Source organism: Paenibacillus sp. GM2FR (assembly GCF_002803325.1).
GTDB lineage: Bacteria > Bacillota > Bacilli > Paenibacillales > Paenibacillaceae > Paenibacillus_AQ > Paenibacillus_AQ lautus.
Window position 1 is genome coordinate 575,889 of sequence record NZ_MKZM01000008.1, and the last position, 115,343, is coordinate 691,231.

Below are 115,343 nucleotides of genomic sequence, written 5' to 3' on the forward strand. Positions count from 1 at the left end.
CACGGATGCGAATCAGCGCAATGATATCCGTTTATCGTCTTGGCAGACCATTAAGTCGTTCAAGGACAAAAAGACGGCGGAATCGGATTTAGCCAACCTCAAAGTCACGGTCAAAACCGACGTGAAGCTGGTTGGGGTTTATAAAACAACGTATAAAAAGGACACCAGGCATTTTGCTGTCATCGAGCTGCCGACGGGCAACCGGATCAAGCAGCCGATTGATGAGAAGCGTTATGCCGCAATGGAAAAGAAGGACACGGTTGATGTTGTATTGGAGGAAGTGCATGATTTCGCCGATTACGACTTGGCCTATGCAAAATTTCGGGGGTGGGCGGATTGACGGTCGTCATTAATATTGTTGTAAGTGTAATCTGCATTATCGTGCTTCAATTGCTGGGTATGCTGATTTTCAGCTGGATGACCCGGTTTAACGACATGGAAGAGCTGAAGAAGGGAAATGTCGCGGTGGGTCTTGCATTTGGAGGCAAGTTTATGGCAACGGCCATCATTCTGGGCATATCCGCATATACGAACTCATCGATCTGGCACATGATGCTGTGGTTTGCCGTCGGATATGTATGTTTGATTGTGGCCTATTGGGTATTCGAGCTGGCTACGCCGGGTATTCGAATATCCGAGCACCTGCAAAAGGGGAACGTCGCGATCGGCATTCTGCTTGCGATGGTGTTTATCGGCACGGCCTTTGCGATCAGCAGCCTGATTATTTAGGTCAAATAGCACCATTTTCGGGAGAGGAGCAGGAACGTGCACTTTTTTCTAAGATTATCTTTGAAAATGATGCGTCTGCGTAAAACAACGATTAGCGTGATTGTGGTACTGTTTGTGGTGCTGTGCTCGACCCTGGCATTTCTGCTGGAGCCGGAAACGTTTCACCATTGGTTTAACGCCCTTTATTGGGTGTTTACCACCATGGCAACCGTAGGTTATGGCGATTATTATGCAGTTACCGTGCCGGGAAAGATATTAACGATATTTATCTATATCTTTGGTATTGGGCTGCTAAGTTTAGTGATTGGCCGGGTCATTGAATCGTTTGGAAGCATACAGCGGCAGAGAGGGGCGGGCAGGTTGAATTTTCGGGGCAGTGATCATGTCGTTATTATCAATTGGAGCAAAAAAGCAAAGTCCGCGATCGATGAGATACTTTTGTTTTCGCCGAAGTCCCAGATCGTGGTCATTGATGATTCGAGTCAGCATCCTGTCGAGCATCTCGAACAGGTGCATTTTGTAAGCGGCGATCCAGCAGCTGATGACGTGCTGATGAGAGCCAACATTCTGGAGGCCAAATCGGCCATTGTTTTTGCGGATGCCCGGATTGATGAATCGGCTCTCGTGGACGGCAAGTCGCTCCTGATTGTTTCCAGCATTGAACGGATTGCGCCGAACGTACATACCACGGTGGAGATCGTGCAGGAGAAGCATGTTCAGAATTTCCGCTACAATCATGTGAACGAGTTTGTGCTTTCGCATGATGCCGTGTCCCGATTGGCCGTACGCGCGGCGCTCCAGGAAGGAAACTCGGATGTGCTGATGCAGCTGCTCAGCCGCCAGCACGGCGACGATATCTACGAAGTGGCATTGAACCCTGCATGGAAGACCTACGGCGATGCATTTCAGGATCTGCTGCGGCAAGGAGCAACGCTCATCTCCGATCGCAGCGATCTAAGCATTAACCGCAAGCTTGATGTCCCGATTCCACGGGATGCCAGGTTGTATGTGGTCTCGGACGAGGCGACCTATAAGCGGATTACAGGCAACCTTGCCTGAAGATGGGCCATCGATGCGAGGCCGGTGGAACTACATTGGGTCTTCGGTTTTAGTGATACCGGTATCCAGATGTTAAACATTCGGCACAGATAGAAACATCCAGCCTCCAAAACGCCCCTGTTTATAACAGTGGGCGTTTTTTCCTATTGGAATCAGACCATCTCTCTTAGAATGTTCTCACTGCTCTTCTCCAGCTTCATGGGAAACAGTTTCACCTTCTCGGGGGATAAGGCTCGAACCTCTTCATATGCGGCAGCAGATGCATAGACCCAATCGGATTCCTCGATCCGCTGCAGTAGGTCCTCCCGATTATCCAGCCCAGCCAAGTGGCCGTGGGGCCCCTCAATACCGGCTTCTTGAATGCGGCTGGCCATCCACTGTGCACCTGCCTTACCCAAGCAGACAAAGCTGATATCGCTTCCCGGTGTAAGCCGGGCAATCTCAAGCAGGACCGATGTTTCCACGCTGGCGCCAATGACCGTTACTTTTTTGTCATATTTGCTGCACAGAGCCTTTACTTCGGCATCGTGATTCAATGTTGTAACCATGTGGTTTGAGTACTCCAGCGCCTCGAATAGGGCCTGCTTCCCCGTCAACAGATCCTCCAGAAATACCGTTTTCACTTCGGCACCCGTCATTTGCTCAATCGCTGTCTGATAAAAGGGATAGTCATGTCCCTTACATTCGATGAACAGAATACGCTGCTTCGTGTTCTGGACAGGCTCCTGCAGCAGCGTATAGGCGAGGGATGCGGCAAAGAATTCGCTCGCCGGGATGTTAACGGAGCTTAACTCCTCCGTCGTTCGCTCGACCAGCTTGTGCATTAACTTTCTGCGAGTTCTAAGCTCCTCTACCTGCGCGTTGTTCAATACCTGCGTTCCTTTGCCTTTATGCATCGAGACGATCCCCTCTTCCTTCAACTGGTTGTAGACCAGATTCACGGTGTTCCGGTTCAGTCCCAGCAGATCCGCCAGCGCACCGGCCGGAGGCAGCATATCGAATGGTTCGATCTGTCCAATCCCAATCAACCACTTTAATTGCTCTTTAACCTGTGTGCTGACATTAAGGGTGGCGTGCGGGTCGACTCGAAGCATCAGTTTATGCGGCATAACAAAACCCTCTTTCCTAGTCAACTAGTAATTTAACTTTACACAATCATTCGTTAATTATCAAGAAAAGTATTGACATGTATGGATATAAGTCATTATCTTATATATAACTAAATAACTAGTTAAATATGAATAATGGAGGCTTATCATGAAGGATCTGGCAGCTGTGTATTTACAAAAAATGAAAGGGGGGGCTAGAAGTCCGTTGACCGTTCGTCCCATGAATATCGCCATTGGCTTTATCGGCGGGGCTGTTTCCATCGGATTGTTGGCTCTTCTGACAACACTTGCAGGGAGTGTTTGGATCATGGCACCCTTTGGTGCGAGCTGCGTGCTTGCGTTTGCGGTCTGGGACGCGCCGCTGTCACAGCCAAGGAACCTCATTGGAGGACATCTCATTTCAACATTCACGGGACTTGTGACGCTTGAGGTTCTGGGGGACGGAATCTGGGCCATGGCCATCGGTGTGGGAGCGGCGATCAGCTTGATGGGCATAACCAAAACGACCCATCCTCCGGCTGGAGCTGATCCCTTGGTTGTCATTATGGCTGGCAGCGGCTGGTCATTCTTGTTTACGCCGGTGCTTGCCGGGTCGGTCATGATCGTGGTTGTGGCTCTGCTCGTCAATAATGCGGTAAAGGAGCGAAGATATCCGACTTTTTGGTGGTGAAGGCAGTTTTTTCTTTGATGAATATACGGTAATCATGGTAACTTCTTCAATCAAATATCGTCAACAACAGACTCGGATCTACAATGGACCGGGTCTGATTTGTATTGTTATGACGCAGATTTGAAAATTCCCAAACTAATTTATATACCACCATCCGGGAAAATCCAAACCGAAATCAGAAAAAATAGGCGATACTTACCACTTGATCCCGGGTGTCAAATCTATAGAATATTACACAATCCCGGTACAGGACTCTATTCTTATTTTGTATAAAAGGTTAATATTGCCAAACCTTTACAGGATGCGGTTCTCAGCCGTTTTTTTATACGACTTTGGTATCAAATTTGTCATAACTATGGATAATGATGTAAAAATGACCGGAACTTTAGCAATTTTTATGCGTTTAATCTTATGATTCACGAAAATTTTCTGAAAATCTTCGTCGTCTCGCTGCATTCCTCGGATGGAATGAAGTCATGCGGTTCCAGCCTTATTCGGGCAGCGATGCTTTTCACTGCACACAACTAACATCAGGCTGTGAAGTTGTCAAATGACAGGGACGAGGAGGCAGCGGCGAGTGTTATCGGGGGAAAAATGTGGAAGAGGTTTGTTTTACTTCTTTTTGACTACTATCGATATCGGAAAAGTTGGTAAAGAAGGAATATGGTATCGGGAACGCATCGGCTATAGAATGACGAGTATGGCTCAGTCGTCATATGTCGGTGCAGCAACAAGCATGTCAAAGAAAGGGCAGGTGAGCAACGAAGACGATGAGCAGACGAAAATGGTGGGTGATCGCAGCACTTTTCACTATAGTGCTTCTCTGCGGTGCCGCTGTAATTCTAGGATATCTACGACCGTCATTAAAAACGTATGCGGATGCGGACGGCGTGAAAATGAAATTCAAAACAGAGGGAACCTCCTTTCTGGTATATGAGGATGACGAAGTTTGGAAAGAGGTTTTTGCCAAAGGCGTGAATCTTGGGGCAACCGTACCTGGACATTATCCCGGTGAGCTTCCGGCAACGGAGGAAGATTACCTTCGCTGGTTTAAACAGATTGATGACATGGGAGCGAACGTAATCAGGGTCTACACCGTGCATAATCCGGTCTTTTATTCTGCGCTTGTGAAATATAACCGGGATAAAGGCGATGACCCCTTGTACTTCATGCAGGGCATTTGGTCACCGGAGGAGCAGCTAATCGAGCGTAAGGATGCGTATGACGAAGAAATCATCCAAACGTTCAAAGCGGAGATATCGAAGGCTGTTGCTGCAGTCTACGGCGATATCAACGTTGAGCCCAAGCATGGACAGTCGAGTGGCAAGTATAAGGTCAATGCAGGCAAGTACCTTATGGCCTGGCATGTGGGAACCGAGTGGGACCCAACCATGGTCGATAACACCAACACGGTACATAAGGATGTTCCTCAGTATGAGGGGTCCTATTTCTCGGGGACGAAGGACGCAAGTCCCTTTGAGAATTGGCTGGCATCTTTATTGGACTATACGGCTGCCGAGGAGCAGAAGTACGGATGGCAGCATCCGATGACATTTACCAATTGGGTCACAACGGATGTGCTTGAGCATCCGGGGGAACCGCTGTTTGAAGAAGACCTGGTGTCTGTTGATGCGAGGCATGTAGAACCGGTGAACTGGGATGCAGGATATTTTGCCGCATACCATGTGTATCCGTACTACCCGGATTTTTTCCGGACGGACAAAACGCTACAGACCCTTCCTGACGGGAATGGGGGTTATAACACGTACAAAGCCTACTTGCGAAAATTGAAGGCAGAATTCGAGGATATGCCGATTATGGTCACCGAATACGGCGTACCTTCGTCCATCGGTATTTCACACCACGGTCCTGGAGGGAAGGATCAAGGGGGGCATGATGAAGCGGAGCAAGGCGAAGTTAATGTTTCGCTGACCCAGGATATTTACGACGAAGGCTATTCCGGGGCCATCTTGTTCATGTGGCAGGACGAATGGTTTAAGAAAACATGGAATACGATGCCTTTTGAAATACCAGCAGACCGCCGGGCATTCTGGTTGAATGTGCTGACGAATGAGAAAATGTTCGGCGTTCTCGCCATGCAGCCGGGCAAGGTAGAGCAGATCACGATCGACGGGGATCTCAGCGATTGGGATAAAGTTCCCGAAGGGGAAGTCAAGACCTGGTCCGGAACGGCTCCGGGCGTCAAGAACATGAGGCTGACTCATGATGAAGCCTACCTGTATATCGGCATGGAACTGGAAGAAGCATTTGATCCCGAACGTTCCAAGCTTTTCATTGGAGCAGATACGATCCCTGGCGGCGACATCCCGAAGAAAGAACTGGCGGGACGAACGCTCCAAGGTGGAGCTTTGGAAACTTTGATTCAGTTAGGTCAAGAGGATGAATCCCAGGTCACCATAGCGCCATCATACGATTTCCACAGCCGTTTGTACGGTAAAGAGGGATATTGGATGCTGCCGGAAGAGGAAGCCAAGGGAGCCAAGGATGATCCTGTGGTGCCTGGAGGTTCGTTTCATGCCTGGAAGCTGGCCATCAGCCTGCTGATGAACCCGCCGGATACCCGCTTCTCCCATCCGTTTGTGGATGAGAAAGTAGGGATGCTGAAGCAGGGGACCAGTGATCCGAACTCTCCGGATTTTAATTCGCTTACGGCCTGGCAGTATCAAGACAGGTTTGTTGAGATGAGGATCCCATGGATGCTGCTCGGATTCGGGGATCCGAGTTCGCTGCAGGTGGTGGATTACAGCCCGCTTCAAGACAAGCGTACATTCAGCACGATAACAACGGAAGGGATCCGGCTGGCTCCGTGGATCGCACAGCGATCTGAGAAAAACGGGAAATCAGCGTCAGGATCGGCAGCGTCCATCAACCTGGAGGAGATCGAACCCTATACTTGGGAGCTATGGGAAGCTACCAAGTACAGTGAACGATTAAAACAAAGCTATTATGATATGCAGGACATATTCACCCGTCTGTCCGAAAAAGAGCGGGAACCAGATGCTAAATAAAAGGAGGAGCCATCGGATATGTTTTCAAATTTAGAAATGGCATACGTCTTTGTCTATGTATGTCTCGGCCTTATTGCAGCCGGCATTATCCTGTTGTTCCAAATGAAGATCAAGCACAATGCCATACAAAGAGAAACGGAACGCTTAACAGAAAAACATCATGACTATTTTGTGTATGTCCAGAGTCATCTGCATGACGATACGAAGCTGGAGCTCCCGCCTGGCAAATTGACATCGGCTGATCGCCGGGTCATTCAAGCCAAGTTTATGGAGTGGATCGAGCAATTCAAAGGGGACGCCAGAGAGAAGCTCCTGCGTTTATGCCGGGATGCCGGATTTGTGGAAGAGGAGATTCGGGCATTATCCAGCCTGCGGAAGGACCGCCGTATTGAAGCGGTCTACCGCCTAGGCGGGATGCGTGCAGAAGAGGCCGTGCCGCAGCTTCAGCATCTGATGAACCGTACGAAATATGGTCCGATGACCATCATTATTGCGCGGGCGATTGCCAAAAGCGCAGTTCAGTCACAGCAGATTCGAGAAATGTTGTCCAAGCTGCTGGCCTACGATAAAGCCATTCATCATATGGCTGCCGATATTTTGCTGGAAACCCGGCTGGATTCAGCCAGCCTCATGCGCAAGCTCTTGGATGATCCCGATCCTGGACTGGTCAAGGTCTCGCTTGTAGCCATGTGGGGGCAGGCCATTCCGGCTGTCGTACCGGCACTCGATCGACTGGTCGGGTCCGAAGAGAAGGACGTCCGTGCGGAGGCGGTCAAGCTGTATCTTGGCTCCTATCCGGCCCTGAAGGATGATACCATTGCGGAGCTTATGAATGATCATGAGTGGGAAGTGCGCGCGGCAGCGGCAAAAGCGCTGGGACGGCTTCATGCCGCAGGCAGCATTCCAATTCTGGCTTCCGCCTTGAAGGACGAGAATTGGCATGTGCGCAACAACAGCGCGGAGAGTCTTGCCATGTTGGGAGAACAAGGCTTCGAGACATTGTGCCAAGCCGCGTTGACAGGAGAAGGTCCAGCCAGGGAAACGGCCTTGTACCGGATTGAGCGGATCATGTCCAACGAAGGCGAATATGAGCAAGTTGAGCAAATGGTGGCTTTTAACAAAAGAAAACTGGTGTACGATCGTTATTTCGGCGTTCAAACGAACAAACGGATCGGCACGGTTGCAGGAGTAGGAGGAGATTACACTGCTTAGAGATATCCTGCTCACTTACGGGATGGTGGCGATTTATTACGTCATGATCGTTAGCGCGCTTTATTTTGTAATTCTGATGTTTTCTTTCAGAAATATTAAGGATATTTTCAGACGCGCTACGTATTCCAAATACAATACGCTCTCGGGTTCGGAACTGGTTCCATCGGTATCATTGCTGGTTCCCGCCTATAACGAAGAGTTGACCATCGCGGAGAATGTCCGCTGTCTGATGACGCTCAACTATCCAACCTACGAGGTCATCGTCATCAATGACGGATCCTCCGACGAGACGCTGAAGGTGCTGATTGAGGAGTATGGTTTGACGCTGCTGCCCAATCCGGAGATCCGCGGGAACATCAGCACGAACAAGGTTCGGGGCATTTATTATAATCCGCAGTACCCGCAGCTTTACCTCATCGACAAAGAGAACGGCGGTAAGGCGGATTCATTGAACGCGGGCATTAACCTGTCCCGTTATCCGCTGATTTCTTCCATCGATGCGGATTCATTGCTGGAGAAGGATGCGCTGATCCGGATGGCCCGCATGTATATGGAGAATCCCGAGGAAACGGTGGCCATCGGCGGGGATGTTCGGATCGCCAATGGCTGTGTGATTGAGAACGGAGAGGTTAAGGATGTATCCTTGCCGCGCCGGATATGGCCGATGTTCCAATCGATCGAATATCTGAAGGCTTTCCTGGGTGGACGAATCGGGTGGAGCCATTTCAATGGGCTCATCATCGTCTCGGGAGCCTTCGGCTTGTTCCGCAAAGATTATGTCATCGCGGTAGGCGGCTATCGGGGAGGCTACCCCGGTGAAGATATGAACATCATTATCAAGCTGCACCGCTATATGCTGGAAAATAAAATCAAATACCGCGTTTCCTTTTGCCCGGAAGCGGTGTGCTGGACGCAGGCGCCGGACAGCTACAACATTTTGTCCAATCAGCGCAAGCGCTGGGGACGGGGAAACTTGAAGAACATGATCGAGAACCGCGATATGGTGTTCAATCCGAAATATAAAGTCATGGGCATGTTGACGATGCCCTACAACGTTATTTTTGAAGCGCTAAACCCTTACTTCAGAATTACGGGCCTTCTGGCTCTGCTTGGATATGTATTGCTGGATATGACAAATTGGCATGTGCTGGTCGTGTTTGGACTCGTCAATTTTTTAAGTGGGTACCTGCTCAGCGTAGGAGCTCTCATCCTGGAGGAGATGGCCTTCCGCCGGTATACCAAATTGTCCGATCTGGTGAAGATGCTCTTCTTCTCGGCACTCAAATTCGTGGGTTACCACCAGTTAGGTGTGCTGTGGAGAGTACAGGGGCATATTCAATATCTGCAAAACAACAATTCATGGGGTACCATGACCCGGCAGAGCTGGAAAGATAAGAACGAGGCTGCCTGACTTCAAGGCCCGGTTCATATGTAACAGCATCAAAATATAAAGAGAGGTGGGACCTACAGTTATGTCTCAATCCGCAACATTGCAACGCGTGCAGGCCGTTGATTTTTACGGCCGCCTGGAGGAGGAAGTGAGAAACCATAGCCATGGAACAGCATTGCTGTTTCTGTACTGTGCAGGCAATTCGTCCGAGACGGAGGCTGGGCAGACGGAGGTTCAAAGCTTTGTGGACCAGTTGTCCGGCGTGAACGGTGAGGTACTGCTTGACACCAATACCGGTGTGTTGGCCGTTACCTTGCCTGGATATTCGCTGGATGCCGCCCATTATCAGGCATTGCTCCTGAAGCAGCATCTGCAAGGCCGTTTGGAGCAAGCAGATCCGCGTATTACGCTTGCAGCGCTTACTGAAGTGCCGTCAGCGCTGACGTTGAAGCAGATGGCAGAAGCGACCAAGCTCAGCACCTCTTCGGATATTCATATATTTACGCAGGAGGAAGTAGACAGCGGTCAAAACCGCATTCTCATCGTGGATCAAGATGCCACGGTGAGGGAGTTTTTACAGATCCGCTTGACCATGCAAGGTTATGAAACTCTTGAAGCAGTAGACGGTTTGGAGGCGCTGGATCTCATCCCGAAATGGGAGCCGGATCTTGTGCTGACCGAGCTCAACCTGCATGGCATCGACGGCCTGCCTTTCATTCATCATATCCAGCAGCTGGATATGAAGGAACCGCCCAAAATTGTGGTATTAACCGAGAAACGAGTGGAGCAGACGATCAGCCAATGTTTCCAAAACGGGGTGGATGATTATGTAACCAAACCGTTCTCGCCGGTGGAACTGGATGCCCGCATCCGCCGCTGCCTTCATTAAACACATCGTTACTAACGCTTTTAGTTTGAAGAGAATTGATGAATGATACGTGATTAGTTGAGCTGAGAGGTTCTTTAATCGCAAGGAGAGAGTTCAACAAAACGAGGTCTGTCTTTTGGCGAAATAGGCAAAAGACATAGACAAATAGACTATACATCCGATGGAGGTTGAATACTTGTGAATGAGGAATATGAAACGTTATTGAGTGCCATTGAGAATAAGAAAGCCGTTCTGGGTGTTGTGGGACTGGGCTATGTAGGATTGCCGCTGGCTGTGGAAATGGTAAGACAGGGATTCACGGTCATCGGTATCGATCTGGATTCGGATAAAATTGACCGCATTTACCGCGGCGAGTCCTATATTACGGACATCTCGTCCGAAGAGCTTGCGGCATGCATGGAGACCGGACGCTTTAAGCCGACAACGGATTACAGCATGATTGCTGTGATTGATGCGGTCAGCATCTGCGTGCCGACGCCGCTCAGCGAGAATCAGGACCCGGATACTTCCTACATTACAATGGTAGTCGATCAGCTCAAACGCTATATGAAGCCTAATCTGTTAATTACGCTGGAGAGCACGACGTATCCGGGAACCACGGAGGAACTGATTCAACAGCCGATTGAGAAGCTCGGTTATAAGGTTGGCCAAAACTTCTATCTGTGCTTCTCGCCGGAACGGGTCGATCCATCCAACAGCCGGTTCAATACACGAAATACGCCGAAGGTCATCGGAGGAACGACGGACGCCTGCCTAAAGCTGGGTGAAGCGTTGTACAAGCAGTACGTTGAGACGGTTGTACCCGTAAGCAACCCGAAAGTGGCGGAAATGTCCAAGCTGCTGGAGAATACGTTCCGCAGCGTGAATATTGCCTTTGTCAACGAGATGGCCATGATGTGCGACCGCATGGGCATTGATGTATGGGAAGTGATCAATGCCGCGGCAACCAAGCCGTTCGGATTCATGCCATTCTATCCGGGACCGGGCATCGGCGGCCATTGCATTCCGCTGGATCCCATGTACCTGTCCTGGAAGGCCAAGGGCTTCCGCTTCTACAGCAAATTCATTGAGCTGGCACAGTCCACCAACGATAATATGCCTTACTACGTGATCAACAAGACGGCTACGATTCTGAATGAATATGCCAAATCGATCAAGCGCTCCAGTATCCTGCTGTTAGGCATGGCTTACAAACCGGACATCAGCGATCTGCGTGAATCACCGGGACTTGAAGTATACGAACAGTTCAAGGAAAATGGCGCCTATGTGGATTATTACGATCCGTATGCCCACAGTTTTGTGGATAAGCAAGGCGAGACGATTCACAGCGTGGAGTATGATCTTGCGAAATTCAGCCGTTACGATTGCATCGTCCTCATTACAAACCACAGCAATCTGGATTATCATTCGATCGCTTCCACCGGCGTGCCGATCTTAGATACACGAAATGCGTTTAAAGCGTTCGCCGAGCCTCATATCTACAAGATCGGCCATTCCGTTCAGCATGTAGCTGAGCCTGGTGAGGCTGTCTTGATCTGATGAAATGGACGAGAAGAATGAGGCCTATACATGCAAAAGCGAAGTGGATCATCCTGGTTGCCGGCATCTGTCTTTTGCTGCTGATCCTTCTTCTTCTCCCGTCAGGCAAGGTGAATCAGAACAAGGCTACATGGCTGTGGGATGCAAGTCTGATCCGGAGTGAAACGGAGGAGATTGTGGCCTTTAGCGGCAGGGAAGGCATTACAACGATCTTTTTGCAGATTCAACAAGAGGTTACGGACGAGGAGTACCGCCATTTTGTAGCTGCTGCACATCAGCAGGGCATCAGCGTTCACGCCTTGAACGGTCAGCCGGATTGGGCTTATGAGGAAGGCCGGCGAAAAGGGATGGAGCTGCTGACCTGGCTGGAAGCGTACAATCGTACGGCTGCGCCGGAGGAGAAATTCGAGGGCGTGCAGTTTGATGTCGAGCCCTATGTGCTCCGGAGATGGGGCCGCGAACAGGCACAGGTGGTGGAAGAATGGAGCGCAAACATGGAGGTTTGGGTGCAGGAGGCAAAGCGTCAGGGGCTATGGTTCAGTGCCGCGGTACCATTCTGGCTTGACTCGATCCCTGGACCCCGCAGTGCGGATGCCGACTCGTTCAGCCGCTGGATGATCCAGAACACGGACGCGATTGCCGTTATGGCGTACCGGGACAGCGGGGAGCAGATGTATGAATTGTCCAAGGAAGAGCTGGAGCAGGCGGATGAACTCGGCAAGTCCGTCTGGATCGGCATGGAGCTCGGGGATACGGAGGAAGGCGAGCACCTGACCTTCTTTGCCAAGAGCGAACAGGAGATGGAGGACGAAGCCCTGCGTGCCGCCAAACTTGGCAGCGATCATTCTTCCTTTGCGGGAATGGCCGTCCATCACTACCAGGCCTGGGTTCACAAACGAACCGCGATGGCTGGGGAAGAGCCTTGATTTACCATAAGGTTTAATTACGATTTCCGGTTAAATGGTAACAACATGAACAACAACATGAATCATTCACAATTCAACGTACCTTCGAAGGTCTTAAGAGACTTTCGAAGGTTTTTTTGTCTGACAAGGGGGTGAGGCCCCGGTTGAATCGGAATTGTTTAGAAATTGTATAGAACTGAATTCTATAATGTGAATCATCGAGCGGCAGGGAGTAAGAGCATGTTTTGAATGAGTATGGGGCAACGGATTACATAAGCGTGGACGATCGGGGTCCCTTATTGTAATTCAAAGTTTTGAAAAAGATGAAAACCCATGAAATTTCCCGAAATGTTATAGCAATTAGGATAGGTTGGTGTTATATTCTATTGGTTTGTTCAGTAAGGGCTTTAATAAATACCCTGTTTGAAATTTAAAAGGAGTATCCAGATGAATAAAGATTCTAGTAAAACCCGAATGTTACACCTGCTTACGAGGATGACCGGACTGTTGTTAACCCTGGCGTTATTGGGCGGTTGCGGTCTTTTTGGAGGTAAGCAAGCTCCCGGCGATGAAGCGGGAGGCTCGACGGCTGCTGTTCCAAAAGTGGAACGGTATACGGGAGAGAAGAGCAGGGAAATCCCGTTTGTTTATACGGCCAGGAAGGAATTGGCGCTTACCTTTAACGGCATGGGCGATAAAGCGACCATGATGGCACTGATCGATGAGCTGGATGCGCACGGAATCAAGGCGACGTTCTTTCTTCCGGGCATCAGAGTGGCGGAGGAACCGGACATTGCGGAAGCCATTTTGTCCAGAGGTCATGAAATTGAGAACAACACGCTCAATCAGCTCGATATGAATCAGCTTGATTACGATCAGATCTATAAGGAAATCAAACTCGCGAACGATGTCATCAAACGGGAAACGGGCGCCCAGCCCCGCTATGTTCGGACACGCTCGGGCGATTATCCGGACGAAGTGCCACTGGCAGCTGCACATCTTGGAATGAAGGCCGTTGTAAGTTATAACATTAATCCCAAGGACCGCAATATGCAGAGTGCTGAAGAGATTGGAGAGTATGTGACCAGGTTCATCTCCAGAGGCGGGATTATTTCCATGAATACCGACGTTAATCCGGAAGTCATTTCTTCTATTAAATACATAGCCCAGGCCGTGGACGATATCGGATATCAATTGGTTACGCTGGATGAGCTGGTGCAGCATGGCGGCGTGCGAAAACCGCTCGAGTTAATTCCGGGATACGACGCTGCAAGAATGAACCCGGATTATCAACAGGCGAAATATGAACTGGTTTATAAAGTCAATACGAACAAAAAAGAAGTTGCCCTGACGTTTGATGATTTCGGAAGCGACAAAACGGTAACCCGCATCCTTGATATTTTGGAGGAGCATGATGTGAAAGCTACCTTCTTCCTCCGGGCCAAAGGAGTGGAAAGCAACCCGAATTTGGCGCGGGCGATGGTGGAAGGCGGACATGATGTGGCTAACCATTCCTACAGTCATCCCGTCGTTACTTCGCTAACGCCGGAAGAGCTGCAGAAGGATGTCGTCAAGGCCCACCAGGTCATTACGGAGGCCATACAGCAGCAGCCTGTCATGCTGTTTCGTCCGCCGACCGGCGTGGTAGATGACGAACGGGCCAAAGCGCTGGCGGCTACCGGTTACCCGGCCATTGCGATGTACGATGTGACTACGCTGGATTGGGATGTTTCCAATAGTGCCGACGATATTGTAAACGGGGTTATGACCAAGACCCAAAGGGGAAGCGTCATTTTGCTGCATATGCTGGATGACATTCATACCATTGAGGCTCTGCCCAGAGTGCTGGAAGGGCTGAAGAATAAAGGATATACGTTTGTAAAAATGGCGGACATGATGCAGCTGCAGGACAAAGCCGCAATGGAGATGGAATAGATGGAATTATTTGAAAATATGCTGGACCGCGTGGACAAATTGGCGATCGTCGGTCTTGGATATGTGGGCCTGCCGCTGGCGGTCGCATTCTCAAGAAGATTGGATGTCATCGGCTTTGATTTGAGCGAGGCCAAGGTGCAGCAGTATCGAAGCGGTTTCGATGCTACCGGTGAGATCGGGGATACCTCGCTTACGAACTGTACGGCCGCCTTCACCTCGGATCCGGACAAGCTCAAGGAAGCTCGCTGCTTTATTGTGGCCGTTCCGACACCCGTAAAAAGCGGGAATGTGCCGGACCTGAAATTCGTGCGCAATGCCAGCCGTTTGGTTGGCCGGGCATTGACCCGGGGCGCGGTTGTTGTGTATGAGTCAACGGTTTATCCGGGCGTTACGGAGGAAGTGTGCATTCCGATTCTCGAAGAGGAGTCCGGCCTGCGCCTGGGCGTGGACTTCAAGGTGGGGTATTCCCCGGAACGGATTAATCCCGGAGACCAGGTTCACCGGCTCGAGACCATCGTGAAAATTGTGTCCGGCAATGACCCGGAAGCGCTGGAGACGGTTGCCAATCTATATGAACTGATCATCGATGCAGGCGTCCACCGGGCGGAAAGCATCCGGGTGGCGGAAGCAGCCAAAGTCATCGAGAATGCCCAGCGCGATATCAATATCGCTTTCATGAACGAGCTTTCCATGCTGTTCAATCAGATGGATATCGATACGAATGCCGTGCTGCGGGCGGCGGAAACGAAGTGGAATTTCCTCCCGTTCCGGCCGGGGCTCGTCGGCGGACATTGCATCGGAATTGATCCTTATTATCTCACGTATAAGGCCGAGGATACGGGATATCATTCCAAGATTATTTTGGCCGGGCGGCATATCAATGACGGAATGGGGAAATACATCGCCCAGCATGTCATTAAACTCGCGGTTCGCCAAGGTATTGATCTGATGAGGGCAAAGGTGGCGGTAATGGGCCTGGCCTTTAAGGAAGACTGCCGGGATATCCGCAACTCCAAGGTCATCGATATTATCCGGGAGCTGCAGGACTACGGGATTCAGCCGATGGTCGCCGACCCGCACGTGGACCGTCATCAGGCTTACGTGGAATATGGAATCGAGCTGTCGGACATGAGCGAATTGAGAGACATCCAGATTGCGGTTGTAGCCGTCGCTCACCGGGAGTTCAAGCAGCTTGGGATTGCCGAATTCAAGGACATGTTTAACGCTGAAGAGGCGAAGCTTCTAATTGACGTGAAGGGAGCTTATCCAAAAACCGAATATGAAGCGAACGGCTTTCATTATTGGAGTTTGTAGATAACGATGGGAGAAAGCAATGAGGATTATAAAAAGAAAGCAACCGAAGAGCACCAAGGAAGTTCTTACGGTTCCGCGTACGGACAGACGTACGCTTTCCTACGTACCCGATCCGGAGCAGATCCGTTTGAACGCGGACCGGAGAGGCAACCGAGCACAGCAGCCCGGGGATGATGTGTCCAGTTCTGAGTATTTAAATAAGCTGCGTATGCTCAGCTTGCGTTATGAAGCGGAATTTGAAGTATGGATCGTTCCCAAGGGGAAAAAGAAAAAGGCCGGGATCAAGGGGCAGGCTGCCGATATTTCGGCCACCGGCCTGCTGCTCAGGCTGCCGGACGCCTCTTCAGGTCTTGAAGTGGGCGACACCGTGAAGGCCCGATTCCGCATCCCGCCGGGCGCCATGCCCGAGGGTTTTGAATCGGCCGTAAGGATGGATGCAAGCGTCGTTCGCCGGACCACAAGTTCGACGGAATCCGGTGAAGAACATATGCTTGCCTTAGAATTTGAGAAGCCGCTGACGGAATATTTTCAGCGCAAACGGTGGGGCTATTCCGTGTATTCTGCCAGCGCCTTGATGTTCATGGCTGTGCTCTTCATCATGCTGATGCGGGCCGAGAGCATTATTTATTTCAAATACAACATGGTGCTGTATTTGTACAGCTTAATCGCAGCTCTGTTTCTGCTGACACGCTACCTGTTCGGGGCGTTATATCGCGATGTGCCGATCAATCCGGATTACACGCCGGGGGTTTCGATTATCATCCCCTGCTTCAATGAAGCGGATTGGATCAAACGTACGATTCTGAGCTGTATTAATCAGGACTATCCGGTAGATAAGCTGGAAGTCATTGTCGTGGATGACCGTTCGACAGACCAGTCGGTACAGCAGATCAAGGATATGATCGAAGTGATTCATTCCGAGGCGGAGCGTTACGCTACCCGCGAACGCCTGTCCTATACGGTGCTGCCGGAGAATGCGGGCAAGCGGGTCGCCCTGGTCAAAGGTGTGGAGATGGCGAAGCATGATCTGGTGGTGTTCGTGGACTCCGACAGCTTTTTGGACCCGACGGCGATTCGCCACCTCGTTCAGCCTTTTCAGGACCCTAAGATGGGCGGCGTCGCCGGACGGACGGACGTCGAGAACAAATATACCAATAACATGACGAAGCTGCAGACTGTGCGTTATTATATTGCGTTTCGGATCATGAAAGCGGCGGAGTCATGGTTTGACAGCGTGACCTGCCTGTCGGGCCCGTTATCCTGCTATCGAAAAGAGCTGATCATACAGCATGCGGATGCCTGGCTGAACCAGAAGTTTCTGGGCAGACCCGCCACTTTCGGGGATGACCGAAGCATGACGAACTTTATTTTGAAAACACATCGTACCGGTTACCAGGATTCCGCCATATGCTCGACGATTGTCCCTTCGCAGATGAAGGTGTTCCTGAAGCAGCAGATGCGCTGGAAGCGCTCATGGCTGCGCGAGTCGCTGCGGGCTGGAGGCTTTATTTGGCGCAAAGAGCCGTTTATGGCCTTGTTTTTCTACATCGGCCTGATCGTGCCGATTGCCGCGCCTGTCGTGGTTGCCTATAACTTGATGTACGTGCCGATCGTTCACGGCATTTTTCCGGGGACCTTCTTGATGGGCTTGCTGCTGATGGCGCTGCTGATGAGTCTTGCCCACCTGCTGTTTCGCAAGAGTAGGCTCTGGGTGTTCGGCTTCGTGTTCTGTCTGTTCTATGAATTTGTCCTGTTATGGCAGATGCCGGTGGCCTGGTTTACCTTCTGGAAGTCGACATGGGGGACCCGGGAAACGCCGCAGGATATTGAAGCGAGAGAGAAGAAGGAAGCCCGCAAGCGCAAAGGCAAAAAATTCGGATTACCGTTCTGATCGTGTCAAAGCGGTTGAAGTGAGGATGACCAATGGGTAAAAAACAAAAAACAGCCCTCAATGTTCAGCGGAAAAATCGCCGCAAGATCATCAAAGTTACGGCACAGGTCGTTGTATTGGCTGTAGCAGCCGTCCTGCTGGCGAATGCGATTTTCGATTTTCGCACATTTAAAGAGCCGGACAAATCGGCCTGGCGTCAGGATCAGGGCTTTATTGCGCTATCCTATTTCGGAGTCGGCCGCACCGGGACATCCAAGCTCGTATCCAAGAGCCAGCTGGATGCCCAACTGAAGGCCTTATATGAACAGGGCTACACCACGATTTCGCAGCAAGATATTATCGATTATTATCGTCATGGCAAGAAGCTGCCGGATAAAGCGTTGTACCTGTCCTTTGAAGACGGACGGAATGACTCCGCATTATTCGCGCAGCCCCTGCTGGAGAAATACAATTATAAGGCCACTTTCCTGTCCTATGCAGGCAAAATGGGCAATAGTGAACGGAAATTTCTGCAGCCGAAGGATATGCTGAAGATGACCCGCACCGGTTATTGGGAGCTGGGGACCAACGGCAACCGGCTGACTTATATTAATATATTTGATCGTGAAGGCCGTTTCATCGGCGTTAAGGATGAAGGTGAACTGACCGCCAAATCCCATGTGGAATATTACAACCACTATTTGATGGATTTCATACGCGACGAGAATATGATTCCGCTCGAGAACCGCGCGGAGATGGAAGAACGGATCCAAGCTGACTATGAGGCGATGAATAAAGTCTATACGGAAGCGCTTGGTTACGTTCCAGGCACGTATATGATCATGCACGCCAATGCGCTTGGCGGAGGCATGAATCAGCTTGTTGCCAATGCCAATACGGAGCAGATTAGGCAGCTGTTTGAAATGAATTTCAACCGGGAAGGAATGGCCTTCAACTCGAAGGACAGCGATCTTTATAATCTGACTCGGGTCCAGCCTGCTCCTTACTGGTCTACCAATCATCTGTTGATGAAGCTGCACAAGGACCAAGGACAACCTATGCAATTTGTGCGGGGGGACGAGCAGCAGGCTGAGAAGTGGGAGGTGCTTGGCGGAGCCGCTGAATTTGCGGATAACCGTTTCGTGGTCACATCGCCTCCGTCTCAGGCAGGGACCGTTTATTTGAAGGGCAGCGAAGAGTCTGACGTGACCGTCTCGGTTAAGGCACTCGGTAATGGGGTAGGACGGCAGTCCATTTATGTCCGTTACGACCGGACGAAGGGCTCTTACTTAAGGCTTCTTCTGGAGAACAATAACGTGGTGGTGGAACAGAAGAGAGCGGGTCAAGCGCCCGAAGAGCTGTTCACTTATTCCTTGCCGAAGGTCGAGTGGGGGGAAGAGGATCTGCAATTCGACAAGGCATCGGTATATACCAAGGAGCAGACGCAGTCCGGAGACCGGGATGATGAGAATGAGTATCCCGTCAACATACTTGGAAACCGTAGGTTGGAGATTTCGGTGAAAGGCCATTCTCTGTCCGTGAGTGTCGATCAACAGTTGATTCTGAATCAGCAGCCTGTGGATGTTTCGATTGGCGCAGGGGGCGTGGCGTTTGAATCGCAATATCACGAGCAGAATGAGAAAGATGATATTTACGACGCTATTTTTGAAGATGTTACGATTGCATCCGAGCCTGCGGGCGGTGATCGGAAGCTGCTGTTTACGAACAAGCCGTCCGGACTGACCGGTGTCCTGACAGGCGTGCAGAGAAGTTTGAGCCGGGCGGTTGACTGGGCTGTGGAAACTTTTTAATATTCGGATGGCGTAGGACGTGAACAACAATGAAGAATCGCAGAAGGAAATGGGCAGGAGCTGTGGTATTGATGGCTTTGTGTGCTGCTGTCTCTTTTTGGTGGCTGCATACCGGAGAGCAGGAGAAAGGACTGCAGGCTCAGTTAACGCAAACGGAAGTGAAGCTGTCTGCCTGGATTACGGACTGGCAGTGGAAAACGGGCATAACGGATCTGAAGCAGCTCGGTGGTGAGCTTGAAGAAATCCATTTTTTTGCAGCTTACTTCAATCCTAAAGACGAACTCCATTTGACCTCGGATTTTCGGGAGGGACTGCCTGAGTTTCTGGAGAATTCCCGGAAGGGGGAGCAGCTTCGCCGTGTCCTGACCATCGTAAACGATCGTTTCGATACCGATGGGACGGCGGACCAGAAGGATCCTGCGCTCATCTCCCGGATCGTGGCAACTCCGGAAAGCCGCAGTCTGCATATCGGGCACATTCTGGCTGTGGTATCCCAGCATGGCTTTAGCGGTGTGGAGCTGGATTACGAGAAGGTACGCAAGGAAGATTGGGCGAATCTTTCGGCTCTGTACGAGGAGCTGTATGAACGTTTACAAGCGGAAGGTTTCTCTCTTCGAATCGTGCTGGAGCCGGGGATCAGCCAATCATCCTTTGACCTGCTGCCGGAAGGTCCGGATTATGTCCTGATGGCATATAACTTGTACGGAGGGCATAGCGGACCGGGTCCAAAGGCGGATCACGCCATGATAAGGAAGCTGGCGGACAAACTGCACGGGATCCCGGGAGACCATGCCATTGCGCTGTCGGTTGGCGGGTTTGACTGGGCCGAGAACGGCAAGGTGGTCTCTTTAACGGAAAAGCGTGCGGTGGAGCTGGCCCATGCCATCTCGGACGATCCGAGACGGGATCCGTCAAGCGGTGCCCTGTATTTTGAATATACGGACGACCAAGGCATCGGGCATACCGTGTGGTATGCGGATGGAATGACCATTGCCGGCTGGGTGGATGCGGCGAGAGACTCGGGTATTTCGAAGATTGCGCTCTGGCGGCTTGGGGATATGGAAGAGGATACGTTGAAACAGTTGAAGGAATATCATCAGCAATCCCAACATGAGTGAATCTTTTACGAAAAAAAGGACATCCCACGGCTCTAAGAAGTCGGTTGGGGTGTCCTTTTGCGTAAGGTATGACTTATGCTATCAGCCAAGCCGTCTTTCTGTGCGAATATACGTACAGGAAGGGGCTGGATTAATGGATGAGCTTCGAGGCTTTCGCTTTGCGGACAAGTCCGCCGCTGGCCCGGTTGATCGGCTTCTTGAGCGCAATCCCGATCATCAGCGCAATTGCCGCGAAGATCAGCATGAACAGGACATCCCGGATGACAATATCCCATAGAATGCCGCCAACGGCTTCCCGCATCATGCTAATGGCGTAGGTGAATGGCAGATACGGATGCAATGCCTGGAAGAACGGCGGCGTCATCTGGATCGGGAACGTTCCGCCCGCGCCTGCAAGCTGCAGCACGAGAAGTACGATGGCCATCGCTTTCCCGACATTGCCGAACACGGACACCAGCGTATATACAATCAGCATGAAGATGGAGCTGATCAGCAGCGCAAACAGGATGAACCAGCCCGGATTCACTACATAGGTCCGCAGCAAATAAATATCACCCAGGGTGACGAATAGCGCTTGGAACAGCGCAATGGTCAGAAATGTTAAATAGCGTCCGAAGTAAATCTCGATGCTGCGGAAGCTTCTCTCTTCATCATGAACCTCGACGGAGAGCAGGGAAACGAGCAGCAGGGCGCCTACCCACAAGGATAAGGTCGTGAAGAAAGGAGACATGGCGGAGCCATAGTTTGGGATTGGATACAGGCGATTCTCTTCCAGCGTAACAGGCTCGGCAAAAAACTGGCTTTCGAGCTCAAAATTGTTTTGAAGCAAATCGATAACCTCTTGGATATCCCCTTCAGCTTCCATCTCGCGCAGCCGATTAGCCAGCTGCGTAATTCGTAGCTCGGCTTCCGGGAGACGGCTTTGGGCAAGCCGCACTTCTTCGCCCCCTACTTTGAGCCCCTTCCGGGCATCTTGAAGCAAACGCTGAATGTCGGGGACTGCGGCAAGCGCCTGGGTCAGCTCCTGCTGAACACGCTTGGCCGTGCCTGCGCCCTTGGTGAAGGCTTTGCTGATCGCTGGACCAATCTCCGTATCGTAGCGGCTTAACAGCGTGTTGGTCAGTCCCGTAATGTCATCGTTCAGCTTCTTCAGCTTATCGATGGAATCCGCAGGTGCTTCTTCTCCCCGTTCCACGGCTTGGGCTATGGTTTGGAGCACGGCCTGAGCTGAGGTCCAGCGTGCTGCAATGTCCTCGAGCTTGGCCGCCCCGGAAGCTGCCGCCGGGGAGATCGAGCCCAGCCGCTTGAACAATTGACCCAGCCGGGCCGCGGCTTGCGCTGCTGTCTCTGCGCGTTCCTGGGCAGCGTTCAGGCGGCTGGCAAGCTCCTTCGGGTCGATGTCGGCTTGCCCCAGAGTGTCCAGCACTTGCGAGAGCGCTCCGGTGGTTGCAGCCAGTACCTCCAAGTCCTGACGCAGGGCAGGCTCCAGCGATTTCGAGGCACCCGCAGCCTGATTCGCGAACTCCGCCAGCGCACCGGCCATGGTTTTGCCGTCCGTGGCAATCCCTTCAAGGCGAGGCAGGGCGGTGTCGGCCTGCTGAATCAATCGGTTGGCCAGCTGAATATCCTTAGCGGCTGTGCCCACCGCTTCATTGAGCTCCGGAAAGCTTTTTTCGAGCCGGAACAGAAGACTTCGTACTTTATTAATTGCCGGGAGCTGATTCTCGATCTCAATCCCGAGCGTGTTGAAGATCTCAAAGATGGTGCCATTGGCGGTTTTGATGAAATTTTTGCTGATTTCCTCCACGACACCGGATGCGCCCTGGGCCGTCACTTTGGGAGAAATGGCGTTGATTTTCTCGTTGGTATAATAGAGGATCTGAGCTTTGACAGGCTCATTGGTCAGCACGGTGCCGATCCGGGCAGAGAAGTTCTCCGGAATAATGATGGCGGCATAATCATCGCCGCGCCGTACACCTTGAATAGCGTTCTCGCTATCCTCCGTAAACCGCCATCCCAGCTTCTCATTGTGATGGAGGGACTCCACGATTTCTTTTCCCAGATTAATCGGCTGGTCGCGAAGAGTGGTCCCTTTATCCAGGTTGGCAACGGCAATGGATACACCGGAGGTCTGGCCGTAGGGATCCCAAGAAGCCTCAATGTTAAACCAGGCATACAGAGAAGGAAGAACGGCAAGCCCGGCTATGATGACGCCTGCAGCCCAATTACGAATGATTCTATGGATATCGGCAGAATATATGTGGAAGATATTCTTCATGAGCGCTCCTGTCTTGTACGTAGTCGGTGCTAGTATGCCGCTAAATCCGTGCCAAGATACGAAACGAGCCGATCCTTAATCTCTTCCTTGAGGGAGTGCCATTCGCAGAGCAGGCTGCCTTCATATCCGCGGCACAAATACTGAACCTGCAGCCCTTCCTTGGCTGTGCGGTTCTGGCTATGAATCCGGATGCCGCGCCTTCTCATCTGTTGTTGTATGAACCAGGCATGATCCGAATTCCCTTTTTTAATAAGCTGCAGATTTAAGATATAGAGGTCAGCCGTTTTGAGTTTAAGGGTCTTGAGAATTCGAATATCCCGCTCGAGTGCAGACTGGATGATGTGATGCAGCAGATAATCATGGATTAGGGCTTCGTCTTCTGGTGAAGGCGGAGGAGGAGTGGAAGGCTTCATCATAAGAGACACATCCTCAGACATAAATATATAGAACATATGTTCTATCTTACACATAGTATGCCAACAATATACGGCCTGCAACCATTAATTTCTGGCAATGGTTTATGGATCCCAGTGGATTCATGGCGGCATATCGTTTACACTCCTGATAACTGCATTCATCAGGAGGCGATTCATTCATGATTCTACATAAAGGCGAAATATTGTTCAGGCAAGGGGATAGCGGGGACCATCTATATCACATCCGGAGCGGATTGTTCAAGGTGACCCGTCTCCATCCGAACGGCAACATGGTGCTTTTCAATATTTTATATCCCGGTGAAACGGTGCCGCACCATTCGCTGATCAGCCCGAAGGAGACACATGGAACGGCGATCGCTCTGATCCAGAGCGAAGTGGAGGTCATATCGGCTGAAGCGTGGTACCGCCAGCTCGCGGAGGATCCGCAGAAACCGCTCGAGGTTGCCAGATTGCTGCAGGAAAAAGTGCGGTTCATGCAGATGAGGCTGGATCACTTGACGGTGGGAGGACCTGCGGAGCGGCTTGAACTGCTGATCCGGTGGCTGGATGAGTATTCACAGGGAATACACTTGACCGAGTATCTGACTCAGGAAGAGATCGGACAGCTGATCGGCGTGAGGAGAGAAACGGTAAACCGGCTGCTGCGGGAACAGGGCAAGCACGTCTAGCCCTGAATTTGCGGACGATATGAACGCCGGGATACATATGTTAATAACATGCTCACGACAGAATTAGCAGAAGGTTCACTTTTTCGCTGAATCATAGTCACCAGCAAGCATAATCAATCCAAAAAGGGTGCCTGTCTTTATACAAGACAGGCACCCTTTGATTTTGTAATACGGTTCATTAATCTTCCAATGTACCCGCCGGGCCGAAGAATTCATAATGAATCCGGTCTGAAGGTACCTCCATCGATTTCAATTGACTGTTCATGGCACGCATGAACGGAACAGGGCCGCAGAAGTAGAAGTCGGCTTTCGCATCGACGGTTTTACGAAGGAATTCAAGATCAATATAGCCAGCTTGGTGGCACTGATCCTCCGATTCCGGTTGTTCATAAATGACATAAGAGGTTAGCTGCGGATGCTTGGAGGCGAGCGCATCGATATGAGCCTTCATCGCATGCTGGCTGCCGCACTTGGCCGCATGAATAAACGTTACTTTCCGGTCGGGCTGACTCAGCAGCACGGTTTCGAGCATGGCCACCATCGGGGTCAAACCCACGCCGCCGCTGATCAAGACAAGCGGAAGATCGGTGTCCGTATCCAGCGTAAAGGAACCGGCCGGAGGAGTGACCTCGAGAACGGTCCCGACCTCGGCATGACGGTGCAGCCAAGTGGAGACGATGCCGGCAGGCTTTCCTTCCAGTTCATCCTCACGCTTGACCGTGATTCTGTAGTAAGGCTGGCCCGGTGCGGACGAGAGACTATAATGACGATTATGATAATAGGTTTCACCTTCAGGTTTTACCCGGAGCGTGATGTATTGACCGGGTTGATAATCGGCAATCTCGCCGCCGTCCTGCGGGACCAAATAAAAGGAAGTGATGACTGAGCTTTCTTCCACCTTCCGGTCAATTACGAAATTGCGGTATCCGCTCCAGCCGCCGGCTTCGTTCGCGGCTTTATGGTACATATCGGCTTCAATGCCAATGAAGACATCGGCAATGGCGCCGTAAGCTTCGCCCCAGGCCTCGATAATTTCGGGCGATGCGGCGTCACCTAGCACCTCCTTCATGGCGGCGAGCAGCGTTTCGCCAACGATCGGATAGTGCTCGGGCAAAATGTTTAACGCCCGGTGCTTGTGTCCGATCTGCTTAACAACCGGGACGATCGCTTCAAGACGATCGATATGGGCTGCTGCGGCGTACACGGCATTGGCAAGAGCAAAGGGCTGTTTTCCTTCTCGTTGATTCGCATGGTTGAATATGTTAAGAAGCTCCGGATGATGATGAAACAATTTTTGGTAAAATGCAGTCGTGATTGCCGTTCCATGCGTTTCAAGAACAGGAACGGTGGATTTAACGACTTCAATCGTATGCTGGCTTAACATGCAGACTCCCCCTGATTCATAAGTCGAATTCGTGTTCGATTTAAGTATAGACAAGGGAAGAAAGGGCAATTGTGATTTTGGTCACATCGGATTTAGCGAATATGTGAACAACGTATTAATGGTGGAAAGTTTATGGAGGGGAGTTCTTAAAGCGAGTTTTTTTACATATTCCATATATAGATTCCAGTTCATTCTAGCCAGCTGTTTAGCTCGCGTGCCAACTGTGTTATAATAAGGTAAGCAGTCTAACTAAAACGAGAAAGGATCAGGATACCATGTGTCCCCGAAGGACGAATCCCCAAAGGACGATTTGGAAACGTTATGATCTCTCATACACATAGCTTCCTTCGTAGAGCGAAGTCGGACGTCTGAAGACAAGGACGGTCTCTGCGAAAGGATGGGAACTATGGTTCGAAGGATGAACTCCTCCAGGTTGCCTCTAGGTAGAGATTGGCCTATGTCTGACCAATCTACTACGACAAGAGGGATCCTGTATGAGGAAAAGACAAAACACAATTATCACCATGTCGGCGATGTTGTTCGGAACGTTTTTAATGGCTTTTACGTATTATCACATTAATTTTCACAATCATTTAACCGAAGGCGGCTTTGTCGGCCTTGCGCTGCTTGGCAAATATGCGCTTGATATTCCGCCTGCATTAAGCATGATCCTCATGGACATTCCGGTTCTGCTGATTGCCTTGTTTATCAAAGGTCGGAAGTTTATTATCAATACCGTTGTTGCGGCGAGCATGTTCACCTTGTTCTACGCATTGATCGAGCGGTATTCCACGCTTGTTATCGATCTGAATCATAACTTGCTGGCAGCCGCGCTGCTGTCCGGTTTATTGACGGGCTTTGGTGCAGGCATCGTGCTCCGTTTCGGCGGGGCGACAGGCGGTGACGACGTGATCTCCGTGCTGTTCAGCGAGTGGAGCGGGCTTAAGGTAGGGACGGTATTTTTCCTGATGGATGCCGTAGTACTGCTATTATCGCTATTCTACATGCCATTGGTTGAAACCTTATATACTATATTAGCCGTATCGATTGCCGGGCAAGTGATCACCATCACAGTGACGTACGGTACCGAGAAAACGGAAAAGAAACCGATTCGGAAAGCGGTCCGTGCCCCAAGCACTCCGGTTACTCCGAAGACAGCGCAGCATACCGTTAGCGGCCGATCATAATCCGGTCCAACTAAGAGAAGCTCACCCGCATGCAGGGTGAGCTTCTTTCGTATGCTTCTTTCGTATTCTTATGTTGGATTCACTTCTCGTCCTTGGGATGATTTTCATCCCATTCCTGAGCCTTGGCGGTGGCAATGGCGATGGCGCGTCCTTCATCGTAATCTTCCTCAAGCAGGGCATTGGCAATTTCCACGGCTTTATTCCTCACCCGCGGCTCCAGATTTTTCATGGATGGCGGATAATCATGTTTACTCCAAGGCATGTAACGATCCCTCCACTTCATCTGTTATTCGTATGTAAAGTATATTACCCCGTGCAACCAAATTGAATAAACGGTTTCAATGGCACAAAAAAAGTACATTGTCCCCCGGAGGACAATGTACTTGGAAACTTCGATTTATTCAAACAGCTGCAAATACTCGCCGTAGCCTTCCTTTTGCATCTCTTCTTTCGGTACAAACCGCAGTGCGGCGGAATTGATGCAGTATCGAAGGCCGTTCGGCCCAGGACCGTCGTCAAATACATGGCCGAGGTGCGAGTCGCCTTTTTTGCTCCTTACCTCGGTGCGGACCATCATATGGGTGAGATCCATTTTTTCCTTGATGTTGTATTCGCGTATCGGACGGGTGAAGCTCGGCCATCCGCAGCCGGCATCATATTTGTCCGTTGAGCTGAAAAGCGGCTCGCCGGATACGATGTCCACGTAAATGCCTTCCCCGTGATGATCCCAGAACTGATTGTGGAACGGAGGCTCGGTTGCGTTATTCTGGGTCACTTCATATTGGATCGGAGTCAGGCGCTGTTTAAGCTCGGCTGGATCCATCGGCTCCGACCAATGCTGCTCAATGAAATCCTCGCGTCCTGAACCTTTGCGGTAGCGTTTGTAATGGCTCGGATTTTTCTTGTGATAATCCTGATGATATTCTTCAGCTTCATAGAAAGTGCTGGCCGGAATGATGGGCGTTACGATCGGTCCGTCGAATCGTCCGCTGGCAGCTACTGCTTGCTTGGATTGTTCAGCAAGCTCGCGCTGCTCGTCCGTATGGTAAAAAATAGCGGTTCGGTAAGATGTACCCCGGTCATGGAATTGTCCGCCCTCATCCGTTGGATCGATTTGCTGCCAGAAGAGCTCAAGCAGCTTTTCGTAAGGGAACACTTCCGGGTTATACGTGATTTGAACGGCCTCGTAATGACCCGTTGTATCAGAGCATACCTCTTCATAGGTGGGATTTTCCTTATGACCGCCCGTATAGCCGGAAACGACCTTCAGAATACCCGGCAGCTCATCAAAAGGAGAGACCATACACCAGAAGCAGCCTCCCGCAAAGGTAGCCAATTCACTTGGGGTTGAACGATTATTCATCTATTATCCCTCCATCGTTATAACAATTTAAATGTAAGTCTTACTCTATATTATAATCATTTTGGTCAAAGAAACCAAAATGATGCTCATTTAAGCTGGTCTCCCTTTATACCACCGGATAGCGGCCAGGCACAGAGCGGTAACCAGCATGAGTCCGCCAGCGATTCCTGCAAAGAGAAGCGGATGATCGGCAAATCCGCTGCCCAGCCAGGCATACAGGAGAATTGCGGGGATTTTACCGATGGCTGAAGCGGTTGTGTACGTCCAGAATGGAATGGAGGCGACGCCTGCATAAATATTGACGGCCATTTGCGGTATGATGGGCAGTAAGCGCGCAAGCAGGATCGACTGAAAGGGGCGCCGTTCCACCACGGCTGTGAACCTATGGATAGCCGCGTATTTGCCGAGCAGTCGCCTGCCGGGCTCCTGGTATAAGGCGCGTACAGCCGCATACAGGATGACGGCGGCTATCGTTGTTCCAAACCACGAAATGGCTGCAGCCCAAACGGTGCCATATGCATAGCCGAGAATAGCGATGATGACTTTGTAGGGGGCAATGGGAAATAAGGCAAGCAGGGTTGCCAGCACGATCATCAGGTAGAGTGGGGGATTTCCTCCAAGCCAGTCCATGATTTCTTGTCTGTATGCAAAAGCCAGCGTCAATGCTGTTGTATAAATTGCGGGTATGATCCATCTCTTCATAAAGAATCCTCACTTTGCGAAAGTCAACCAGAATAGCACCATAATAGCAAAAAAACAGCAATGCTGCCCATCTTTCGGACAGCTGAGCATTCGATTTCGGGTGGGAAAAATTGAATATACAAGCGATTTTTCATATGTTATAATATGTCCAACCGAATAGTTCCCAAAGGGGAGTAGCTTCATAAGAAAACCTATATCGTGGCCTTTTCATGGATGAGTGACCGCGATTCAAGGTAGGTTTTCTTGCGATATAGAATTTCATGGGTTCCGCTGATCACTTATAAATTCTATATCGTAAGTAAAGTCGTCATTACGGGATTAACCATCCCCGGCTTTATTGGCAACGAGTATGTTGTTTAGCGAGACCTTTGCCTGATTTATTTATGAATGAGGTGGAGGTCTATTTTTGCGCCCAAAAAACGCTGTAGACCTTATAAACTAAGGGAACAGCGTTTTTTTTGGATGGAGGACATCGGTAGGTAGAAACCTAAAGAAAATGAAGAAAGGATGGGAGATGCATGGATTTGATGTCGATGGATTTTTGGATGGCACTGCTATCGATTGTCCTTATTGACCTTGTGTTGGCAGGCGATAACGCGATTGTTATCGGGCTTGCCGCTCGTAATGTCCAGAAGGAGGACCAGAAGAAGGTCATCCTGTGGGGGACCGTCGGTGCGATTGTCATTCGTATCGTGGCCACCCTCCTCGTTGTACAGCTCTTAATGATCCCTGGCTTGCGCTTGATCGGTGGCTTTGCACTGTTGTGGATTGCCTACAAGCTGATGGTGGATGAGAAGCAGCATGAAATTTCCGCTGGCAACCAAATGTGGGCGGCAATCCGTACGATTATTATCGCGGATGCGATGATGGGACTGGATAACGTGCTTGCTGTAGCTGGCGCTGCTGGTGAAAGCTTCATGCTGGTTATTATCGGACTTGCGATTTCGGTACCAATTATGGTGTGGGGCAGTACCATTATCCTGAAGTTGACGGATCGCTTTCCAATTATCATCACCATCGGTGCTGCGGTATTAGCCTGGACCGCATCGAAGATGATTGTGGAAGAGCCGATGATTCACAGCTGGTTCGCCAATGGCGTTCTGAAGTACGGTTTTGAAATTCTCGTTATTGCCATTATCATCAGTCTTGGAACTTGGATGAAGAAAAAGAATGACCAAAAAGCGAAGAGCAATCCGGTACAGGTCAAGATGGTCGACTAGGTTAGACTTTGTCTGAGCGCAAGTAAACGGTATAATGTCTTCATGAACGAAGAGAGCTCCGAAGCCCTTTTCGCATGAGGAGGGGTAACACATGGAATTTACGGAAAAATCCGTAGAAGAACGGATTGCGGAGTCGTACCGCCAGGACGAGGATATGATGATCCTCGTGTTTGCCCAGTGGTGTGTGAATCACGGACTGGACCCAGTGGAACTGTACCGTAAGGCATATCCGAATCAGCCGGACAATGAGCGGCTGGCGCGGGTGCTGGAACTAACGGTGCCCAAGGAAGAAGCTGGTGAAATACCGGATCAGACCCTGCTTGGTGTCCTGTCGTTATTCGGAAATGAAGACTTGGCTATCGTTGTAGCCGAGGCAGCGGCCACGCTAGGCTCGGATAAGAAGTAATATGGAATCATGGAATATCTTACATGTGATTCAAGAGAGAAGCGGGTCGATCAAGGAAAAACCTTGGTCGACCCGCTTTTTTACTGCGCAAATGGTCCGATCAATTTGACGTTCGGCTGGCCATGCGGAATTGTTTAGGCGAAACGCCGAATCGGGAGCGGAAAACGCGGTGAAAATAAGTATAGTTGGCAAAGCCGGAAGTTTCGGCGACATCCTCCAGCGAGAGAGGGCTGAACACAATCCGTTCCTTGGCCATGCTCAGGCGAACGTCCATGGTGTATTGCATGATGGTGGTGCCAAAAGCTTCTTTGAACAGATGGACTGCCCGGGAAACACTGATGCCGACATGGGCGGCGACATCCTCCAGCTTGAACATCGAGGAGGCATTCTCTTCAATGTAATTTTTCATGCGGTAGGCTAGATACGTCTTGGGCGTGGTCGATGGCTGCTCCGATAACAGGCGATCCACTTCGAGGCATAGAATCCGTACCGTGTAATCCGAAATCTCCGGATAAGGATCCGATACGCGGCGCTGCTCCAGCAGAATTTGCCGAAACAGACTCAGGTAACGCTCTTCCAGTGGGACCCGAATTTTGGTTGGGCGTTTCTTGGAATTCCACCACGCGTCAGCCCAGGGACCCTTGAAAAAAATATGGTAATCTCCGCTTTCGATGGTTAATTCACCCAAAGCGTTATATTCGTCATCTATTCGGAGTTCATAGGGTTGTCCTGGCGTGAAGATCAACAGATCCCCTGCCTCCACGAGTGACAGCTCGTCATCAATTTTCGCGCGGCACTTGCCATCGGTCTGCCATCGCATCAAGTAGGTGTCGAAACCGTCAGCCAGGGACATCTTGAAAGGTTTACGATGAAATGAGAAATCCGCTGCTACGACTTGGTTGGAAAGATTTGAATCCATTGCTAAAGTCCCCTTTGAAGAATAAGAAAATAATGACCAGATTGTTCATGTTTTAATCATATTCTTCATTTTAAACGAAAGCATAAAAGAATACCATGGTACTAGTCCGAGCACATTTTAAGGCTCAAGGAGTGACAGCGATGAAAAAAATGAAAGCAGGTATAATTGGCTGCGGAACGATCAGCGGCGTATACTTCACGAACTTAAAGAACAGCCCTTGGGTTGAAGTCGTGGCATGTGCTGACCTTATTCCGGACAACGCGAAGAAGAAGGCTGAAGAGTTCAACATCCCGAACGTGTACACGGTTGAAGAGATGCTTGCACAGACTGACATTGAGTTTATTATTAATCTGACCATTCCGGCCAGCCACGCCAATGTGGATATCGCCTCCCTGGAGGCAGGGAAGCATGTTTACAGTGAAAAGCCGCTGGCTATTACCCTTGATGAAGCTCGCCGCGTGCTAAATATGGCAGATCAAAAAGGACTTCGCGTCGGCTGCGCACCCGATACGTTTTTGGGCTCCGGCGTACAGACGGCCAAAGCCGCGATTGAATCCGGTCTTATTGGCAGACCTGTTGCCGCAACGGCGTTCATGATGGGTTCTGGACCGGAAGCATGGCACCCTAATCCTGAATTTTTTTACGCGTCGGGCGGAGGTCCAATGATGGATATGGGTCCTTATTATGTATCGGCCCTGGTAGAGCTGCTTGGTCCTGCAAGCCGGATCAGCGCATCCACAGGCATCCAGATTCCGGACCGCGTAATCGGCTCCGGCCCGCTCCAAGGAAAACCGATCACGGTGCAGACCCCAACGCATTTAGCAGGGACGCTGGATTTTGAGAACGGTGCCATTGCAACCATGATCACAAGTTTTGATATCTTTGGCGGATCGAACCTGCCTTGGATCGAGATCTATGGCACGCAAGGGAGCTTAAGCCTCGGGGATCCGAACTACTTTAACGGCGAAGTGAAGCTCCGGAAGCACGGCTCCGAGGAATGGGAGCTGCTTGACCCTGCGTTTGAATGCGGGACGAACGAGCGGGGCTTGGGCATCAACGATATGATTCAATCGATTCATGAGCAGAAGGACCATCGCGTGAGTGCCCGTCTGGCTTACCACGTGCTGGAGATTATGCAGTCGTTCCAGCAGTCTTCGCTGGAGGGCCGACATATCGTTCTGCAAAGCACATACCGCTATGGCAAACTTCCGGCGCCGCAGCAGGCAGACATGCCGGAATAGCGAACTGGCAGCCCGGTTCATATTCTTGTACACTGGTTATGAACGACATGCAAACCAGCTTCTGACGGATCTGACAGGATTGTGAGTTCTTGGAAATGGTCCGCATGAAAGCGTTGCACTAATATTTGGAGAGCATCCAAAATGATCAAATGCCTATGGGGAGGAAATGGACATGTCGAAATCGTTGAAGATCGGAATTATCGGTTGCGGGGGAATCGCCAACGGCAAGCATATGCCGAGCTTGAAGAAGCAGGCACAGGCCGAATTGGTCGCTTTTTGCGACATCGTAGAAGAGCGTGCGCAGAAGGCGGCTGCCGAATACGGGGTTGAAGGCGCAAAAGTTTACACGGATTTCAGAGAATTGCTGCAAGACGGCAGCATCGATGTTATCCATGTATGTACGCCGAACGATTCGCACTCCGAGATTACGGTTGCATCCTTGGAAGCCGGCAAGCACGTGATGTGCGAAAAGCCTATGGCGAAGACCGTTTCCGAAGCCAAAGCCATGCTGGACGCCGCAAAGCGTACAGGGAAAAAACTTACCATCGGTTACAACAACCGTTTCCGGGATGATAGCATGTATCTGAAAGGCGTCTGTGAGGAAGGCGATCTGGGCGAGATCTACTACGGTAAAGCGCTGGCTGTTCGCCGCCGTGCCGTTCCGACCTGGGGCGTATTCCTTGACGAAGAGAAGCAAGGCGGAGGTCCGTTGATCGATATCGGTACCCATGCACTGGATTTGACCTTGTGGCTGATGGACAACTACAAGCCGAAGAGCGTGCTTGGATCCACGTTCCATAAACTTGGTCAACGCGAGAATGCGGCGAATGCGTTCGGTCCTTGGGATCCGAAGGAGTTCAAGGTAGAGGATTCGGCATTCGGGTTCATCACGATGGAGAACGGCGCAACGATTATTCTGGAATCCAGCTGGGCCCTTAACGTCGTTGAGACGGGCGAAGCCAAAGCCGTGCTGGCGGGTACCGAAGGCGGAGCTGACATGAAGGACGGTTTGCGTATTAACGGCGAGAAAATGAGCAGATTGTATGAAACCAAAGTGGATTTGAATGCCGGCGGCGTAGCGTTCTATTCCGGTTCCAAGGAAAATGATGCGGACCGTGAAGCCAGAATGTGGCTGGAGGCTATAATTGAGGATAAGGACCCTGTGGTTAAGCCGGAGCAAGCGTTTGTGGTAACGCAAATTCTGGAAGCGATCTATGAATCGGCGAAGACCGGAAAAGCGGTTTACTTCGATAACTAAATCTTACAATCACAACTAATACTTAGATAAACCAGGAGGTATACAATGAAATTAGGCGTATTTATGGTATTGCTGAGCGGACGTAAATTGGAGGATGCATTGGACTACGTGGCATCCAAGGGACTTAAAGCGGTTGAGATCGGAACAGGCGGTTATCCGGGAAACGCGCATTGCAACCCGGCCGAGCTGCTGGAGAATGAAACCGCGCTGAAAAACTTCAAAAATGCGGTAGAATCCCGTGGGTTGATCATTAGCGCACTGAGCTGCCACGGCAACCCGCTTCATCCGCAAAAGGCAATAGCGAAAGAGTTCCATGACACGTACGTAAAAACGGTAGAACTTGCCGAGAAGCTTGAAGTACCTGTTGTTAATACATTCTCCGGCTGCCCGGGCGACCATGAGGATGCTAAATACCCGAACTGGCCGGTTGCACCTTGGCCTAACGACTACCAAGAGATTCTGACTTGGCAGTGGGATAACAAGGTCATTCCTTACTGGACCGAATGGGGTAAATTTGCCGCAGATCGCAATGTGAAGATTGGTTTGGAATTGCACGGCGGCTTCTCCGTTCATACGCCAGGCACGCTGCTCCGTTTGCGTGAAGCCGCAGGCGAAGTGATTGGTGCCAACCTGGATCCGAGCCATATGTGGTGGCAAGGGATCGATCCTGTTCAAGCGATTCAAATTTTGGGTCGCGAAGGGGCAATCCACCACTTCCATGCGAAGGATACAAGCATTGACCCGATCAACGTGAACAAACACGGTCTGACCGATATGCAGTCTTATGCCAACATGCTGGATCGCGCTTGGCAATTCCGCAGCGTAGGCTACGGACATGATGTGAAGGAATGGGCGGATATGATGAGTGCCCTTCGTCTGGTTGGATATGATTATGTCGTAAGCATTGAACATGAAGATGGATTGATGTCCATAGAAGAAGGCTTCTCCAAAGCGGTGCAAAACCTTCAGCAAGTGCTGATCGAAGAGCCGCTCGGAGAAATGTGGTGGGTCTAACAGCGTAGAGGAATAGCCGAAATAAGCAATTAGGGGGAACAGCAACATGCTTAACGTAACCATTTGGAATGAATTCGTACACGAGAAAATCCATGATGAGGTTCGCAGCGTTTATCCGGCGGGGATTCACACTGCTTTGGCGGAGGGTCTGCAAAATCCGGATTTCGTTATCAGAACGGCAACGCTTGATCAGCCGGAGCATGGATTGACGGATGATGTACTGGATTCAACCGATGTGCTGTTGTGGTGGGGGCATATGGCTCATGACCAGGTAAGTGACGAAATCGTAAGCAAGGTCGTTAAGCGCGTGCAGGATGGGATGGGTCTGATTGTTCTTCATTCCGGACATTTTTCCAAGCCGTTCAAAGCATTGATGGGCACAAGCTGCGATTTGAAGTGGCGCGAAGCAGGAGAACAGGAAATTATTTGGAGCGTGAATCCGACGCATCCGATTGCGGCCGGAATTACGGGGCCGATCATCATTGAGCACGAGGAAATGTACGGGGAGTTCTTTGATATTCCAGCCCCAGATGAGCTGGTATTTGTCAGCAATTTTGAAGGCGGCGAAGTATTCCGCAGCGGTTGCACGTTCAAGCGCGGTCATGGGAACATTTTCTACTTCCGTCCGGGGCATGAGACCTATCCAACCTACTACAACCCCGAAGTGCTGAAAGTGATCACGAATGCGATTAACTGGGCTTATTCCACGGCAGGTAAGCAAACCTTCGGCAACAGTCAGCCGGTTCGTGCGCTTCCCGTTTTAGTCTAAGCTACGAGCAGCGTTTTTTAAGAAGCAATGAGTTAACGAGTCGTTCAGGGGGCAATCCTTGAGCGGCTCGTTTTATCGTTGGCGGTGAATGTTCACCGAAATGTTTTTGCCGGCTAGGGATAGAATATACCTAAGTATGGGGTATTGTATGATATACAAGAAGGGGGGCTGTACACATGAGTGAAGTACAAAGCGCACCTGTAGATCCCGCAACCATCGCCATATGCCAGGCCAAGCTTGTCCATCAACCCGTTGAGGGCTTCCTGCTGGGGAGAGGAGTCCGCTTCGCCAAGATTATGTTTATTGGGGAAGCCCCCGGCGCCCATGAAGTTCTGGAAGGCTTACCTTTTGTAGGGCAGGCCGGACAAGAGATGAATGCCTACCTGGAACGCCTGAACCTGACCCGGGAGCAAGTCTATATTACCAGTGCCATGAGAAGCAGGCCCTATAAGGAAAAGCTAATCGTGAGGTCCACGGGCGAGCGTGTCATCAGCCGCTCCAATCGGACACCGACGAAGGCGGAAATATTGGCCCATGCACCTTTGCTTGATGAAGAGATTCGATGGGTTCGCCCGCACATTATCGCACCCATGGGAAATACGGCGCTGCACCGGTTAATCGGAAGCCATGAAACGGTGACATCGCTGCACGGCAAACTGATGGAGGGCCCGGTCCAGCAAGCAGCAGATCCGGAGAATCCCGGTGGGGGCTATATGTTTTCAGTGGAAACCTATAAGATATTCCCTCTGTTCCATCCAGCGGCCGTACTGTATAATAGGAAATTATCCACTTTGATCGAGGAAGATTTGGATATTTTGGCTCGTATATTATGGGACAAACGCTGATTTTATGGGAAAAAGGGGCTAGGTGGTTTTCAGTTTCTCGGAAATGTGCTAAAATGAAACATACTTACAATTCGTAAGTTTTCTAGATTTTGATTAAGCTTATGAGTTTCTATAAACAAGGTGACTTCGTAAAGAGGTGAAGGGATATGGAAGTTACAAATGTTACGATGTGTCCCCGTTTTGAATCTGCATTTTCTTTTCTGGGCAAACGGTGGAACGGTTTGATTATTCAAACGTTGATGAGCGGGCCTAAGCGCTTTAAGGATATTTCGAATTTGATTCCGTCCATGAGCGATAAAATGCTCTCTGAGCGGATGAAGGATTTGGAATGTGAAGGCATTTTGATTCGTCATGTCTATCCGGAAACACCGGTACGTATTGAATATGAACTGACTGAAAAAGGCAAAGCACTGCGTCCGGTGATGGAGCAAATTGCATCCTGGGCAGAACAATGGGTCGAAAGATGAGTCATCTTAAGACTCCCCTTGATGATTAAACCCTGGCATGAGACATCCTCATTTCAGGGTTTTTTTTCTAAATGGAAGTATGATTCCTGTTTCTTTACGGCAAGAATAGGTGGACATGCACCAAGCGGACGCAGCTGCTATATAATGTGAAAAACCCAGCAGCATATCAAGGAGGCGAGCCCATGACCAAGCGAACGTATATCTCCCGTTTCCATTATGGACAAGAGGACATCTCAGAACTTGAAAACGCTTCATTAAAAGTGCTTCAAATTTTTGAGAAAACCAAGCGGATGCTGAGCCAGTATGTGCCGGACTCCCTGTGGCTAGCTGTGTCTGGAACAAGCCCGGGATCTGCAGAATCCGTTTACCCAAGCAGTGCCGATGCTGCAGGCATGTTTCAGAAATGGGTCAAAGCCCCCGGCGGATGGAAGTTCATTGGTTATGAAACCGATAGATTGAATGCGTCCACCGGGCAGAATATAGGACGAACGGGAAGATTCCTGCAGATGATCATCTGGTCACTCTATGAGAAAATCGCGATGCTGCATCCCATCCTTGGCAGTGAGCCGTTTTTTGACGGGGAAGAGCTGGATGTGATCGCGAATTATTTTGTGCCTACGTATATCAGCGCCGTACCGTTGGTGGAACAAGGAAAGGCCTTTAAGACCATTCAGGCCGACATTGTTCTGTATCAGGAGCATATTCAGGCACCTGCCGTCATTATGCAATCGGATCGTGGCTTATTGGAGGGGAACTGGATGACCGGGGTGAACTTGGACGCGAAGGGGTTTGCCGGGATTCGTCCTTATTTGAAGGTTCCTAACGGCGAACGAGCCTATATGGAAGCCGATATTATATAGAGAGCATTTTTCATCATAACCTTGTTCCGATGCGGACAGGGTTATTTTGTATATTTGTTTAAAATTTTAACGATTTATGTGAAATATATCACAAAAATTAATGACGTCAGACGATATAATTTATGTGAAAGGAACGGAATACCACGATCACTAGATAAATGTGTTGGGGAGGAATCAAACGATGTCCAATATAAAGAGAGAAAAGTTAGTTGTCATTGGCAACGGTATTGCCGGGATTAGTACGGTCGAGCAAATCATTAAATTGGGGGGGAATTTTGACATCACCGTCATTGGACAAGAGCCTCATCCGAATTATAACCGCATCATGCTGTCGTATGTGCTGGAAGGCAGCAAAACCTTGGATGACATTGTATTGAATGATTGGAAATGGTACGAGGATAACCATATCACTTTGCACACGGGTGCCACTGTAACTGCCATTGATGGAGAGCGCAAGGTCGTGACAGCCGACAACGGATTGACGGTGCCTTATGACAAAGTCATGATAGCTACGGGCTCGAAGCCCTTTATTTTACCCGTACCGGGAAGTGACAAAGAAGGCGTTATTGGTTTTCGAAACATTGCCGATTGCACGCAGATGCTTCAAGCCGCTAACGCATACAAGAAAGCGGCTGTCATTGGCGGGGGACTTCTGGGACTGGAAGCGGCCAAGGGATTGGTCAGCCTGGGCATGGAGGTGACGGTAGTTCATCTCATGCAGGATTTAATGGAGAGCCAGTTGGACTCGATGGCATCCGGCATGCTGAAAAGGGAGCTTGAACAGCAGGGTATCAACTTCTTATTAGGCAGGCAAACAACCGAAATATTGGGAGATACCAGAGTTACGGGACTCCGGTTCAAGGATGGGGATGAGCTTGAAGCCGACCTGGTGGTGATGGCAGTGGGCATCAGAGCGAACACCGCGATCGCCCAAGCGAGCGGAATCGAAGTGAACCGGGGCATCGTAGTCAATGATTATCTTCAGACTTCCTGGCCGGATGTGTATGCGGTTGGCGAATGCTGTGAGCATCGGGGCGCATGCTACGGCCTGGTTGCACCATTGTTCGAGCAGGGACAGGTATTGGCGAAGCATCTATGCGGTGTGGAAGGCAAGCCTTACGAGGGAAGCATTGTATCGACGAAGCTGAAAATCAGCGGGGTTGATGTATTCTCTGCCGGAGAATTCATGGAGCAAGCCGAGCACTCGGTGATTACCGCAAAAGATGATTGGCGCAAGACCTATAAGAAAATATTAATTCGCGACAATATCATCGTTGGGGCGATATTGTTCGGAGATGTGAGCGATTCGGCAAGCCTTCAATCCATGATTCGGAAAAAGACAGCCATGACGGATGAGATTTACGATTCGATCATGGGTACTGACAGCGCAGGAACAGGAAATGGCAAGGCATTTTCACTGGAGAAGATGCCCGATGATGAAATCGTGTGCGGCTGCAACGGCGTAACCAAAAAAGCCATTGTGGATGCCATTACTCTACAGGGTTTTACGACAGTGGATGAGATCAAAGCTTGTACAGGAGCTACCCGCTCGTGCGGCGGCTGTAAACCTGTTGTGGAGCAAATACTCCAGAGCGTATTGGGCGATGGCTTTAAGGCGGCAGGCAAACAAGGCATATGCCCATGCACAACCCTCGATCGGGACGAAATCGTCGCCGAAATCCGCGCCAAGGGGCTTACCACGACGAAGGAAGTCATGCATGTTCTGGAGTTCAGCAACCCGGAGGGCTGCTCGAAATGCCGTCCTGCCATTCATTATTATCTGGCGATGCTGAATCCGGTAACCCATCAGGAGGAGAGAGAATCCCGATTTGTCAACGAACGGATGAACGCCAACATTCAGAAAGACGGCACGTACACGGTAGTCCCAAGAATGTACGGCGGCGTTACCACACCGGAGGATTTGAAGAAAATCGCGGATGTATCGCTTAAATATAATGTGAAGGTTGTCAAGGTTACCGGCGGACAGCGTCTGGACCTCATCGGTGTTAAGAAGGAAGATTTACCGAGTGTTTGGGAAGAGCTCGATATGCCGTCGGGTTATGCTTATGCCAAATCGCTGCGGACCGTGAAGACCTGTGTAGGTTCCCAATTTTGTCGTTTCGGTACGCAGGATTCGATGGGCATGGGGGCATTTCTCGAGGAGAAATTCGAAAGACTGGATTTTCCGGCGAAATTTAAAATGGCGGTCAATGGATGTCCGCGAAATTGTGCCGAGTCGTGCACAAAAGACATCGGGATCGTTGGCAATGACGGTGGATGGGAAATATTCGTTGGAGGCAACGGCGGAACGAAAGCGCGTCTTGCTGATTCGTTCTGCAAAGTGAAAACGGATGAAGAGCTGATTGAAATCTGCGGAGCCTTGATGCAGTATTACCGTGAAACCGGCAAGTACCTGGAGAGAACATCGGAGTGGGTGGAGCGCTTGGGACTGGAACAAATCCAAGCGGTTATCCTGGATGATCCCAAGCAGCGTAAGGAACTGGTGGAGAGAATTGAGCTCGCCCTGCAGCAAGTCGAGGATCCTTGGAAGAAAGTGCTGAACGACGAGAAGCTGCGCAATACATTATTCGAGGATGCAAGACCGGTCAGCAGCAAATAAAAGAGGGAGGAATAGACTTCCCTCTTGCCGCCTGAACATCGAGAGCTTTTTCGCAGTAAGGATGAGGATAGAAAAGAGAAGTGGAGGTTATATGTTATGGAAACCGGAAGATTTATTACGGTAGGGAATGAAAATGATTTTCTGTCACAGCTCGGAAGGGTGGTCCAACTTGGAGACCGGGAGATTGCCGTCTTCCGGACTTCGGATCATCAATGGTTTGCGCTGGATAATCAAAGCCCACATCCCAAAGGAGGGCCGCTCTCAGAAGCCATCGTATCCGGGCACTACATCTACGATCCGTTATACGATTGGAAAATCGAGCTTTCAACCGGGCTCGTACAGGCTCCGGATCAAGGTCAGGTTCGTGTATATCCGATTCGCGCCGTGGACGGAAGGGTTGAGGTGGGTGTTTAAGGCCAGCAATCGCATAATCAACAGACGATATCAAGGGGTGGTATCCCATGTTTAAAACCGATGTGGAAGCCGTCGTCAATGCCGCCGTCGGGAAAAAAGAGCAGATGAATCACAATCTGCTGCGCTATATGGTATCGGCTATGCTGGCGGGCGCGTATGTCGGCATTGGAATTGTATTGATCTTTAAGCTGGGGGCGCCGCTGGCAGCTGCCGGTTCACCTTTCCAATCCCTCGTTATGGGAGCTGCATTCGGGATTGCGCTCACGTTGGTGGTGTTCGCCGGATCCGAGCTGTTCACCGGGAATCATATGTTTTTTACGATAAGCACCTTATCCGGTCGAACGACGATGGGGGATACGCTGAAAAACTGGGTGCTCGTGTTTATCGGCAATCTGGCAGGGGCGATTCTGCTCAGCTATCTGGTGTATGCTTCCGGCCTGTTCAATGGCCTGGCACCGGACCATCTCATCTTCACGGCTGCCGCCAAGAAAATGAATGATCCGTTTATGGAGCTGTTCTTCAGAGGCATCTTGTGTAACTGGCTTGTCTGTCTGGCCTTGTGGATGGGAATTCGGGCCAAGGGAGAAACGACAAAGCTGATCTTAATATGGTGGTGTCTGTTTGCCTTCATTGCAACAGGGTATGAGCATAGCGTAGCCAATATGACACTTCTGACGCTCGCGACGATTTTACCAGGGCATCCCGAAACCATTTCCATCGGCGGATGGATCAGCAACATGGTGCCGGTCACGCTGGGGAACATCCTTGGCGGTGGATTGTTTGTAGGGATGGCTTACTGGTTTATCTCATCGGGAAAAGGGAGCAAGCAAAAGTAGGCTGTCGTAGGCGGTAGCGAACCTTGGAGCGGGATGAATGATAGCTGTGGCATCCGCTGCCTTGGGGAGTCAGCCATAAAGATTCTCGGTTGCCCAAGCGGTCGACCGCTTCATTCACCGTGCGAACGAGATGTTGTGGAGGAATTCCATCCTCCAAGTTCATTGTCAGATGAAGTTTTACCTGATGAATAAACAAAGAAACCGTTCTTGGTTAATGGTCCGTCATTCTTCCATTTGCCAAGAAACGGTTTCTTTTTTTGTATATTAATAGAGCGGGGGAATCCGCTTTTTAGATACGTCATCGCTGGAGCGAACAGGAGGGCGCTAGCATAAATAAGCTGTCCTCCTCAGTCATTGAACTGAAAGGACAGCTATGCGAATCTTGTCTTCCCAATCGTTTTACCGATGTTCCACGAGGTCAATCGCACCGAGCACGATATGAGCCAGTCCGAAGCCGAGAATACCGGTGGCGGCAAGTTTATACCTGCTGCCAAGCAGAGCGGCACCCGAAGCAGAAACCACAGTTCCAAGAACAGCAGGAATCAAACCTTCACGCATGCTGAGCACTCCCTTTAATTGGTTTGGAAAGACAAGGTTTATTGTAAGCAGATGGCTGTAAATTATGCACAGAAGGGAGCAGGCCGGTTAAATCCGGCAGATTTCGTTCGGACACAGCTCGCAATGGCAGATTTCCTGCAGCATCGGAAGATCTTTAATGACAATCATCCCGCCGGCATATTCGATGGCATCTTTTTTGCGTAAGTCACTCAGCATCCGGTTCACGCTTTCTCGGGTTGCCCCAATCATGTTCGATAGATCGGTGTGGGTAATCTTCTTGTTGATGAGAATGGTATCATCCGCTTGATGCTGCCCGTAGGTATTGCTCAGACGGATGAGCGTCGACGTTAAAGCACCGGGCTTTCCGTACATCATAAGATCACGGAATTTAGTCTGGGTGATGCGGTGGTGAATGCCCATCCACTTCATAAAATCAATGGCAAAGTCGCAATGCTGACAGATCAGCAGCTCCAGATCCTTATGCTCGATGACTCCGACAACACTGTCCTCAAGCACCTCTGCCGAGAAACTGTGGTTGTTGCTGAAGAATGGATCGGCTTGACCGACCATGTCTCCTGGATGGTACATATATAGAATAAGCTCTTTGCCTTCATCCGTCGATTTGGTTAATTTAATTCTTCCTTGTTTAACGAAGTACAGCTTGTCGGCGAAGTCACCTTCCCAGAACAAATGGGATCCTTCAGGGAGTACCCTTTCCTTCATGGTGACCAGCAGACGGTTGCGGTTTTGTTCCGAGAAGCACTGCGTGTTCCCTAAGTTTTCGATTTCCATTACATGGTCTACAGTATTCATGTTGGTATCCCCTAACATCCTAAAATTTGATCTGTTTAATCTTTAAATACATTATAACGTGAAAACATTCACTTTTGGGGGAGAATAAGAGGGAAATCGTGGCGAATTTTCAAACTTTGTGATCTCTTTCACTTGAAAGGAGGGAAAGACAGGTATAAATCACACAGAAAAGATAAATTTTAATATTGTGAAATATTTCACATGATTTTAGAAACAGCTGTGTTACGATCGAGGCGTAGAGAAGAAAGAACACGAACCATGGGAGGATGAGAGATATGGCTGTGAGCAAAGGAACGGTTGAAGTTAAAGGACAAACGGCAGCAGAGTACATTCAGGGTCTGATTGACAAGGCAAATCGGGCCAAAGAAAAGTTTATGGAATTGAATCAGGAGCAAGTCGACGGGATTGTACAGTCGATGGCCATGGCAGGCCTTGAGAAGCACATGCAGCTGGCGAAGATGGCGGTTGAGGAAACGGGACGCGGCGTGTACGAAGACAAAATCATCAAGAACCTGTTTGCCACAGAGTATATCCACAACAGCATCAAATATGACAAGACGGTGGGTATCATTGAAGACAACGCTTATGACAGCTTTCAAAAAATAGCGGAGCCGATCGGGATTATCATGGGGATAACCCCGGTAACCAATCCGACGTCCACGACGATATTCAAAGCGCTGATCTCCATTAAAACAAGAAACCCGATCATTTTCGGATTCCATCCATCCGCTCAGGCCTGCAGCCGGGAAGCTGCGCTGATATTGCGGGATGCCGCCGTGAAGCAAGGTGCTCCTGCCGATTGCATCCAGTGGATCGAAGCTCCTTCCATGGATAAAACCAATGCGCTCATGAATCATCCTGACGTCGCCTGCATTCTGGCTACGGGCGGTTCGGCGATGGTTAAAGCGGCATACAGCTGCGGCAAGCCGGCCCTCGGCGTAGGACCAGGTAACGTGCCCTGCTTTATAGAGAAGAGCGCCGACCTGGATCAGGCGGTGAACGACTTGATTTTGTCCAAAACCTTTGATAACGGCATGATCTGCGCTTCGGAGCAGGCTGTCATTATCGAGGAGCCTATATATCATACAGCGAAGAAAAAAATGATCGCCAGCGGCTGTTATTTCGTCAACAAGGAAGAACTGGCGAAGCTGACTGCGCATGCGATGGTATCGGAGAAATGTGCAGTCAATCCATCCATCGTCGGAAAGCCGGCCGCTAAAATTGCCGAGGCATGCGGTTTCGAGGTGCCGGAAAGCACCAAGATCCTGGTCGCCGAGCTGGAAGGGGTCGGTCCGGCTTATCCGTTGTCCGCCGAGAAGCTGAGTCCGGTTCTGGCCTGCTATAAAGTAAAGGACGCCGAGGAAGGCATAAGACGCGCAGAAGAGATGGTTGCTTTTGGCGGCATGGGTCACTCGTCGGTGATACACTCGCACAATGAGGACATCATCATGAAATTCTCGGATCGGATGAAAACCTGCCGCATCCTGGTGAACCAGCCTTCTTCGCAAGGCGGCATCGGCGATATCTACAACACGAACCTGCCATCGCTGACGCTGGGCTGCGGTTCGTATGGACGTAATTCCACTTCGTCGAACGTGACGGCTGTCAATCTAATCAACGTGAAAAGGGTGAACCGCAGAACCGTGAATATGCAGTGGTTTAAAGTGCCGGACAAAATTTACTTTGAAAAAGGTTCCACGCAGTATCTTGCGAAAATGCCGGAAATCACCCGTGTCGCTATCGTTACCGACCCCATGATGGTGAAGCTGGGCTATGTGGAGCGGGTAGAGCACTATCTGCGTCAACGCAGAGTGCCGGTAGCCATCGAAGTCTTCTCGGAGGTCGAGCCGGATCCTTCGACAACGACCGTAGAACGCGGAACGGAGATGCTTGCCAGGTTCCAGCCGGACTGTATCATCGCCCTCGGCGGCGGATCGCCAATGGATGCAGCCAAAGCCATGTGGCTGTTCTATGAATATCCGGATACGGACTTTAACAATCTGAAGCAAAAATTCATGGATATCCGCAAACGGGTCTATAAATATCCGAAGCTTGGACGGAAGGCGAAGTTCGTTGCCATTCCAACAACGTCGGGAACGGGCTCGGAAGTGACTTCGTTTGCCGTCATCACGGACAAAGGGCTGGGAAATACCAAATACCCGCTGGCTGACTATGAGCTGACACCGGATGTGGCGATAATCGATCCGGAATTTGTGTACACCTTGCCTAAAACGGCGGTAGCCGATACCGGAATGGACGTTCTGACACATGCCATTGAAGCCTACGTATCGGTGATGGCCAGCGATTATACGGATGGGCTTGCCATCAAGGCCATACAGCTGGTGTTCCAGTATCTTGAGCAGTCGGCGCTTACCGGTGACAAGCTCGCCCGCGAGAAAATGCATAATGCTTCGACGCTTGCCGGCATGGCTTTTGCGAATGCGTTCCTGGGCATCAACCACAGTCTTGCACATAAGTGGGGCGGCCAGTATCACACGGCACACGGACGCACTAATGCTATCCTGATGCCTCACGTCATCCGTTACAACGCCAAGAAGCCAACGAAATTCGCGGCATGGCCTAAATACACCCATTTTGTAGCTGATGAGAGATATGCTGAAATCGCACGGATTCTGGGGCTGCCTGCAAGAACGACGGAAGAGGGCGTAAACAGTTTGATTGCCGCGATCCGGGAGCTGAACAGCAAGCTCGGTATCGAGGAGTCGTTCCAGCAGCTTGGCATCGATCCTAAAGATTTCGAGAAAAATGTTGAGCATTTGGCGGATCGGGCTTTTGAAGACCAGTGCACAACGAGCAATCCGAAGCTGCCGCTGGTGACAGAGCTCGCAGAAGTTTACCGCAATGCATTCTACGGCCGGTTCTGAATAGGATAGGTATTGAAACGCCGATCATGAAGATCTGTGAAGGTTTTGAGGTAAGGTATGCGAGACCAGGACCAGAGTGATAAAAATCACGGGAAAAGTTAAGTTTGTGATTATTATCACAGATACAAGAGATCAACAGGACTACAATAAAGGTGTAGAAGGAAGCTGAATCTCAGATCTTTGATATAGAAGCTTGAAGGCACAAGGCGGGGTAGTTGCATCATTGGTCGTGAAAATAATCACATTTAAAGATCTGAGATAGATCAAGGTGTGGCCCCGCCTGTCCTTGCAAGCCCCAGCAAATCTAGGAGGGATTCGATATGTCGGTGATTGAAAAAGAAGCAGGCTGGAAAGGTTTTAAATCAGGTAAATGGACCAAGCGAATTGACGTTAATGATTTTATTGCAGAGAACATTACTCCCTATTATGGCTCTGATGAATTTTTGGCAGGACCCACGGATAACACCAAAGCACTGTGGGATATCGTATCGGATTTAACCATAAGGGAACGGGACAACGGCGGGGTTCTGGACGTGGATGTCCATACACCTTCAACCATCACCTCCCATCAACCTGGCTATTTGGATAAGGATAAAGAACAGATTGTCGGCGTTCAGACCGATGAGCCGTTCAAGCGCTCGATTCAACCTTTTGGCGGGATCCGGATGATGATTGATGCGTGCAACGCATACGGCTTTGAAATGCCGCAGGCCGTTGTGGACATCTTTAACGGCATCCGCAAAACGCATAATCAAGGCGTGTTTGACGCCTATACTCCTGAGATGAGAGCAGCGCGCAAGGCCGGGATTATTACGGGACTTCCTGATGCGTACGGTCGCGGACGTATCATCGGTGACTATCGCAGAATATCGTTATACGGTGTAGATGCACTGATTCAGGACAAATTGAGAGAACTCGCCGAGCTTGAAGTGGATGCCATGGATGAGCCGGTTATCCGTTTGCGCGAAGAATTGTCTGAACAAATGCGGGCACTCAAGGAACTGAAGGAAATGGCGGGTATGCACGGTTTTGACATTTCCAAGCCTGCGAATACGGCGAAGGAAGCATTCCAGTGGTTGTATTTCGGTTATTTGGCTGCGATCAAGGAACAGAATGGCGCTGCGATGTCGCTTGGCCGGGTATCTTCTTTCCTTGATATTTATATTCAGCGGGATCTGGCTGAAGGCAAGCTGACGGAAGAGACAGCCCAGGAATTGGTCGACCATTTCGTTATGAAACTTCGGATCGTGAAATTCCTGCGTACGCCGGATTATAACGAGCTGTTCAGCGGGGATCCGACGTGGGTGACGGAATCCATCGGCGGGATGTCGGTAAACGGTGAGACGAGGGTGACCAAGAACAGCTTCCGTTTCCTGCACACCCTGTACAATTTGGGACCTGCTCCGGAACCGAACTTGACGGTGCTGTGGTCGGAGAAGCTGCCGGAAGCCTTCAAAAAATACTGTTCGAAGGTTTCGATCGAAACCAGTTCGATTCAATACGAGAATGATGATCTCATGCGTCCGATCTACGGAGACGATTACGGCATCGCCTGCTGTGTATCCGCCATGCGCATCGGGAAGCAGATGCAGTTCTTCGGAGCCAGAGCGAACCTTGCCAAAGCGCTGCTGTATGCGATCAACGGCGGTAAGGATGAGAAATCCGGCGCCCAGGTTGGACCGGAATATCCGGCCATCACCGCCGAGGTTCTGAGTTATGATGAAGTCATGAAGCGATTCAAGCCGATGATGGAATGGCTCGCGAAGCTCTATATGAATACACTCAACGTTATCCATTACATGCATGACAAATACAGCTATGAACGGATTGAGATGGCGCTTCACGACCGGGATATCCTGCGCACGATGGCATGCGGCATCGCAGGCCTGTCCGTAGCAGCGGATTCACTGAGCGCGATTAAATATGCGAAGGTGAAGCCGGTACGCAACGAGCAAGGGATTGCGGTGGATTTTGAAATCGAAGGCGAGTTCCCTTGCTACGGCAACAACGATGATCGCGTGGATAGCATCGCCGTTGAGTTGGTCGAAGCCTTCATGAGCATGATTCGCAAGCACAAGGCTTACCGTGATGCCATGCCGACCCAATCGGTGCTCACGATTACGTCGAACGTCGTATACGGCAAGAAGACAGGAACCACGCCGGATGGACGTAAGGCAGGCGAGCCGTTTGCTCCGGGCGCGAATCCGATGCACGGACGCGATAAGAAGGGAGCTCTCGCTTCGCTGACCTCCGTGGCCAAGCTGCCTTATGAGGACAGCCTCGACGGCATCTCGAATACGTTCTCGATCGTGCCCAAAGCACTTGGTAAAGAGAGTGATATCCGTGTGAACAACCTGGTTTCGATGCTGGACGGTTATTTTGGCAGCAAAGCGCACCATCTGAACGTCAACGTATTTGACCGGGAGCAGCTGATCGATGCGATGGAGCATCCGGAGAATTATCCGCAGTTAACGATCCGGGTATCCGGATATGCGGTCAACTTCGTCAAACTGACGCGCGAACAGCAGCTCGATGTCATCAACCGTACGTTCCACGGATCGATGTAAGAATGGAAGACAACCATAGCGGATACAGAAAGGATGACGCACCATGCTAAAAGGTCATGTACACTCCATAGAAACGTTCGGAACGGTGGACGGTCCGGGTATCCGCTTTGTGCTCTTCATGCAGGGCTGCCTCTTGAAGTGTCAATACTGCCATAATCCGGATACCTGGGGACTGCATGAAGGACGCGAGATGACGGTGGAGGACGTGCTGGCTGAGATTGAACCTTATCTGAGCTACTACCGTTCATCGGGCGGCGGATTAACCGTCTCCGGCGGTGAGCCGACATTGCAGTATCCTTTTGTCACAGAGCTGTTCAAGGAAGTAAAGCGCCGCTGGAATTTGCATACAACGCTGGACAGCAACGGCTATAATGAACCGGAGAAAATATCGGAATTGTTGGAGTTTACCGACTTGGTGCTGCTTGATCTGAAGCATATCAACGACGAGAAGCATATTAAGCTTACCGGGAAGTCCAATGAAAGGACGTTAAAGACCGCCCGCTGGCTGTCTGACCATGATCGGAACATGTGGGTCCGGCACGTCTATGTGCCGGGCATCCATGATAGCGAGGACGACTTGATTGCACTCGGTCAATTCATCCGGACGCTGCACGGCGTGGAGAAATTCGAAATCTTGCCTTACCATCAGATGGGTGTGTACAAATGGAAGGAGCTCGGCATGGCTTATCCATTGGAGGGCGTGCCTTCTCCGTCCGAGGAAGAAGTGGCACGCGCTTACCGGTTGATTGGCGAGATACCCGAGAAAATACAGACTGTCCAGAATTAATGCCACCCGTATAATACTAAACATAATATGTTATGATTAATAACAATAACCTTTCCTAGATATGGAAGGGTTATTGTTTTTTGTAGAGGATTTTATCCCTTGGATAGAAAAATATCGACCTATCGAAAAGTGGAATCGCTTTCTATAATGAAGATGTAAGGAAAGCGCCTATCAAGTATACAAACACTTCGGGAGGGTCAAAGACAATGAAGAAAAAGGGTCTGGCATTATTCATGTCGCTTCTGTTCGTCTCATCCACGCTTTTGTCTGCATGCGGCGGCGGTGACAAGGCAGCAGAAAAACCGTCAGGTGGTTCGGAAGGAACGGTGAGCAATGAGCCGTTTGAAATCACCATTCGCCATACGCAAGTAGGTGAATCCAAGAAGTTCCGTCTCGCATTGCTGAACGATGTGGTCAGTAAAACCGAAGAGGCGGTGCCCGGACTGAAAATCAAGCTGGACGCTGTAGACTCTGAAGTGAACCGTAAAGAGAAGTTGAGAGGCGAGATGGCAGCCGGTAAGCCGCCGGAAGTATTCGACGTGTTCGGCAGCCCGGATGCAGGCGTATATTCCAAAGAAGGCTTGATGCTCGATTTGACTCCGATTTTGGATGAACTGGGCATTAAAGACAAATTTACGACACTGGACCCGTTCACACATGACGGCAAGATCTACGGATTGCCAATTGGCGGTTCCATTGAAGGTATTTTCTATAACAAGGATTACTTCACACAAAAAGGCCTGAGTGTTCCAAAAACATTGGCCGAACTGGAGCAAATTGCCGAAACGATCAAAGCCGACGGCAAGATTCCTTTTGCGCAATCCTCCAAGGATGCTTGGATTCCACTCATGACCACGAATAACCTGTGGAGCTACTATGCAGGTGCGGAGGTTACTTATGGCTTCAAGACCGGAGAAACCAAATGGACGGATCCGAAAGTCGTGGAAGGTGTGAAGAAGCATCAGGAATGGGTGGAAAAAGGGTACTTCAAAAAAGGCGAGCTCGGCTTCGAATACGCGGATATGAGAAACCAAATGATCACCGGCGAAGCCGTCATGATGATGGACGGATCGTGGGCAAACTCCGTATTTAGAGATCCGGCTCAAGCAGGTGATATGGTAGGTAAGGTCGGCTACTTCAACTTGCCTCCGGTTAATGAAGGCGACCCTGTCATCGTCATGCAGGACGCAAACAACGGATATGGATTCTCCGCAGCGGTAGCAGAAGATCCTCGTAAACTTCAAGCGGTTAAAGAATTCATTAAAAATATGTGGACAGATGAGATGCAGCTTCGCGGACTGAAAGAAGACGGTGTACTGCCGGCCATGAAGATGGATCTGGCAACAATGAACTCCACTTCGGATGATCCGCTTATGCAGGACATTTTCAAAGGCGTCAGTGAGATCAACAAATCCTTCCCTGCCTTTGATGCACTTGTTCAAGCAGACGTGAACACCGCACTGAGCATGGGAATTCAGCAGGTCATCGGCGGCGAGCTTGATGCCGAGAAGATGCTGGAGAATGTGCAAGCAGCGCAAGAAGCGGCTAATGCTTCAGAGGAATAACTAAAATTCTAGACGAAAGGGCACCACCCGCTGCGGTACATGGGGGTGCCCTTTCGCCTAAACAACATCAGACATAAATACGGAGGTTACCATGAACAAAGCGCTGAGAAATCCTCTGATTTACATCGTTTTTGTGCTGCCGGCATTCTTGCTGTTTCTGGCTTTTTTCATATACCCGATCTTTACTGCGTTTGACAACAGTTTTACGAGCTGGAACGGCATTTCCAAAGATGTGAAGTACATTGGGTTCGATAACTATGTGACCGCCTTGAATGACGATGCTTTTTGGAAGGCTGTCAGGAACAACGTTTATTTCATTCTCTTTTCCTGTTTAATCCAGGTTCCGACAATCGTATTCTTCTCCCTGTTAATCGCAAACGTGAAGCGGTTGAAGGGGCTTTATAAAACGGCGGTTTTCGCACCATCCATCATGTCGACGGCTGTGATCGGCATTTTATGGGGATTCATTTACAACCCGGACTTTGGTCTGATGAATGAGATTTTAGGGCTGGTTGGAATTGAACCCATCTACTGGTTATCGGATAGCAAATGGGCCATGATTGCCATCCTGATCACGAATGCGTGGCAATGGACCGGCTTTTACATCGTGATGGTGCTTGCCGCAATTTTATCCATACCCAAAGAGCTTGATGAGGCTGCGGCAATGGATGGAGCGACAGGCGTCCAAAGAGCAACCAAAATCACGCTTCCATTAATTATGCCAATTATCTCTGTTGTAATCATGCTTTCGATTGCGGGAGCCATGAAAGCGGCGGACATTATTCTGGTTATGACTAAGGGCGGGCCGGCCGGCTCAACCGACGTTATGGCGACATATATGATTCGATATGCGATTACAAGCTTCAAGCATGGCTTTGGCAATTCGATCGCCGTGCTGATCTTCCTCTTCACAATTATCGTAACGGTGCTCTACCAGGTGCTGATCGCAAGACGCAACGAAAGGATTGAATACTGATGAGAGCAATAAAGAAACTGATCCCGCACATTTTTCTGATGGCATACCTGCTCGTCATACTGTATCCATTCCTGTTCGTCCTGTTCTCTTCCGTGAAGGTAGATAACCAGTCCATTGCAACGAACCCTTTTGGTTTGCCTAGCACGCTGGTATTTGATAACTATGTGAACGCATGGGTGAGCGCCAAGATTAGCACGTATTTCTGGAACAGCTTATACATCGGCGTGCTGTCAGCTTGCTTGTCGATTCTGTTTGCGGCGATGCTGGCCTTTGCCGTGACGCGGATGAGATACAACCGGATCAGCGCCATCGTCTTTCAATGTATTTTGATAGGCATGCTGATTCCGAATAACTCTCTCATGCTGCCGATATATGGCATGATGAGGCAGTTGGATATTTTGAATACGCATATGGCTCTGATTCTGCCGTATGTTGCCAATGCCATCCCGTTCTCGGTTATTATACTGGCTGCCTTTATGCGCTCGCTGCCCGGTGAAATCGAGGAGGCTGCGGTTATTGATGGATTGAGGTCCGGAGGGTTGTTTGCTAGAATTATCTTACCTCTGACCGTTCCGGCCATCGTTACCGTATTTATCATCAATTTCCTCGGTAACTGGAACGAATTCTTGCTTGCTAACTACTTCCTATCGAATGATGAACTGAGAACGCTGCCTGTCGGAATGGTCGGTTTCAGAGACGCCTACAATATGAACTACGCACAAATGTCTGCGGGTATCATATTCAGCGTGCTGCCGGTCCTTATCATTTATGCCGTTCTGCAAGAGAAGATCATTGAAGGCGTCACCGCAGGAAGCGTCAAGGGGTAATCCTAGGAGCAGGAGCATGCGTATGAATTTGCGGAACAAACTATTCACGGCCTTTTTGGGGCTCATTATTATTCCGTTATTTGTGCTGGGCCTATTTACATTCTTTATTACCTACAATTCGATAGAGGAAAAGTACAGCCAGCAGGCCGAATATTCGCTCAAAGCGATCAGCTACAGCATTCTGAGCGTGTTTAAGGAGATGGAGTACGTCACGGATAACGGGATTGCCACCTCCGTCTTCGCCATGGCGCTGAACGCCAAGGATCCCGATGCGCAGAACCTGATTAAGGAATCCAATGCGGACCAGCTGAAATTGAACGACAGACAGCGGAGCTTTCGGAATCTTTTATATAATCATCCAGCGATCAGTTATGCGTTTTTATATCATTTTAATAAAGAGTCATCACCGATTCCTATATTCAGTAAAGAAGATTTCAGGACGCTGCCTTATGAAGAGTTTAAGAATAGTCCCTTATATGAAGAGGTGGTTCAGCTAAACGGGATTCCCAAATGGCTGGCTCCTCACGAATTTCCGGAATTAACGGGGGCGGAGCCGGTATTTACGCAGATCAGGTTGATTAAGGATGTCACGACACTCCGCAAACTGGGGATTCTTGTGGTCCAGATCAAGAGGTGGGAGTTTGAAGAGATTTTCCGTAATCTGACACTGCCTAACAATCTGCAGAACACATCTTTTATGTTGGTCAACAATGAAGGCTTCATTTTATTTGACCCAAAAAACGATATGGATGGTCAAAATATCAGCCAATATATGAAGCGTGACGTTGAGTTTAAGCAAGGCTACCAAAGCTTTAAAGCCAAGTTTAACGGGAAAGAGAATATTGTTTCCATCTATCATCTGAATGATTACGGCTGGAATCTCGTCTCGGTGACCGACTGGAACTCGCTCTCACAGGAGGTTACTTCCTTTGCCAAGTGGTTCTTCGTCATTATGGGCCTCTGTCTGGTTACCGCGATTGTGTTCAACCGTCTATTCATGAATCGGATTACCGGGACGATCGCTGTTATCGTGCGGTTTATGCGCCGCGTGGAGGATGGGGATTTGAACGCGAGAGTTGAAGAGAAGGGAGAAGATGAGCTGCTGCTGCTGTCGAAAGGGTTCAACAACTTGATGAACCGGATCAACAATCTGTTTGCGCAGATCAAAAAGGAGCAGAGGCAGAAAACCGACGCGGAGATGCGTGTGCTGCAGGCGCAGATTAAGCCGCACTTCCTTTTTAACACCTTGGAATCGATCAATGTTCTCGCTGTCCAGAATGAAGGACGGAAGGTCAGTGAGATGGTTTACCGGCTTGCCAGCATCTTGCGGATTAGTATACAGGAGAAGGAAGAAATTACGCTGGATGAAGAAATCAGGCACTTGCAGAGTTATCTTGAAATCCAGAAGTTTCGGTTCGAGGACCTGTTCGAATACGAGATTGACGTGCCGAAAGAGCTTATGCACAGCCGCATCTTGAAGCTGACGCTGCAGCCGCTGGTTGAGAACAGCATACAGCATGGCTTTGAAGGCATTTCTTATACGGGATGGATACGGATCTCTGCATGGAAGGAGCTCGGTAATGTCATCATTCGGGTAGAGGATAACGGACTCGGCATGACCTCTGAGCAGTTGTCCATGTTTGAATATATGGTGTCCGAGGATAACGGATCCGAACAGACGACGATGCAGAATCTCAAAGTGAACCAGGAACGACGGGGACTTGGACTGCGGAGCGTGGCTGACCGGCTTAGAATTCAGTACGGGGATTATTACGGTCTGTTCATATGCTCAAGCCGCTCCGGCGGCACCGTTATACAATGCGTCATACCCAATTATGATAGGGGGGAAGGGCAGCATGTTGAAGGCATTATTAGTTGATGATGAGGCTCCCATCCTGAACAATCTCAGCAAGGTTCTGCCTTGGGAAGAGATGGGCATGAAGGTTGTCGGACTTGCCCGAAGCGGGATGGAAGCACTTGAAGTAGCGGATCAGTATAATCCCGATCTGATCCTGTGTGATATCCGGATGCCCGTCATGGATGGACTGTCCTTTATTACGAAGATCCGGGAGAAAGGAAGCCGGGCGGAAATCTTTTTGCTGACGGGGTATCAGGAGTTTGAATATGCACGGGAAGCGATTAAGCTGGGCGTCAAGGACTACATCAGCAAGCCGATTCATTACGGAGAACTCGAGATGAAGATTCGGGAGATCGGGGAGGAGATCCGCAAGAAAAGGGCGAAAGAGAAGTATTACAGCACCGTTTCGCTTATTGATGAGGCTCCGAATCCCGAAGCTGTAAAGAAAACGCCGGAACAATTGGTAACGTCGGCTTTGGAGTATATCAATACCCATATGGGGCAGGATTTGGGGATTGAGGAGCTTTCGGAGCATCTGGGCATCAGCTCCAGCTACTTCTGTTTATTGTTCAAGAACCATGTCGGACTTACCTTTGTGGAGTACCTGACGAGACAGCGGATGGAGGCTGCCAAGTTCCTGCTGGTGAACAGCGATAAGAATATCGCTCAGATCGGCTCCTTTGTCGGTTATCATGAGCGGCGGTATTTTACCAAGGTATTTCAAAAGGCTACCGGCATGACGCCATCCGAATTTCGGGAAATGTCCGGGGAGGCAACGGTATAGGTTTTGATAGGACCCATGCAGGCTGCTAAAGTCATCACTAGGTCAATCCCGCCTGGCTTGCAAAGTCCTCTAAATTGATGGAAGGTAGGTATGGAATCAATGAAATGGACGGCAGCAGATTTATCGTTAGAACAAAAGGTAGGACAAATGTTTATATGCGGCTTCAACGCACTGACGCCGAATGAGCATGCCAAAATCCTGATCGAACAATATCAGGTCGGGGGCATCTGCTATTTTCGCCGGAACGTGAAAACGCTGCCTCAGCTTGCCGAGCTGTCGGAGTCCTTGCAGCAGCTCGCATCGGACAGCCAAAAGTTCCCGCTTCTGATCTCGATTGATCAAGAGGGTGGTATGGTCGCACGAATTGATCATGAAGGCATCAGCCGCATTCCGGGGAATATGGCGCTTGGAGCAGCGGGCAGCGCGGAGGATTCGTACAGGGTAGCGCAAATCGGGGCGCGCGAATTGCGTTCACTCGGTGTAAACATGAATTTCGCTCCTTGCCTCGATGTGAACAACAATCCTCGTAATCCGGTCATCGGCGTGCGTTCCTTCGGCGAAGATCCCCAAGCTGTTGCCGCTCTTGGGACTGCGGCGATTAAGGGATACCAGGAAGAAGGCGTATCCGCTACGGCTAAGCACTTTCCGGGGCATGGCGACACTAGCGTCGATTCTCATCTCGGGCGGGCTTCTGTACCGCATGATTTGGAACGGCTCCGCAGCGTGGAATTGTATCCGTTCGCGCAAGCGATCCAGGGCGGCGTGGATGCCATCATGACGGCTCACGTCAGTTTCCCGGCGATAGAGCCGAGTGATCTGCCTGCTACGCTCTCTCATGCCGTGTTAACGGGCTTGCTGAGGGAAGAGATGGGGTTTGAAGGACTGATCGTAACGGACTGCCTTGAGATGCATGCAATCTCCAAAGAGTACGGAATTCCGGAGGGCGCGATACGCGCGATCGAAGCGGGTGCGGACTGCGTACTGGTCAGCCATAATCTATCCGAGCAGACGGCGGCGATTACGGCCGTCATTGAGGCTGTCCGCAGCGGAAGACTTTCAGAGGATCTGATCGATACAGCTGTAGAGCGGATATTGGCGCTTAAGCAGCGTAATGCGAAGCTCGCAGAGGAGCTTCCGGTCTACCCGATTGGCGAGGTTTCGGAAGAGACCAAACAATGGCTGGCTCAAATCGCAGGCAGAGGCATCACGCTGGTGAAAGACGAAGGGCAGCTGCCTCTTAAGCCGGAGCAGGCCGTCGCGGTGATCTGGCCTGAACTGCTTCAGGCAACCCAGGTGGATGAAGCATGGAGCAAGAGCTACACCTTAGGGGATGCCTTTAGAAGTTACGGGGTTCAGGCAGACGATCTGCGTGTCGGAACGGATATGTCCGATGAAGAGGTAGAGCAAGCCGTTAAGGCAGCTGAAGGATATAAACAGATTGTAGTCGCTACGTACACCTCGGAGAGCCGTCTTCCTGCTGGCCAGCAGAAGCTGGTGAACAAGCTGGCTGAACTTGAGGATGTGGCACTTGTTATCGTCGCTACCCGTAATCCCTATGATATCAATGATCTTCCGCCGGTTCCGACGTATGTTTGCAGCTACGAGAACACACCTTATTATATGAATGCAGCCGCGGGCGTCTTGATCGGACAGGTTAAGCCTGAGGGTAAGCTCCCGGTAGGGATCAGCGAGACTTATCCGCTAGGCTGGAGATGTAATGAGGACTATGTCAATAATTAAATAAAGGTTGCTGGAACCGGAGTCTTCCTACCTAGGAATGCTCCGGTTTTCCTATTTTCCAGCCATTTCTGAGCAACTTTTCGGGAAAGTCCGCGTCTAATAGTATGTCCAATAGAGGCAGACAGACTATACTGAGAGTTTTAAAGGAGTAGAGAATGAATTTCAAGAGAATCTCGATGATTACAGTCCTTGCCGCGGCCCAGGTATCCATGGCATTTCCCGCGGCAGCTGAATCACCGGATATTACAGCTCCGGCGCTAAATAGCCAGTCAGCGCTGCAGTCCCCGGTGGAAGGACAAAGCCAGCAGAGTGGAGAACAACAGACGGACTTGCAGCAAGCGGAGGAAACATCGGCAACGCCAAAGGAAACACCTTCTGATTCAGTCGAAGGCACGATTAGCGATCCGAATGCCGAACCTTCTGCACCAAATGAACAGCAGGAGGACACGCAAAACGATCCTTCCGATAATGAAGTATCTGAGAACGAAGAAGGAAGTCCGGCCGAAGGCAAGCCCGAAGTCGGCATTACCAATGCAGCCGCTAATGAACTGGTGCTGTTGATGAACAGCAATGTGATGTACCATAACGGCAAGCAGTACAAAGCGGGACAGCCGATGGCCGTGAAGCAAGGGGTATCCTATGTCGCCATTCGCGCCATGGTTGAGCGCGCAGGACTTAAGCTGTCTTACGATAATAAGACGAAGGAAACCATTATCATTAAGGATGGCAATGAGCTACGATTCACGACAGGAAGCAGCCATTATAAAGTCAACGGACAGGTGCGTCCGATGAAAGGCCCTGCCTACCAAAGCAACAACGTGTTTATGGTTCCGCTGACCGCGATCACTCAAGCGCTTGATATTCCATACACGGTGAACCAACCGGAGAAGAAAGTGATTCTCGATCTGTCCGGAATGGGCAGCGGCAGCAATAGCGGCGAACAGCCGGGGGGCAGCAGCGGCGGCGGATCCGGCAGCGAGGTTCCGAACATACCGAACCTCGGTCCGAATGACCTGATCCTGATGATGAACAGCAACAAGATGTATCAGAACGGAAAAGCGTATACCGCCGGACAGCCTATGGCAGTCAAGAATGGCGTATCCTATGTCGCGATTCGATCCCTCGTCGACCGTGTTGGCCTGAAGCTGACCTATGACGGCAAGACAAAGGAAACGATTATTATCCGAGGTAACGATGAGCTGCGCTTTAAGACGAACAGCAGCGTGTACACCGTAAACGGGGTCAGAAAATCGATGAAGGGACCGGCATACCAGTCCAACAATACGTTCATGGTGCCGCTGACCAGCATCACGCAGGCGCTGGACATCACCTATCGGGTGGACCAGCCGAACAAACGGGTTATTCTTACCCTGAGCGCAAAGCCGGTAGCTTCCTTCACGGTGCAGCCTAGTGAGATCCTTGCCGGACAAACAAGGGTTACGTATAAGACGAATGCCTATTCGCCGACGGGCCTGGCTATCGTTGACGAGCATTGGGAAGGCCGGGAAGAGATTTTTGACGAACCCGGCGTGCATACGGTTTCCTACTCGGTACAGGATTCCAGCGGGGAGTGGAGCGACCCGTATATATTGAGCATCCAAGTATCCGCACCGAATACGCCGCCTGTGGCCATGTTTGAAACGGATAAACAGGAATATAAGATCGGTGAGAAAATAACGTACATGAATATGAGTTATGACAACGATCCTGGCGATGAGCTTTCGTATAAGTGGGAAAACAATGATCAGGCCTTTTTTACGGCAGGACCGCATAAAGTGCTGTTGATTGTTACCGATAAACATGGAGCGACCAGCTCATACGAGAAGATTATTAACGTAACGAGCGAAGTATTGTATACGCGTGATCAATTCAATCAATTGTTTACGGGCATCGGCGACAAATACACCTTTGACGGATCCGCAGTGCCGACATGGAATCTGATGCCGATTACAAGAAGCTCCGAACCTTATCTGTTGATCCGCAGCAACTCACCGGAAACCGTCTATCAAGAGGGTATCGTCTACCGCGAGGTCGGCAATGCCAGCACGCGGTTTATGATTCACCACTTGAACGCAACCGGGAAGAACATGAAGATGTACGTCGTCGCCACCAATATCAACACCATGACGGCGCGTCTGACAACCGAGTATACGGGAATAGGCGGTCCGATTAATATTCCGACTGCCACGGGAAAAGCGGCTGTTCAGCGCTACCTCGAGTCCATGCAATCAGCTGATTCATTCAAGACGATTTCGCTCGCCCCTGGGGAAAGCCGGGTCATTCTGCAAGACTTGAGCGCGCAAACCATGAAGAATCAGCAGGTGCTCTCCATGTTTGCTGATCTCTATTCGGATTCGCCGATCCGGTATGATGTCATCATGATTGATGAAGCCAAGGATCCGATTCAAAAGCTTCCTTACCTGAAGCTTCATCCGAGCGATGGCGTTCATAACCGGGGAACGTACCCGGACTCGACACGGATCATTGAATCCTATGATCTGGTTGGCAACACGCCTACCCGTCTTGCGCTTGGTGACAAGACAAACGATCCGAATCTGGAAGGATATGATGGCATTAACGGTTCATATCAATCCAATGCCGGGAACTTCGGCGTCCTGTACAAAATCAAGCTGCACCGCGTAGCGCCCAATACGCTGATCACGCTGAATCCGCGCGGAGGCAAATACATGGGGGCAATGATGGTGAACGGAAATATCATTCAGACGCCGAATACAAGCGGAGGCGCTGTATCTGCACCGAATGAAGCTGCCGTTCTCTATCGGACGGGGAATTACGAGCAGACCGTGGAAATTCTGTTTACGGCGGCACCGGGAAGCAGTTTGCCAATCAACATTCTGTTCCAGCCGCTTCCGCAAGTGAAGAACTAATCCATTATTTATTCGTAATAGAGGGACAGCCTACAGCCAGCACATGGTTAGGGCTGTCCTTTTTGTTGGCACTCTCCAAGGGATCACGTCAAATGCCGATCGTTTCGCGTTCCAGCGGCGCAGTATCTTGGAGGCGTTTAGCCTATACACAACCGCTTTCATTGACGCTGTCTTATTTTTCAGGCATTATAAGAAGAGAGTATCTTCAAGTAGAGGAGGTTACCTCCGTATGCTTACGACGGAACAGATCATCGACGCCATGTCGGAACATGGGCTGCGCATTACCGATCAGCGCAAGACGCTTGCCAAATTGTTTGGGGAACATCCTGGATATTTGACGGCCAAGGATGTGTACGAATATATGGGCCAGAAGTACAGCGGTTTAAGCTTTGATACGGTGTACCGGAATCTTCGGGTATTGTACGAGTTAGGCGTATTGGAGCAGGTTGTGTTCGAGGAAGGCATCAAGTTTCGAGGACGCTGCAGCGAAGAACATCACCATCATCACATGATCTGCCTGCAGTGCCAGAAGACGTACCCGATTACGTTCTGCCCGATGCAGCTGACCGATGCACCGGATGATTTCCAGGTGGTTCAGCATAAATTCGAAGTGTTCGGTTACTGCAGGGATTGCGGCAAGGACAATACCGATAAGGAAACGTCTCCAGCCAGTGGTGGTAAGAGGGATAGCCGGGCATGAGCACGGCACGCAGAGTGGTGAAGGTGCCGATCCACTTCTATCGGAAATTCATTTCTCCGTTGAAACCGGCGACCTGCCGATTCTATCCAACCTGCTCGGCCTATGCTCTCGAAGCAATTGAGGTGCACGGCGCGCTCAAGGGCTCCTGGCTGGCAGCAAAGCGAATAGCGAGATGCCATCCGTTTCATCCTGGCGGCATTGACATGGTTCCGCCGCGCAAGGATAAGGTATCGTCTTCATTGACAGAGAAATAGCGTTTTTGGGGCATCCTACTCGATATGGGACGGAATGCAGCTGTCTTTAGACATATCAGTCCTTCGGATCGCGCTTAACCTTGACACGCCGCAGCCGGTTTGATTAAAATGTAAGAAATTATAGGTATATCCGAGGAAGAGATAAGTACGAAAAGCTTGCCTTGAACAGAGAGCCGGAGCAGCTGGAAACCGGTCTTGGCGAATTTCGGAAAATGGTCTTGGAGGATCCGCTTTTGAGCGCTGCAGTCCGGGTAATCAGGCTGCCGTAAAGAAGCGGCGTGAGCCAGCGTTAATGGACTGCCGGATGACGGCAGACGAGCCTGTTACCCGTAAGGGGACAGGGAATTTGGGTGGTAACACGTGAGAACAACTCTCGTCCCATAGGGACGGGGGTTTTTTGCTGTCTACTGCTGTTTTTCATCAAAAGAAATAGCCTGACACGACAATTCATTTCACGGTAAAGGAAGGTTACTATGGCAGACAAAAAGACGTTTTATATTACAACGCCAATCTATTATCCAAGCGACAAGCTGCATATCGGCCATGCTTATACTACGGTGGCCGGCGACGCCATGGCCCGCTACAAGCGGCTTCGTGGATACGATGTCCGTTATTTGACGGGGACCGACGAGCACGGACAGAAGATTGAACGCAAAGCGGCGGAGGCTGGAAAAACCCCGCAGCAGTTCGTTGACGACATCGTGGCAGGCATCAAGGACCTGTGGAAAAAGCTGGACATATCCAACGAGGATTTCATTCGCACTACGGAGCAGCGGCACACCACCGTGGTGCAGGAGGTATTTGAACGTCTGCTGAAGCAGGATGACATCTACAAGGGTGAATACGAAGGCTGGTACTGCACGCCTTGTGAGTCATTCTTCCTGGAGCGTCAGCTTGTCAACGGCAACTGTCCGGACTGTGGACGACCCGTAGAGCTGGTGAAGGAAGAGAGCTACTTCTTCCGCATGAGCAAATATGTGGACCGCCTGCTTCAGTATTACGAGGAGAATCCGGATTTCATTCAGCCGGTATCCCGCAAGAATGAGATGATCAACAACTTCATTAAACCGGGTCTTGAGGATCTGGCTGTGTCCCGTACGACCTATGAGTGGGGCGTGAAGGTAAAGAGCGATCCGAAGCACGTGATTTATGTGTGGATTGACGCACTACTGAACTATATAACGGCACTCGGATACGGTACAGAGGACACCAGCCTGTATGACAAATACTGGCCGGCCGACGTACACCTGATGAGTAAGGAGATCGTGCGTTTCCATACGATCTATTGGCCGATCATTCTGATGGCGCTCGATGTTCCGCTTCCGAAAAAGGTGTTTGCTCACGGCTGGCTGCTGATGAAGGACGGGAAAATGTCCAAGTCCAAGGGGAATGTAGTCGATCCGGTTACGATGATAGACCGGTATGGTCTTGATGCGCTTCGTTATTACCTGCTGCGCGAAGTTCCATTCGGGGCGGACGGTACTTTTACGCCAGAAAGCTTCGTGGAGCGGGTGAACTCCGACCTGGCCAATGATTTGGGCAACCTGTTGAACCGTACCGTGGCCATGGTCGATAAATATTTTGACGGAGAAGTTCCGGCTTTCTCCGCAGGCGTAACGCCGTTTGATGCAGCAATCGAGGAAGCGGCTAAGTCGGTTTATGAGAAAGTCGAAACCGCTATGGAGAATATGGAATTTTCGGTTGCGCTGACGGCCATCAGCCAGTTTGTCAGCCGCAGCAACAAATATATCGATGAGACCCAGCCATGGACGCTGGCCAAAGACGAGGGCAAACGAAATGAACTGGCATCCGTCATGAGTCATTTGGTGGAGACGCTCCGCGTGGCATCGATCCTGCTGCAGCCGTTCCTGACCCGTACGCCGAAGAAAATGTGGGATCAGCTGGGCTTGGCAGAAGGCGAATGGACAACTTGGGAAAGCGGACGCCAGTTCGGAGCCATACCGGCTGGGACGAAGCTTCAAAAAGGCGAGCCGATATTCCCTCGCCTGGATACAGAGCTGGAAGTGGCATACATCGCAGAGGCGATGACAGGCGGTACGAAGGCCGCCCAGGAAGAGCCTTCGACCTCGGCAGTAGCTTCGCCCACCGATAGCTCGGAGGAGCCTGTGGAGCTTAAAGAGGAAATCGGGATTGAAGATTTTGCCAAGGTAGAACTGCGCGTAGCGCAGGTGATTGCTGCCGAGCCGGTCAAGAAAGCGGACAAACTCCTCAAGCTGCAGCTCGATCTCGGATTTGAGCAGCGGCAAGTGGTATCCGGCATTGCGAAGTTCTACACGCCGGAGGAATTGGTCGGACGCAAAGTGATTTGCGTAACGAACCTGAAACCGGTGAAGCTTAGAGGCGAAATGTCGCAAGGCATGATTCTGGCCGCCTCCCACGGTGACCAGCTGACGCTTGCAACGGTACCGGAGGGCATGCCTAACGGCGCAGTTGTTAAATAAAACGCTCTCGCATTGAATGAAGTCGCGATAGACGGTGTACCCTATTAAAGGGTACGCCGTTATTTTTTCCTTTAAGAGGTTGTTCAAAAAGTCCGCTTTTGATAAGGAAAACCTCTATCGAGGCCACTTCAAGGATGAGCGACCGCGATGGATAGGTAGGTTTTCTTGCGATATCGAATTTCATCAGTTCCACTGATAACTCATAAATTCTATATCTAACACGAAGCGAATCAGGAAGTAGTTCGGCATCGAATCTTGAATTCAGCCGGGCCTAAGTAGAAGCTTCCGAAGTATGTTTCCTGCGGAAACATTTCAGGTGCTCACGTACCCAAACGTACGCTCCGCTCCTGACGTCCCTAGCTTCATCCAACTGAGCGTTTTGAAAAAACGCACATCGGAAGATAAGCTTCGGTGCTGAAAATCGACCTTTTTGAACACGCACTTTAATACGGGGTATATAACATCTCTATTGAAAATTAATAGTAATTTTTACGATTTGGTTGACAATTGGGTTTACCTGCTCTTATAATCTTGTTAGTAAAGATTACGATTAATTGAACGGAGCGGATATGGGGAGATGAACATGAACAAGAGAAAGAGAGAGAACAAACTTAACGGTTGGACCTGGAGTGTAACCTCTATATTGTTGGCGGTACTCATCCTGTCGGGGTGCGGAAGTAAATCCGGCGGCAGCATTGTAGAAGGCAAGGTAAACGTCATTACGACCTTCTATCCAATATATGAATTTACGAAGGAAATTGGCGGGGATGACGCCAATGTCGTAAATCTTCTGCCAACGGGCGTGGAGCCGCATGATTGGACACCACGCAGTCAGGATATCGTGAATACTTCCAAGGCCCAGCTGTTTCTTTATAACGGTGCCGGGCTGGAAGGCTGGGTACCCGGATTTTTGAAGGGACTTGATAAAGACACGCAAGTCAAGCCGATTGAAGTCAGTCACGGCATCCAGCTGATTGATGCCGTGGGAGACGATGGTCATGGACACGGGGCAGCAGCTCATGAAGAAGAGCACGATCACAGCCATGAGGAAGGCACCGAAGCAGAGCACGATCACAGCCACGAGGATGGCACCGAAGCAGAGCACGACCATAGCCACGAGGAAGGCACGGAAGAAGACCATGCGGGCCATGAACACGAAGAAGAGTCCGCTGGGACTAGCACCGACACACATCATACGGATCCGCATACATGGGTAAGCCCGAAATCGGCACTGGTCATGGCAGAGAATATCAAGAACAGCCTGGTCGAGGTGGATCCCGAGCATAAGGACGGCTACGAACAGCGCTTTGAAGCCCTGAAAGAGAAGCTGGTTAAACTGGATAACGATTTCACAAGCGAGTTGTCCAAAATGCCGAAAAAAGACATTGTCGTTTCCCACCAGGCGTTTGGCTATCTTTGCCGGGATTATGGCTTGACGCAGCATGCGATTATGGGACTTTCGCCGGACGCGGAGCCCAGAGCGCAGGATATGGTGAACCTCACGAAGACGGTGAAAGAGAAGGAAGTCCAGTATATTTTCTTTGAAGAGCTCGTATCGGATAAACTTGCCAAAACGCTGGCGAATGAAGCGGGCGTAGAAACCTTGGTGTTGAATCCGGTGGAGGGACTGACTAAAGAGCAGGCGAGCGCCGGTGAGAATTATTTCACACTGATGGAGAAAAATTTGCAAAATCTAACGAAGGCTTTACAATAAGGAAGATGGGGGAGCATATCCCCCTCTTCTTTCGTGTTATGGATGTTTATTTATTTTCATATTATAGATAGAAAGATTACAAAGAGAAAGGCGGCCTGATTATGGAGCCGGCAGCACAGGATTGCCACCAACCTATTGTACAAATCAAGGATGTATCCTTTCATTACCGCGAGCAACAGGTGATCAAGGATCTCAATTTCACCATAAAAGAGCGGGACTTTGTAGGTATTGTCGGGTCTAATGGGGCTGGCAAAACCACTTTGCTCCGCATGATCGTTGGATTGCTGCCTGCCGCGGAAGGGTCTATCGAACTCTTCGGTCAGCCGATCCGCAAGTTTCAGGACTGGGAACGCATCGGATACGTTCCGCAGAAAAATTCATTTAATCCGCTGTTCCCGGCCACTGTGCGTGAAGTTGTCATGTCCGGACTATATAATCGGAAGAAAATGTTTCGCCGTTTGAACCGCCTGGACCACCAGAAATGTGAGGACGCTTTGGAAGTGATGCGCATTCAGGATATTGCCGATAAGCGGATCGGTGCTCTGTCCGGGGGACAGCAGCAGCGCGTTTTTCTAGCTCGGGCGCTCATCAATCGTCCGGATCTGCTTATCCTGGACGAGCCTACGATCGGCATTGATGCCGAGACCCAGGCCGGATTCTTTGAATTGATTACCCATATGCATGCCCATCATCACATGACGTTTCTGATGGTCACCCATGATTTGGACATGGTCAAAGACTACCTGGGAGAATCGCCGGTATCGCAGAACGGAAAAATTCAGTTTTTTGTAAGACATTCTCATGACATCGAAAACTGCGCGGAAGTGGATCTGCAGCATTCGCTCGTATAATTTATAGAAACAAGCTTTTTGAAGCAGGAGAAGGGGACGTTATCATTGCTTGATATTTTGTTTAGCGATTTTTTTCAGCGGGCGCTGATCGGAGGGGTTCTGATCGGTATCACGGCCCCGCTTATCGGGATATTCCTTGTGCTGCGCAGGCTGTCCATGATCGGAGATACGTTGTCGCACGTCACGATTGCGGGTGTGGCGCTCGGGTTTCTGATCGAAGTCTATCCGCTTGCCGCAGGACTTGTGTTTGCGGTGCTGGCCTCGTTTGCGATTGAGAAGCTGCGAAAGGCATATAAAAGTTATGCCGAGCTGTCCATCGCCATTATTATGTCTGGCGGCGTTGCGCTTGCTTCGCTGTTTTTCACCCTGGGAATGGGCTATAATACGGATGTTATGAGTTATTTGTTCGGCAGCATCTACACGCTGGATTCCACGGATATTTATATGGTGGGCGGTGTAACCGTCGTTGTGATTGCGGTCGTGGTGATGTTCTTCAAGGAGTTCTTCCTGCTCAGCTTCGAGGAGGATGCGGCCAGCGTGAGCGGCCTGCCTGTCAAAATGATGAACATGATCATTACGGTACTGACGGCGCTTGTCGTAAGCACCGCCATCAAAATTGTGGGTGCGCTTCTGGTGTCCGCATTGCTGGTAATTCCGGTAGCGATCAGTTTATTGCTGGCGAGAAGCTTCCGAAGCTCTATCGTCTTATCGGTGATCATCTCCGAAATTGCCGTTATCGGGGGACTGATGCTTGCGGGCGTATTTAATTTGGCACCGGGCGCGACCATCGTGCTGCTGCTGATCAGCCTGCTTATCATTACGCTTGTCGGCAAAAAGGGCTTTACGACATAAGGGGGTTCTGAAATAAAATGGCTGATATTAATATCGGCATCGCGTTTGCTGCCGGTTTTGCTTCTTTTATATCTCCATGCTGTTTACCGCTGTACCCGTCCTACTTATCTATTATTACAGGCATGTCGGTCAATGACCTGAAGAACGAACAGAACCGCAAGGAGGTCCGATTCCGGACCATGACGCACACACTCGCGTTCATCCTTGGGTTTTCTGCCGTTTATTATACCCTCGGTTGGGGGGCGGGCCTATTCGGGGAGTTCTTCACGGAATATCAGGACCTGATTCGTCAGCTGTCTGCACTGCTTATCATCGTGATGGGACTTATGCTCATTGGCATTTTCCAGCCTAAGTTTCTCATGAAGGACCGGAAATTCAATTTTAAATCCAAACCGACCGGATACATAGGAACATTTCTGTTTGGCATCGGCTTCGCCGCAGGCTGGTCGCCTTGCGTAGGACCGATTTTGACGGCTATTATCGCACTGGCAGCTTCCGATCCGGGAACGTGGTTCCCGCTGATTACCTCCTATTCGCTGGGGTTTGCGGTGCCGTTCTTCATCCTGGCCTTTTTCATCGGCTCCACCCGCTGGATTCTCAAGTATTCAAGCACATTGATGAAGGTCGGCGGCGTTTTGATGATTCTGATGGGGCTTCTGCTCTTCACAGATCAAATGTACAAAATTACGATTTGGCTGCAAGGCATTACGCCGGAATGGCTTAAATTCTAATGGCAGGGGTAAGGCTGGTTCAATTCATAGGTCAATATGGCATAGGATTGGACCAGGACTTGCCAACCGGTCTCAAAAACATGTATCATTACTAGTGCAGGTAAAACAGGTTTTTGCACGGGTTATGTAATTATAGAAAAGAGGGAATAAGATGCCGACACCTAGCATGGAGGATTATTTGGAGCGCATCTACAAGTTGATCGACGAAAAAGGATATGCGCGCGTTTCGGATATTGCCGAAGGCTTGGAGGTTCACCCCTCATCCGTCACGAAGATGATTCAAAAGCTGGACAAAGACGAATATTTGATCTATGAAAAATATCGTGGTTTGGTTTTGACCAGCAAAGGCAAAAAAATGGGCAAACGGCTCATGGAACGTCATCATTTGCTTGAGGAATTCCTTGAGATGATAGGTGTACAGGATGAAAATATTTACAGGGATGTTGAAGGAATCGAGCATCATTTAAGCTGGGATTCCATTACGAGAATTGAGACGCTTGTGGAGTATTTCAAGCGCGATGAGAATCGACTTCAGGATTTGCGTGACGTTCATAATGAATTAGTCAACGAATCGTAATGTGGCATCTGTCCGCTTGTGACAGATGCTTTTTTAAACTGAACCGTCATATTTCTAGTGTTATCATAATAAGTTAGATTACCTGCAAATTTCATATTTTCGGAGGATTAATAGAAATGAAGCTTCGTAGATGGTTGTTGGTACTGATCCTGTTACTATTGTGTCTCCCGTCGGTGGTCCCAACTGCGCAAGCGAAGGCAGCTCGCATTAGTATTCAGTTGGACGGTGTAACCTTAAACAGTGACGTATCCCCTTACATATTGCCCAAGGTCCATGTAACCATGGTGCCTACGCGAATTATCAGTGAAGGCCTGGGCGCTTCGGTCGCTTGGAATCAGAAGTCAAAGACGGTAACGATCGGGATGGACGGTTCGAGTCTGCAATTGACTTCCGGCAGCAAAACCGCGCTTGTGAACGGTTCATCCGTAGCTCTGGATGCATCGGTTGAACTTAAGAACGGCCGGGTTATGGTTCCGCTGCGGTTTATCAGCGAGAATCTGGGCGTGCAAGTCGAATGGAACCAAGCGGCACAGCGTATCTCGCTGACCACAGGCACGGACGTCGTTCCACCGCCGGTATCGACGGGGGATGAGGTCAGAGGGGCCTGGATATCCACGGTGTTTAATCTGGATTGGCCGAAAACAAAGACCAGCGCAGAACAGCAAAAGGCATCTTACATCGCCTTGCTGGATTCACTCCAGGACGTTGGCATCAATACCGTGTACGTGCAGGTACGTCCGGCTGGCGATGCCTTGTATCCTTCATCTATAGTGCCATGGTCAAAGGTGCTGACAGGCATTCAAGGAGCGGATCCGGGGTATGATCCGGTAGCTTTCATGGTAGAGGAAACGCATAAACGGAATATGGAGTTTCACGCATGGTTCAATCCTTTCCGGGCAAACACCGATATTTTGACAGCATCGCTCGATCCGTCCCATGTTGCGCTCAGCCACCCCGATTGGATCGTGAACACGGGTAAGCAACTGTACATCAATCCAGGGATCCCGGAAGCTCGGCAGCATATCATCGACACCATAATGGAGGTCGTGAACGGATACGATATTGACGGTATTCACCTGGATGATTACTTTTACCCATCCAATACGGTCTTCAACGATGATGCGGCATACCGCCAATACAATCAAGGTGCGTATTCCAACCTTGCGGACTGGCGCCGTGGAAATATCAATGCATTTGTACAATCGCTCGGAGAGAGCATACACCGTGTGAAACCTAGTGTTGAATACGGAATCAGTCCTTTCGGCGTATGGCGAAACCAATCCGTGGATAAGACGGGATCGGATACAAAAGCGGGTGTGACGGCTTATGACAGCATGTATGCCGATGTGAGGGCCTGGATTCAGAATGGCTGGATCGATTACGTAGCTCCGCAAATCTACTGGAGCATGAGTAACCCTGCCGCCGATTATGATAAGCTGGTTGACTGGTGGGTCAGTGAAGTACAAGGAACCGGCGTAGACCTTCTGATCGGTCATGCGCCCTACAAACTGGGAACCAGTGAGATCGGTTGGCAGAGCGCAGCGGAAATCATCAATCAACTGAAGTACAATCAGAATTATGCCGAGGTTAAAGGCAGCATCTTCTTTAGAGCAGAGAATATTTTAAGCAATCCGTTAGGCATTAAAGATCAATTGCAATCATATTATAGATAAATCGGCACGTCCTATAGGTATGAAACATCCCCCGCGCTCATACATAGTCATTAGACCATGTGAGGCGGGGGATTTTATATGCAAATCAATGCGGTATTTGAAGGCGGGGGAGTCAAAGGAATCTCGCTTGCCGGGGCTGTCAAGGCGGCGGAGAATGCCGGCATGGAATTCAGCCGCGTTGCCGGAACGTCCTCCGGATCCATCGTGGCATCCGTGCTGGCAGCAGGCTACAGAGCAGACGAGATCAAGCGCATTATCGAGGAGACGCCTTTTCATTCGTTTCTCCAGCGAGCACCGATCTTTAATACAAAGTTTATCGGTCCTGCCTTGCGGGTGTTGATTAAGAAGGGGCTGTACTCCGGAGAAGCCCTGGAGAACTGGATTCGGGAAATCCTGCTTGCCAAAGGGATCTTTACTTTCTCGGACATCCCGGCAGGCAAGCTATATATTGTGGCATCCGACATTACGAATGGAAGGCTGCTGGTGCTTCCGGATGACCTTCGCCAATATGGCATAAACCCTGCAACATTTCCCGTGGCCAAGGCTGTACGCATGAGCTGCAGCATCCCTTATTTTTTCGATCCTGTCATTCTTCGTTTATTGGGCAGGGCCGCTAAGGGGAAATCGTTCGGGGAACAGTTTGTTTACATCGTGGATGGTGGGCTGCTGAGCAACTTTCCGTTATGGCTATTTGATCGTGAGTCGAAGGGAGGACCCAAGCCGCTGCCGGTGCTTGGCTTTCAGATGGTCGGGAAAAATACGAACTTACCCCATCTGATCGAAGGCCCGTTCGGCATGTTAACCGCCATGTTTGAGACGATGCTTTCCGCTCACGATGAACGTTATATTGAACAGCAAAATCGCAATCGAACGATCAAAATTCCGACGCTGGGCATTGGCACCACTCATTTTAATCTGACGAAGGAAGAAAGTGAGAATTTGTATAATTCGGGATTAACGGCGGGTACGATGTTTTTCGCCCGCTGGCAATCCGAACATTAAAAAACCGTCCAGCCGGTATGAGTTTGCACGGTTGGACGGTTTTCTTGTTAATGATATTTAGGAACATCATCCGATGGGTCGGTTTTTCCTTTTTGCCCATCGATGACTTGAAACGGGTACTGTTTACGTTTTGCAGTTGGACTGCTTTTCCGTACGGTGCTGTTTTTTGCCGCCAGCTTTGCTGCCGTTCGCTTGGAAGGCTTCACTTTGGGCCGCTTGTTAAAGCGGCGGGGCGGGAACTTGTAGAGCACATACACGACAGCAACAATAATTAGAGGAATCACAATATTCATTCTTGATCCAGGGTCTAACAGGAATACCAGTAGCCCTATGGCGGCTAACGTAATCGCCGTCCAAAAAATGATCGCATGCCTTCTCATGGATTATCACCCTTTCGCGGGATCCAGCACACTTCCTGTCACAGATTGGTGAACTGTAACATTCTCGTATTGAGCATCTAACTCACGCATTCTGTTAAAGGATGCGATGGATACTTCAACTTGATCATCAGTAGGTTCCTTCGTCGTTAGAAGCTGCAGCCACAGACCGGGATACCCGAGGAAACGGAGTACCGGCATGTCTCGCATGGCATTGGTAAGTTTCAGGAACTCAAAGGAAACGCCAAGCACGACCGGAAGAAGCGCGATTCTTTGAATGACCCGTTGCGTCATGGTATCCCATGGCACTACCGAGTAGACGACAACGCCGAGAACGATGGTCAGCATCATGAAGCTGCTGCCGCAGCGATAATGCAGTCGTGTATATTTCTGAACGTTCTTCACCGTCAACTCTTCGCCAGCTTCAAATGCGCTGATGACTTTGTGTTCGGCACCGTGGTACTGGAACAGTCTTTTAATGACAGGTGTCTGGGAGATCGCCCATAAATATACGAGGAGCAGTATTAATTTAATTACGCCTTCAATCAGGTTATGCACAATATAGTGATCAAATGTATCGCCAAAAAAGAAATCCTCTACAAAAACAGGAACGAGTGTAAACAGCAGCTTGCCGAATACAAAAGAGAGCACGCTGACGGCGGCCACACCGATGATCATGCTTAAACTCCAGCCTGAGTCTTCTTTCTCCTTCTGTTTCTCACGTTCTTCCGGCTCCAGGGTATCGTCAGCATATGCATCCGCAGAGTAATTCAAATGTTTGGAACCTTTGATTGTGGAATCTATGAGACTGACGATGCCGCGAAGAAGCGGAATCTTTCGCAGCTTCCGAACCCATGTCTTGTCTTCGCGAGGCACCTCGAGAAACTTGATTTCGTTATTTTTACGCCGCACGGCCGTCACATTCACATGCTTTCCGCCGAACATAACGCCTTCGATCACAGCTTGGCCTCCATAGCTGATCGGGGTTGACTTATCGGACAACCAGTTCACCCTCCCTGACATGTTATTCGTTCTATGAACTATTGTATCGAATTTTGAAAGTAATTTCTAGTTGGATTAGGCGCAGGGGAACCGGAGCATACTACTTTGAGAGAAGAACGGAGCAACAGCAGTACTTCGATGACTTAGAGAGGAGAATGATGAGATGCACGAACATCGATTTCGACAGCAGAACCAGATTACTAATCCATTTTCGTTTGCCTTGGAGCTGGGCTATTATGCGGGTCTGATCTGGGGGGGCGTATTCTGGATATTTTACTGGCTAAAATTCACGAAGGTGCTGCCGGGCTTTTTGCTGGAGCCATTCTTCAAGCATGAGTTCCTCCAGACGGCAGCCGGCCAAATTGCCGGTTGGCTGTCCTTCATCGCGTTTTCCGTCATTGTTTCCCTCATTTACGTCGCCTTGTTCAGGAAGCTGAAGGGCCCATGGCCCGGGATTGCTTACGGAATCATATGGTGGGCGATGCTGTTCGTCGCGCTCAATCCATGGCTTCGGCTGACGGACCCGGTGAAGAAGCTGTCTTGGGATACAAACATCTCTGAGGTTTGTATTTTTATATTATGGGGACTATTTATCGGTTATACGATTGCGCAGGAATTCACGGACGAGAAACTGCGCGAACCGAAGAAGGTGACGGGCTAGGCAAGAAAAACTTCTCAACCCTATGCCGCCTATGGTAAAATAGCTTTTGGTTATTTGACGAAAAGGTGGGAAGCCCTATGAAATCCATATGGGTGATAAACGGACCGAACTTAAACCTGCTCGGCTTCCGTGAACCGGGCATTTATGGTTCACTCAGCCTGCAGGCGATCGAAGATAATTTGCGTAAACAGGCGGATCTCGCCGGTATCGGTATTACCTTCTATCAGTCTAATCATGAGGGTGCTATCATCGACCGTATTCATGAAGCTATTGGACAGGCGGACGGCATACTACTTAACCCGGGAGCATTGACCCACTACAGCTACGCTGTACGTGATGCGATCAGTTCTGCCAGAATTCCGACAGTGGAAGTTCATCTATCGAACATTCATGCCAGGGAGGAATTTCGTCATACCTCCGTCATCGCACCTGTTGCTGTCGGACAAATCGCGGGTTTTGGCGCAGCGAGTTACACACTGGGCTTGTCGGCCCTTTTGCAAGTCCTGAACGACCAAGAAGGATAGCTACTTTGATCAGATATTAGAAAGCTTATAACCGAAAGGCTGCTTTTTGCTATCAAAAGAATTACAGCTAACCTTAACTGGCCCCTTAGAAATGCGTCGAAGATGTTTTTCTTGTGCCGGCTTGGGAAATGGGTGAGAGGAGAGGTTAGAATGAGTAACAAACGAGTGGTTAAACTGCGCGAGAAACTTCAGGCCAAAGGCTTAACGGCTATGCTGGTTGCAAGCCCGATCAACCGCAGATATTTGACAGGCTTTACCGGGTCTGCCGGCTATGTGCTGATCACACGGGATAATGCCTATCTGTTGACGGATTTCCGCTATATGACTCAAGCACCGCAGCAAGCCGTCGGCTTCCAAGTGGTTGAGCATGGACCGAAGGTGATGGAGACGGTCAAGGATTTGCTATCTTCCGAGGGAATTACATCGCTTGGATTTGAACAGGACCACGTTACATACGGCGTATTTTCCACCTATTCGGAACAGCTCGCGCCAATGAGCCTGGTGCCGGTTTCAGGTCTTGTAGAGGATCTGCGTATATTCAAGGATGCGGAAGAATTGAGCATTATGCAGCGGGCTGCCGATTTGGCCGATCAAACGTTCAGCCAGGTGCTGACGATTCTGGCTGCCGGCAAAACGGAGCGGGAAATCGACCTGGAGATGGAAATGTTCATGCGCAAGCATGGCGCAACCTCGTCCTCCTTTGACACGATTGTCGCTTCCGGCGAGCGCTCGGCTCTTCCGCACGGCGTTGCCAGCGAGCGTGTCATTCAAGGGAACGAATTCGTTACGTTTGATTTCGGTGCGCTGCTTGACGGATACTGCTCCGATCTCACGAGAACCGTTGCGCTGGGAAGTCCTGATCCTAAACTGAAGGAGATCTATGATATCGTGCTCGAGGCGCAGCTTCATGCACTGGATCATATTAAACCCGGCATGACAGGACGCGAGGCAGACGCCTTAACTCGTGATATAATTACCCGTTATGGATACGGGGAATATTTTGGTCACAGCACGGGGCATGGATTGGGTATGGAGGTTCACGAATCTCCGAGACTGTCCAAACTGAGTGATGATGTGCTGCAGCCGGGTATGGTTGTAACGGTGGAGCCGGGCATTTACTTGCCTGGGCTTGGCGGTGTCCGTATTGAAGATGATATCGTCATCACGGAATCGGGTATTCATATACTAACAAGCTCGTCCAAAGACTACACTGTGCTTTAAGAGGCTGATCAACAAGGCAGCTTTTTGAACTTGTGCTTTAGGAAGATGATGTACTATATTAATTAGACCGCATCCTTAGGAGGGAATCTTAGTGATTTCAGTTAACGATTTTAAAACAGGCTTGACCGTAGAAGTAGATGGCGATATATTCACCGTTTTGGATTTTCAGCACGTAAAGCCCGGTAAAGGCGCAGCTTTCGTACGTTCCAAATTGAAAAACCTTCGCAATGGCAACACTGTTGAGAAGACGTTCCGTGCAGGTGAAACGATTGGCCGCGCGATCATTGACAATCGTGGTGTGCAGTATCTTTACGCCAGCGGTCAAGAGCATGTATTCATGGATAACGAAACTTACGATCAGTTCAGCTTGACCAGCGAGCAGTTGGAATGGGAGCTGAACTTCCTGAGAGAGAACATGAATGTAAATATCATCAGCTACCAAGGGGAAATCCTTGGGATCAACCTGCCTAACAGCGTTGAGCTGAAAGTTGTTGAAACCGAGCCAGGAATCAAAGGCAACACGGCAACGGGCGCAACGAAGAGTGCGAAAGTGGAGACCGGCCTGAATGTACAAGTACCGCTGTTCATTAATGAAGACGATGTGCTTCTGATCGATACGCGAGAAGGTAAATACATCTCCCGTGCATAGTAGGCTTTAACGGGACCCTTCAACGATTGATGGGGTGCCAATATCTTCTAAACAACGAGACTCCTGTACGTATGTACGGGAGTTTTTTTGCGATGGGCCAAAGCCGGGGCGATGATCCCGAGTTCTTTTTGCCTTGAAGCCCTTGACGGAATGACTCACTTTCGTATTATACTGTTTTAAAGTGAGAAACCACCTGAATGCTGTTACATACTGATATTAGTGGGGAGTGAAAGAAGCATTGTCACTGTACGTCATGAAATTCGGAGGCAGCTCTGTAGGGGATACAGAACGTATGAAACGCGTTGCCAGAAGAATTGTAGAGAAACAAGATGAAGGTCATCAATGTGTAGTCGTGGTGTCTGCTATGGGGGATACGACAGACGATCTAATTGACCAGGCGAAGCTCCTGAACGAGAATCCACCGGCACGGGAAATGGATATGCTGATGACCACGGGAGAGCAGATATCCATGTCGCTGCTATCCATGGCCATTCATGGTCTCGGACGCAAGGCAATGTCTCTTACCGGCTGGCAGGCGGGGTTCCGTACGGAAGCGGTCCATGGTAAAGCCCGCATTACGGATATTAGGCCAGAACGCGTGCATAAAGCGCTTGACGAAGGGAATGTCGTCATTGTAGCGGGATTCCAGGGAATGTCCGAAGACGGAGAGATTACGACGCTTGGACGCGGGGGATCTGATACCACTGCGGTTGCTCTTGCGGCTGCCATTCAAGCGGATGTATGTGAAATATATACGGATGTGGACGGGATTTACTCCACAGATCCGCGGGTTGTCAAATGCGCGCGGAAGTTGAAGGAGATTTCCTATGACGAGATGCTGGAGTTAGCCAATCTGGGTGCAGCTGTTCTTCACCCGCGCGCGGTTGAGTATGCGAAGCATAATCAAGTCAAGCTTGTCGTCAGATCCAGCTTTAATCATAATGAGGGTACGGTTGTTAAGGAGGAAACAAGCATGGAGCAAGGTGTGGTTGTCAGCGGTATTGCATTTGACAAGAATGTGGCGAGAATCAGTATTCTGGGCGTTTCCGATACGCCAGGCGTTTTGGCCCAAGTGTTCGGAGAGCTTGCGAAAGAAGCGATTGATGTTGATATTATCGTACAGAGCGGTGTCCAGAACGGCGAAGCAGACTTTTCCTTTACCGTTTCCTTGGCCGACCGGGAGCGTGCGTTGTCGGTTATTGAACAGATCCGCGGCCAAATTCCGTATCGTGACGTTACCTCGGAAGACCATCTTGTGAAGGTATCGATTGTTGGCGCTGGAATGGTCAGCCACCCGGGTGTGGCGGCACAAATGTTTGATGTGATCTCCCGGCAGGGGGTCAGCATCAAAATGGTCAGCACGTCCGAGATCAAAGTATCCTGCGTCATTGAAGGAACCAATCTGGAAGGTGTGGTACAAGCGCTTCATACCGCATACGGACTGGATACGGATCAGCAGGCTTCCGTTGGCGGGCCGCAGGTTCGTCGATAACCTGCCCTGTATGTAATCATTTTCTGCAATCATATCGATATTAAATAGAGTTAATCCCGGTCTATATCGACCGGGATTTTTTGCGTTGTCCGAAAGATTCAACGTTCGCTTCTATGAAATTAAAAAAATAGAGATAAAACGAGAGTGCCTCGCATATTTTTAAACATCACACATGTAAACAAGGAAGAAGGAGGATATATAGCATGCTGGACAAGTTTGTCGCTAGTATGGCCACGCTTCGGTTTTTCTCCGGCAGTCTCGAGATTGTGGCGGCCATCATCATGCTGCGCCTGAATCAAGTCGATAAAGCGCTGGCTGTGAATTCCGCCCTGGCTTTCATGGGCCCGCTGATCTTGATTCTGACAACAACGATCGGGCTTGTGGGTATGGCGGATAAATTGTCGTGGGGGAAGATCGGCTGGATTTTGTGCGGCGTTTCCTGTCTCTTATACGGCGTTCTAAAAAAATGATAGATTCGCTGCATATTTTTCAGGTACAAGCATACACATGGGATATGAAGTTCTCTTATTAGAAAGATGATCAAAAAGGACAACCTGGGGGAAATTGATATGACATTGAATTGGTTAGACCTGTTTCCCGAGACCGTAAAACGAATGCTGCTGAACCTGTCGAATGAGCTTCTCGATCATGTGGAGGAGGTACGTATCCGGGAGGAACGTCCGCTGGAGATTAATTCGGCGGGCAAGCATCATTTTCTGGACCGGCGAGGCGGGCTTACATTGCGGCCTGATGAAGCGTATAAGCCGACGCGTGAAGATACCCATAGGTTGCTGGATCTAATCAGTAACCATTCCCTCTACACCATGGAAGAGGAACTGCGAAAAGGGTTTATCACGATACCTGGGGGCCATCGGGTCGGGCTCACCGGCCGGACGATCCTCAGCGGTGGTAAGGTTGAACACATTCGGGATATTAGCGGATTTAATGTTCGGATTGCCAAGGAAGTTCAGGGAGCGGCGGATGACATCCTCCCGCACTTACTCGACCGGAAACGGAAAAGGGTGATGCACTCGCTGATCTTATCCCCGCCTCAGCAAGGCAAGACAACGCTGCTCAGGGATCTGGCAAGGCAGATCAGTTACGGCAAGTGGGGGAATTCGGCCGTGCATTGGCCGGGAATGAAGGTAGGCATCATCGACGAACGTTCTGAAATCGCCGGTTGTTTGCGCGGAGTGCCTGGATTCGATGTAGGTCCGCGTACGGATGTGCTGGATGGTTGTCCGAAAGCTGAAGGGATGATGATGATGCTCCGTTCGATGTCCCCGGATGTGTTGATTGTGGACGAGATCGGTCGGCCAGAGGATGCGGAAGCCGTCATTGAAGCCTTGCATGCGGGAATCAGCGTGATTGCAACGGCACATGGCTCGTCCATACAAGATATGCGCGGGCGGCCGGCACTCGCCGGTCTTCTGGAGAACCGGATGTTTGAGATGTATGCCGTTCTTAACAGAACGGGCGACCACAGATCATACAAGCTGTATGACGGAGGTCAGCGAACGCTTCAGACGGCTTCCGTCGGTCCGCCGGGCGGTGATGCCTATGCTTAAACTGGTCGGGGCTGTGCTCGTGCTGGGAGCTGGAACTTTAGCCGGATTTTTTCAGGCCCAGCAATTCGCAGCAAGACCCAGGCAGCTGCGAGAACTTATTCTCGCGCTTCAACGGCTGGAAACGGAGATCAGCTACGGTTTGACGCCGTTACCCGATGCGCTGGAGCGAATTGGCGATTCCCTTCGTGAACCGCTCAGATCATTATTTGCCTCAGCCGCGCTTTACATGAGACCCGACTACGGGTTATCCGCACAGGACAGCATCCGCAAGGCACTGGGCGAGTACTGGAAACGAACATCGATGAAAAATGCCGAGCGTGAGGTGTTGGAGCAGCTAAGCGGCGTTCTTGGCACCAGTGACAGGCAGGACCAGATCAAACATATCGCTCTGGCCGTAGGACAGCTCAAGCATGAAGAAGCAGCGGCAAGGGATGACCAGGTCAAATATGAAAAGATGAGCAAAAGTCTGGGACTGCTCATTGGAGCATTGATCGTCATTTTGATCTTTTAGCGAGGTGCCAAGGGAAATGAACATTGAAGTGAACGCCATCTTCCAGATTGCCGGTATTGGGATCATCATTGCCATGATTCATACCGTCCTGAAACAGATGGGGAAAGAGGATATGGCACATTGGGTAACCCTTATCGGGTTTGTGGTTGTGCTGTTTATGGTCGTCAGACTGCTTGACGATTTGCTCAAGGAAATCAAAAGTATTTTTCTATTCCAGTAGGTGGACTTTTATGGAAATTATCCAGGTGGTAGGACTGGGCATCATCGCTACCGTGCTGATCTTGGTTGTCAAGGAACAGAAGCCGCTTTTTGCCTTTCTTCTCGCTGTGGCGACCTCGCTTCTCATCTTCCTGTTCCTGATCGGGAAGATTGGAAATGTCTTATCCATGCTGGAAGATTTGGCGGAGAACTCCGGTGTCCAGATCATTTATCTGAAGACCGTTCTGAAAATAATCGGAATTGCCTATATTGCGGAGATGGGAGCCCAGATCGTACGAGATGCCGGACAGGAATCGATTGCATCCAAAATAGAACTGGCGGGAAAAGTGCTCATATTGGTGCTCGCTGTACCGATTATCGGGATCATCATTGAGACGGTCCTGAAGCTCCTCCCGGCTTGAAAAAGGTGGGGGGACATGGTTACAGGAGCAATACTTCGAAAGGGCTTGGCCGTGTTTCGTCTACTGATCCTGATGTTGTTTATGTCCGGATGGTTCTACGGAACGATAAGCGCGGCTGCCGCGGCAAATCCGGCCGATGAGTGGGTAGAGCAGCAGACGCAGCAGCTGCCGACAGACCAGGTCGAGAAATACTGGGACCGGCTCATGAAGGATTACGGCGGATTCTTCCCGGATGGAAAGACGCCGTCCCTGATGGATATGCTGCTGCCGGGCGGTGACGGTCTTAGCTTCAAAGGGGTTATGTCCGGTATCGGAAAATATTTGTGGCACGAGGTTCTCTATAACGGCAAGCTGCTGGCAACCATTGTGATGCTGAGCATTATGAGTCTGATCCTTGAGAATCTGCAGACGGCTTTTGAAAAAAGCACCGTGAGTCGGGTTGCCTATACCATCTGTTACATGGTTGTCCTGGTCATTGCCGTTAATAGCTTCAGCATCGCAATTGGATATGCCCGGGATGCCATTACCCAAATGATTGATTTCATGATGGCGATGCTTCCCTTACTCTTTGCACTGATGGCTTCGATGGGAAATGTCGTGACCGTCTCGGTGGCTCATCCGCTGGTCATCTTCATGGTACATACGGTAGGCACGCTGATCAGCACGATTGTGTTTCCGCTTCTGTTCTTCTCGGCTCTGCTGCATCTGGTTAGTTCGCTATCCGAAAAGTACAAGCTGACTCAGCTTGGCAACCTGCTGCGAGGTGTCTCGATGGGTGTTCTGGGCGTGCTCCTTACCGTGTTCCTGGGTGTTATCTCGGTCCAAGGACTTACTAGCTCGGTTACGGACGGCGTAACGATCCGGGCAGCCAAATACGTAACCGGCAATTTCGTTCCGGTAGTCGGCAAGATGTTCGCAGATGCAACGGATACCGTGATCTCGGCCTCATTGCTCGTTAAGAATTCAATCGGGCTGGCGGGGGTCATCATTATTTTGTTCCTATGCGCATTCCCTGCGATCAAGATCTTGACGCTTGCCTTGATATATAACGTCGCGGCAGCCGTTATGCAGCCGCTCGGAGACACTCCGATCGGCACCTGCCTGCAGACGATTGGAAAGACGATGCTGTATGTTTTTGCAGCCTTAGCCGCAGTCAGTATGATGTTCTTCCTGGCCATAACGATTCTGCTCACGGCAGGCAACATTACCGTCATGATGAGGTGAGGCAGAACATAGAAGGCGGCTAATGCTTAGGAGGAATGACGAATGGACTGGCTTGGAGGTTGGTTGAAAAGCGTCATCATGGTGGTTCTCTTTGCAGCCTTCGTTGATTTAATACTGCCCGGCAAGGCGCTTGAACGTTACGCCAGATTAGTCCTGAGCCTGTTGATTCTGCTTACGCTGCTTAGCCCGATTATCACATTGATTACGGATCCCCCCGAGAATCAGCTGGCGATGGAGCTGGAGCGACAGGAGAAGGGTCTGCCGGAAGAGGTTCAGCTGGAGCATATTCTGGCACAGGCCGAGAAGCTGAAGGAAACGCAGCAGAGTCAAAGCCTTCAGTGGGCAGGCAACGAATTAGCCCGGGTGATGAAAGAAGAGATTGCGGCAGAAACGGGGGAAGCGGTTCAGGAGGTCAAGGTGGTGCTGGCTGCCGCTGCCGGACCGGACAAGGGATATGCAGGCGCTACGATACGCTCCGTTGACGTAAAGCTGGTTGGAGGTGAATCGGAAAATGCAGAGGTAGAGAATAGCGATGATAAGCAGCCCATCGGTATAGAGCCTGTGGATTCCGTTCAGGTGAATGTTGAATCCATGCAGTCGGAACAAGATGGGAAGGCTGCGGCGAAAGAGAATGCAGAAGCAGTCAGCAAGGCCGAAGAAGCAAGAGCAGAGCCGGTTCGGGATTACATTAGCCGCCGATGGGATTTGGAGCCGGATCTGATCACGATATATATGCCAGGGCAGGAGCAGGATAAAAAGCTGTAGCGGAGGTGAGGATGATGGGAAATTGGTTGAAGCGGTTGGAGCAATGGCTTGGTGGAGGAGCTGGCGGAGCAAGAAAAATGCAAACCTTCAGGTGGTTGATCATTCTTGGTCTGATCGGCGTCGCGATCATGCTGTTCAACTCCTTCGTCAATGTGAAGAAGCTGGATCATGAGAATATCGGTCGCGAGCCGCCGCCGGAGACGGCTGCGGTCTCAACGACCCAAGGCGGGACTTCAACCAGCGGCGGCGGTGAGTTTGAAAGTATCGAGCAGGATTTTGAAATGCGCACCAAAACGATGCTGGAACAGATTGTTGGGGTGGGGTCCGTCGATGTCATGGTGACTGTGGAATCGACAGAAGAACTGGTCGTCCAGCGTGACATGAAAGATACCCAGGAACTGACGGAGGAAACCGATGCTAACGGAGGTAAGCGCCATGTAACAAGTTATCAGCGTGATGGCCAGATTGTCACCTATGAATCCTCCGGGGAAGAAACGCCGATCGTCACCAAGAAGATCAAACCTCAAGTCCGGGGGGTGCTCGTCGTAGCCAAAGGAGCCGAGAATGAAGTTGTAAAGAGTTTGATCGTCGATGCGATCCAGCGAGGCCTCAATGTCCCGTCCTATCGTATATCCGTTGTCCCGCGTAAACAGGAATAACCGCAGCCAATCGAATGATCCGATCATTCGTGCCAAGGTTTTCATTTAAAGGAGGAAACGTTCAAATGAATAACAAAAGACAAACCATATGGTTAGTATCCATGCTTAGTTTAATGGTCATCCTGTCAGCTTACTACTTATTCACCGACGATTCGGGAACGAAAGCGCCGCCGGTTGCCGAGAGCACGCAAGTGGACGGTCAGAAGCCAGGCGCCGGACAAGAAGCAAACGGAACTGCAGGTACGGGCGACGAGCTGGTTGTGAACGAAGTGCTTGAAGAAGGTACTGACGGCGATTCCGGAGCCAATGAGCAAGGGACTGGAACGAGCGATACAGGCGCGGCCGGCACAGAAGATCCTGCAGAAGCAACACAGGGTGAGCAAGGGGATCAAGGAAAAGCCAGCGGCGAAGCCGGCAAAACGGAAGAGCCGGAAGTGAAGGAATCCCCAGAGGGAGCCGAGAATTCCAAAGACGCTAGCAGCACAGGCAAAGAGGGAACCGAGGAGTCCAAAGACACAAGCAGCGCCACGAATGGTAAGAAATCCGATGAAGAAGTGCTGGAGCAAGTGGCTGCCAATGCATCATCTGCAGAAGCCCAGTTGGAGTCCTATAAATTGGACCGCTCACAAAAAAACATGAAATTATACGATGAGTTAATGACAAAAATCGACAATCATGAGAATAAGCCGGAGCAAACAGCTCAAGCTACCGAGCAGCTGAAAGCGGCCGAAGCGAAAGAGGAAGTGATTCTCAGCATCGAGGAAGCGCTGCAGCAGCAATACGGCAACGCCGTTGTGAAGGAAGAGAGCGAGAAGTATAATGTGGTCGTTCTGAGTGAGAAACTCGATGCCAAAGGTGCAGCCGGCATTGTGAGTCTTGTAATGAAGGAATTGAAGGTTTCGCCGGATAAAGTTACCGTTCAATATGTTGCGCCATAACCTTGTCAGCAGATTTCAACATAAATCACGGTTATACTATAAACCCGAAAGAGTCTAAGGATTGCCTTGGGCTCTTTCTATTTCGCTCGATTGTGATATAATACTCTAAGCTATTGACTGACTGTCCTAAGCAAGGGCTTCCAAGAAAGTGAAGGAGTGAACGTCGATAATGTTTAAATTAAACGAGATCAAGGAACTTATTAAGCTGGTGGATCAAACTTCCGTGCATGAGCTGGAAATTGAGAGCGAAGGTACACGCTTATCCATTAAGAAACCCAACGCAGCCGAGGTTGTTAACAACTATCAGGCAGCGCCGCAAACGTACATTCCGGCACAGCAAGTGATGGCACCACAGATCGCACAGCCGAATACGGCGAATCAAGCACCTGCAGCGGCACCACAGCAGGATTCAGTGGAGGATAGCAACAGCTCATTACATAAAATCGTATCACCGATGGTAGGAACCTTCTATCGTTCCCCATCACCTGAGGCTGGGCCGTTTGTCAGTCCCGGGGACAAGGTGACAGAAAAATCGACGGTCTGCATCATTGAGGCCATGAAACTGATGAATGAACTGGAAGCAGAGATCAAAGGCGAAATCGTAGAGGTTCTCGCGCAGAACGGTCAACTTGTAGAATTCGGGCAGCCTCTGTTTCTGGTGAAACCGGAGTAATATGGAGGGACTCGCCAAGAACGAGAGTCGCAAGAGTCCGAAGGAGGTTACTGCATGACATTTCAAAAAGTGCTTATCGCGAACCGGGGAGAGATTGCCGTTCGTATCATCCGGGCTTGCCGGGAACTCGGCATCGCAACCGTTGCCGTATATTCGGAGCCGGACCGGGAATCCCTGCATGTTCGCCTGGCGGATGAGGCCTATTGCATCGGCCCTACGTTATCGAAAGACAGCTATTTGAATTTCACCAATATCATGAGCGTTGCCACACTGACCGAGTGTGACGCCATTCATCCCGGTTACGGCTTTTTGGCCGAGAACGCGGATTTCGCGGAAATTTGTGAATCCTGCAACATTACCTTTATCGGTCCTTCCGCTGACGCGATCAACCGTATGGGAGATAAGGCTGTTGCGAAGCAGACGATGAAGGATGCAGGTGTTCCGGTTATTCCGGGATCCGACGGATTGGTCGAGGATCTGAACGAAGCCGTTATGCTTGCCCGTGATATCGGATATCCCGTCATTATCAAAGCTACTGCAGGTGGCGGAGGTAAGGGAATTCGGATCGCCGAGGATGAAGAATCGCTGGTTAAACAGATTACAAACGCACAGCAGGAAGCCCAGAAGGCCTTCGGCAATGCAGGCGTATATCTGGAGAAATATCTGACCGGCATGAAGCATGTAGAGATTCAAATTATCGCCGACAAACATGGCAACGCCGTGCATCTCGGGGAGCGTGACTGTTCTGTGCAGCGCCGGAGACAAAAGCTTGTTGAGGAAGCTCCTTGTCCGGTGCTAAGTGAAGAGGTACGCAGCCGGATGGGCGAAGCCGCCGTTCGCGCCGCGAAGGCCGTTAATTATTCCGGTGCAGGTACGCTTGAATTTTTGCTCGGCCAGGACGGTCAGTTCTACTTCATGGAGATGAACACGCGGATTCAGGTGGAGCATCCGGTGACCGAGATGGTGACCGGGGTTGATCTGATTCAGGAAATGATCTCCGTTGCGGAGGGCAACACGCTTTCTTTCACTCAAGAGGAAGTCGTTATTAATGGCTGGTCCATTGAGTGTCGGATTAATGCCGAGAATCCGGACAAGGGCTTTATGCCTGCCCCTGGAACCATTCAGTTCTATTTGCCTCCAGGAGGTCCTGGCGTGCGGGTAGACAGTGCGGCGTATCCAGGTTATACCATTTCGCCTTATTATGATTCGATGATTGCCAAGCTGATTGTATGGGCGCCGACCCGCGATGAAGCCATCGCGAAGATGAAGCGCGCTTTGGGTGAATTCGAGATTGAAGGGATCTATTCAACCATCCCGTTCCATCAGAAACTGATGAACCATCCTACCTTCTTGAAGGGTGACTTCGATATTAAATTTTTGGAAGAAAATGAGATTTGAAACCTTTGGCCAAGTTTGTCATAAACTTGGCCAAATGGTATAGTATGAGTAATAAGAGCGCATGCCTTATGCAGTTCGGGTGCATCCGCTAACTTATTCCGAAAGGTGTGTTGAGACAATGGCGGAAACTTTGCCTACAGAATTTGAACGTACAGATATCGGTGAGATTCAGATTGCACCGGAGGTTATTGAAGTCATCGCTGGACTTGCTACGGTAGAAGTACGTGGGGTTGCAGGGATGAGCGGAGGCTTTGCAGGCGGCATTGCCGAATTGCTCGGACGCAAGAATTTATCCAAGGGTGTCAAAGTGGAAGTTGGACAACGGGAAGCTGCTGTTGACGTATCCGTCATCGTGGAGTATGGCCATCGTCTTCCTGAAGTAGCCGGAGAAATCCAGCGCAACGTGAAACGTTCGATTGAGAATATGACAGGGCTTACGGTGATTGAAGTCAATGTACATATTCATGATGTCCATTTCATGAAATCCGTAGAGAAGACGGAAGAATTGGATCTGGCTCAACGCGTGAAATAGAATAGTTTCAGGCTAGCCCTGGGCAGCGATGTCGAGGGTTTAATCTAATTTTAAGGAGGCTGTGCTGAATCGTGGCCAAAATTATGGACAGACTTTTGCTGTTTATCTACAGCTTAAGTATCGGTGTTATATCCGTAGTTGCCATCCTCCTGTTGAGTGGCGCTGTTCCGTATGAATTAACGAGTGTTCAGGAACAACGCCTTTTCTGGGCTGGAATTATCGTAGCTGCGGTTTTGTTTTTGCTGAGCATCCGTTTCTTCTACATCTCCGTAAGGCGCGATCGCTCGAACCTGAATTCCATCGATCAGCGCACGGAATTTGGTGACATCCAAATCTCGGTGGAGACGATCGAGAATCTATGCCTGAAGGCGGCTTCGCGCGTCCGTGGAGTCAAGGATTTGAAATCCCGGATCAAGGTATCCCAATCGGGTCTTGATATTGCGATTCGCGCCGTGGTAGATGGTGAGGAATCCATTCCTACGCTGACAACGGAAGTGCAGAAGCAGGTGCACGACTTTGTTGAAGATACAACAGGAATACCCGTGTCATCCGTATCCGTATATATTGCTAACGTGGTTCAGGCACCAAGCTTCAAGAGCCGCGTGGAATAGAGGTGAGCTTCCCCAATGCCTTGGAAAGAAATATGGGAGAGTCACAGAGGAAGAATTGCCGGGGTGACCGGCGGGCTTGTGTGCGGACTGATTTACTTATTATCCGGTTTTTGGGATATGCTGTTCTTTGCATTAGTGGTATTTATCGGCTATATATTTGGCAAGCGCAAGGATCTGAAGCAGGGCTCCATGTTCCACTTTCAGGAATGGGGACGATGGCTTTCCGAGCGCTGGCGGCCGTTTAAATGAACCCTGTGATATGCTTTCTCCGGAAAAAATGCTGAGGACAGGTGTAGTGCGCCTTTTTTGCGGAGAGAGATATTCACAGGTTTTTTTTTGGTGTTTTAATTGTTGTCAAGTCTTGACGGCAAATGGATCATACTAATTAGAAAAATGGATTCAGCAGGGTCCACAGGAGGAACAAAATGAAAAGACGTGTAGCAAGAGAGATTGTCGTTCAAAGCCTTTACCAGATGGAGATGAACGAAGTCGACAGTGTGGAAGCCGTGTCGATGCTGCTCTCGGAAGCGGCCGAAGAAAATGAGACCGAGCGGGTCATCGGCGACGAAGTTCAAATGAAGGAGTATGTGCTGCAATTGGTCAATGGAACATGGGAATCCAAGGATTCGATTGATGAACTGCTCGCTCATTATTTAAAAGGCTGGCAGGTAAGTCGTCTTTCCCGTGTGGATCGTCAAATCCTGCGTCTGGCTGTATATGAACTGACCTCCCGTGAAGATGTGCCTGGCAAGGTAGCTGTTAATGAAGCGATTGAGTTGTCCAAGCATTTCGGAACCGAGGAGTCAGGGAAATTCGTCAACGGCGTACTGGGCCGAATGATTCAGGAGCTGGATCAAGTCAAGGTGAAGCTGCGTCAGTCTTAATCTGTACGCTAAAGCTTAGCCTGAAACGATATCATTCAATCATAATGGAGGAGAGATTAGGATGACAGCAGCAACGATAATTAGCGGAAAACAGATTTCTGAAGAAATTCGCAAGGGGATTGCGTTAGAAGTAGAACAATTGTCCAAGCAGAATGTCCGTCCTGGTTTGGCTGTTGTACTTGTAGGTGATGATCCGGCTTCGCATGTTTACGTTCGCAACAAGGAGAAAGCATGTCAGGATCTGGGCTTTTATTCCGAGGTGCACCGTCTTTCCGCGGAATCCAGCCAGGAAGAAGTGCTGGCGCTCGTGGACAAGCTCAACGCTCAGGAATCTATTCACGGAATCCTGGTCCAGCTGCCTTTGCCAAAGCACATCCATGAGAAGGCCGTCATTGACGCGATCGCCGTGGAAAAGGACGTGGACGGTTTCCATCCGGTTAATGTGGGTAACCTCGTAATAGGCGATGACAGTCTGCTGCCGTGCACGCCTGCCGGCGTGATTGAAATGATCAAGCGGACGGGCATTGAGATTGCAGGCAAGCATGCTGTTGTAATCGGAAGATCCAATATCGTCGGCAAACCGGTATCACTTCTTCTCCAGCGCGAGAACGCCACCGTTACGATGTGTCACTCCAGAACGGGGAATATGGCTGAAATCGCTCGTCAAGCAGACATCCTGGTCGTTGCGATCGGCAGAGCGAATATGATTGATGCCAGTTACGTGAAGCCCGGCGCCGTCGTGATTGATGTCGGCATGAACCGTTTGGAGAACGGAAAGCTTGCCGGCGACGTTGACTTTGAGAGTGTGAAGGAAGTGTCCGGTCCGATTACTCCGGTTCCCGGTGGGGTGGGACCCATGACCATTACCATGCTCATGCAGAATACCTTGATAGCCGCCAAAAGGCTGAATGGGTTGAGCTGATATGAAGTCGGCAGATCCAGGACGAATATTATCCGTTAAGGATTTAAACCGTTATATCCGCATGAAAATGGAAGGCGACTCCAGGCTCTCCGACGTATGGATCCGAGGTGAAATTTCGAATTTCACCCATCATTCCAGCGGACATATGTACTTTACCTTAAAGGATGAAGGCAGCCGGATTCGTGCGATCATGTTTGCGACTCATAACCAGAGGCTCCCTTTTATACCGAAGGAAGGCTCTCGCGTCATTGCCCGGGGCAATGTGTCAGTGTATGAGCGGGATGGACAGTATCAGTTTTATGCGGTCCAAATGCAGCCTGATGGGATCGGCAGTTTGTACCTTGCTTATGAACAGCTGAAGTCGAAGCTGGAGGAAGAGGGCTTGTTTGCAGCCGAGCGCAAGCGGCCTTTGCCTCGTTATCCCAAGACGATTGGTGTTATTACCTCGCCGACGGGTGCCGCTGTTCGGGATATTATGATCACGATCCGGAGACGGTACCCTCAGGCGAGATCGATACTATATCCGGTGCTGGTTCAAGGCAAAGGGGCAGCTCCTTCGATCGTGAAGGCTATTCGAACGATGAATGACATGGCTGAAGCTGACGTGCTCATCGTTGGGCGCGGTGGCGGATCACTGGAAGAGCTGTGGGCGTTTAACGAGGAGATCGTTGCAAGAGCTATTTATCAATCCGATATTCCCGTCATTTCCGCCGTTGGACACGAAACGGATTTTACGATCGCCGATTTTGTTGCGGATTTACGAGCCGCTACGCCAACGGCAGCCGCGGAACTCGCGGTACCGAGCAGTGCGGAACTAAGGGGGCAGCTTGTTCAAAGACAGCGCCAGCTGAACCAGGGACTACAACAGCGTCTTAAGCGGAGTCGTGAACGTTTACTTTCGCTCCAGCGTTCCCCGGTTCTGGTTCATCCTCGCCGGTATATGCTTCAACATGCCGAACGATTGGACATGCTGTCCCAGCGGCTGCAGGGCAACCTGAAATCCCGGTTATCCCTGGTCCGCCAGCGGCAAAAATCACTGCATCAGGGATTAATCCGGTATAATCCGCGAACCCAAGCGGAGTTCGCCGCGAGAAGAAAAGATCAGGTCAGCCGGCAGTTAATGAATGCCATGCAGTCGATTATGAAATCCAAGATGTCGCAGCTGCAAACCGAAATGAGGCATCTCGATGCGCTCAGCCCGCTGAAAATTATGTCCAGAGGATATAGTCTCGTGTATGACGAGAAAGAGCAAAAGCTTGTCAAATCCATCGAAGATGTCCAGTTAGGCGATTTGGTTAACGTGAGGGTCAGTGATGGACAGCTGCAGTGTCAAGTGTGGGGAATGAAGGAGGATGAAGAAAATGGCGAATGAAACATTAGAGATCAGTTTTGAAGAAGCGATGGCTCAGCTCGAGACGATTGTAGAGCAGTTGGAAGATGGAGACGTGCCGCTGGAAAAAGCGATCGACTTATTTCAACAGGGCATGAAGCTGTCGCAGATGTGCAGCAAAAAGCTGGAGCAGGTTGAGCAAAAAATCGAAATGATCGTGGAAGAAGGCGGAGAACTGAAGCGTAAGCCTTTTGGTGGAACGCTTGATGAGACAGGTGAACTGGGTGAATAACAGACTTCCGATTAAACAATATATGAATGAGATTTGGGACAGACTGGATAGCGAATTAACCAATCTTTTTCCGCCAAGTTGGAAAGTTCCTGAAACCCTTCGCCAGTCCATGTCGTATTCTTTAATGGCAGGCGGCAAGCGAATGCGTCCGCTGCTTGTCATTGCGGCTTGCGAGGCCGGAGGTGGAAATCGTGATGCAGCTCTTCCGGTCGCTTGCGCTGTTGAGATGGTCCATACATATTCCCTTATACACGATGATCTGCCAGCGATGGATGATGATGATTATCGTCGCGGCAAGCCAACGAATCATAAGGTTTTTGGCGAAGCGAGCGCTATTTTGGCCGGTGATGCCTTGCTGACGCATGCCTTTTACAGCGTAATCCAGGCTTCCAGAAAGCATGGGGTTCCGGCTGAACGTGTGCTGTCGATTGTCGAGGATCTTGCGGAGTATGCAGGTCCGCGGGGGATGGTAGGCGGTCAGGTTGCCGATATGGAGGGCGAACAAGGGATAACGACGCTAGAGCAGCTTGAGTATATCCACCTGCACAAGACGAGTGATCTGATCATGTTCTCGCTGATGGCAGGCGGGCATATTGCCGGATGTTCGGAATCCCAAATCGAATCCTTGCGAACCTTCGGGCATCATATCGGCCTTGCTTTTCAGATTCAAGATGATATTCTGGATCTGGTCGGGGATGAGTCCAAGCTTGGGAAGCCGGTACAAAGCGATGTGAAACAGGAAAAAGTAACGTATCCGTTCTTCATCGGTTTGGACGCATCCAGGCGTGAAGTTGAGCGCCTGACAGCAGAAGCCAAGCGGGCCATTTCAGAAGGGAATTTCAATGACCCCTCAAGATTGCTGGAGATCGCAGATTTCTTGATGGCGCGGGATCACTAACCACGCTTTACATGCAAACGGTTTTTTTGTGATATAATGTCTGTTAATGGCTGAATTCATATCAGCTAAAGAAACGTAAACTTAATCAAGGAAAGCGGGGAGATTCTTCGTGCTTCTTCCAAATATCAAACATCCCGAACAACTTAAACATCTATCGGTAGACGAACTCGAGGATTTAGCAGGACAAATCCGTCATTTTCTAATCGAAAAGCTGTCCGTTACCGGTGGCCATCTTGCACCGAATCTGGGAGTGGTTGAACTCACGCTGGCCTTGCACTATTGCTTTGACAGCCCTCGTGACAAGATGATTTTTGACGTGGGCCATCAAGCCTATGTACACAAGATCTTGACCGGACGGATGGATAAATTTGATACGCTCCGTAAATACAAAGGCTTGTGCGGCTTCGTGAAGCGTTCCGAAAGCGAGCATGATGTCTGGGAAGCAGGACACAGCAGCACCTCGCTGTCTGCTGCAATGGGCATGGCGATGGCGCGTGATCTGAAAGGTGACAACAACCGGGTTATCGCCATGATCGGTGACGGTGCCCTTACCGGGGGCATGGCCTTTGAAGCGCTCAACCATATTGGCCACGAGCAGAAAAAGCTGATGGTCATCCTGAATGACAACGAAATGTCAATTGCACCGAATGTGGGTGCCATGCACAATTACTTAAGCAAGATCCGTTCTGATCGTTATTATCTTCGTGCCAAGGACGAAGTGGAAATGCTCCTGAAGAAAATTCCTGCCATCGGCGGCAAACTCGCCAAGACGGCAGAGAAGATGAAGGACAGCCTTAAATATATGATGGTTCCCGGCGTTTTATTCGAGGAGCTAGGATTTACCTATCTGGGGCCTGTAGACGGACATGATCTGAACAAACTGATCGATACGTTAAAGCAGGCCGACAATGTGGACGGACCCGTTCTGATTCATGCCGTCACAACCAAAGGCAAGGGATACCGGCCGGCCGAATCCGATTCTCATAAATGGCACGGGATCACGCCGTATAAGATTGAATCCGGTCAAGTGCTTAAAGCGGTAGGAAATCCGATGTACACGGAAGTGTTCGGACAGACTCTGGTTGAGCTGGGGGAACAGGACAAACGGATCGTTGCCGTCACGCCGGCGATGCCGGGAGGCTCCGGTTTGATCCCGTTCAGCAAGAAATTCCCTGACCGTATGATCGATGTGGGGATTGCCGAGCAGCATGCCGCGACCTTATGCGCAGCATTGGCAATGGAAGGCATGAAGCCTGTGTTTGCGGTGTATTCCACGTTTATGCAGCGTGCATACGACCAAATCGTGCATGATATTTGCCGCCATAACGCCAACGTGATGTTTGCGATTGACCGTGCTGGCTTTGTCGGTGCAGATGGCGAAACCCATCAAGGGGTATATGACGTAGCCTTCATGCGTCATATACCTAATATCGTCATTATGATGCCAAAAGACGAGAACGAGCTTCGTCATATGATGAAAACAGCGCTCGATTATAATGAGGGACCTATTGCTTACCGTTACCCTCGGAACAATGTGCGCGGCGTTCCCATGGACACCGAGCTGGTACCGATTCCTATCGGGACTTGGGAAGTCGTTCGTCCTGGCGAAGGATACGCCATTCTGGCATCGGGTCCTATGGTTCAATTGGCTGAAGAAGCGGCCGAACAGCTCAAGCGGGAAGGCATTACGGTAGAAGTCGTAAATGCCCGTTTCCTTAAACCGCTTGATGGAGGCATGCTGCGGAATCTGGCGGAGACGGGGACGTCGATGCTGGTTCTGGAGGAAGCTTCGCAAGCGGGTAGTCTGGGCAGCGCGGTTCTGGAGTTCTTTGCGGAGCAGGGAATCCATGATGCGGTCGTATCTTTAATGGGGATCGAAGACCGGTTTATTGAGCACGGAAGCATACCGCAGCAGCGTGAAGAAGTAGGGCTGACATTGGAATCGGTTTGTCAGGAGATCCGGAGCCTGAAGAATGCCCGGACAGCCGTACTCGGCAAGAGAAGTTTTATGTCTTAGTAAACCATCAGGAGTATAATATGGATTCATCTCAGAAAGAACGAATTGACATCCTGCTTGTAGAGCAGGGATATTATGAGAGTCGCGAAAAAGCCAAAGCTGCGATTATGGCGGGCCTGGTCTATGCCGGAACCGAGCGGATCGAGAAAGCCGGTATGAAAATTCCAAGGACGTCCGAACTGAAAGTCAAAGGCTCGGTTCATCCCTATGTCAGCCGTGGTGGATTAAAGCTTGAAAAAGCGATTCGTTCATTCGACATCGATATGAAGGGGCGCACGATGCTGGATATCGGCTCTTCAACTGGCGGCTTTACGGATTGCGCGCTCCAGCACGGGGCCAGTTATGTGTATGCGATTGACGTCGGTTATAACCAGCTGGATTGGTCGCTTCGTAACGATGCACGCGTGTGTGTCATGGAGCGGACGAATTTCCGCTATATGACGCCGGACGACTTGAGTGGCCCTCGGCCTGATTTTGCCAGCATTGACGTTTCGTTTATATCCCTTCGCATTATTTTACCGCCTTTGAAGATGCTCCTGGATAAACCGGGCGATGTAGCTGCTCTGATCAAACCTCAATTTGAGGCAGGGCGGGAGAAGGTTGGTAAATCCGGTGTGGTTCGAGATCCAAAGGTGCACAGGGAAGTCTTAACGCAGGTGCTGACGTTTGCGGATGAAATTGGGTTTAAATTAAAAAATCTTACGTTCTCTCCGATTACGGGAGGGGAAGGCAATATCGAATTCCTGGCCCACTGGCGATTAGAGCCAGAGGTTACTGAAAGCTCGGAAGAACCGGCTCAGGAAGATGGACAAGATTCTGTCCATCTGAGTCAATGGATTGATACCGTCGTAACGCAAGCGGCTCATACATTCACAGGAAACTCATCGAAATGATGGGTTTCTTTTGTTGAAAAAGAGGAATTCATGTTCTCATCCGCGAATACAAAATTCGAGGTGAGAGGATGAATGAGCGTTATGATTGGTTATTAATGATATTGCTTGGTGTCGTCATTGCCTTGCTTATCGGTTATAGGCTGAATCGTTGGCTGATGTCGCCATCACCGGATCGATTGCCGGGCATCCCGATAAATGAACACATTCCAGATCACCCAGCCATTGGGATGCTCGAACGAGAAGGATATGACGTGGTTGGGGGCAAAGTAAAAATAAACTTGTCATTTGAAACGGGACAGAGACCCATCTTGAGTCGGTTGTTTATAGATTACGTTGCATCCGATGACAGTGGCGAGCTGTACATGGTGAAGCTGGCACGGGAACGGATGCCGGTCGAGTGGACGGGCTCTGGCATTCGCGATCGGTTGATGCCGTTTTTGCTGCTGTATCCCGAATGTGCCGGTCTGCTCTATATCGACGTGAATGAGAAGTCGATTCACCGTTTAAGCATGGATTGGTCGGACGAAGAATGGATTGGTCAAGATGATTACAACAGTTAATACTCAGGAGGCTCTTTATGAAGGGACAACGCCATATTAAAATCAGGGATATTATTACCCACCAGGATATTGAGACACAGGATGAGCTTGTAGACGCATTGCGTGCGGAAGGTTTTCAGGTCACTCAAGCTACGATTTCACGTGATATAAAAGAACTGCTGCTCATTAAGGTGCCTACAGATGATGGGCGATATAAATACTCCATGCCGACGGATCAGCGTTATAACCCTGTGCAGAAGCTCAAAAGAGCGCTTGTCGATAATTTTGTTTACATTGACCGTACCGGTAATCTTGTAGTCATGAAATGCTTGCCCGGGACAGCTAATTCGGTTGCCGTGCTGCTCGATAATATGGAATGGTCCCAGATCATGGGCACCATTTGCGGCGATGACACGATATTGCTGATTTGCCGAACGGAAGATGACGGGGAACATGTCGTTGCCCAAATTAAAAATTTCATTTCGTAATAAACATTGTGATTCATTGGCAGTTTTAAGCAGTAGCGGAGGTGGGAAACATGTTAAACACGCTATCCATTCGGAATCTGGCTGTTGTAGAAAGCGTGGATGTGCATTTTTATCCGGGATTTCACGTACTGACGGGGGAAACCGGAGCAGGTAAGTCCATCATTATTGATGCGCTCGGATTAATTGCTGGCGGCCGCGGTTCGGCTGATCTGATTCGCTACGGATGCGACAAAGCGGAGATTGAAGCTCTGTTTGAGCTGCCTGTGGAGCATCCCGTATGGGAAACACTGAAGAAGCTGGGGGTTGAAGCGGATCCGGAAGAGCATTTATTAATTCGGAGAGAACTGACATCTCAAGGAAAAAGCACGTCGCGTATTAACGGACAACTGCTAAACTTAAGCATGCTGCGTGAAGTTGGAGAAAAGCTCATCAATATCCATGGTCAGCATGAACATCAAAGCTTGCTGCGTTCAGAGCAGCATATGGGTCTTCTGGACACGTACGGGGATAAGGTCATAGGGCCTGCCAAGCAGAAGTATCAAGCGTTGTACGGAGAATTCAGTAAAGTCGAGAGAGAGCTCAAGGACCTGCAGGAGACCAGCCAGAAGGCGTATCAAATGCTGGATATGTATCGGTTTCAGCTGGAGGAGATCGCGGCTGCGGAGTTGAAAACCGGTGAGGACGAGGAATTGTCCGAAGAAAGAACCAAGCTGTCCCACAGCGAGAAGATGATGGATTCCGTTGCCGGAGCATACGACCTATTGTACGGGTCCTCGGGACTGGAATCCGTCAGCCGTGCCCTATCTCGATTGGAGGATGTGTCCGGGTACGATGAGAAGGGGCTAAAGCCGCTTGTTGAGCAGCTGCAATCCGCTTATTATCAGCTGGAGGATGCGGTATTCCAGCTCAGGGATTATCGCGACAGCATTGAATTCAATCCGGAACGGCTGAATGAAATTGAGCTTCGTTTAGATATGATCTCCGGATTGCGCCGAAAATATGGGGATAATGTAGAGCAAATTCTGGAATACTACGTGAGAATTCAGCAGGAAACCGATATGCTGGAGAATAAGGACGAATTTATTCAAGCGTTGGAACAGCGTCGTGACGAGCTGTTAAGTGTGCTGTTGGTTAGCGCTAAAGAGCTTAGTATTGCCCGCAAGCAGTGTGCGCAAGATTTAGCACGGCAAGTGGAGGGGGAACTGAAGGATCTTCAAATGGAACGAACCTCGCTTGAGGTTCGGATGGAACTGCAGCTGGATCCTAACGGTTACAAATATGAAGGACATAAAGTAAGGTTGACCAGACAAGGTATGGATACGGCTGAATTCCTGATATCCGCCAATCCGGGTGAGCCTCTGCGTCCGCTTGCCAAAATTGCTTCGGGTGGAGAAATGTCCAGAATTATGCTGGCGATGAAGAGTATATTTGCCCGTCATGATCAAATACCGGTCTTAATCTTTGATGAAGTCGACACAGGTGTCAGTGGAAGGGCTGCCCAATCGATTGCGGAGAAGCTGTTTTTGTTGGCCAAAACCTGTCAGGTGTTCTCCATTACGCATTTGCCGCAGGTCGCTTGCATGGCGGATCATCAGTATTTAATCGAGAAGAAGCTGGAAGCCTCCAGAACGATGACGCAAGTAGAAAACCTGAATGAAGAGGGGCGTGTAAAGGAGCTTGCACGGATGCTTGGCGGAGTCGAGATCACCGAAAAGACACTTCATCATGCCCAAGAAATGCTCAATCTGGCGGCAGCGCAAAAGGCTTCCAGAAAGGCTTTGGGTCAATGATTGACAGTTATAAATCCTTAAGGGCAGGGTAACTTAAAGGTACGCAATTGGCGACCACCTTTTCGTCAAGCGAAAGAAGAAAAAGGGAGCGTGACAGCCATTGAAGCCCAACCTCAGGAGAAAACTGCTCGGTTTCGTTCTTGCTTTCCTTCTTTGTTTCATTGGAACTGCTGATCCTGTCCAGTCTTTTGCTTCATTGCCCAATGAGCTGAGATTGATTTCCGGTCAGCAGTCCCGTCTTGATGTTGCCATGCCTGTTCAAGCCCTCGCTTCAGTTGATCGCCCGGATGTCCTGCAGCTCAACGGCTCCCGCGAGTCAAAACTTCAAGTATCGCTAAAGCATCCACTGCAGCTGAATCCCCAGCAAAGCGGAAATGCCGAAGTTACCCTGAAATTATTTGGTAAAATTCCTCTGAAGACAGTTCATGTGAAGGTGATCCCCGAACTCAAGGTCATTCCAGGAGGTCAAACCATCGGCGTCAAAGTGAAATCCTCCGGTATACTGGTCGTTGGGCATCATCTGGTACGCGTTCAAAACGGTGCTAAAGTGTCTCCTGGAGAAGCAGCTGGCCTGAGGGTTGGCGATCTGCTTACCAAGATGGATGGAAAGCCGCTTAATGATGTAACAAAGGTCGCTGACATCGTCAAGAAGGCCGGTGAAGCCAACCGGCCCTTGGATATCTCCTTTAAGCGGGGCGGCAAAGAAATGACAACAAAGCTCAGTCCGGCATATGATCAAGAAGATCAAAGCTGGCGCCTTGGTCTGTATATCCGTGATTCTGCAGCAGGTGTAGGAACTTTAACATTCTATGCGCCTCACCAAAAAGTCTACGGAGCTCTGGGCCATGTCATTACCGATATGAATACTCAAACCCCCATTGATGTTGGAAGCGGCCAGATCGTTCAGTCCAACGTTACATCCATTAGCCGAAGTGAAGAAGGCGAGCCGGGAGAAAAACGGGCAACCTTCACAAAAGACGGCAAGATATTGGGCAATGTTGAGCGTAATACTCATTTCGGAATCTTCGGTAAAATGAATAATCTTCCTGAACACGGTTTGTATCAGGAGCCAATACCCGTAGCTTTATCCCATGAGGTTAAGGAAGGTCCTGCAGAAATTTTAACTGTCGTAGAAGGCCAAGAGGTTGAACGTTTTACAGTGGAGATCGTACACGTCTCCAAACAGGATACTCCCGCAACGAAAGGACTTGTACTTCGTATTACCGATCCGAGACTGCTTAAGAAGACAGGCGGAATCGTACAAGGCATGAGCGGCAGTCCAATCGTTCAGGATGGCAAGCTGATAGGAGCGGTAACCCACGTTTTTGTAAATGATCCGAAATCGGGGTATGGATGCTTTATCGAATGGATGCTTCAGGACTCCGGCGTACTACAATCTACAGAATCAACTCCTCAAAATCTTAAGGCAGGTTAATGCCTTGAGATTTTTTGTCGTAAAATAACGAATTAGAGATTAATTTGAAACAAAATATTTAATTATAAATCAACTTCAAAAAAAAATAAAGAAAAATAATTTTCGACAGAAGGAATTTAAATGAGTATGTCGAAAACTTTATACACAAGAAAATGTTCTAAAATAACAACTGATCTGATAAAGGAGGAGCACGAATTGCAAAAGATCGAGGTATTATTGGCAGACGACAACCGTGAGTTTACAAACCTGCTTGGTGAATACATTTCGGATCAACAAGATATGGTGGTATCCGGAATCGCTTATAATGGCGAAGAAGTACTGAGCATGATTGAGGAATCGGGAAAAGTACCGGATGTGCTGATCCTTGACATTATTATGCCTCACTTGGACGGCCTTGGCGTACTTGAACGATTACGCGATATGAATTTGTCTCCGCAGCCGAAAGTGATCATGCTTACGGCATTTGGTCAGGAAAATATTACGCAGCGAGCTGTACAATTGGGCGCTTCCTATTATATTTTGAAGCCGTTTGATATGGAGGTACTCGCCAGCCGCATTCGTCAACTCGTTGGCTCGTCCGGCAGCATTTCGTCAGGCGCGCCATTTACAAGTATGAAATCCAATGTTGTTCCCATGGGCAAAGGCAAAAATCTGGACGCGAATATCACTTCGATTATCCATGAGATTGGTGTTCCCGCTCATATCAAGGGCTACCAATATTTGCGTGAAGCCATTACCATGGTATACAACAATATCGAAATTCTTGGTGCGATCACGAAAACGTTGTATCCTGCCATCGCTGAGAAATTTAAGACAACGCCTTCCCGAGTGGAACGTGCGATCCGTCACGCTATCGAAGTAGCCTGGACTCGCGGGAATATCGATTCGATCAGCCATCTGTTCGGCTACACCATCAACATCAGCAAATCCAAGCCAACCAACAGCGAGTTCATCGCGATGGTCGCGGATAAGCTGAGAATTGAGCATAAGGTTTCTTGAAAGGGTAAGGACTAAGGAAGGGATTTAGGGGAATGAAGTTGTGGCACCTAAATGTCTACTTGCGCGGAACATTGAAATCACTCCTTTATTGGTTGCGTCGTCGTAACCAGTGAAGGAGTGATTTTATGTTTGTCATGGACTTTCAACAAAACAAACCAGCCGTTAATGCGGCTGGTTTGTTTTCATTTAGGTTACTAACCCGGTAAATATCCTTCAGTGTTACGTTCCTTCGATTGCCCTCACAGGTAATACATTTTGAACTGGATATCCTGCTCGTGGTTCCCGAACTTCTTGCCGAATAATGTGGCGCCTCCAACGTGCCTTGCATCTTCCTTCACTTCAATTCGAAAGGTCCAGCGATCACAGGTTGCATCCAAATCATCTACGGAGACAGCGGAGAGCGGGTCGCCATCGATATAAGTACCGTGGCTCGTAATTCGTATCGTTTTTAACAGTCCGTATTGGTTGATATTGTGTGGCCACCATGCAGGCGTATATTTCCCCCTTGTATCCGCAAAATCCCCCGGGCTTGTCCACGTGCCGAGTTCAATGCCGTTTAAGGAGAAGGTGATGTCGGAGGGCCAGACATCATTGGAAAAAGGAAACTCCGAGGAAATCTCCAAACTGATTTCGAACTGCTGCAGTTTTTCATCCTTTTGAAGGAAATTAGCGATGTTGTATTGGATAAAGCCCTCGGTAAACCACAGAATTTCTGCATCCACACGCTTGGGATCCATGAAGTACTTGGGCTCGTCAACCCGCCCGATAAATTCCTTCTCGGTCGCAAGGCCGCAGGTAGGCTTCAGGTCATAATCGGTGTAATGTCCGATCGGCACCGAAGCCTCATACGAAGCAAAGGAATGAAAGATTTTTTTCGGGAAGTTGATTTCGATATGATCCACCTTCAGGATCGAGATTTTCTGCTGTCCCGATTTTCCCGGCACTTTCTCAGTCCGGATAATGCCTGCATCTTCGAGCTTTTTAATATGTTTTGTCACAATCGGACTGCTGATTTGAAGTTCTTGGGCCAAATCTTTGATATTCATTTTGTTTTTCGAGAGCAGCTGAATAATCTTGATTCGAACTTCGCTGGCCAAAGCCTCGTAAACCACAAGCGATGACTTGTCTATTTCCAATTGCATATGACCACTTCTTTCAACAAGTTTTTCATAAACAGTGTTCATTAACTAATATGCATCATAACATATGCTTTATTAACCTGTATATAAATCTTATCATTTAATACAACAATTTTTCAAACTTATGATTAATATAAATGTTAATTAAACGATAAATTAACAATAAAGATTTATATATATGTTATTGACACCGTTTTCATTACGAGTGTATACTGAACCAAAGTTAATCGTTTTCATGATCCAAGCCAGTGAATGATTAACCAAATGATTAGTAATAGGAGGAGAGTTTGTTGAAGAAAAAAATGGGGGTTTCACTGATACTTGTAATGTTAGCGGTAGCGGTACTAGGGGGATGTGGCAACGGGGACAAGAACACCATCACCTTTTGGACGCCTTTGACGGGTGATGACGGGGCTTACATGGATCAACTTGTGAAGGATTACAACGCCACCAATCCCGAGTATAAAGTGAAGCATGTGATTACCTCGGACATGTATACAAAAATATCTACAGTTCTTAATTCAGGCAAAGGCGTTCCTGATCTGTCCATTATTCACGCGGACCGCGTTCCAAGCTTTGTTAAGCAAGGCGTGTTGGAGCCGATGACGGCAGTCATGCAAGCTCAACCAGAATTGAAAGCGGATAATTATTTGCCGCAGGCCTGGGCAACGGGAAACGTAGAGGGTACCCAATATACGGTGCCGCTTGATATACACAGCAATGCAATGTACTACAATAAAAACTTGCTCAAAAAATACAATGTAGAAAGCTTCTTGGATGATGATGTGGTTACCATTGATGAAATTTTGTCGCTGCAAGGCAAGCTGGATGAAGGCGATTACGTTATTAATGACGCTCTATTGGGCTGGGTTGTGTTAGCGCAAATCCAGAACCTGGGCGGCGACATTCAACAAGACGGCAAACCTGCCGTGAATACAGAAGCCATGAAACAAGCGTTTACGGAGATTAAGAAAATATCGGATGCGGGCTTGATGACCCCTTTTGGTGAGGACGGATACCTGATGTTCCAAGCTGGAAACGTTTTATTCTCAACAGACGGCACATGGAGCTCGACGGCACACGCAACAGTGGATGGCTTGGACTTTGGCGTAACGAACATTTATTCGACGAGTGCGGACAAGTATACAAACCGAGCCTCTTCGCACTTATTCTCCATGCTGAAGAACGACAAGAGAACGGATGAAAAAGAGCAAGCCATCGGCCAGTTCCTGGAATTCATTCGCCAAAACTCGATTGAGTGGGCAAAAGCGGGACAGATCGTAGCGAGTAAACAAGTCATTGAGAGCCCCGACTACAAAAACTATATACAGTCATTCTTTACCTCCAACGAAAAAGAAGTTGAATCCTTGTACATTTACACTTACGAATACTATCCATACGTAGCGGAGGCTGTAGATACATATGCAGCGGATATCGTACGGGGCAATGTCGATATCGACGAAACCCTGGCGACGATGCAAAAATTTGTAGAGGATAAAATCGCGGAAGGCAACAGTGCCGCAAAGTAAATGACAGCAGAGCATGATTGAAAAAAAGCAAAGTGTCCTTGCTTTCATGACACTTTGCTTTTCCAAAGGAGAAATGAAAGGGTATGAATAAGAAGTCGTTGACGCCTTATTTCTTTGTAGGTCCCCATTTGATACTTTTTATCGTATTTATTCTATTGCCGACCCTATACGGGATTTATGCTTCCTTTACGCAGTGGAATCTGATCAATGATCCTGTATGGGTTGGCTTGGCCAACTATAAAACGATTCTGTTTGACACGGAGTCCACCTTTTATACCCAATTTATGAATGGATTAAAAAATACACTGATTTTTGTTGTTCTAAGTGTACCTATATTAATCATCATCCCGTTAATGATTGCCGTATCGCTCGAGCACAAAAAAGTGAAAATGAAAAATGTCATTCAGTCCATTCTCTATATTCCCGGACTCATTTCGATCTCTGCAGCGGCACTGATTTGGTCTTTAATATTCAATAAGCAGCTTGGGATCACGAATAATATCTTCGGCTCCGAAACGGTCTGGGCGGCCAACCAGCCCTATGCCTGGCTGATCATTATTGTCATTACGGTGTGGGGCGGAGTCGGCGGGAACATGATTATCTACCGGGCTTCCATAAGCGGAGTGTCCAAGGATTTGTATGAATCGGCCGAGATGGATGGAGCGGGGCCTGTCCGCAGATTTTCAAGCATTACGCTGCCTTCCATTCGTTTCCCGCTGATCTATACCTTTGTTATGACGACAGCCGGAGCCTTTAACGTATTCGGTCAGCCATTGATGATGACGGACGGAGGACCTAGACAGAGCACAACCGTATTGATGATGTATATCCGGCAGCTGGCCTTTGGTCACGGAGAATCGATTGCGGGCATGGCTTCCGCGATGGCCGTTTTGCTCGGACTGGTCATTCTCGTCATTTCAGCTCTTCAGTATTATGTGATGAACCGAAACGCGTCCTAGCAGCATGTTCAGCTTGCAAACGACGGAAACGATAAAAGGTAGGTGTACTGTGCAATGTCGAACCCGGTAGTACATGAAGTGAACGCGGATTCCAAGCTTGGTCGCTCTGGTCCGAAGAAGGCTTCAACCAACATTAGCGTGTCAAAATATATTGCGTATACATTTCTCATCCTGCTGTGTGTGATATGGGCGATTCCGGTCATATTTGGCATTACCACATCTTTTCGGTCCCAGGCCGAGGTGGTATCCAGCGGGTTCAGTCTGCTGCCTGATAGCTGGATTTTCGAAAATTATGTCGCGATCCTGCAAAATACATCGACAGCGCCCATTCTGCGCTGGTTGATGAACTCCGTTTTTATTGCCACGATGCATACGCTGCTCGTGATCGTCGTTATTTCCATTACCGGTTATGGATACTCGCGCATGAACTTTAAAGGAAGGGACACCTTGTTCTTTACCTTGCTTGGGATTTCCTTTTTTCCTGGGGTAGTGAATCTGATCCCGTCTTATAAAATCATTGATGCGCTGGGATGGGTGAATACCTCTTGGGCGATGATCATTCCTGGCTTGGCCGGGATGGGGAACATTTTTTTGGTCCGACAATTCATGATGGGCGTTCCCAAGGATTTGGATGAATCGGCGCGCGTGGATGGAGCGGGAGATTTTAGAATCTATTACTCTATTATTTTACCGCTCATGAAACCTGTATTGATTGTATGCGGCCTGTTTTCATTCACGGGTTCCTGGAATGATTTCCTTTGGCCCGTCATCGTGTATACGGATGTGGAGAAGATGCCGGTCACAGCAGGACTGCTGTTGTTGCAGGACATTTACGGCAATTACCGCATGATCGGACAATTGATGGGTTCTGCGATCCTGGCCATCATTCCGACGCTGCTGTTGTTCCTGTTTGCCCAGAAATATTTTGTGCAGTCGATCAACTTAAACGCAGGCATCAAAGGATAGCAAGAAGATTGGATTCATAGAAGTTAGTAAAAATAGAAAGCTAGCGGAAGTCAAACTATAAGGTATAGGAGTCGTCACCATGACTGAATTATATATAAAAAATCCCCTGATCGAACAGCGGGCAGATCCCTGGATCTATAAACATACCGATGGTTATTATTACTTTACCGGTTCCGTGCCGGAGTACGACCGAATTGAGCTTAGACGCTCGCAAACGATTCAAGGGCTTGCGGATGCCGAAGGAATTACGATCTGGCGCAAGCATGAGTCAGGCCTGATGAGTGCCAACATATGGGCACCCGAGATTCATTATATGGATGGCAAATGGTATGTGTATTACGCCGCTGCCCATACTTCAGAAACGAGGGACGGATTGTTCGATCACCGCATGTTCGTATTGGAGAACGCTTCGGCGAACCCGCTCGAAGGGGAATGGGTGGAGAAGGGGCAAGTGATCACGAAGTGGGAATCTTTCGCCTTGGACGCAACGACGTTTGAGCATAAAGGCAAACGGTACTATGTATGGGCTCAGAAAGATCCGGGCATTCCAGGCAATTCCAATCTGTATATCTCATTGATGGAAAACCCCTGGACCCTGACAGGGGAACAGGTATGCATATCGGTTCCCGAGTACGATTGGGAGAAGATCGGGTATCTTGTGAATGAAGGGGCCGCCGTTCTTAAGCGAAACGGGCGAATATTCATGACCTATTCCGCGAGCGCCACGGACCACAACTATGCGATGGGGCTGCTGACAGCCGATGAAGACAGTGATTTGCTGAATCCGAGCTCCTGGGTCAAGTCGCCTGTACCTGTATTTACGACATCTGAAGCCAATGGCCAATATGGTCCGGGGCACAACAGCTTCACGATTTCCGAGGACGGCTTGCAGGACATTTTGGTATACCATGCAAGAAGTTACAAGGAGATCGTCGGGGATCCACTATATGATCCGAACCGTCATACGCGTGTACAGGTCATCCGATGGAACGAAGACGGAACGCCGAATTTCGGGGTGCCAAGAGCGGATCATGAACCGGTCTCCAAGCCATGATGCCGACTTTGTCATTGGGGTTGTGACCGGAAGGATTAACAAACATCAGACCGACTGAGCTTAACAGCTTGGTCGGTTTTTTACATTCTAGGAGGTAAGCGGCAGAATATAAAATAGGAAAAAAGAAGGAGTCTTCGATATGGATGGAGAAAAAGGGACAGATGGTTTTATGAAATGGTTAAGGATGTATAAAGCACAAATCGATTAGCGATATATTCTTATTTCCTGGTAAGGAGGAATTATAAATGGCAAAGATATTAGTATTGGGCGGGACCCGCTTTTTCGGTAAAAGGCTGGTTAACCGGCTGCTGGCTAAAGGCGATGCCGTTACGATTTTGACGCGTGGACATCACCAGGATTCATTCGGGGGTGCCGTTTCGCGGCTTGCCGTGGATCGGAAGGATCCGGAAAGTTTAAAACAGGCAGTGGGAAGCCAGGACTTTGATATCGTGTATGATAATATATGTTATACTCCGGAAGAAGCGGGACAAGCTGCAGACATCTTTGCCGGACGAATTGGACAATACGTGCTGACCTCCACGTTATCGGTATATGATTTTGCGGATCACCCGTTGAGGGAAGAGGACTTTGATCCGTACAGATACCCTGTTATGATGAACGAAAGCAGGGACTACAGCTATAAGGAAGGCAAGCGCCAGGCGGAGGCGGTATTATTCGGTCGCCATAACCTGAACGTTACCGCAGTCCGGTTGCCGATTGTGCTGGGACCGGATGATTACACGCGCAGACTGCATTTTCATATTGAGCATGCAGCGAGCGGTGAAGCTATTGGTTTGCCTGATCCTGACGCCCAAATCTCGTTTGTGCATGCCGAGGAAGCGGCAGAGTTTCTGGAATGGGCAGGTCAAGTCCAATGGGAAGGCCCGGTAAATGCTTGCTCCAGCGGAACGATTTCGGTCCGGGAAATGATGAGCCTGATCCAGCAGGAAATTGGTAGGTCGGCACCGCTGCAGTCTTCGGCACCACCTGATCACATGTCCCCGTTCGGAATTCCTGGAGATTGGACGATGGATCATGCCAGAGCGGCAGCTGCCGGCTTTAAATTCTGGGATCTGCACGATTGGATGCCGAAATTGATTGCTGAATTGTCCGCCGATTTGCAGGTTCGCTAGCGGAGTGATTGGATACATCATTTGAAGAAAGACAAGAGGGAAGTGCCCTGAAAGGAAGATCAGCATGAGCGACAAGATGGAAGCATGGAAAGAGCGTATTCGAGAGGTAGAATCCAAAGGAGGCTTATCTCCGGAAGCCCTAACGCTAATCCATGCGATGTATGAAGAGCTGGAAGTTTTGACGAAACAAAATTTTAATCTGCGGAAAACCGCGCTGAAAGCGACGTCCAGAGAAACGAGGATGTCGAGTAAACTGAAGGACGCACTAATGGAATAAACGGCGGAGTCCAGAACATATGATAAACACCGGGGATGGCTCCCCGGTGTTTTTTTTGGAAATATCATAAAGCGGTAAACATACGAAGCATGGGCTTCCTGATATCGCATGATTAGCTTTTAGATGGCGTTCCTGACTTCGGCGCCTGGCGCTTCTTTTTGAATCGGGGTCCAACGTAATTTCGCTTGCGGTCCCGGAACAGAATCCAGCCGCCCAAGAATCCGATACCGATGACAAACAGGGCCAGCCCGCCTAGAAAAGGCAGCCACCCGAAAGCGGGGTTTGCCACGCTGTCATCCCCATGAACGGAAATATATAGAAAAACCGCATCTTTCATCATTAAGAAACCCTTCATTGCCATAAAACCCGGGATAACTAAAATCAAGATGGCAATAAAGCGGGAAATTAACATTTTCATAGAAGATTCCTTCCTGCGACTGATGTAATGAACTACCGTTTATCATACCTTTTTCATAGGGGTATGTCTATTTCGATTATGGATGATGATTTTGTAATCCGAAAAAAAGAGAGTACAATGAAAGTGTATAATTGGACTTATTATGGAGGTGCCGTTTGTGGCTATAACATGTGATGTAGCAATTCTTGGCGGGGGAACCGGTGGATATGTTGCGGCCATCCGTGCAGCCCAGCTTGGTAAAAATGTGGTCATCATCGAGCAGGACAAATTGGGGGGAACCTGCTTGCACCGCGGTTGTATTCCGAGCAAATCTTTGCTTCGGAGTGCCGAATTGTATGCGGAAATGAAGGATAGCGAGAGCTACGGAATCGAGACGGATGGGGTCCGGTTATCGTTTGACAAAGTGCAAAAGCGCAAAGACGGTATCGTCGATAAGCTGCACCAGGGCGTTCAATATTTGATGCGCAAAAATAAAATTACCGTCGTGCAAGGCAAAGGGAGAGTCATCGGCCCGTCCATCTTCTCTCCGCGCAGCGGCGCAGTGGCGGTTGAGCTTCCGGATGGCGAGATGGAAACCGTGGTTCCCACTCATCTGATCATCGCGACCGGCTCGCGTCCACGTCACTTACCGGGACTTGAGCCTGACGGCATACATATACTGACAAGCGACCATGCGCTTCAGCTGGATGAGCTTCCTGCATCCATTATCATCGTAGGAGGCGGCGTAATCGGCGTGGAATGGGCTTCGATGCTGAATGATTTTGGCGTTCAGGTCACGATTGTGGAAGCTTCGCCACATCTGCTGCCAGCCGAAGACGAGGAGATTGGACGTGAGCTGACAAAGATGCTCACCGCCAGAGGCGTAGAGGTGATCACCAACGTTTCACTTCAAACCGACAGCTGTGAGGTTCGGAATCAAAGCGTGTCCATCACGATCGAGCAAAAGGACGATACAAGAACATTGTCAGCGGACAAGCTGCTCCTTTCTGTCGGCAGAATCGGCAATACTGAAAATATCGGACTTGAAAATACGGACGTTCGGGTTGCGAACGGCGTCATTGTGGTGAATGCCAATATGCAAACAACGGAACCCCATATTTACGCGATCGGCGATTGCATCGGGGGTCTTCAGCTTGCCCATGCGGCAAGCCACGAAGGGATTGCAGCCGTGAACCATCTGGCAGGCGAGAAGGCGGAAGCCTACCGCAGTGAATGGATCCCTCGCTGCATCTATACCCGTCATGAGGTAGCCAGCGTCGGACTGACGGAGAAGCAGGCCAAAGAATCCGGACATGAGATCCGGATCGGAAAATTCCCGTTCTCGGCGATTGGCAAATCGTTGATCCACGGAACGAAAGAGGGGTTCGTGAAGGTCATTGCCGATCAGAAGACGCAAGATATTCTGGGCGTGCATATGATTGGCCCGCATGTAACCGAGCTGATCGGCGAAGCGGCTCTGGCACAAGTACTGGATGCGACTCCATGGGAAGTGGGAGCGGCGGTGCATGCCCATCCATCATTATCCGAAATCATAGGCGAAGCGATGCTTGCGGTGGATGGACGAGCCATCGGTTTGTAGGGATGAGAACATCCTTTTGTGGAATCCCTCATTTCTTTTTGCCGAGAAAGGGATTATAATAACATTAAGCCAAGTCTTAGTACCAGGTTTTAATACTTGATCAAATATGCCTTTAAACTCATGTTACGAGGCCGGTGATCAAGCCTGAAGTCATGGCTCACATAAAGGAGGGATCTCCATGAAAGAACATGAAACGGTTACGGCAAACAACAATAGGCATGAGCAGCTTGGACTGACCGACGGACAAGTGCTAGACATGTACAAATATATGGTGCTGGCACGAAAATTCGACGAGCGCAACCTGCTGCTGCAGCGGGCGGGCAAAATTAACTTTCACGTATCCGGTATCGGGCAGGAGACATGTCAGGTTGCTGCTGCGTTTGCCCTTGACCGGGAGAAGGATTATTTTTTACCCTATTACCGCGACTACGGATTTGTATTGGCAGTGGGTATGACGCCTCGCGAACTGATGCTGTCGGCTTTTGCCAAGGCCGAGGATCCGAACAGCGGCGGACGGCAGATGCCGGGACACTTCGGTAGTAAACGTCTGCGAATTGTGACGGGCTCCAGCCCTGTAACCACACAGCTTCCGCATGCCGTTGGTATCGCGCTGGCGGCCAAGATGCAGAAGAAGGATTTTGTATCGTTTGTTACGTTTGGCGAAGGCTCTAGCAATCAGGGGGATTTTCATGAGGGCTGCAACTTTGCTGGCGTTCACAAGCTCCCTGTTATTATCATGTGCGAGAATAATCAGTATGCCATTTCGGTGCCGCTTCATAAACAGATTAGCGGGAAGGTAAGCGACCGCGCTCTCGGGTATGGATTCCCAGGCATTCGAGTGGACGGCAACGATGCGCTTGAGGTATATGCAGCCGTGAAGGAAGCGCGTGAGCGTGCGATTCGCGGAGAAGGCCCAACACTGATCGAATCCATGATGTACCGTTTGTCTCCGCACTCCACATCGGATAACGATTTGGCGTACCGGACAAAAGAAGAGGTCGAAGAGAACTGGAAGAATGACGGCGTCGCCCGCTTTAAGAATTATTTGGTCGACTGCGGGCTCTGGGACGAAGCACGCGATCAGGATTTGATCGCTCAATTAAACCTGGAGATCAAAGAAGCGACGGAATCTGCAGACTTGGCTCCATTTCCGAAGCCTGAAGATACGCTTCTTCACGTATATGCCGATGATGAAGGGGGCGTGTAAAGAATGGCGGTAATGGAATATATCGATGCAATTCGTCTGGCCATGAAGGAAGAGATGGAGCGTGACGAGTCCGTATTTGTGTTAGGCGAGGACGTAGGCGTCAAAGGCGGCGTGTTTACAACAACCAAGGGGTTGATGGATCAGTTCGGCGAAATGAGGGTGCTTGATACCCCGCTCGCGGAGTCCGCGATTGCCGGTGTGGCAATCGGTGCAGCCATGTATGGCATGAAGCCGATTGCCGAGATGCAATATTCGGACTTTATGTTTCCGGCAACCAATCAGATCATTAGCGAAGCAGCGAAAATCCGGTATCGTTCCAATAACGATTGGAGCTGTCCCGTCGTCATTCGTGCGCCGATCGGCGGCGGCATATTCGGGGGCTTGTATCATTCCCAGTGCCCGGAATCGGTGTTCTTCGGAACGCCGGGATTGAAAATCGTTGCGCCGTACTCGGCCTATGATGCGAAGGGGCTGCTGAAAGCAGCGATACGCGATCCGGATCCGGTCCTGTTTTTTGAGAACAAAAAATGCTACAAGCTGATTACTGGCGATGTGCCGGACGATGATTACGTTGTACCGATCGGCAAAGCGAATCTGCTGCGCGAAGGATCGGATATTACGGTCATCAGCTACAGCCTGCCGCTGCACTTTGCTATGCAGGCTGCCGAAGAGCTTGAGCAGGAAGAGGGCATCAGCGCGCATGTTCTGGATCTGCGTACCATACAGCCGCTTGATCGGGAAGCGATTATTGAAGCGGCCCGTGCAACGGGTAAAGTGCTGATCGTACATGAGGATAATAAGACCGGCGGCGTCGGCGGGGAAGTATCCGCGATTATTGCGGAGCACTGCCTCTATGATCTGGATGCCCCGATCATGCGCTTGTGCGGTCCGGATGTACCGGCTATGCCAATCAGTCCGCCAATGGAGAAATTCTTCATGCTTAACAAGGACAAAGTCAAAGAATCCATGCGTCAATTGGCGCTTTATTAAGAACAGGGAGTGTGAGCATGTCCGAAAATCAGAAATTGACCGATGTTACGATGCCCCAGCTGGCGGAATCCCTTGTTTCGGCGACCATTGCCAAGTGGCTGAAGAAGCCGGGGGATGTCATCGAGCAGTACGAACCGATCTGTGAAGTCATTACCGACAAAGTCAATGCCGAGATTCCATCCACATTGGACGGCGTCATGGGAGAGATTCTTGCCCAGGAGGGCCAGACCGTCAATGTTGGCGAGATCATTTGCCGGATCTCTGTGGCTTCAGGACAAGGTACAGATCTTTCGCCACAGCCGGCTGCAAGTGCTCCCGTGAGTCAGCATCAGGGAAGCGGCAGTGAAGAGGGTTCGATGCGTTTCCGGTATTCGCCTGCTGTGCAGACGCTGGCAGCCGAGCATCAGATTGACCTTTCGCGAGTCCAGGGGTCAGGCATGGGTGGCAGAATCACCCGTAAGGACGTACTGGCTTATATTGAAAAGGGAGGAGCAGCCCAAGGCCAAGGCGCTCCTGCCGGAGCAGCGCCGGTCCAAAGCGCCCAAGCGCCGAAAGAAACGGTTCAGCCGAGCGGGGCATCGCCGTTTCAGGGGCTGCAGCATCAGACGCCTGCGGAACCGTCGCCTCCTCTGGGCACAGCGATTCCGAATGTGCGACATTCCGGGCTGCATTTGACGGAATCGCCAAAAATTCCGACCATCGAAGTGGAAGGAATGGAAGGCGGAAGATCGGAATACTTTATTGATGTTACGCCGATGCGTAATGCCATCGCCAGAAACATGCGTCAAAGCGTTACGGAAATTCCGCATGCATGGACGATGATTGAAGTCGACGTGACTAACATTGTGCTGCTGCGTAATCAGCTGAAGGATGAGTTCAAGCGTAAGGAAGGGGTTAATCTGACCTACCTGGCCTTTTTGCTGAAAGCCGTTGTGAACGCAATTAAAGATTATCCGATCATGAATTCGTTCTGGGCCGTGGATAAAATCGTGGTGAAGCGCGATATCAATCTTTCCTTGGCCGTCGGAACAGAGGATTCCGTGCTGACGCCGGTCATCCACCGTGCCGACCAGAAGAATATTGCCGGCTTGGCTAGAGAGATCGAGGAGCTTGCACGCAAGACCCGTGAAGGCAAGCTGAAGTTAGACGACATGCAGGGCGGTACCTTTACGGTTAACAATACGGGATCCTTCGGTTCGATTCTGTCCTATCCGATCATCAACTATCCGCAGGCTGCGATACTGACGTTTGAATCGATTGTTAAAAAGCCTGTGGTCATCAATGACATGATCGCGGTCCGTTCGATGGCGAATCTGTGTTTATCCCTTGATCATCGGATTTTGGACGGGGTAATCTGCGGAAGATTCCTGCAGCGGGTTAAAGATAACCTGGAAGGTTACACCCTGGATACGAAGCTTTATTAATTTTCGTATATGATCTGCGGACTGATTCTTCGGAAGAAGGTTCGCAGACGTTATTCATACCGAAGTCAATCGCAGGAGCATTCATTGGTTAGTGGGAACCCTATGAAAGAAGGCGTTAGCACATGAACAAACCGTTAGATGTATCGTATACGCCGATTGTAGATTATGGCATGGCTTGGGAGCTTCAGAAACAGCATGTTTCCGCCATCGATCAGGGAGAGCAGCACGAGCGCTTGATGTTACTTCAGCATCCTCCGACCTATACCATGGGGTCACAGCGTCATCCGGAGCACTTGCTCCTGAGCAAAGAGGAATTGGAAAAACAGGGCATCGGCCTGTTTGAAATAGATCGAGGCGGAGACATTACATATCATGGTCCTGGACAGCTTGTCGGGTATCCGTTGTTACTGCTGGATGGCGGCAAGAATTTGAATCTGCACGGTTTTCTGCGCGACGTGGAGCAGGTCATCATCGATTACTTGGCATCATACAACATCGAAGCCGGCCGGAAACCCGAGTACACCGGAGTATGGGTAGGGGATATGAAAATTTGCGCCATCGGCGTGAAATTCAATAAAGGCCGCCAGCATCGCGGATTTGTGACGAGCCATGGTTTTGCGTTTAATATTAAATCCGGAATTACAGACGCGGGATTCTCGGGAATCATTCCTTGCGGCATACAGGAATACGGTGTAACTTCATTGGAGGACTGTACGGGGCGGGTTTTTGAAGTGGAGGAAGTAGCCCGGGAGATCGTGCCTTTCTTCACCCGGGTATTTCCATATGAGGCTCGTTGGTTGTAACTTTATGCGCTCGTAAATGCAGGGTGTCAGCGAAGGAACAATGGCTCAAGGATAACCAGCAGCGTTGATCCGACCATGGCAATCAGCATGAGATAGATAACAATTCGAAACCACTTTTTACGTTGCATTGTGTAACTCCTTTGAAATAGGTTTAATGATGAACATACATGGAAGCAGCATCATTTCAATGAGAAATAGATATAAAGACATTGTATCGTATCTGCGAAAGAGAGGGAAGTCCAGTGATCTCAGAAGAGCGTATCATCCAAGAATTTATGGAATTGGTTCAGGTCGATAGCGAAACCAAGCATGAAGAAGAGATCTCCAACGTTCTCAAACATAAATTTTCCAGTCTTGGCTTTGACGTCATCGAAGATGATGCCAAGGAAAAGACAGGACACGGAGCAGGGAATCTGATTATTACCTGGAAAGCGGACGAGGCGGCCCAGCAAGCGCCTAAGCTGCTATTTACCTGCCATATGGATACCGTAACGCCCGGTCAAGGCATCAAACCGACACTGGGTGATGACGGCTGGATTCGAAGTGACGGAACGACCATTCTCGGGGCGGACGACAAAGCGGGAATCGCGGCATTGCTTGAAGGTATTCGGGTCATCCAGGAAAATAACATTCCTCACGGACAAGTTCAATTTGTCATTACGGTAGGTGAGGAATCGGGTCTGGTCGGAGCTCGGGCGCTTGACCCTGATGTTTTGGATGCGGATCTCGGTTTTGCCCTGGATTCCAACGGTGAGTTAGGCTCAATCGCAGTTGCCGCACCGACCCAAGCGAAAATCCAAATGATCATCAAGGGCAAGTCTGCTCACGCCGGAGTGAATCCGGAGGATGGCATCAGTGCCATTCAAGTCGCTTCAAAAGCGATAGCCAAAATGAAGCTGGGACGGATCGACAAAGAAACCACCGCAAATATCGGCAAGTTCCAGGGCGGAGGCGCAACAAACATCGTCTGTGACCATGTTCAGATTGATGCTGAAGCACGCAGTATCGTTCAAGAGAAAGTGGATAAGCAAGTGAACGATATGCGCGAGGCGCTCGAAACCACCGTTCGTGAGTACAATGCCAATTGTGAGTTCATTAGCGAGATCGTATACCCGGCCTTCAGTTTTAATGAACATGATGAGGTTGTTCAGCTTGCGCAGCGGGCTATCGGCGGTTTGGGCTTGGCAACCCGCACGTTCCGCTCCGGAGGCGGCAGTGACGCCAACATTTTTAACGGCCTTGGAATTCCAACCGTCAATTTGGCGATTGGATATCAAGACATTCACACCACGCAAGAGCGCATTCAGGCTTCTGATTTGGTCAAGGCTGCGCAGATTGTCGTTGGGATAATCCAGGAAACGGCTAAAGCCTAGTCAACCATTAGACCCATTATGAATGTATAAAGCCCGCGACGGACGCTTCAAGTCCGCTGCGGGCGTTTTAGATTTGCCTTTAATTCAAGGATGACATGGGCGAGTAATTCTCCCGTCTTTTTTGGGCAGGCGACCAGGTGGTATGCCAGTTCGTGTTCTCGACCACATGCAATGCGGCATTGATGTTGTCCAGGTACTGTTCAATCTCTTTCCTCGCCGTTGCAGATGAGTATTGCTCCTCAAGGCGGGCAGAGAGGGAGATCAGGGCTGACTGCAAATAACAAGCAGCCTCGCCGAATCGTATCTCTGTACGCCCGGGGTGAGCCAGTCTAAGCTGCTCGAGCAGGGATGCAGCCTCATCATATCTTCCTTGATCATATAAATGCTCAGCCGCAATAACGCATACTTTTATACTGTTGCTGTCTTGTTCTTGGAGCGGCAGCGCTTCCAATTGATTCAATTTTGAAATCGCGAGCCCTCTGTAGCCTTCATCATAAAGAAAACAGATCAGAGCATAATAAGCATGGTCGCCGCTATGGGTAAGCAGGTGTTCGGCTATGGAGATCATATTAAACGATACAGCAGCGCGTGCTAATTCTAAAGTTTCCGACATGGCGATAAATCGGTCAGGGATCGAATGGTTTATGTTCCACTCGCACACCTGCCTGATTCTGGCCAGCTGAGCCACTCCAGATGTTCTTGGACGAGGCAGTTCGCGCGGGTGGTGAGCCAAATCGCGAAGGTAGCTGTCGATGAACTGCATGGCTTCAGATACTTGACCCGTCATGATCAGGCAAGTCACATACTGGATACAGGTATCTGGGTATAAGCTCCCCTGTTCAGCAAAACAATGGGCAGCATACGGATAAGCTCCGATGTAGAAAAGTGACCTGCCAACCATCATGTTGGAAGATGGAAAGCTCCTCGTTTCGCTCAGGAGTCGTTCACAAATCGTTTGGTCCGAAATCCCCTGCATGTGGAGGAGTGCAGCCCACTGATTCAGAGCCTCTTGTACGTAGGTACCGGAATGCTGTACGACGGTCCGGAAAGCTTCCTCCGATTTGTCGAAGGAACGCATCCGCATGCTCAACAACCCGTATTCGAGCCAGCTCAGATCAACTTCCTTCCATCCCGAGCTCGTTTTATCGGTTGGAGCGGATTGCGCAGCTTCCCTGAAGCTCCTTAACGCCTTCTCAAGATACCCGCGTCTTTTGTACCATTTTCCGCGCTCATATTCAGTTGAAGGTGGATTAGTAATTGGTTCGGTTTCAATAATAGGTATATGTCGCATGTCGAAGCCTCCCAATGATATAACACCATTATAGGTGTAAAGGTCATGGTCCATATTCGAAAAAAGTCGAAAAACAGGTCTTAAGACCTGATTTCACGTCCTGTTTTCGTAAATATTTTTAGAAGAATTAGAAATAATATCCATAATCTTCGCTTCCGAGCCCCATTGCTGTTGCCACTGTTTCAGCATGATCCGTATCTGCCAGGCTTGTCCTACCATATGTACTGAATGGTCCCCTTTGTAGCTTTTCATGGGCAGCTTCCTTCTTTCCTGGAAATTTTGATATAATACACCTTATGCAATAGCATGGTCAGACATGCCGTTTTTAAACAAAGGAGGTCATTTTGTGAGCGATATCGGCAGTAAGAACCGAGAAGCCTCGGATAAATTGCTGGAAGAAACCACGCTGTCTACCCAATCGATTTTTGAAGGGAAAATTATTTCACTGCAGGTCGATACGGTGAAACTGCCAAATGGGGAGACCGCGAAACGTGAAATTGTCAGACACCCCGGTGCAGTAGCGGTGCTCGCATTAAGAGGCGATAAAATGTTGGCCGTTAATCAATTTCGACAGCCGCTAGGGCGCTGTGAGGTTGAAATCCCTGCAGGCAAGCTGGAGCGGGGAGAAGATCCGCTGGAAGCCGCGAAGCGCGAACTACAGGAAGAAACGGGTTATACGTGCGGTTCCATTCGCAAGCTGCATTCCTTCTATACATCCCCGGGATTTGCCGATGAAATCATTCACTTATATCTGGCAG

General features: G+C 49.9%; 110 protein-coding genes (2 of these 110 cut by a window edge). 93 read left to right on the forward strand and 17 right to left on the reverse strand.

Annotated elements, in window-relative coordinates; all coding sequences use genetic code 11:
• The 3 genes in view from PAEVO_RS02765 to PAEVO_RS02775 are tightly spaced (at most 36 nt apart) and all read left to right on the forward strand, a layout consistent with a single transcriptional unit that may run on beyond the window.
• On the forward strand, positions 1–340 hold the 3' portion of the coding sequence (locus tag PAEVO_RS02765) for a hypothetical protein (RefSeq protein ID WP_100536173.1). Its footprint begins 335 nt before the window's first position; only the last 340 of its 675 coding nucleotides appear in the window; the start codon falls outside the window, past its left edge; its stop codon occupies positions 338–340.
• Positions 337–729: a DUF350 domain-containing protein gene (locus PAEVO_RS02770; RefSeq protein ID WP_100536174.1), complete on the forward strand. Its 393-nt coding sequence runs from the start codon at positions 337–339 to the stop codon at positions 727–729. Before PAEVO_RS02765 ends, PAEVO_RS02770 begins: the two co-directional genes overlap by 4 nt.
• Before the next feature lie 36 nt (positions 730–765).
• Positions 766–1,788, forward strand: coding sequence for a potassium channel family protein (locus PAEVO_RS02775; RefSeq protein WP_100536175.1), 1,023 nt, complete (start codon positions 766–768; stop codon positions 1,786–1,788).
• Between the two features lie 152 nt (positions 1,789–1,940).
• Here the strand turns inward: PAEVO_RS02775 and PAEVO_RS02780 are convergent, their stop codons facing one another.
• Positions 1,941–2,897: a GntR family transcriptional regulator gene (locus tag PAEVO_RS02780; RefSeq protein ID WP_100536176.1), complete on the reverse strand. Its 957-nt coding sequence runs from the start codon at positions 2,895–2,897 to the stop codon at positions 1,941–1,943.
• 148 nt (positions 2,898–3,045) lie between these two features.
• On the opposite strand from PAEVO_RS02780, the gene PAEVO_RS02785 reads away from it, so the two are divergent.
• The 12 genes from PAEVO_RS02785 to PAEVO_RS02840 all read left to right on the forward strand — a co-directional run bounded on the left by PAEVO_RS02785 (position 3,046) and on the right by PAEVO_RS02840 (position 20,579).
• Positions 3,046–3,567, forward strand: coding sequence for an HPP family protein (locus PAEVO_RS02785; RefSeq protein ID WP_100536177.1), 522 nt, complete (start codon positions 3,046–3,048; stop codon positions 3,565–3,567).
• Positions 3,568–4,337: 770 nt separating this feature from the next.
• Positions 4,338–6,596 (forward strand): hypothetical protein, encoded by a 2,259-nt coding sequence (locus PAEVO_RS02790; protein WP_100536178.1) that lies wholly within the window; start codon positions 4,338–4,340, stop codon positions 6,594–6,596.
• Positions 6,597–6,614: 18 nt separating this feature from the next.
• A complete protein-coding gene (locus PAEVO_RS02795; RefSeq protein WP_100536179.1) occupies positions 6,615–7,808 on the forward strand; it encodes a HEAT repeat domain-containing protein in 1,194 nt (397 codons plus the stop codon).
• A 22-nt stretch (positions 7,809–7,830) separates the two neighbouring features.
• Positions 7,831–9,219, forward strand: coding sequence for a glycosyltransferase family 2 protein (locus PAEVO_RS02800; protein WP_207797444.1), 1,389 nt, complete (start codon positions 7,831–7,833; stop codon positions 9,217–9,219).
• A 61-nt stretch (positions 9,220–9,280) separates the two neighbouring features.
• On the forward strand, positions 9,281–10,087 hold the full coding sequence (locus tag PAEVO_RS02805) for a response regulator transcription factor (protein ID WP_100536180.1): 807 nt from the start codon (positions 9,281–9,283) through the stop codon (positions 10,085–10,087).
• Between the two features lie 177 nt (positions 10,088–10,264).
• Positions 10,265–11,626 (forward strand): nucleotide sugar dehydrogenase, encoded by a 1,362-nt coding sequence (locus PAEVO_RS02810; RefSeq protein WP_100536181.1) that lies wholly within the window; start codon positions 10,265–10,267, stop codon positions 11,624–11,626.
• A 17-nt stretch (positions 11,627–11,643) separates the two neighbouring features.
• Complete coding sequence (locus PAEVO_RS02815) at positions 11,644–12,552, forward strand: hypothetical protein (RefSeq protein WP_243390616.1); 909 nt, start codon at positions 11,644–11,646, stop codon at positions 12,550–12,552.
• Positions 12,553–12,978: 426 nt separating this feature from the next.
• Positions 12,979–14,466 (forward strand): polysaccharide deacetylase family protein, encoded by a 1,488-nt coding sequence (locus PAEVO_RS02820; RefSeq protein WP_100536183.1) that lies wholly within the window; start codon positions 12,979–12,981, stop codon positions 14,464–14,466.
• Complete coding sequence (locus PAEVO_RS02825) at positions 14,467–15,780, forward strand: nucleotide sugar dehydrogenase (protein ID WP_100536184.1); 1,314 nt, start codon at positions 14,467–14,469, stop codon at positions 15,778–15,780.
• Between the two features lie 19 nt (positions 15,781–15,799).
• Positions 15,800–17,671: a glycosyltransferase family 2 protein gene (locus tag PAEVO_RS02830; protein ID WP_100536185.1), complete on the forward strand. Its 1,872-nt coding sequence runs from the start codon at positions 15,800–15,802 to the stop codon at positions 17,669–17,671.
• Between the two features lie 32 nt (positions 17,672–17,703).
• On the forward strand, positions 17,704–19,461 hold the full coding sequence (locus PAEVO_RS02835) for a polysaccharide deacetylase family protein (RefSeq protein ID WP_100536186.1): 1,758 nt from the start codon (positions 17,704–17,706) through the stop codon (positions 19,459–19,461).
• Positions 19,462–19,490: 29 nt separating this feature from the next.
• Complete coding sequence (locus PAEVO_RS02840; RefSeq protein ID WP_100536187.1) at positions 19,491–20,579, forward strand: glycosyl hydrolase family 18 protein; 1,089 nt, start codon at positions 19,491–19,493, stop codon at positions 20,577–20,579.
• 130 nt (positions 20,580–20,709) lie between these two features.
• Here PAEVO_RS02840 and PAEVO_RS02845 read toward each other — a convergent pair whose 3' ends face one another.
• Both PAEVO_RS02845 and PAEVO_RS02850 read right to left on the reverse strand, forming a co-directional pair.
• A complete protein-coding gene (locus PAEVO_RS02845) occupies positions 20,710–22,857 on the reverse strand; it encodes a YhgE/Pip domain-containing protein (protein ID WP_100536188.1) in 2,148 nt (715 codons plus the stop codon).
• A gap of 29 nt (positions 22,858–22,886) precedes the next feature.
• Positions 22,887–23,273 carry a YhjD family protein gene (locus PAEVO_RS02850; protein ID WP_100536189.1) on the reverse strand — a complete coding sequence of 129 codons (387 nt, stop codon included), beginning with the start codon at positions 23,271–23,273 and terminating at the stop codon, positions 22,887–22,889.
• A 179-nt stretch (positions 23,274–23,452) separates the two neighbouring features.
• Between PAEVO_RS02850 and PAEVO_RS02855 the strand changes: the two genes are divergently transcribed.
• The gene (locus PAEVO_RS02855) at positions 23,453–23,962 is read left to right on the forward strand and encodes a Crp/Fnr family transcriptional regulator (RefSeq protein WP_100536190.1); all 510 of its coding nucleotides are present in this window, start codon (positions 23,453–23,455) and stop codon (positions 23,960–23,962) included.
• Between the two features lie 178 nt (positions 23,963–24,140).
• Here PAEVO_RS02855 and hmpA read toward each other — a convergent pair whose 3' ends face one another.
• On the reverse strand, positions 24,141–25,346 hold the full coding sequence (gene hmpA, locus PAEVO_RS02860) for an NO-inducible flavohemoprotein (RefSeq protein ID WP_100536191.1): 1,206 nt from the start codon (positions 25,344–25,346) through the stop codon (positions 24,141–24,143).
• 494 nt (positions 25,347–25,840) lie between these two features.
• Between hmpA and PAEVO_RS02865 the strand changes: the two genes are divergently transcribed.
• On the forward strand, positions 25,841–26,533 hold the full coding sequence (locus PAEVO_RS02865; RefSeq protein ID WP_100536192.1) for a YitT family protein: 693 nt from the start codon (positions 25,841–25,843) through the stop codon (positions 26,531–26,533).
• Between the two features lie 79 nt (positions 26,534–26,612).
• Here PAEVO_RS02865 and PAEVO_RS02870 read toward each other — a convergent pair whose 3' ends face one another.
• From PAEVO_RS02870 to PAEVO_RS02880, 3 genes are all read right to left on the reverse strand, one after another.
• Complete coding sequence (locus PAEVO_RS02870) at positions 26,613–26,795, reverse strand: DUF2188 domain-containing protein (RefSeq protein WP_071223800.1); 183 nt, start codon at positions 26,793–26,795, stop codon at positions 26,613–26,615.
• Positions 26,796–26,930: 135 nt separating this feature from the next.
• A complete protein-coding gene (gene msrA / locus PAEVO_RS02875) occupies positions 26,931–27,896 on the reverse strand; it encodes a peptide-methionine (S)-S-oxide reductase MsrA (protein ID WP_100536193.1) in 966 nt (321 codons plus the stop codon).
• A 90-nt stretch (positions 27,897–27,986) separates the two neighbouring features.
• Positions 27,987–28,598: a TVP38/TMEM64 family protein gene (locus PAEVO_RS02880; RefSeq protein WP_100536194.1), complete on the reverse strand. Its 612-nt coding sequence runs from the start codon at positions 28,596–28,598 to the stop codon at positions 27,987–27,989.
• Between the two features lie 518 nt (positions 28,599–29,116).
• Between PAEVO_RS02880 and PAEVO_RS02885 the strand changes: the two genes are divergently transcribed.
• Together PAEVO_RS02885 and PAEVO_RS02890 are read left to right on the forward strand one after the other, a co-directional pair.
• Positions 29,117–29,818 carry a TerC family protein gene (locus PAEVO_RS02885; RefSeq protein ID WP_100536195.1) on the forward strand — a complete coding sequence of 234 codons (702 nt, stop codon included), beginning with the start codon at positions 29,117–29,119 and terminating at the stop codon, positions 29,816–29,818.
• A gap of 91 nt (positions 29,819–29,909) precedes the next feature.
• A complete protein-coding gene (locus PAEVO_RS02890; protein WP_100536196.1) occupies positions 29,910–30,224 on the forward strand; it encodes a hypothetical protein in 315 nt (104 codons plus the stop codon).
• 100 nt (positions 30,225–30,324) lie between these two features.
• On the opposite strand, the gene PAEVO_RS02895 is transcribed toward PAEVO_RS02890, so the two are convergent.
• On the reverse strand, positions 30,325–31,143 hold the full coding sequence (locus PAEVO_RS02895; protein ID WP_100536197.1) for an AraC family transcriptional regulator: 819 nt from the start codon (positions 31,141–31,143) through the stop codon (positions 30,325–30,327).
• A 140-nt stretch (positions 31,144–31,283) separates the two neighbouring features.
• On the opposite strand from PAEVO_RS02895, the gene PAEVO_RS02900 reads away from it, so the two are divergent.
• The 10 genes from PAEVO_RS02900 to PAEVO_RS02945 all read left to right on the forward strand — a co-directional run bounded on the left by PAEVO_RS02900 (position 31,284) and on the right by PAEVO_RS02945 (position 41,467).
• The gene (locus PAEVO_RS02900; protein ID WP_100536198.1) at positions 31,284–32,384 is read left to right on the forward strand and encodes a Gfo/Idh/MocA family protein; all 1,101 of its coding nucleotides are present in this window, start codon (positions 31,284–31,286) and stop codon (positions 32,382–32,384) included.
• Between the two features lie 172 nt (positions 32,385–32,556).
• The gene (locus PAEVO_RS02905; RefSeq protein ID WP_100536199.1) at positions 32,557–33,642 is read left to right on the forward strand and encodes a Gfo/Idh/MocA family protein; all 1,086 of its coding nucleotides are present in this window, start codon (positions 32,557–32,559) and stop codon (positions 33,640–33,642) included.
• A gap of 45 nt (positions 33,643–33,687) precedes the next feature.
• Positions 33,688–34,656 carry a sugar phosphate isomerase/epimerase family protein gene (locus PAEVO_RS02910; RefSeq protein WP_100536200.1) on the forward strand — a complete coding sequence of 323 codons (969 nt, stop codon included), beginning with the start codon at positions 33,688–33,690 and terminating at the stop codon, positions 34,654–34,656.
• Positions 34,657–34,702: 46 nt separating this feature from the next.
• The gene (locus tag PAEVO_RS02915) at positions 34,703–35,425 is read left to right on the forward strand and encodes a ThuA domain-containing protein (protein WP_100536201.1); all 723 of its coding nucleotides are present in this window, start codon (positions 34,703–34,705) and stop codon (positions 35,423–35,425) included.
• A 176-nt stretch (positions 35,426–35,601) separates the two neighbouring features.
• Positions 35,602–36,270 carry a uracil-DNA glycosylase gene (locus tag PAEVO_RS02920; protein WP_100536202.1) on the forward strand — a complete coding sequence of 223 codons (669 nt, stop codon included), beginning with the start codon at positions 35,602–35,604 and terminating at the stop codon, positions 36,268–36,270.
• A 146-nt stretch (positions 36,271–36,416) separates the two neighbouring features.
• Positions 36,417–36,737 carry a winged helix-turn-helix transcriptional regulator gene (locus PAEVO_RS02925; RefSeq protein WP_071223811.1) on the forward strand — a complete coding sequence of 107 codons (321 nt, stop codon included), beginning with the start codon at positions 36,417–36,419 and terminating at the stop codon, positions 36,735–36,737.
• Between the two features lie 182 nt (positions 36,738–36,919).
• Positions 36,920–37,597, forward strand: a complete 678-nt coding sequence (locus tag PAEVO_RS02930; protein WP_100536203.1) for a hypothetical protein — start codon at positions 36,920–36,922, stop codon at positions 37,595–37,597.
• Between the two features lie 181 nt (positions 37,598–37,778).
• Positions 37,779–40,217, forward strand: a complete 2,439-nt coding sequence (gene nirB / locus PAEVO_RS02935; protein WP_100536204.1) for a nitrite reductase large subunit NirB — start codon at positions 37,779–37,781, stop codon at positions 40,215–40,217.
• 96 nt (positions 40,218–40,313) lie between these two features.
• The gene (nirD, locus tag PAEVO_RS02940) at positions 40,314–40,631 is read left to right on the forward strand and encodes a nitrite reductase small subunit NirD (protein ID WP_100536205.1); all 318 of its coding nucleotides are present in this window, start codon (positions 40,314–40,316) and stop codon (positions 40,629–40,631) included.
• A gap of 47 nt (positions 40,632–40,678) precedes the next feature.
• Entirely contained in the window at positions 40,679–41,467 is a 789-nt protein-coding gene (locus tag PAEVO_RS02945) for a formate/nitrite transporter family protein (protein ID WP_100536206.1), read from the forward strand.
• Positions 41,468–41,866: 399 nt separating this feature from the next.
• On the opposite strand, the gene PAEVO_RS02950 is transcribed toward PAEVO_RS02945, so the two are convergent.
• Positions 41,867–42,025 carry an asparagine synthase gene (locus PAEVO_RS02950; RefSeq protein WP_100536207.1) on the reverse strand — a complete coding sequence of 53 codons (159 nt, stop codon included), beginning with the start codon at positions 42,023–42,025 and terminating at the stop codon, positions 41,867–41,869.
• Positions 42,026–42,112: 87 nt separating this feature from the next.
• On the reverse strand, positions 42,113–42,838 hold the full coding sequence (locus tag PAEVO_RS02955) for a Crp/Fnr family transcriptional regulator (RefSeq protein WP_100536208.1): 726 nt from the start codon (positions 42,836–42,838) through the stop codon (positions 42,113–42,115).
• 275 nt (positions 42,839–43,113) lie between these two features.
• Here PAEVO_RS02955 and adhE point away from each other — a divergent pair, with 275 nt between their 5' ends.
• From adhE to PAEVO_RS03060, 20 genes are all read left to right on the forward strand, one after another.
• On the forward strand, positions 43,114–45,723 hold the full coding sequence (gene adhE / locus PAEVO_RS02960; RefSeq protein WP_100536209.1) for a bifunctional acetaldehyde-CoA/alcohol dehydrogenase: 2,610 nt from the start codon (positions 43,114–43,116) through the stop codon (positions 45,721–45,723).
• A 320-nt stretch (positions 45,724–46,043) separates the two neighbouring features.
• Complete coding sequence (pflB, locus tag PAEVO_RS02965; RefSeq protein ID WP_100536210.1) at positions 46,044–48,290, forward strand: formate C-acetyltransferase; 2,247 nt, start codon at positions 46,044–46,046, stop codon at positions 48,288–48,290.
• A 43-nt stretch (positions 48,291–48,333) separates the two neighbouring features.
• On the forward strand, positions 48,334–49,077 hold the full coding sequence (gene pflA, locus PAEVO_RS02970; RefSeq protein WP_100536211.1) for a pyruvate formate-lyase-activating protein: 744 nt from the start codon (positions 48,334–48,336) through the stop codon (positions 49,075–49,077).
• A gap of 206 nt (positions 49,078–49,283) precedes the next feature.
• Positions 49,284–50,642: an ABC transporter substrate-binding protein gene (locus PAEVO_RS02975; protein WP_100536212.1), complete on the forward strand. Its 1,359-nt coding sequence runs from the start codon at positions 49,284–49,286 to the stop codon at positions 50,640–50,642.
• Positions 50,643–50,733: 91 nt separating this feature from the next.
• On the forward strand, positions 50,734–51,618 hold the full coding sequence (locus PAEVO_RS02980) for a carbohydrate ABC transporter permease (protein WP_100536213.1): 885 nt from the start codon (positions 50,734–50,736) through the stop codon (positions 51,616–51,618).
• The gene (locus tag PAEVO_RS02985; protein WP_100536214.1) at positions 51,618–52,445 is read left to right on the forward strand and encodes a carbohydrate ABC transporter permease; all 828 of its coding nucleotides are present in this window, start codon (positions 51,618–51,620) and stop codon (positions 52,443–52,445) included. The genes PAEVO_RS02980 and PAEVO_RS02985 overlap by 1 nt, the downstream gene beginning before the upstream one ends.
• Before the next feature lie 22 nt (positions 52,446–52,467).
• A complete protein-coding gene (locus PAEVO_RS02990) occupies positions 52,468–54,324 on the forward strand; it encodes a cache domain-containing sensor histidine kinase (RefSeq protein WP_100539306.1) in 1,857 nt (618 codons plus the stop codon).
• A complete protein-coding gene (locus tag PAEVO_RS02995; RefSeq protein WP_100536215.1) occupies positions 54,302–55,087 on the forward strand; it encodes a response regulator transcription factor in 786 nt (261 codons plus the stop codon). The genes PAEVO_RS02990 and PAEVO_RS02995 overlap by 23 nt, the downstream gene beginning before the upstream one ends.
• Positions 55,088–55,186: 99 nt before the next feature.
• Positions 55,187–56,827, forward strand: a complete 1,641-nt coding sequence (gene nagZ / locus PAEVO_RS03000; RefSeq protein ID WP_100539307.1) for a beta-N-acetylhexosaminidase — start codon at positions 55,187–55,189, stop codon at positions 56,825–56,827.
• Positions 56,828–56,982: 155 nt separating this feature from the next.
• The gene (locus PAEVO_RS03005) at positions 56,983–59,715 is read left to right on the forward strand and encodes a copper amine oxidase N-terminal domain-containing protein (protein ID WP_100536216.1); all 2,733 of its coding nucleotides are present in this window, start codon (positions 56,983–56,985) and stop codon (positions 59,713–59,715) included.
• A 229-nt stretch (positions 59,716–59,944) separates the two neighbouring features.
• Complete coding sequence (locus tag PAEVO_RS03010; RefSeq protein ID WP_100536217.1) at positions 59,945–60,415, forward strand: Fur family transcriptional regulator; 471 nt, start codon at positions 59,945–59,947, stop codon at positions 60,413–60,415.
• Positions 60,412–60,669: a membrane protein insertion efficiency factor YidD gene (yidD, locus tag PAEVO_RS03015; RefSeq protein WP_076320856.1), complete on the forward strand. Its 258-nt coding sequence runs from the start codon at positions 60,412–60,414 to the stop codon at positions 60,667–60,669. Before PAEVO_RS03010 ends, yidD begins: the two co-directional genes overlap by 4 nt.
• A gap of 473 nt (positions 60,670–61,142) precedes the next feature.
• Positions 61,143–63,131, forward strand: coding sequence for a methionine--tRNA ligase (metG, locus tag PAEVO_RS03020; protein WP_100536218.1), 1,989 nt, complete (start codon positions 61,143–61,145; stop codon positions 63,129–63,131).
• A 583-nt stretch (positions 63,132–63,714) separates the two neighbouring features.
• On the forward strand, positions 63,715–64,845 hold the full coding sequence (locus PAEVO_RS03030; RefSeq protein WP_100536220.1) for a metal ABC transporter solute-binding protein, Zn/Mn family: 1,131 nt from the start codon (positions 63,715–63,717) through the stop codon (positions 64,843–64,845).
• Between the two features lie 101 nt (positions 64,846–64,946).
• The gene (locus tag PAEVO_RS03035) at positions 64,947–65,696 is read left to right on the forward strand and encodes a metal ABC transporter ATP-binding protein (RefSeq protein ID WP_100536221.1); all 750 of its coding nucleotides are present in this window, start codon (positions 64,947–64,949) and stop codon (positions 65,694–65,696) included.
• A 45-nt stretch (positions 65,697–65,741) separates the two neighbouring features.
• Positions 65,742–66,548, forward strand: coding sequence for a metal ABC transporter permease (locus tag PAEVO_RS03040; protein ID WP_100536222.1), 807 nt, complete (start codon positions 65,742–65,744; stop codon positions 66,546–66,548).
• A gap of 17 nt (positions 66,549–66,565) precedes the next feature.
• Positions 66,566–67,279: a cytochrome c biogenesis CcdA family protein gene (locus PAEVO_RS03045; protein ID WP_100536223.1), complete on the forward strand. Its 714-nt coding sequence runs from the start codon at positions 66,566–66,568 to the stop codon at positions 67,277–67,279.
• Positions 67,280–67,430: 151 nt separating this feature from the next.
• Positions 67,431–67,856 (forward strand): transcriptional regulator MntR, encoded by a 426-nt coding sequence (gene mntR / locus PAEVO_RS03050; RefSeq protein ID WP_009591262.1) that lies wholly within the window; start codon positions 67,431–67,433, stop codon positions 67,854–67,856.
• A gap of 116 nt (positions 67,857–67,972) precedes the next feature.
• Positions 67,973–69,529 (forward strand): family 10 glycosylhydrolase, encoded by a 1,557-nt coding sequence (locus PAEVO_RS03055; protein ID WP_100536224.1) that lies wholly within the window; start codon positions 67,973–67,975, stop codon positions 69,527–69,529.
• A 78-nt stretch (positions 69,530–69,607) separates the two neighbouring features.
• Complete coding sequence (locus PAEVO_RS03060; RefSeq protein ID WP_100536225.1) at positions 69,608–70,531, forward strand: patatin-like phospholipase family protein; 924 nt, start codon at positions 69,608–69,610, stop codon at positions 70,529–70,531.
• A 47-nt stretch (positions 70,532–70,578) separates the two neighbouring features.
• On the opposite strand, the gene PAEVO_RS03065 is transcribed toward PAEVO_RS03060, so the two are convergent.
• Positions 70,579–70,911, reverse strand: coding sequence for a hypothetical protein (locus tag PAEVO_RS03065; RefSeq protein WP_100536226.1), 333 nt, complete (start codon positions 70,909–70,911; stop codon positions 70,579–70,581).
• Between the two features lie 6 nt (positions 70,912–70,917).
• Positions 70,918–71,910, reverse strand: coding sequence for a DUF1385 domain-containing protein (locus tag PAEVO_RS03070; RefSeq protein ID WP_100536227.1), 993 nt, complete (start codon positions 71,908–71,910; stop codon positions 70,918–70,920).
• A 163-nt stretch (positions 71,911–72,073) separates the two neighbouring features.
• Between PAEVO_RS03070 and PAEVO_RS03075 the strand changes: the two genes are divergently transcribed.
• The 31 genes from PAEVO_RS03075 (at position 72,074) to spo0A (ending at position 98,443) form a co-directional block, all read left to right on the forward strand.
• Positions 72,074–72,571: a YqhR family membrane protein gene (locus PAEVO_RS03075; RefSeq protein WP_100536228.1), complete on the forward strand. Its 498-nt coding sequence runs from the start codon at positions 72,074–72,076 to the stop codon at positions 72,569–72,571.
• Positions 72,572–72,648: 77 nt separating this feature from the next.
• Complete coding sequence (gene aroQ, locus PAEVO_RS03080) at positions 72,649–73,095, forward strand: type II 3-dehydroquinate dehydratase (protein WP_098742943.1); 447 nt, start codon at positions 72,649–72,651, stop codon at positions 73,093–73,095.
• A 150-nt stretch (positions 73,096–73,245) separates the two neighbouring features.
• Complete coding sequence (locus PAEVO_RS03085; RefSeq protein ID WP_100536229.1) at positions 73,246–74,316, forward strand: M24 family metallopeptidase; 1,071 nt, start codon at positions 73,246–73,248, stop codon at positions 74,314–74,316.
• Between the two features lie 91 nt (positions 74,317–74,407).
• On the forward strand, positions 74,408–74,965 hold the full coding sequence (gene efp, locus PAEVO_RS03090; RefSeq protein WP_076320870.1) for an elongation factor P: 558 nt from the start codon (positions 74,408–74,410) through the stop codon (positions 74,963–74,965).
• A 238-nt stretch (positions 74,966–75,203) separates the two neighbouring features.
• The gene (locus PAEVO_RS03095; protein WP_100536230.1) at positions 75,204–76,457 is read left to right on the forward strand and encodes an aspartate kinase; all 1,254 of its coding nucleotides are present in this window, start codon (positions 75,204–75,206) and stop codon (positions 76,455–76,457) included.
• A gap of 203 nt (positions 76,458–76,660) precedes the next feature.
• On the forward strand, positions 76,661–76,927 hold the full coding sequence (locus tag PAEVO_RS03100; RefSeq protein WP_071223843.1) for a YqhV family protein: 267 nt from the start codon (positions 76,661–76,663) through the stop codon (positions 76,925–76,927).
• Between the two features lie 99 nt (positions 76,928–77,026).
• Entirely contained in the window at positions 77,027–78,025 is a 999-nt protein-coding gene (gene spoIIIAA, locus PAEVO_RS03105) for a stage III sporulation protein AA (protein WP_100536231.1), read from the forward strand.
• Positions 78,018–78,536: a stage III sporulation protein SpoIIIAB gene (gene spoIIIAB, locus PAEVO_RS03110; protein ID WP_100536232.1), complete on the forward strand. Its 519-nt coding sequence runs from the start codon at positions 78,018–78,020 to the stop codon at positions 78,534–78,536. The genes spoIIIAA and spoIIIAB overlap by 8 nt, the downstream gene beginning before the upstream one ends.
• A 16-nt stretch (positions 78,537–78,552) precedes the next feature.
• A complete protein-coding gene (gene spoIIIAC, locus PAEVO_RS03115) occupies positions 78,553–78,756 on the forward strand; it encodes a stage III sporulation protein AC (protein ID WP_007129715.1) in 204 nt (67 codons plus the stop codon).
• Between the two features lie 10 nt (positions 78,757–78,766).
• Positions 78,767–79,156, forward strand: coding sequence for a stage III sporulation protein AD (gene spoIIIAD, locus PAEVO_RS03120; protein WP_071223846.1), 390 nt, complete (start codon positions 78,767–78,769; stop codon positions 79,154–79,156).
• Positions 79,157–79,171: 15 nt separating this feature from the next.
• The gene (spoIIIAE, locus tag PAEVO_RS03125) at positions 79,172–80,380 is read left to right on the forward strand and encodes a stage III sporulation protein AE (RefSeq protein ID WP_100536233.1); all 1,209 of its coding nucleotides are present in this window, start codon (positions 79,172–79,174) and stop codon (positions 80,378–80,380) included.
• Positions 80,381–80,422: 42 nt separating this feature from the next.
• Positions 80,423–81,145, forward strand: coding sequence for a stage III sporulation protein AF (gene spoIIIAF / locus PAEVO_RS03130; RefSeq protein ID WP_100536234.1), 723 nt, complete (start codon positions 80,423–80,425; stop codon positions 81,143–81,145).
• Positions 81,146–81,159: 14 nt separating this feature from the next.
• Positions 81,160–81,804: a stage III sporulation protein AG gene (spoIIIAG, locus tag PAEVO_RS03135; RefSeq protein ID WP_207797445.1), complete on the forward strand. Its 645-nt coding sequence runs from the start codon at positions 81,160–81,162 to the stop codon at positions 81,802–81,804.
• Positions 81,805–81,869: 65 nt separating this feature from the next.
• Positions 81,870–82,742 (forward strand): SpoIIIAH-like family protein, encoded by an 873-nt coding sequence (locus PAEVO_RS03140; protein WP_100536236.1) that lies wholly within the window; start codon positions 81,870–81,872, stop codon positions 82,740–82,742.
• 169 nt (positions 82,743–82,911) lie between these two features.
• Entirely contained in the window at positions 82,912–83,415 is a 504-nt protein-coding gene (accB, locus tag PAEVO_RS03145) for an acetyl-CoA carboxylase biotin carboxyl carrier protein (RefSeq protein WP_100536237.1), read from the forward strand.
• A gap of 54 nt (positions 83,416–83,469) precedes the next feature.
• Positions 83,470–84,813, forward strand: coding sequence for an acetyl-CoA carboxylase biotin carboxylase subunit (gene accC / locus PAEVO_RS03150; RefSeq protein WP_100536238.1), 1,344 nt, complete (start codon positions 83,470–83,472; stop codon positions 84,811–84,813).
• A gap of 118 nt (positions 84,814–84,931) precedes the next feature.
• Positions 84,932–85,345: an Asp23/Gls24 family envelope stress response protein gene (locus PAEVO_RS03155; RefSeq protein ID WP_009591235.1), complete on the forward strand. Its 414-nt coding sequence runs from the start codon at positions 84,932–84,934 to the stop codon at positions 85,343–85,345.
• A 71-nt stretch (positions 85,346–85,416) separates the two neighbouring features.
• Entirely contained in the window at positions 85,417–85,956 is a 540-nt protein-coding gene (gene amaP / locus PAEVO_RS03160) for an alkaline shock response membrane anchor protein AmaP (RefSeq protein WP_100536239.1), read from the forward strand.
• A 15-nt stretch (positions 85,957–85,971) separates the two neighbouring features.
• On the forward strand, positions 85,972–86,205 hold the full coding sequence (locus PAEVO_RS03165) for a DUF2273 domain-containing protein (RefSeq protein ID WP_006209372.1): 234 nt from the start codon (positions 85,972–85,974) through the stop codon (positions 86,203–86,205).
• Positions 86,206–86,381: 176 nt separating this feature from the next.
• Positions 86,382–86,840 carry a transcription antitermination factor NusB gene (gene nusB / locus PAEVO_RS03170; RefSeq protein ID WP_100536240.1) on the forward strand — a complete coding sequence of 153 codons (459 nt, stop codon included), beginning with the start codon at positions 86,382–86,384 and terminating at the stop codon, positions 86,838–86,840.
• A gap of 61 nt (positions 86,841–86,901) precedes the next feature.
• Positions 86,902–87,762 (forward strand): bifunctional methylenetetrahydrofolate dehydrogenase/methenyltetrahydrofolate cyclohydrolase FolD, encoded by an 861-nt coding sequence (gene folD, locus PAEVO_RS03175; RefSeq protein WP_100536241.1) that lies wholly within the window; start codon positions 86,902–86,904, stop codon positions 87,760–87,762.
• A gap of 1 nt (position 87,763) precedes the next feature.
• Positions 87,764–89,134 (forward strand): exodeoxyribonuclease VII large subunit, encoded by a 1,371-nt coding sequence (gene xseA / locus PAEVO_RS03180; RefSeq protein WP_100536242.1) that lies wholly within the window; start codon positions 87,764–87,766, stop codon positions 89,132–89,134.
• Positions 89,124–89,384 (forward strand): exodeoxyribonuclease VII small subunit, encoded by a 261-nt coding sequence (gene xseB / locus PAEVO_RS03185; protein WP_009591232.1) that lies wholly within the window; start codon positions 89,124–89,126, stop codon positions 89,382–89,384. Before xseA ends, xseB begins: the two co-directional genes overlap by 11 nt.
• The gene (locus tag PAEVO_RS03190; RefSeq protein WP_207797494.1) at positions 89,359–90,282 is read left to right on the forward strand and encodes a polyprenyl synthetase family protein; all 924 of its coding nucleotides are present in this window, start codon (positions 89,359–89,361) and stop codon (positions 90,280–90,282) included. The genes xseB and PAEVO_RS03190 overlap by 26 nt, the downstream gene beginning before the upstream one ends.
• Positions 90,283–90,391: 109 nt before the next feature.
• Positions 90,392–92,299 (forward strand): 1-deoxy-D-xylulose-5-phosphate synthase, encoded by a 1,908-nt coding sequence (dxs, locus tag PAEVO_RS03195; RefSeq protein ID WP_100536243.1) that lies wholly within the window; start codon positions 90,392–90,394, stop codon positions 92,297–92,299.
• Positions 92,300–92,319: 20 nt separating this feature from the next.
• Positions 92,320–93,192, forward strand: a complete 873-nt coding sequence (locus PAEVO_RS03200; RefSeq protein WP_100536244.1) for a TlyA family RNA methyltransferase — start codon at positions 92,320–92,322, stop codon at positions 93,190–93,192.
• A 68-nt stretch (positions 93,193–93,260) separates the two neighbouring features.
• Positions 93,261–93,752, forward strand: coding sequence for a hypothetical protein (locus PAEVO_RS03205; RefSeq protein WP_100536245.1), 492 nt, complete (start codon positions 93,261–93,263; stop codon positions 93,750–93,752).
• Between the two features lie 17 nt (positions 93,753–93,769).
• Positions 93,770–94,219: a transcriptional regulator AhrC/ArgR gene (gene ahrC, locus PAEVO_RS03210; protein WP_100536246.1), complete on the forward strand. Its 450-nt coding sequence runs from the start codon at positions 93,770–93,772 to the stop codon at positions 94,217–94,219.
• Positions 94,220–94,269: 50 nt separating this feature from the next.
• Positions 94,270–96,009, forward strand: a complete 1,740-nt coding sequence (gene recN, locus PAEVO_RS03215) for a DNA repair protein RecN (RefSeq protein WP_100536247.1) — start codon at positions 94,270–94,272, stop codon at positions 96,007–96,009.
• A 100-nt stretch (positions 96,010–96,109) separates the two neighbouring features.
• A complete protein-coding gene (gene spoIVB, locus PAEVO_RS03220) occupies positions 96,110–97,444 on the forward strand; it encodes a SpoIVB peptidase (protein WP_100536248.1) in 1,335 nt (444 codons plus the stop codon).
• A gap of 195 nt (positions 97,445–97,639) precedes the next feature.
• Positions 97,640–98,443: a sporulation transcription factor Spo0A gene (gene spo0A, locus PAEVO_RS03225; RefSeq protein ID WP_100536249.1), complete on the forward strand. Its 804-nt coding sequence runs from the start codon at positions 97,640–97,642 to the stop codon at positions 98,441–98,443.
• A 239-nt stretch (positions 98,444–98,682) separates the two neighbouring features.
• On the opposite strand, the gene PAEVO_RS03230 is transcribed toward spo0A, so the two are convergent.
• Complete coding sequence (locus PAEVO_RS03230; RefSeq protein ID WP_100536250.1) at positions 98,683–99,585, reverse strand: ArsR/SmtB family transcription factor; 903 nt, start codon at positions 99,583–99,585, stop codon at positions 98,683–98,685.
• Positions 99,586–99,869: 284 nt separating this feature from the next.
• Between PAEVO_RS03230 and PAEVO_RS03235 the strand changes: the two genes are divergently transcribed.
• The 6 genes from PAEVO_RS03235 (at position 99,870) to PAEVO_RS03260 (ending at position 105,500) form a co-directional block, all read left to right on the forward strand.
• The gene (locus PAEVO_RS03235; RefSeq protein ID WP_100536251.1) at positions 99,870–101,111 is read left to right on the forward strand and encodes an extracellular solute-binding protein; all 1,242 of its coding nucleotides are present in this window, start codon (positions 99,870–99,872) and stop codon (positions 101,109–101,111) included.
• Between the two features lie 83 nt (positions 101,112–101,194).
• Positions 101,195–102,070, forward strand: coding sequence for a carbohydrate ABC transporter permease (locus PAEVO_RS03240; protein WP_071223867.1), 876 nt, complete (start codon positions 101,195–101,197; stop codon positions 102,068–102,070).
• Positions 102,071–102,124: 54 nt separating this feature from the next.
• A complete protein-coding gene (locus PAEVO_RS03245; protein ID WP_100536252.1) occupies positions 102,125–103,036 on the forward strand; it encodes a carbohydrate ABC transporter permease in 912 nt (303 codons plus the stop codon).
• Between the two features lie 79 nt (positions 103,037–103,115).
• Positions 103,116–104,090, forward strand: coding sequence for a glycoside hydrolase family 43 protein (locus tag PAEVO_RS03250; protein ID WP_100536253.1), 975 nt, complete (start codon positions 103,116–103,118; stop codon positions 104,088–104,090).
• A 245-nt stretch (positions 104,091–104,335) separates the two neighbouring features.
• Entirely contained in the window at positions 104,336–105,223 is an 888-nt protein-coding gene (locus PAEVO_RS03255; protein WP_100536254.1) for an NAD-dependent epimerase/dehydratase family protein, read from the forward strand.
• A gap of 64 nt (positions 105,224–105,287) precedes the next feature.
• Positions 105,288–105,500 (forward strand): hypothetical protein, encoded by a 213-nt coding sequence (locus tag PAEVO_RS03260; RefSeq protein ID WP_100536255.1) that lies wholly within the window; start codon positions 105,288–105,290, stop codon positions 105,498–105,500.
• Between the two features lie 112 nt (positions 105,501–105,612).
• On the opposite strand, the gene PAEVO_RS03265 is transcribed toward PAEVO_RS03260, so the two are convergent.
• Entirely contained in the window at positions 105,613–105,918 is a 306-nt protein-coding gene (locus tag PAEVO_RS03265) for a DUF2627 domain-containing protein (protein ID WP_100536256.1), read from the reverse strand.
• A gap of 157 nt (positions 105,919–106,075) precedes the next feature.
• Between PAEVO_RS03265 and lpdA the strand changes: the two genes are divergently transcribed.
• The 5 genes from lpdA to lipB all read left to right on the forward strand — a co-directional run bounded on the left by lpdA (position 106,076) and on the right by lipB (position 111,921).
• A complete protein-coding gene (gene lpdA, locus PAEVO_RS03270; protein WP_100536257.1) occupies positions 106,076–107,497 on the forward strand; it encodes a dihydrolipoyl dehydrogenase in 1,422 nt (473 codons plus the stop codon).
• A gap of 178 nt (positions 107,498–107,675) precedes the next feature.
• Positions 107,676–108,704 (forward strand): thiamine pyrophosphate-dependent dehydrogenase E1 component subunit alpha, encoded by a 1,029-nt coding sequence (locus tag PAEVO_RS03275; RefSeq protein ID WP_100536258.1) that lies wholly within the window; start codon positions 107,676–107,678, stop codon positions 108,702–108,704.
• A gap of 3 nt (positions 108,705–108,707) precedes the next feature.
• Positions 108,708–109,694, forward strand: coding sequence for an alpha-ketoacid dehydrogenase subunit beta (locus PAEVO_RS03280; RefSeq protein ID WP_100536259.1), 987 nt, complete (start codon positions 108,708–108,710; stop codon positions 109,692–109,694).
• Positions 109,695–109,711: 17 nt separating this feature from the next.
• Positions 109,712–111,118, forward strand: a complete 1,407-nt coding sequence (locus PAEVO_RS03285) for a dihydrolipoamide acetyltransferase family protein (RefSeq protein WP_100536260.1) — start codon at positions 109,712–109,714, stop codon at positions 111,116–111,118.
• 122 nt (positions 111,119–111,240) lie between these two features.
• A complete protein-coding gene (gene lipB, locus PAEVO_RS03290; RefSeq protein ID WP_100536261.1) occupies positions 111,241–111,921 on the forward strand; it encodes a lipoyl(octanoyl) transferase LipB in 681 nt (226 codons plus the stop codon).
• A gap of 26 nt (positions 111,922–111,947) precedes the next feature.
• Here lipB and prli42 read toward each other — a convergent pair whose 3' ends face one another.
• Positions 111,948–112,049: a stressosome-associated protein Prli42 gene (gene prli42 / locus PAEVO_RS03295; protein WP_015734477.1), complete on the reverse strand. Its 102-nt coding sequence runs from the start codon at positions 112,047–112,049 to the stop codon at positions 111,948–111,950.
• Positions 112,050–112,163: 114 nt separating this feature from the next.
• Between prli42 and PAEVO_RS03300 the strand changes: the two genes are divergently transcribed.
• Positions 112,164–113,294, forward strand: a complete 1,131-nt coding sequence (locus PAEVO_RS03300) for a tripeptidase T (RefSeq protein WP_100536262.1) — start codon at positions 112,164–112,166, stop codon at positions 113,292–113,294.
• A gap of 79 nt (positions 113,295–113,373) precedes the next feature.
• On the opposite strand, the gene PAEVO_RS03305 is transcribed toward PAEVO_RS03300, so the two are convergent.
• Together PAEVO_RS03305 and mciZ are read right to left on the reverse strand one after the other, a co-directional pair.
• Positions 113,374–114,585, reverse strand: coding sequence for a tetratricopeptide repeat protein (locus tag PAEVO_RS03305; RefSeq protein WP_100536263.1), 1,212 nt, complete (start codon positions 114,583–114,585; stop codon positions 113,374–113,376).
• A gap of 93 nt (positions 114,586–114,678) precedes the next feature.
• Entirely contained in the window at positions 114,679–114,837 is a 159-nt protein-coding gene (gene mciZ / locus PAEVO_RS03310; protein WP_100536264.1) for a Z-ring formation inhibitor MciZ, read from the reverse strand.
• 94 nt (positions 114,838–114,931) lie between these two features.
• Here mciZ and PAEVO_RS03315 point away from each other — a divergent pair, with 94 nt between their 5' ends.
• Positions 114,932–115,343: the 5' portion of an NUDIX domain-containing protein gene (locus tag PAEVO_RS03315; RefSeq protein ID WP_100536265.1), read on the forward strand. The gene runs 170 nt beyond the window's last position; the window shows 412 of its 582 coding nt (coding positions 1–412); it begins with the start codon at positions 114,932–114,934; its stop codon lies beyond the right edge, outside the window.

What these genes read in the sequence shown, in the direction of transcription:
- PAEVO_RS02780 (WP_100536176.1), bottom strand. Translation starts at nt 2,897, where the DNA reads ATGCCGCATAAACTGATGCTTCGAGTCGACCCGCACGCCACCCTTAAT.
- PAEVO_RS02785 (WP_100536177.1), top strand. Translation starts at nt 3,046, where the DNA reads ATGAAGGATCTGGCAGCTGTGTATTTACAAAAAATGAAAGGGGGGGCT.
- PAEVO_RS02790 (WP_100536178.1), top strand. Translation starts at nt 4,338, where the DNA reads ATGAGCAGACGAAAATGGTGGGTGATCGCAGCACTTTTCACTATAGTG.
- PAEVO_RS02795 (WP_100536179.1), top strand. Translation starts at nt 6,615, where the DNA reads ATGTTTTCAAATTTAGAAATGGCATACGTCTTTGTCTATGTATGTCTC.
- PAEVO_RS02800 (WP_207797444.1), top strand. Translation starts at nt 7,831, where the DNA reads ATGGTGGCGATTTATTACGTCATGATCGTTAGCGCGCTTTATTTTGTA.
- PAEVO_RS02805 (WP_100536180.1), top strand. Translation starts at nt 9,281, where the DNA reads ATGTCTCAATCCGCAACATTGCAACGCGTGCAGGCCGTTGATTTTTAC.
- PAEVO_RS02815 (WP_243390616.1), top strand. Translation starts at nt 11,644, where the DNA reads ATGAGGCCTATACATGCAAAAGCGAAGTGGATCATCCTGGTTGCCGGC.
- PAEVO_RS02820 (WP_100536183.1), top strand. Translation starts at nt 12,979, where the DNA reads ATGAATAAAGATTCTAGTAAAACCCGAATGTTACACCTGCTTACGAGG.
- PAEVO_RS02825 (WP_100536184.1), top strand. Translation starts at nt 14,467, where the DNA reads ATGGAATTATTTGAAAATATGCTGGACCGCGTGGACAAATTGGCGATC.
- PAEVO_RS02830 (WP_100536185.1), top strand. Translation starts at nt 15,800, where the DNA reads ATGAGGATTATAAAAAGAAAGCAACCGAAGAGCACCAAGGAAGTTCTT.
- PAEVO_RS02835 (WP_100536186.1), top strand. Translation starts at nt 17,704, where the DNA reads ATGGGTAAAAAACAAAAAACAGCCCTCAATGTTCAGCGGAAAAATCGC.
- PAEVO_RS02840 (WP_100536187.1), top strand. Translation starts at nt 19,491, where the DNA reads ATGAAGAATCGCAGAAGGAAATGGGCAGGAGCTGTGGTATTGATGGCT.
- PAEVO_RS02845 (WP_100536188.1), bottom strand. Translation starts at nt 22,857, where the DNA reads ATGAAGAATATCTTCCACATATATTCTGCCGATATCCATAGAATCATT.
- PAEVO_RS02850 (WP_100536189.1), bottom strand. Translation starts at nt 23,273, where the DNA reads ATGATGAAGCCTTCCACTCCTCCTCCGCCTTCACCAGAAGACGAAGCC.
- PAEVO_RS02855 (WP_100536190.1), top strand. Translation starts at nt 23,453, where the DNA reads ATGATTCTACATAAAGGCGAAATATTGTTCAGGCAAGGGGATAGCGGG.
- hmpA (WP_100536191.1), bottom strand. Translation starts at nt 25,346, where the DNA reads ATGTTAAGCCAGCATACGATTGAAGTCGTTAAATCCACCGTTCCTGTT.
- PAEVO_RS02865 (WP_100536192.1), top strand. Translation starts at nt 25,841, where the DNA reads ATGAGGAAAAGACAAAACACAATTATCACCATGTCGGCGATGTTGTTC.
- PAEVO_RS02870 (WP_071223800.1), bottom strand. Translation starts at nt 26,795, where the DNA reads ATGCCTTGGAGTAAACATGATTATCCGCCATCCATGAAAAATCTGGAG.
- msrA (WP_100536193.1), bottom strand. Translation starts at nt 27,896, where the DNA reads ATGAATAATCGTTCAACCCCAAGTGAATTGGCTACCTTTGCGGGAGGC.
- PAEVO_RS02880 (WP_100536194.1), bottom strand. Translation starts at nt 28,598, where the DNA reads ATGAAGAGATGGATCATACCCGCAATTTATACAACAGCATTGACGCTG.
- PAEVO_RS02885 (WP_100536195.1), top strand. Translation starts at nt 29,117, where the DNA reads ATGGATTTGATGTCGATGGATTTTTGGATGGCACTGCTATCGATTGTC.
- PAEVO_RS02890 (WP_100536196.1), top strand. Translation starts at nt 29,910, where the DNA reads ATGGAATTTACGGAAAAATCCGTAGAAGAACGGATTGCGGAGTCGTAC.
- PAEVO_RS02895 (WP_100536197.1), bottom strand. Translation starts at nt 31,143, where the DNA reads ATGGATTCAAATCTTTCCAACCAAGTCGTAGCAGCGGATTTCTCATTT.
- PAEVO_RS02900 (WP_100536198.1), top strand. Translation starts at nt 31,284, where the DNA reads ATGAAAAAAATGAAAGCAGGTATAATTGGCTGCGGAACGATCAGCGGC.
- PAEVO_RS02905 (WP_100536199.1), top strand. Translation starts at nt 32,557, where the DNA reads ATGTCGAAATCGTTGAAGATCGGAATTATCGGTTGCGGGGGAATCGCC.
- PAEVO_RS02910 (WP_100536200.1), top strand. Translation starts at nt 33,688, where the DNA reads ATGAAATTAGGCGTATTTATGGTATTGCTGAGCGGACGTAAATTGGAG.
- PAEVO_RS02915 (WP_100536201.1), top strand. Translation starts at nt 34,703, where the DNA reads ATGCTTAACGTAACCATTTGGAATGAATTCGTACACGAGAAAATCCAT.
- PAEVO_RS02920 (WP_100536202.1), top strand. Translation starts at nt 35,602, where the DNA reads ATGAGTGAAGTACAAAGCGCACCTGTAGATCCCGCAACCATCGCCATA.
- PAEVO_RS02925 (WP_071223811.1), top strand. Translation starts at nt 36,417, where the DNA reads ATGGAAGTTACAAATGTTACGATGTGTCCCCGTTTTGAATCTGCATTT.
- PAEVO_RS02930 (WP_100536203.1), top strand. Translation starts at nt 36,920, where the DNA reads ATGACCAAGCGAACGTATATCTCCCGTTTCCATTATGGACAAGAGGAC.
- nirB (WP_100536204.1), top strand. Translation starts at nt 37,779, where the DNA reads ATGTCCAATATAAAGAGAGAAAAGTTAGTTGTCATTGGCAACGGTATT.
- nirD (WP_100536205.1), top strand. Translation starts at nt 40,314, where the DNA reads ATGGAAACCGGAAGATTTATTACGGTAGGGAATGAAAATGATTTTCTG.
- PAEVO_RS02945 (WP_100536206.1), top strand. Translation starts at nt 40,679, where the DNA reads ATGTTTAAAACCGATGTGGAAGCCGTCGTCAATGCCGCCGTCGGGAAA.
- PAEVO_RS02950 (WP_100536207.1), bottom strand. Translation starts at nt 42,025, where the DNA reads ATGCGTGAAGGTTTGATTCCTGCTGTTCTTGGAACTGTGGTTTCTGCT.
- PAEVO_RS02955 (WP_100536208.1), bottom strand. Translation starts at nt 42,838, where the DNA reads ATGAATACTGTAGACCATGTAATGGAAATCGAAAACTTAGGGAACACG.
- adhE (WP_100536209.1), top strand. Translation starts at nt 43,114, where the DNA reads ATGGCTGTGAGCAAAGGAACGGTTGAAGTTAAAGGACAAACGGCAGCA.
- pflB (WP_100536210.1), top strand. Translation starts at nt 46,044, where the DNA reads ATGTCGGTGATTGAAAAAGAAGCAGGCTGGAAAGGTTTTAAATCAGGT.
- pflA (WP_100536211.1), top strand. Translation starts at nt 48,334, where the DNA reads ATGCTAAAAGGTCATGTACACTCCATAGAAACGTTCGGAACGGTGGAC.
- PAEVO_RS02975 (WP_100536212.1), top strand. Translation starts at nt 49,284, where the DNA reads ATGAAGAAAAAGGGTCTGGCATTATTCATGTCGCTTCTGTTCGTCTCA.
- PAEVO_RS02980 (WP_100536213.1), top strand. Translation starts at nt 50,734, where the DNA reads ATGAACAAAGCGCTGAGAAATCCTCTGATTTACATCGTTTTTGTGCTG.
- PAEVO_RS02985 (WP_100536214.1), top strand. Translation starts at nt 51,618, where the DNA reads ATGAGAGCAATAAAGAAACTGATCCCGCACATTTTTCTGATGGCATAC.
- PAEVO_RS02990 (WP_100539306.1), top strand. Translation starts at nt 52,468, where the DNA reads ATGAATTTGCGGAACAAACTATTCACGGCCTTTTTGGGGCTCATTATT.
- PAEVO_RS02995 (WP_100536215.1), top strand. Translation starts at nt 54,302, where the DNA reads ATGTTGAAGGCATTATTAGTTGATGATGAGGCTCCCATCCTGAACAAT.
- nagZ (WP_100539307.1), top strand. Translation starts at nt 55,187, where the DNA reads ATGAAATGGACGGCAGCAGATTTATCGTTAGAACAAAAGGTAGGACAA.
- PAEVO_RS03005 (WP_100536216.1), top strand. Translation starts at nt 56,983, where the DNA reads ATGAATTTCAAGAGAATCTCGATGATTACAGTCCTTGCCGCGGCCCAG.
- PAEVO_RS03010 (WP_100536217.1), top strand. Translation starts at nt 59,945, where the DNA reads ATGCTTACGACGGAACAGATCATCGACGCCATGTCGGAACATGGGCTG.
- yidD (WP_076320856.1), top strand. Translation starts at nt 60,412, where the DNA reads ATGAGCACGGCACGCAGAGTGGTGAAGGTGCCGATCCACTTCTATCGG.
- metG (WP_100536218.1), top strand. Translation starts at nt 61,143, where the DNA reads ATGGCAGACAAAAAGACGTTTTATATTACAACGCCAATCTATTATCCA.
- PAEVO_RS03030 (WP_100536220.1), top strand. Translation starts at nt 63,715, where the DNA reads ATGAACAAGAGAAAGAGAGAGAACAAACTTAACGGTTGGACCTGGAGT.
- PAEVO_RS03035 (WP_100536221.1), top strand. Translation starts at nt 64,947, where the DNA reads ATGGAGCCGGCAGCACAGGATTGCCACCAACCTATTGTACAAATCAAG.
- PAEVO_RS03045 (WP_100536223.1), top strand. Translation starts at nt 66,566, where the DNA reads ATGGCTGATATTAATATCGGCATCGCGTTTGCTGCCGGTTTTGCTTCT.
- mntR (WP_009591262.1), top strand. Translation starts at nt 67,431, where the DNA reads ATGCCGACACCTAGCATGGAGGATTATTTGGAGCGCATCTACAAGTTG.
- PAEVO_RS03055 (WP_100536224.1), top strand. Translation starts at nt 67,973, where the DNA reads ATGAAGCTTCGTAGATGGTTGTTGGTACTGATCCTGTTACTATTGTGT.
- PAEVO_RS03060 (WP_100536225.1), top strand. Translation starts at nt 69,608, where the DNA reads ATGCAAATCAATGCGGTATTTGAAGGCGGGGGAGTCAAAGGAATCTCG.
- PAEVO_RS03065 (WP_100536226.1), bottom strand. Translation starts at nt 70,911, where the DNA reads ATGAGAAGGCATGCGATCATTTTTTGGACGGCGATTACGTTAGCCGCC.
- PAEVO_RS03075 (WP_100536228.1), top strand. Translation starts at nt 72,074, where the DNA reads ATGCACGAACATCGATTTCGACAGCAGAACCAGATTACTAATCCATTT.
- aroQ (WP_098742943.1), top strand. Translation starts at nt 72,649, where the DNA reads ATGAAATCCATATGGGTGATAAACGGACCGAACTTAAACCTGCTCGGC.
- PAEVO_RS03085 (WP_100536229.1), top strand. Translation starts at nt 73,246, where the DNA reads ATGAGTAACAAACGAGTGGTTAAACTGCGCGAGAAACTTCAGGCCAAA.
- PAEVO_RS03100 (WP_071223843.1), top strand. Translation starts at nt 76,661, where the DNA reads ATGCTGGACAAGTTTGTCGCTAGTATGGCCACGCTTCGGTTTTTCTCC.
- spoIIIAA (WP_100536231.1), top strand. Translation starts at nt 77,027, where the DNA reads ATGACATTGAATTGGTTAGACCTGTTTCCCGAGACCGTAAAACGAATG.
- spoIIIAB (WP_100536232.1), top strand. Translation starts at nt 78,018, where the DNA reads ATGCTTAAACTGGTCGGGGCTGTGCTCGTGCTGGGAGCTGGAACTTTA.
- spoIIIAC (WP_007129715.1), top strand. Translation starts at nt 78,553, where the DNA reads ATGAACATTGAAGTGAACGCCATCTTCCAGATTGCCGGTATTGGGATC.
- spoIIIAD (WP_071223846.1), top strand. Translation starts at nt 78,767, where the DNA reads ATGGAAATTATCCAGGTGGTAGGACTGGGCATCATCGCTACCGTGCTG.
- spoIIIAE (WP_100536233.1), top strand. Translation starts at nt 79,172, where the DNA reads ATGGTTACAGGAGCAATACTTCGAAAGGGCTTGGCCGTGTTTCGTCTA.
- spoIIIAF (WP_100536234.1), top strand. Translation starts at nt 80,423, where the DNA reads ATGGACTGGCTTGGAGGTTGGTTGAAAAGCGTCATCATGGTGGTTCTC.
- spoIIIAG (WP_207797445.1), top strand. Translation starts at nt 81,160, where the DNA reads ATGGGAAATTGGTTGAAGCGGTTGGAGCAATGGCTTGGTGGAGGAGCT.
- PAEVO_RS03140 (WP_100536236.1), top strand. Translation starts at nt 81,870, where the DNA reads ATGAATAACAAAAGACAAACCATATGGTTAGTATCCATGCTTAGTTTA.
- accB (WP_100536237.1), top strand. Translation starts at nt 82,912, where the DNA reads ATGTTTAAATTAAACGAGATCAAGGAACTTATTAAGCTGGTGGATCAA.
- accC (WP_100536238.1), top strand. Translation starts at nt 83,470, where the DNA reads ATGACATTTCAAAAAGTGCTTATCGCGAACCGGGGAGAGATTGCCGTT.
- PAEVO_RS03155 (WP_009591235.1), top strand. Translation starts at nt 84,932, where the DNA reads ATGGCGGAAACTTTGCCTACAGAATTTGAACGTACAGATATCGGTGAG.
- PAEVO_RS03165 (WP_006209372.1), top strand. Translation starts at nt 85,972, where the DNA reads ATGCCTTGGAAAGAAATATGGGAGAGTCACAGAGGAAGAATTGCCGGG.
- nusB (WP_100536240.1), top strand. Translation starts at nt 86,382, where the DNA reads ATGAAAAGACGTGTAGCAAGAGAGATTGTCGTTCAAAGCCTTTACCAG.
- folD (WP_100536241.1), top strand. Translation starts at nt 86,902, where the DNA reads ATGACAGCAGCAACGATAATTAGCGGAAAACAGATTTCTGAAGAAATT.
- xseA (WP_100536242.1), top strand. Translation starts at nt 87,764, where the DNA reads ATGAAGTCGGCAGATCCAGGACGAATATTATCCGTTAAGGATTTAAAC.
- xseB (WP_009591232.1), top strand. Translation starts at nt 89,124, where the DNA reads ATGGCGAATGAAACATTAGAGATCAGTTTTGAAGAAGCGATGGCTCAG.
- PAEVO_RS03190 (WP_207797494.1), top strand. Translation starts at nt 89,359, where the DNA reads ATGAGACAGGTGAACTGGGTGAATAACAGACTTCCGATTAAACAATAT.
- PAEVO_RS03200 (WP_100536244.1), top strand. Translation starts at nt 92,320, where the DNA reads ATGGATTCATCTCAGAAAGAACGAATTGACATCCTGCTTGTAGAGCAG.
- PAEVO_RS03205 (WP_100536245.1), top strand. Translation starts at nt 93,261, where the DNA reads ATGAATGAGCGTTATGATTGGTTATTAATGATATTGCTTGGTGTCGTC.
- ahrC (WP_100536246.1), top strand. Translation starts at nt 93,770, where the DNA reads ATGAAGGGACAACGCCATATTAAAATCAGGGATATTATTACCCACCAG.
- recN (WP_100536247.1), top strand. Translation starts at nt 94,270, where the DNA reads ATGTTAAACACGCTATCCATTCGGAATCTGGCTGTTGTAGAAAGCGTG.
- PAEVO_RS03230 (WP_100536250.1), bottom strand. Translation starts at nt 99,585, where the DNA reads ATGCAATTGGAAATAGACAAGTCATCGCTTGTGGTTTACGAGGCTTTG.
- PAEVO_RS03240 (WP_071223867.1), top strand. Translation starts at nt 101,195, where the DNA reads ATGAATAAGAAGTCGTTGACGCCTTATTTCTTTGTAGGTCCCCATTTG.
- PAEVO_RS03245 (WP_100536252.1), top strand. Translation starts at nt 102,125, where the DNA reads ATGTCGAACCCGGTAGTACATGAAGTGAACGCGGATTCCAAGCTTGGT.
- PAEVO_RS03250 (WP_100536253.1), top strand. Translation starts at nt 103,116, where the DNA reads ATGACTGAATTATATATAAAAAATCCCCTGATCGAACAGCGGGCAGAT.
- PAEVO_RS03255 (WP_100536254.1), top strand. Translation starts at nt 104,336, where the DNA reads ATGGCAAAGATATTAGTATTGGGCGGGACCCGCTTTTTCGGTAAAAGG.
- PAEVO_RS03260 (WP_100536255.1), top strand. Translation starts at nt 105,288, where the DNA reads ATGAGCGACAAGATGGAAGCATGGAAAGAGCGTATTCGAGAGGTAGAA.
- PAEVO_RS03265 (WP_100536256.1), bottom strand. Translation starts at nt 105,918, where the DNA reads ATGAAAATGTTAATTTCCCGCTTTATTGCCATCTTGATTTTAGTTATC.
- PAEVO_RS03275 (WP_100536258.1), top strand. Translation starts at nt 107,676, where the DNA reads ATGAAAGAACATGAAACGGTTACGGCAAACAACAATAGGCATGAGCAG.
- PAEVO_RS03280 (WP_100536259.1), top strand. Translation starts at nt 108,708, where the DNA reads ATGGCGGTAATGGAATATATCGATGCAATTCGTCTGGCCATGAAGGAA.
- PAEVO_RS03285 (WP_100536260.1), top strand. Translation starts at nt 109,712, where the DNA reads ATGTCCGAAAATCAGAAATTGACCGATGTTACGATGCCCCAGCTGGCG.
- lipB (WP_100536261.1), top strand. Translation starts at nt 111,241, where the DNA reads ATGAACAAACCGTTAGATGTATCGTATACGCCGATTGTAGATTATGGC.
- prli42 (WP_015734477.1), bottom strand. Translation starts at nt 112,049, where the DNA reads ATGCAACGTAAAAAGTGGTTTCGAATTGTTATCTATCTCATGCTGATT.
- PAEVO_RS03305 (WP_100536263.1), bottom strand. Translation starts at nt 114,585, where the DNA reads ATGCGACATATACCTATTATTGAAACCGAACCAATTACTAATCCACCT.
- mciZ (WP_100536264.1), bottom strand. Translation starts at nt 114,837, where the DNA reads ATGAAAAGCTACAAAGGGGACCATTCAGTACATATGGTAGGACAAGCC.